71 protein-coding genes and 3 pseudogenes (1 of these 74 running past the window's edge) are annotated in these 115,343 nt (G+C 72.6%); 36 read left to right on the top strand and 38 right to left on the bottom strand.

The window, feature by feature from the left end:
* The 4 genes in view from ABZX30_RS03130 to ABZX30_RS03115 are tightly spaced (at most 29 nt apart) and all read left to right on the top strand, a layout consistent with a single transcriptional unit that may run on beyond the window.
* On the top strand, positions 1–1,700 hold the 3' portion of the coding sequence (locus ABZX30_RS03130; RefSeq protein ID WP_355928099.1) for an ATP-binding protein. The gene continues 853 nt to the left of window position 1, outside the view; the window shows 1,700 of its 2,553 coding nt (coding positions 854–2,553); the start codon falls outside the window, past its left edge; it ends in the stop codon at positions 1,698–1,700.
* Positions 1,697–2,173: a roadblock/LC7 domain-containing protein gene (locus ABZX30_RS03125; protein ID WP_355928097.1), complete on the top strand. Its 477-nt coding sequence runs from the start codon at positions 1,697–1,699 to the stop codon at positions 2,171–2,173. Before ABZX30_RS03130 ends, ABZX30_RS03125 begins: the two co-directional genes overlap by 4 nt.
* 29 nt (positions 2,174–2,202) lie before the next feature.
* Positions 2,203–2,619: a DUF742 domain-containing protein gene (locus ABZX30_RS03120; RefSeq protein WP_355928095.1), complete on the top strand. Its 417-nt coding sequence runs from the start codon at positions 2,203–2,205 to the stop codon at positions 2,617–2,619.
* Positions 2,606–3,208, top strand: a complete 603-nt coding sequence (locus ABZX30_RS03115) for an ATP/GTP-binding protein (RefSeq protein ID WP_355928093.1) — start codon at positions 2,606–2,608, stop codon at positions 3,206–3,208. Before ABZX30_RS03120 ends, ABZX30_RS03115 begins: the two co-directional genes overlap by 14 nt.
* Positions 3,209–3,229: 21 nt before the next feature.
* On the opposite strand, the gene ABZX30_RS03110 is transcribed toward ABZX30_RS03115, so the two are convergent.
* The 4 genes from ABZX30_RS03110 to ABZX30_RS03095 form a co-directional block, all read right to left on the bottom strand.
* On the bottom strand, positions 3,230–3,898 hold the full coding sequence (locus tag ABZX30_RS03110) for an ABC transporter permease (protein WP_355928091.1): 669 nt from the start codon (positions 3,896–3,898) through the stop codon (positions 3,230–3,232).
* Positions 3,895–4,614: an ABC transporter permease subunit gene (locus tag ABZX30_RS03105; protein ID WP_355928088.1), complete on the bottom strand. Its 720-nt coding sequence runs from the start codon at positions 4,612–4,614 to the stop codon at positions 3,895–3,897. Before ABZX30_RS03105 ends, ABZX30_RS03110 begins: the two co-directional genes overlap by 4 nt.
* Entirely contained in the window at positions 4,611–5,741 is a 1,131-nt protein-coding gene (locus ABZX30_RS03100; protein ID WP_355928087.1) for an ABC transporter ATP-binding protein, read from the bottom strand. Before ABZX30_RS03100 ends, ABZX30_RS03105 begins: the two co-directional genes overlap by 4 nt.
* A 370-nt stretch (positions 5,742–6,111) precedes the next feature.
* Positions 6,112–6,726 (bottom strand): response regulator transcription factor, encoded by a 615-nt coding sequence (locus ABZX30_RS03095; protein WP_355928085.1) that lies wholly within the window; start codon positions 6,724–6,726, stop codon positions 6,112–6,114.
* A gap of 347 nt (positions 6,727–7,073) precedes the next feature.
* Here ABZX30_RS03095 and ABZX30_RS03090 point away from each other — a divergent pair, with 347 nt between their 5' ends.
* Both ABZX30_RS03090 and ABZX30_RS03085 read left to right on the top strand, forming a co-directional pair.
* Complete coding sequence (locus tag ABZX30_RS03090) at positions 7,074–10,373, top strand: right-handed parallel beta-helix repeat-containing protein (RefSeq protein WP_355928083.1); 3,300 nt, start codon at positions 7,074–7,076, stop codon at positions 10,371–10,373.
* Positions 10,370–11,617 (top strand): S8 family serine peptidase, encoded by a 1,248-nt coding sequence (locus tag ABZX30_RS03085; RefSeq protein WP_355928080.1) that lies wholly within the window; start codon positions 10,370–10,372, stop codon positions 11,615–11,617. The genes ABZX30_RS03090 and ABZX30_RS03085 overlap by 4 nt, the downstream gene beginning before the upstream one ends.
* A gap of 566 nt (positions 11,618–12,183) precedes the next feature.
* Here the strand turns inward: ABZX30_RS03085 and eccCa are convergent.
* The gene (eccCa, locus tag ABZX30_RS03080; RefSeq protein WP_355928077.1) at positions 12,184–16,110 is read right to left on the bottom strand and encodes a type VII secretion protein EccCa; all 3,927 of its coding nucleotides are present in this window, start codon (positions 16,108–16,110) and stop codon (positions 12,184–12,186) included.
* A gap of 206 nt (positions 16,111–16,316) precedes the next feature.
* Here eccCa and eccD point away from each other — a divergent pair, with 206 nt between their 5' ends.
* From eccD to ABZX30_RS03065, 3 genes are all read left to right on the top strand, one after another.
* Positions 16,317–17,717 carry a type VII secretion integral membrane protein EccD gene (eccD, locus tag ABZX30_RS03075; RefSeq protein ID WP_355928074.1) on the top strand — a complete coding sequence of 467 codons (1,401 nt, stop codon included), beginning with the start codon at positions 16,317–16,319 and terminating at the stop codon, positions 17,715–17,717.
* Positions 17,718–17,750: 33 nt separating this feature from the next.
* Entirely contained in the window at positions 17,751–19,244 is a 1,494-nt protein-coding gene (gene eccB, locus ABZX30_RS03070) for a type VII secretion protein EccB (protein WP_355928072.1), read from the top strand.
* A gap of 263 nt (positions 19,245–19,507) precedes the next feature.
* Positions 19,508–19,990: a helix-turn-helix transcriptional regulator gene (locus ABZX30_RS03065; RefSeq protein ID WP_355928071.1), complete on the top strand. Its 483-nt coding sequence runs from the start codon at positions 19,508–19,510 to the stop codon at positions 19,988–19,990.
* A 108-nt stretch (positions 19,991–20,098) separates the two neighbouring features.
* Here the strand turns inward: ABZX30_RS03065 and ABZX30_RS03060 are convergent, their stop codons facing one another.
* The 12 genes from ABZX30_RS03060 to ABZX30_RS03005 form a co-directional block, all read right to left on the bottom strand.
* Positions 20,099–21,376, bottom strand: a complete 1,278-nt coding sequence (locus ABZX30_RS03060; protein ID WP_355928069.1) for a ricin-type beta-trefoil lectin domain protein — start codon at positions 21,374–21,376, stop codon at positions 20,099–20,101.
* A 65-nt stretch (positions 21,377–21,441) separates the two neighbouring features.
* Complete coding sequence (locus ABZX30_RS03055; protein ID WP_355928067.1) at positions 21,442–46,962, bottom strand: EndoU domain-containing protein; 25,521 nt, start codon at positions 46,960–46,962, stop codon at positions 21,442–21,444.
* A 45-nt stretch (positions 46,963–47,007) separates the two neighbouring features.
* Positions 47,008–47,358: a hypothetical protein gene (locus ABZX30_RS03050; RefSeq protein WP_355928064.1), complete on the bottom strand. Its 351-nt coding sequence runs from the start codon at positions 47,356–47,358 to the stop codon at positions 47,008–47,010.
* On the bottom strand, positions 47,351–47,776 hold the full coding sequence (locus ABZX30_RS03045) for a YbaB/EbfC family nucleoid-associated protein (RefSeq protein ID WP_355928278.1): 426 nt from the start codon (positions 47,774–47,776) through the stop codon (positions 47,351–47,353). The genes ABZX30_RS03050 and ABZX30_RS03045 overlap by 8 nt, the downstream gene beginning before the upstream one ends.
* 139 nt (positions 47,777–47,915) lie before the next feature.
* Positions 47,916–51,290: an AAWKG family protein gene (locus ABZX30_RS03040; protein ID WP_355928062.1), complete on the bottom strand. Its 3,375-nt coding sequence runs from the start codon at positions 51,288–51,290 to the stop codon at positions 47,916–47,918.
* 31 nt (positions 51,291–51,321) lie between these two features.
* Positions 51,322–51,798: a type VII secretion system-associated protein gene (locus ABZX30_RS03035; protein WP_355928061.1), complete on the bottom strand. Its 477-nt coding sequence runs from the start codon at positions 51,796–51,798 to the stop codon at positions 51,322–51,324.
* A 158-nt stretch (positions 51,799–51,956) separates the two neighbouring features.
* Entirely contained in the window at positions 51,957–52,280 is a 324-nt protein-coding gene (locus tag ABZX30_RS03030) for a WXG100 family type VII secretion target (RefSeq protein WP_355928059.1), read from the bottom strand.
* A 49-nt stretch (positions 52,281–52,329) separates the two neighbouring features.
* A complete protein-coding gene (locus ABZX30_RS03025) occupies positions 52,330–52,671 on the bottom strand; it encodes a hypothetical protein (RefSeq protein ID WP_355928057.1) in 342 nt (113 codons plus the stop codon).
* Positions 52,672–52,896: 225 nt separating this feature from the next.
* Complete coding sequence (msrB, locus tag ABZX30_RS03020; protein WP_355928055.1) at positions 52,897–53,304, bottom strand: peptide-methionine (R)-S-oxide reductase MsrB; 408 nt, start codon at positions 53,302–53,304, stop codon at positions 52,897–52,899.
* 13 nt (positions 53,305–53,317) lie between these two features.
* Entirely contained in the window at positions 53,318–54,706 is a 1,389-nt protein-coding gene (gene murC, locus ABZX30_RS03015) for a UDP-N-acetylmuramate--L-alanine ligase (RefSeq protein WP_355928052.1), read from the bottom strand.
* Positions 54,707–54,789: 83 nt separating this feature from the next.
* Entirely contained in the window at positions 54,790–55,263 is a 474-nt protein-coding gene (locus ABZX30_RS03010) for an indole-3-glycerol phosphate synthase (protein WP_355928049.1), read from the bottom strand.
* A 98-nt stretch (positions 55,264–55,361) separates the two neighbouring features.
* Positions 55,362–56,222, bottom strand: a complete 861-nt coding sequence (locus ABZX30_RS03005) for a pyrimidine reductase family protein (protein WP_355928048.1) — start codon at positions 56,220–56,222, stop codon at positions 55,362–55,364.
* Positions 56,223–56,259: 37 nt separating this feature from the next.
* On the opposite strand from ABZX30_RS03005, the gene zapE reads away from it, so the two are divergent.
* The 8 genes and pseudogenes from zapE to ABZX30_RS02965 all read left to right on the top strand — a co-directional run bounded on the left by zapE (position 56,260) and on the right by ABZX30_RS02965 (position 63,468).
* Positions 56,260–57,378 (top strand): cell division protein ZapE, encoded by a 1,119-nt coding sequence (gene zapE, locus ABZX30_RS03000; RefSeq protein ID WP_355928046.1) that lies wholly within the window; start codon positions 56,260–56,262, stop codon positions 57,376–57,378.
* Positions 57,379–58,044: 666 nt separating this feature from the next.
* Positions 58,045–58,623, top strand: coding sequence for a carbonic anhydrase (locus ABZX30_RS02995; protein ID WP_355928043.1), 579 nt, complete (start codon positions 58,045–58,047; stop codon positions 58,621–58,623).
* Positions 58,624–58,640: 17 nt separating this feature from the next.
* Positions 58,641–60,122 (top strand): SulP family inorganic anion transporter, encoded by a 1,482-nt coding sequence (locus ABZX30_RS02990; RefSeq protein ID WP_355928041.1) that lies wholly within the window; start codon positions 58,641–58,643, stop codon positions 60,120–60,122.
* A 182-nt stretch (positions 60,123–60,304) separates the two neighbouring features.
* Positions 60,305–61,105 (top strand): slipin family protein, encoded by an 801-nt coding sequence (locus ABZX30_RS02985; protein WP_355928038.1) that lies wholly within the window; start codon positions 60,305–60,307, stop codon positions 61,103–61,105.
* A 28-nt stretch (positions 61,106–61,133) separates the two neighbouring features.
* Positions 61,134–61,584: pseudogene (locus ABZX30_RS02980) on the top strand (YbhB/YbcL family Raf kinase inhibitor-like protein).
* On the top strand, positions 61,581–62,426 hold the full coding sequence (locus ABZX30_RS02975) for a polysaccharide deacetylase family protein (protein WP_355928036.1): 846 nt from the start codon (positions 61,581–61,583) through the stop codon (positions 62,424–62,426). Before ABZX30_RS02980 ends, ABZX30_RS02975 begins: the two are co-directional and overlap by 4 nt.
* A gap of 18 nt (positions 62,427–62,444) precedes the next feature.
* On the top strand, positions 62,445–62,645 hold the full coding sequence (locus ABZX30_RS02970; protein ID WP_355928034.1) for a hypothetical protein: 201 nt from the start codon (positions 62,445–62,447) through the stop codon (positions 62,643–62,645).
* A gap of 106 nt (positions 62,646–62,751) precedes the next feature.
* On the top strand, positions 62,752–63,468 hold the full coding sequence (locus ABZX30_RS02965; RefSeq protein WP_355928032.1) for a peptidyl-tRNA hydrolase: 717 nt from the start codon (positions 62,752–62,754) through the stop codon (positions 63,466–63,468).
* Positions 63,469–63,517: 49 nt separating this feature from the next.
* Here ABZX30_RS02965 and ABZX30_RS02960 read toward each other — a convergent pair whose 3' ends face one another.
* Positions 63,518–63,895, bottom strand: coding sequence for a VOC family protein (locus ABZX30_RS02960; RefSeq protein ID WP_355928029.1), 378 nt, complete (start codon positions 63,893–63,895; stop codon positions 63,518–63,520).
* Between the two features lie 127 nt (positions 63,896–64,022).
* On the opposite strand from ABZX30_RS02960, the gene ABZX30_RS02955 reads away from it, so the two are divergent.
* The 4 genes and pseudogenes from ABZX30_RS02955 (at position 64,023) to ABZX30_RS02940 (ending at position 68,491) form a co-directional block, all read left to right on the top strand.
* Positions 64,023–65,333, top strand: coding sequence for a DUF692 domain-containing protein (locus ABZX30_RS02955; protein ID WP_355928026.1), 1,311 nt, complete (start codon positions 64,023–64,025; stop codon positions 65,331–65,333).
* 136 nt (positions 65,334–65,469) lie between these two features.
* Positions 65,470–66,246 carry a DUF4142 domain-containing protein gene (locus ABZX30_RS02950; protein WP_355928025.1) on the top strand — a complete coding sequence of 259 codons (777 nt, stop codon included), beginning with the start codon at positions 65,470–65,472 and terminating at the stop codon, positions 66,244–66,246.
* Positions 66,247–66,351: 105 nt separating this feature from the next.
* Positions 66,352–66,723, top strand: a pseudogene (locus ABZX30_RS02945) (TIGR04222 domain-containing membrane protein); the annotation flags it as partial.
* 139 nt (positions 66,724–66,862) lie between these two features.
* Positions 66,863–68,491, top strand: a complete 1,629-nt coding sequence (locus tag ABZX30_RS02940; RefSeq protein ID WP_355928022.1) for an alpha/beta hydrolase — start codon at positions 66,863–66,865, stop codon at positions 68,489–68,491.
* Positions 68,492–68,619: 128 nt separating this feature from the next.
* On the opposite strand, the gene hemQ is transcribed toward ABZX30_RS02940, so the two are convergent.
* Complete coding sequence (gene hemQ / locus ABZX30_RS02935; protein WP_355928020.1) at positions 68,620–69,351, bottom strand: hydrogen peroxide-dependent heme synthase; 732 nt, start codon at positions 69,349–69,351, stop codon at positions 68,620–68,622.
* Between the two features lie 4 nt (positions 69,352–69,355).
* Positions 69,356–70,810 (bottom strand): protoporphyrinogen oxidase, encoded by a 1,455-nt coding sequence (gene hemG / locus ABZX30_RS02930; RefSeq protein WP_355928018.1) that lies wholly within the window; start codon positions 70,808–70,810, stop codon positions 69,356–69,358.
* Between the two features lie 162 nt (positions 70,811–70,972).
* On the opposite strand from hemG, the gene ABZX30_RS02925 reads away from it, so the two are divergent.
* Positions 70,973–71,965 (top strand): DUF4349 domain-containing protein, encoded by a 993-nt coding sequence (locus ABZX30_RS02925; RefSeq protein WP_355928016.1) that lies wholly within the window; start codon positions 70,973–70,975, stop codon positions 71,963–71,965.
* A gap of 37 nt (positions 71,966–72,002) precedes the next feature.
* Positions 72,003–73,409 (top strand): FAD-dependent oxidoreductase, encoded by a 1,407-nt coding sequence (locus ABZX30_RS02920; RefSeq protein ID WP_355928015.1) that lies wholly within the window; start codon positions 72,003–72,005, stop codon positions 73,407–73,409.
* A gap of 258 nt (positions 73,410–73,667) precedes the next feature.
* Here ABZX30_RS02920 and ABZX30_RS02915 read toward each other — a convergent pair whose 3' ends face one another.
* A complete protein-coding gene (locus tag ABZX30_RS02915; protein ID WP_355928013.1) occupies positions 73,668–73,952 on the bottom strand; it encodes a hypothetical protein in 285 nt (94 codons plus the stop codon).
* Positions 73,953–74,044: 92 nt separating this feature from the next.
* On the opposite strand from ABZX30_RS02915, the gene ABZX30_RS02910 reads away from it, so the two are divergent.
* Entirely contained in the window at positions 74,045–74,878 is an 834-nt protein-coding gene (locus tag ABZX30_RS02910) for a rhomboid family intramembrane serine protease (RefSeq protein ID WP_355928010.1), read from the top strand.
* Position 74,879: 1 nt separating this feature from the next.
* Here the strand turns inward: ABZX30_RS02910 and hemE are convergent, their stop codons facing one another.
* Positions 74,880–75,908, bottom strand: a complete 1,029-nt coding sequence (gene hemE / locus ABZX30_RS02905) for a uroporphyrinogen decarboxylase (RefSeq protein ID WP_355928276.1) — start codon at positions 75,906–75,908, stop codon at positions 74,880–74,882.
* Between the two features lie 167 nt (positions 75,909–76,075).
* Between hemE and ABZX30_RS02900 the strand changes: the two genes are divergently transcribed.
* The 6 genes and pseudogenes from ABZX30_RS02900 (at position 76,076) to ABZX30_RS02875 (ending at position 82,948) form a co-directional block, all read left to right on the top strand.
* A complete protein-coding gene (locus ABZX30_RS02900; protein ID WP_355928008.1) occupies positions 76,076–76,753 on the top strand; it encodes a DUF3000 domain-containing protein in 678 nt (225 codons plus the stop codon).
* 352 nt (positions 76,754–77,105) lie between these two features.
* Positions 77,106–77,765: a response regulator transcription factor gene (locus tag ABZX30_RS02895; RefSeq protein WP_355928006.1), complete on the top strand. Its 660-nt coding sequence runs from the start codon at positions 77,106–77,108 to the stop codon at positions 77,763–77,765.
* Between the two features lie 149 nt (positions 77,766–77,914).
* Positions 77,915–79,213, top strand: a complete 1,299-nt coding sequence (locus ABZX30_RS02890) for a ribonuclease D (protein ID WP_355928004.1) — start codon at positions 77,915–77,917, stop codon at positions 79,211–79,213.
* A gap of 117 nt (positions 79,214–79,330) precedes the next feature.
* Positions 79,331–79,477 (top strand): annotated as a pseudogene (locus ABZX30_RS02885) (LacI family transcriptional regulator); the annotation flags it as partial.
* A gap of 124 nt (positions 79,478–79,601) precedes the next feature.
* Entirely contained in the window at positions 79,602–80,822 is a 1,221-nt protein-coding gene (locus tag ABZX30_RS02880; RefSeq protein ID WP_355928002.1) for an acetyl-CoA C-acyltransferase, read from the top strand.
* Positions 80,819–82,948, top strand: coding sequence for a 3-hydroxyacyl-CoA dehydrogenase NAD-binding domain-containing protein (locus ABZX30_RS02875; protein ID WP_355927999.1), 2,130 nt, complete (start codon positions 80,819–80,821; stop codon positions 82,946–82,948). Before ABZX30_RS02880 ends, ABZX30_RS02875 begins: the two co-directional genes overlap by 4 nt.
* 130 nt (positions 82,949–83,078) lie before the next feature.
* Here ABZX30_RS02875 and ABZX30_RS02870 read toward each other — a convergent pair whose 3' ends face one another.
* On the bottom strand, positions 83,079–84,005 hold the full coding sequence (locus ABZX30_RS02870) for an antibiotic biosynthesis monooxygenase (RefSeq protein WP_355927997.1): 927 nt from the start codon (positions 84,003–84,005) through the stop codon (positions 83,079–83,081).
* A gap of 159 nt (positions 84,006–84,164) precedes the next feature.
* Between ABZX30_RS02870 and ABZX30_RS02865 the strand changes: the two genes are divergently transcribed.
* The 3 genes from ABZX30_RS02865 (at position 84,165) to ABZX30_RS02855 (ending at position 85,785) form a co-directional block, all read left to right on the top strand.
* Entirely contained in the window at positions 84,165–84,965 is an 801-nt protein-coding gene (locus ABZX30_RS02865) for a hypothetical protein (protein ID WP_355927994.1), read from the top strand.
* The gene (locus ABZX30_RS02860; RefSeq protein WP_355927992.1) at positions 84,962–85,453 is read left to right on the top strand and encodes a hypothetical protein; all 492 of its coding nucleotides are present in this window, start codon (positions 84,962–84,964) and stop codon (positions 85,451–85,453) included. The genes ABZX30_RS02865 and ABZX30_RS02860 overlap by 4 nt, the downstream gene beginning before the upstream one ends.
* 155 nt (positions 85,454–85,608) lie before the next feature.
* Positions 85,609–85,785: a hypothetical protein gene (locus tag ABZX30_RS02855; protein ID WP_355927990.1), complete on the top strand. Its 177-nt coding sequence runs from the start codon at positions 85,609–85,611 to the stop codon at positions 85,783–85,785.
* A 44-nt stretch (positions 85,786–85,829) separates the two neighbouring features.
* On the opposite strand, the gene ABZX30_RS02850 is transcribed toward ABZX30_RS02855, so the two are convergent.
* The 4 genes from ABZX30_RS02850 to ABZX30_RS02835 are packed head-to-tail and all read right to left on the bottom strand — an operon-like array spanning position 85,830 to position 93,385.
* A complete protein-coding gene (locus ABZX30_RS02850; protein WP_355927988.1) occupies positions 85,830–87,797 on the bottom strand; it encodes a PIG-L family deacetylase in 1,968 nt (655 codons plus the stop codon).
* Between the two features lie 53 nt (positions 87,798–87,850).
* On the bottom strand, positions 87,851–90,721 hold the full coding sequence (locus ABZX30_RS02845) for a stealth conserved region 3 domain-containing protein (RefSeq protein WP_355927986.1): 2,871 nt from the start codon (positions 90,719–90,721) through the stop codon (positions 87,851–87,853).
* 10 nt (positions 90,722–90,731) lie between these two features.
* Positions 90,732–91,697, bottom strand: coding sequence for a hypothetical protein (locus tag ABZX30_RS02840; RefSeq protein ID WP_355927984.1), 966 nt, complete (start codon positions 91,695–91,697; stop codon positions 90,732–90,734).
* Complete coding sequence (locus tag ABZX30_RS02835; protein WP_355928274.1) at positions 91,694–93,385, bottom strand: stealth family protein; 1,692 nt, start codon at positions 93,383–93,385, stop codon at positions 91,694–91,696. Before ABZX30_RS02835 ends, ABZX30_RS02840 begins: the two co-directional genes overlap by 4 nt.
* A gap of 567 nt (positions 93,386–93,952) precedes the next feature.
* On the opposite strand from ABZX30_RS02835, the gene ABZX30_RS02830 reads away from it, so the two are divergent.
* On the top strand, positions 93,953–95,056 hold the full coding sequence (locus tag ABZX30_RS02830) for an LCP family protein (RefSeq protein WP_355927982.1): 1,104 nt from the start codon (positions 93,953–93,955) through the stop codon (positions 95,054–95,056).
* A 69-nt stretch (positions 95,057–95,125) separates the two neighbouring features.
* On the opposite strand, the gene ABZX30_RS02825 is transcribed toward ABZX30_RS02830, so the two are convergent.
* On the bottom strand, positions 95,126–96,142 hold the full coding sequence (locus tag ABZX30_RS02825) for a hypothetical protein (RefSeq protein ID WP_355927979.1): 1,017 nt from the start codon (positions 96,140–96,142) through the stop codon (positions 95,126–95,128).
* 76 nt (positions 96,143–96,218) lie between these two features.
* On the opposite strand from ABZX30_RS02825, the gene ABZX30_RS02820 reads away from it, so the two are divergent.
* Complete coding sequence (locus tag ABZX30_RS02820) at positions 96,219–96,590, top strand: NTP pyrophosphohydrolase (RefSeq protein WP_355927978.1); 372 nt, start codon at positions 96,219–96,221, stop codon at positions 96,588–96,590.
* Here the strand turns inward: ABZX30_RS02820 and ABZX30_RS02815 are convergent.
* The 10 genes from ABZX30_RS02815 to ngcE form a co-directional block, all read right to left on the bottom strand.
* Positions 96,511–98,139, bottom strand: a complete 1,629-nt coding sequence (locus ABZX30_RS02815; protein WP_355927976.1) for a glycosyltransferase family 39 protein — start codon at positions 98,137–98,139, stop codon at positions 96,511–96,513. The genes ABZX30_RS02820 and ABZX30_RS02815 overlap by 80 nt on opposite strands.
* Before the next feature lie 114 nt (positions 98,140–98,253).
* Positions 98,254–99,774 carry an amino acid permease gene (locus ABZX30_RS02810; RefSeq protein ID WP_355927973.1) on the bottom strand — a complete coding sequence of 507 codons (1,521 nt, stop codon included), beginning with the start codon at positions 99,772–99,774 and terminating at the stop codon, positions 98,254–98,256.
* A 161-nt stretch (positions 99,775–99,935) separates the two neighbouring features.
* The gene (gene dxs, locus ABZX30_RS02805; RefSeq protein WP_355928272.1) at positions 99,936–101,864 is read right to left on the bottom strand and encodes a 1-deoxy-D-xylulose-5-phosphate synthase; all 1,929 of its coding nucleotides are present in this window, start codon (positions 101,862–101,864) and stop codon (positions 99,936–99,938) included.
* Positions 101,865–102,170: 306 nt separating this feature from the next.
* Entirely contained in the window at positions 102,171–103,475 is a 1,305-nt protein-coding gene (locus ABZX30_RS02800) for a sugar ABC transporter permease (protein WP_355928270.1), read from the bottom strand.
* A 17-nt stretch (positions 103,476–103,492) separates the two neighbouring features.
* Complete coding sequence (locus tag ABZX30_RS02795; protein ID WP_355928267.1) at positions 103,493–104,284, bottom strand: ATP-binding cassette domain-containing protein; 792 nt, start codon at positions 104,282–104,284, stop codon at positions 103,493–103,495.
* A gap of 250 nt (positions 104,285–104,534) precedes the next feature.
* Positions 104,535–105,635: a substrate-binding domain-containing protein gene (locus tag ABZX30_RS02790; protein WP_355927971.1), complete on the bottom strand. Its 1,101-nt coding sequence runs from the start codon at positions 105,633–105,635 to the stop codon at positions 104,535–104,537.
* 123 nt (positions 105,636–105,758) lie between these two features.
* Positions 105,759–106,958: an ROK family transcriptional regulator gene (locus ABZX30_RS02785; RefSeq protein ID WP_355927970.1), complete on the bottom strand. Its 1,200-nt coding sequence runs from the start codon at positions 106,956–106,958 to the stop codon at positions 105,759–105,761.
* Positions 106,959–107,776: 818 nt separating this feature from the next.
* Entirely contained in the window at positions 107,777–108,718 is a 942-nt protein-coding gene (locus tag ABZX30_RS02780; protein ID WP_355927967.1) for a carbohydrate ABC transporter permease, read from the bottom strand.
* A gap of 4 nt (positions 108,719–108,722) precedes the next feature.
* The gene (locus ABZX30_RS02775) at positions 108,723–109,649 is read right to left on the bottom strand and encodes a sugar ABC transporter permease (RefSeq protein WP_355927964.1); all 927 of its coding nucleotides are present in this window, start codon (positions 109,647–109,649) and stop codon (positions 108,723–108,725) included.
* 29 nt (positions 109,650–109,678) lie between these two features.
* Complete coding sequence (ngcE, locus tag ABZX30_RS02770) at positions 109,679–111,130, bottom strand: N-acetylglucosamine/diacetylchitobiose ABC transporter substrate-binding protein (protein ID WP_355927961.1); 1,452 nt, start codon at positions 111,128–111,130, stop codon at positions 109,679–109,681.
* Between the two features lie 360 nt (positions 111,131–111,490).
* On the opposite strand from ngcE, the gene ABZX30_RS02765 reads away from it, so the two are divergent.
* Entirely contained in the window at positions 111,491–115,294 is a 3,804-nt protein-coding gene (locus ABZX30_RS02765) for a GH92 family glycosyl hydrolase (RefSeq protein ID WP_355927960.1), read from the top strand.
* The last annotated feature ends 49 nt before the right edge of the window (positions 115,295–115,343 follow it).

Raw genomic sequence — 115,343 nt, 5'->3', positions numbered from 1 at the left:
GCGACTACCCCGACTACCCGGCACAGGCCGCGGCCCGGCTGAAGATCACCACCTCGCTGATCGGCCGGATCGCCGACCGGGCCGACGAGGCGTCCAGCTCCGCCCAGTGGCGGGCCGGGCTGCTGCTGAGCATCGCGCTGATCGGCTTCGCCCTGTGGCTCGCCTTCTCCTTCGTGGTCCGCCGTTCGGTGATCCGGCCCGTGCAGGCCCTCACCGGAGTGGCACAGGAGGTCGCGGACGTGGCCGGCCGGGAGCTGGCCCGGGTGGCCGACGACGACGCCGAGGACGACGGACCGCCCCGGCTGCGGGACGTGCCCGTCACCGCCCGCGACGAGATCGGCGACCTCGCCGACGCCTTCAACCGCGTGCAGACCACCGCGGCCGCCCTGCTGGAGCGGCAGGTGCACAGCCGGCGCAACGTCGCGGAGATGTTCGGCAACGTCGGCCGCCGCGTCAGCAATCTGACCACCCGGCAGCTGGCGCTGATCGACGCGGTGGAGCGGGGCGAGACCGACCCGGCGCTGCTGGAGCGGCTCTACTCCATCGACCACATCGCCGTGCGCCTGCGTCGCAACGCCGACAGTCTGATGCTGCTGGCCGGTATCCGGGAGACGGTCCTGGACGCCGGGCCAACCCCGCTCAGCAACGTCGTACGAGCCGCGCTCGGGCAGATCGAGGGCTACCAGCGGGTGCGGCTGAACGCCGCGGCGGACGCGGTGGTCGAGCCCGACATCGTCGGCGACCTCACCCTCATGGTGGCCGAACTCCTGGAGAACGCGGTGTCGTTCTCGCCCGCGGGCAGCCCCGTCGAGGTGTCGATCCGGTCCGGCGCCGAGGGCACCCACGTCGTGATCACCGACCACGGCCTCGGCATGAGCGCCGAACGCCTCGCCGAGGAGAACGCCCGGCTGATCCGCCGCGAGCGCCTGGACGTCGTACCCACCAAGGTGCTGGGCCTGTTCGTGGTCGGCACGCTCGCGCGCCGCTGGGAGATCGGGGTCGAGCTGTCCCGTACCCCCGGCGGGGGTGTGACGGCGGAAGTGACCCTGCCGGCACGGCTGTTGCTGACGGTGACCGCCGGCGACCCGGCCGGGTCGTCCGGTGCGCCGGCGCTCACCGGCGCACCGGCCGCGGGCAGTGCTCCCGTGCCCTCCGGTACCCCGGTCGGCGCAGCGGCCGGCTCCGGCTCGCGCTCCGGTGGGCCGGGCCGGGCCACCCGTCCCGTGCCCGGCGAACCCGGCGGCTCGGCGAAGGCGGAACCGCCCGCCGGGCACGGCCGCGCTCTCGCCGCCTCCCCGGACACGGCCCGGGGCCAGGACCACCCCTCCCCGCTTCCCCGCAGGGTGCCCCGCCGCGAGACGGCGGACGCGGACGGCGAGGAACCGCGCGTCCCGGGCGCCCACACCGGCGCCGCCGCGTCCGACGACGGCGCCCCGGACGCCGCCCGCCCCCTGCGCCGCCGCGTGCGCGGAGCGACGCTCCAGACCACCGCCGGTGCCGCGCAGGTCGTGCCGCAGACGGCGCGGACCGCCGACGCCGAGGCCGTGCGGGACGCGCTGGACGAGTTCGAGGCCGCGGTGGAACGCGCCCGGCGGGACAGCGACACCGGAGACTTCCCGCGCCCCGGCCTGACCGGCGGGGCCCGGACGACGCATCACGCGCACCACCAGAACCACCATCCGGAAGGAGCCGAGCAGTGAGCACGTCGACAGGTGACACCCCGACGGGCGGCACCCCGCCGACCGATCTGCAGGCAGCCGCAGCCGACTTCAACTGGCTGCTCAACCGATTCGCCACCGAGACCGCGGGAGTCGTGGACGCCATCGCCGTGTCCTCCGACGGGCTGCTCATCGCCGTGTCGGAGCTGCGCGAACGCGCCCACTCCGAGCGGCTGGGCGCCATCGTCTCCGGCATCACCAGCCTGGCCGCCGGAGCCTCCGGCAACTACGGGCTGGGCGGCCTCAACAAGGTCATCATCGACCTGGAGGGCGGCCATGTCATCGTCTCGGCGATCGGCAGCGGCGCCGTCCTCGGCGTGGTCGCCGACAAGGAGGCCAAGCTCGGCAACATCGCGTACGAGATGACGCTGTTCGCCAACCGGGCCGGTGCCGCGCTCAGCCCGCAGCTGGTGCTCGAGCTGAAGAACACCGTCGGCGTCCCGTCCACGCGCTGACCGGCCTGCCGAGAGGAAGACACGCAGTCATGGCGGACGGCATCCCGCCCCCGGGCCCCGACCCGGTCGGCCCCGTCCCCGCCGTACGGCCGTTCCTGGTCACCGCCGGGCGGGTCGCGGACAGCGGCTCCGGCCGGACGGTGCCCGTCGAGACCCAGGTGGTGGCCACCGCCGAAGGCCTCGAGGCGCTCGACCGGCTCTCCTTCGAACGGCACGACATCGTCGCCGCCTGCCGGCTCCCGCAGTCGATCGCGGAGCTGGCGGCCCGGCTGCGACTGCACCTCAACGTGGTCCGCGTCCTGGCCGAGGATCTGCGCGCGGCCGGGCAGTTGACGGTGTACGTGCCGGACACCGACGCCATCCACGACGCGTCCGTCCTGCGCAGGGTTATCGATGGCCTTCGCGCCATCCCCGACTCCCGGGGGGTACTGAGTGACACCGACTGAAGCTCCGACCGGCGGCCCGGCCGCGCGGACGGGCGTACGGCCGCCGCTGCCGGTGAAGATGGTGATCGCGGGCGGCTTCGGCGTGGGCAAGACCACCGCCGTGGGCGCGATCTCGGAGATCGAGCCGCTGACCACCGAGGCCTCCATCACGGAGGTCGCGGCGGGGGTGGACGACCTCACGCTCACCCCGCGCAAGACCACCACCACGGTGGCGATGGACTTCGGCTGCCTCACCATCGACCCGACGCTCAAGCTGTACCTGTTCGGCACGCCCGGGCAGGAACGGTTCGGGTTCATGTGGGACGACATCGTCGAGGGCGCGGTCGGCGGACTCGTCATCGTCGACACCCGCCGGCTGGACGACTGCTACGCCGCCGTCGACTACTTCGAGCACAAGGGCATCCCGTTCGCGGTGGCGGTCAACGCCTTCGACGGGAAGGTGGAGCACACCCTGGACGAGGTCCGCTGGGCGCTCGACGTCACCGACGGTGTCCCCGTGCTGGTCTTCGACGCCCGCGAACGCGGCTCGGTGCGGGACGCGCTGCTCGTCGTACTGGAGCTGGCGCTGGCCCGCACCGAGGCTCGCTAGTCCCCCGGCGCCGGCGCGGGCTCAGCCCGCGCGGCGGACGCCGGGGGACACGGTGATCCTGTTCAGCGCCGAGAAGAGCGTGAGGGTGACCAGGGCGAGCACGGCCACCAGGGTGGCGCCGCCCACCACCTTCTCGTAATCGCGCTGGTAGAGGCCGTCGATCACGTACCGTCCCAGCCCGCCGAGGCTGACGTAGGCGGCGATGGTCGCCGTGGAGACGATCTGGATGGCCGCCGAGCGCAGCCCGCTGAGGATCAGGGGGAGCGCGACCGGCAGTTCCACCTGGAACAGGATCCGCGGCTCCCCCATGCCCATGCCCCGGGCGGCGTCCACCGGGGAGGGGTCGACGGAACGCATCGCCTCGTACGTCGTCACGAGGACCGGCGGGACGGCGAGCGCGACCAGCGGGATCATGACGGGCACCAGGCCGAAGCCGATCAGGACGAACATCAGCACCAGCAGGCCGAAGCTGGGCAGCGCCCGGGCGGCGGTGGCGATGAGGGCCAGGACGTTGCCGCCGCGTCCGGTGTGACCGGTGAGCAGACCCACCGGCAGCCCGATGGCGGCGGCGATGGCCAGGGCGATCAGCGAGTACTGGACGTGCTCGCGCAGCCGGGTGGGGATGCCGTCGTACCCGTGCCAGTGGGAGCCGTCGCTGAAGAAGGCGTTGACGAAGTGGAGCACGTTCATCGGACGGCGTCCTCCAGGGCGGCCGCGGCCGGTTCGGGCCGGGTCTCGGTGTCGACGGGACGGGCCCTGCGGGTGCCGCGCGGCATCCAGGGCGTCAGGAGCAGGCGCACGACGACCAGTACCGCGTCCGCGAGGACGGCCAGGACGGCCGTGCCGATGACGGAGAGCCAGACCAGGCGCGGCTGGTGGTAGACCATGCCGTCGTGGAGCAGGTTGCCGAGCGCGCCCTGGTTGCCGATGAGCGCGCCGACGCTGACGAGGGAGATGCTCGAGACGGTGGCGACCCGCAGTCCCGCGAGGATGGCGGGCACCGCGATCGGCAACTGCACCTGCACGTAGCGGCGCAGGGGCCCGAAGCCCATCGCGGTGGCGGCGGCGAGGGTCTCCTGCGGTACCGAGCGGACGGCGTCGACGATCGCCGGGACGAGGACGACCAGGCTGTAGACGGCCAGCGGGATCATCACCGTGGTCTCGGTCTGGCCCGTGTAGTCGATGAGCACGACGAAGAAGGCGAGCGACGGGATCGCGTACAGCACGGTCGTCACCCACAGCACGGGCGCGTACAGCCAGCGCAGCCGCACGCACAGCTGGGCGACCGGCAGCGCCACCAGCAGGCCGGCCAGCACCGGCAGCAGGGCCTCGCGCAGGTGCAGCCCGATCAGGCCCGTGTAGCTGTTCTGCAGGTCGCTCGGCAGGTGGAAGAGGCCGCCGCTCATCCGGCCACCTTCGCGGCGGTGGGTGCCGCGGCGTGGGCGCTGCGGATGGCCTCGCCGATGACCTGCTGCGAGACGACGCCGACGACCCGCCCGGTGCCGTCGACGCCGACCGCCCAGCCGGTCGGGGAGAGCACCGCGCAGTCGAGCGCGGCCCGCAGCGAGTCCGTGTCCGGGACGAACGGCCGGCCGTACGGCAGCAGCCGCTCGGTCGCGATCGTGCCGGCGGTGAGGTCCTGCGGCCTGCTCCAGCCGAGCGGCCGGCCGTCGAGGTCGGTCACGAGGACGTGGGGCACGTCGGCGGTGCGGCGCGCGGCGATCTGCTCGGCGCTCGCGTCGACGGCGACGACCGGCGCGGTCTGCAACTCGAGCCGAGCGGCGGGGAAGAAGGACAGCCGGCGGATGCCGCGGTCGGTGCCGAGGAAGTCCTCGACGAAGGAGTCGGCGGGCGCGGAGAGGAGTTCGGCGGGCGGGGCGAACTGGGCCAGATGGCCGCCGGTGCGCATCACGGCGACCATGGTGCCCAGCTTGATGGCCTCGTCGATGTCGTGCGTGACGAAGACGATGGTCTTGCCCAGCTCCGCCTGGAGGCGCAGCAGTTCGTCCTGCAGCCCCTTGCGTACCACCGGGTCGACGGCCGAGAACGGCTCGTCCATCAGCAGCACCGGCGGGTCCGCGGCCAACGCCCGTGCCACGCCGACGCGTTGCTGCTGCCCGCCGGACAGCTGGTAGGGGTAGCGCCTGGCCAGCGCGGAGTCGAGCCCCACCCGTTCCATCAGCTCCGCCGCGCGCCGCCGGGCCCTGTCCTTGCTCCAGCCCAGCAGGCGGGGCACGGTGGCGATGTTGTCGATGATGGTGCGGTGCTGGAAGAGACCGGCGTTCTGGATGACGTAACCCATCGACCGGCGCAACGTGGTGACCGGCTGCTTCTGGATGTCGACGCCGTCGAGGAGGATGGTGCCCTCGCTGGGTTCGACCATCCGGTTGATCATGCGGAGGGTGGTGGTCTTGCCACAGCCGGAGGGGCCCACCAGGACGGTGATCGAACGGTCCGGGATCTCCAGCGACAGCCGGTCGACCGCCATCGTGCCGTCCGGGTACCGCTTGGTGACTGAATCTATCCGTATCAAAACGCCGAATACCCTTCGGGTGTGGCCGGAACTGCCCGTTCGGGCCACATCGTCGATGCGCACGCCATTGCGGGAAGAGTCTAGACCTCAAGTGTTTCAGCACCTTGGCGGACGACGGCCCGCGGGCCCCGCTGATCCTCGTCCGGTGCCGAGCGGACCCCCGCCGGTGCCGAGGGGGGGCACCGGGCCGAGCGGGCCCGAACCGGCCACGGGCCGGAGCGGCACCGCGCCGACCCGTTCCGGTGGCGGCCCGGTGACCCTCGCCGGGCTCGTCGGCGACGGCGGCCCGGGCTCGGACTCGTGGCCGGCCGGCTGGACGCGCGGCACCGGCGCGGCAGCGGCGCGGTACGCGCCCACCCGCCGTCCGGCGTCAGATGAGACCGGCCCGTATGGCGTGCGCGACCGTGTGCACGCGATTGCGCATGCCGAGGCGGATCTGGACGGCGGAGAGGATGTTCTTGATGGTGCGCTCGGAGTAGCTCAGCATGGCGGCGATCTCGGAGAGGGTCATGCCCTCCGAGACCAGGCGCAGGACCTCGATCTCCCGTTGGCTGAGCCCTGACGCGGTCAGTCCCCGCGGGCCGAGCACCTCGCGTTGGAGGTGCTGGAGCTGGTCCATCAACCGGCCCTGGAGGAGCGGCGGCAGACACGCCTGGCCTTGGACCACGGCTCGCACCGCGCGCACCAGCGCCGCGTCGTCGGCCTCGGCACGCCACAGCACCGCCCGCACGCGGCGGTCGGCGACGGCGGCCGGGTCGGCGTACCACCCGCTGTCCGCGACGAGCACGAAGCGCGCCCACGCCGGTGCGGACAGGGCGCTCAACAGGTCCAGCGCCGCGTTGTCGACCGCGCGCACCGCGACCACGACGGTCTCGGCCTCCGCGATGGGCGACAGCGTGAGGCGCGGCTCCCTTCCCAGGCATGCCCTCAGCCCGGCGTGGGTGAGCGGATCCGCAGCGTGCACGGCCACCCGCACCGACTTCATCTTCTCCTCCTCGAGAGAGACGACCAGAACCTCGTGCGTGGGCGGGCGGGGTTGTGGGACACGGCCGGTACCGCCCTCCTGATGATCTTCGCGAGGAACCACTACGCGGATGCGGCCGGATCGTTTCACCGGCCCTCACCGCCCGCGCGGCGCGCGTGAAATGGATCACGTTCCGCGCGGGTGGTGAGGAGATCGTGTTGATCACGTAACTATATGGCTGAACTCGCCTTTGTCATGACGCACTTGGGTCTCTCCGCGACGGCGGCCGGACCCGCCGCCCCGCATGATGTTGATGCCGAGCATCCGGTGTCCGTGGCCCGCTCGGGCCACATGAAGGAGGAACGCGCGTGTCGCGCCAGGTACTTGCGGTCACCCCAGAGGGGCCCGGCGGCTTTCGGACGATCAGTGAGGCACTGGCGAGGGCGCGCAGCGGCGCGGTCCTCAGCGTGGCGCCCGGCACGTACGCGGAGAGCCTGGTCGTCACCACCCCGGTGACCATCGTCGCGGAACAGGCCCGCGGCAGTGTGCGGATAGCCCCGCACCACGGCAGCGCCCTGGTGCTGAAGGCGGAAGCGGTGATGCTCACCGATCTGGTGTTCCACGGGCGTGACGAGGAACTGCCCGTCATCGACGCGCCACGCGGACAGGTCGCCATGCACGGCTGCCAGGTCAGCGGCTCCGGCTGGGCGGCGGTGCTCGCGAGGGCGGGCGGTTCACTGGCCCTGCGGGACTGCCGGATCAGCAATCCGGCCGGCGCCGGAGTGGTGGTCACCTCCCCGGTGGAGAGTCTGGTCGAGGCCTGCGTCGTCGAACACCTGGGCACCTCGGGGGTGGTCGTCGGGCAGCAGGGCCGGATCGGCCTGCGCGGCTGCACCGTCCGGGACGCCCGGGGCAACGGTGTGCTCGCCAACGGAGAGGCCCACGGGGCGGTCGAGGAGTGCGACATCTCCTCGACCGACAAACCCGCCGTCGCGCTGGAGGGCAACAGCACGATCCGCGTCCTGCGGACCGTGGTGCACGACACCGGCACCGGCGTCCAGCTCGCCAGCCGCGGCACGACGGAACTCGAGGACGTCCGCATCAGCGGCACCAGCGGCGCCGGCATCGTGGTCAGCGAGGGGAGCGACCCGGTGGTCCGCCGCTGCCGTACGGCACGCACCAGGAGTCACGGTCTGCTGGTCACCGGCCGCTCCCGGGGCACGTACGAAGACTGCTGGCTGGACACCGCGGAGGGTCCCGCCCTCCGGGTGAACGGGCACTCCACCCCCGTCCTGACCGGCCTGACGGTCAGGGACTGCGCGACGACCTCCGTGCTGCTGGAGGAGGAGTCGGCGGCCGAACTGGACCGGCTCGACGTCACCGACTCCAGGGGAGCCGGCGTCTCCATCCGCACCGGCGCCAACCCGCTCGTCAGGCGTGCCCGCGTCAACGCGCCGCACGGCCACGGGGTGGAGGTCCTGAAGAACGGCCGGGGCCGGCTGGAGGACTGCGCCGTCGAGCGGGCCGGCGGCTGCGGGGTCCGGGCCGAGGACGGCGGCGACGTGTACCTCGGGGGCGGAGCGGTCCTCGCGCCCGCCGCGAGCGGCGTGTCGGTCGGCGCCGAGGGCACCGTGAGACTGCGGGACCTGGAGATCACCGAGGCCGGTGAGTCGGGGGTCATCGTCGACGGAGGCGGGGAGCTGACCGCCACCCGGCTCCGGGTCGCGGGAAGCGGCCGGCACGGCGTCGTTCTGCACGACGGCGGACGGGGCTCCCTCAACTCCTGCGAGATCAGCGGCAGTACGCAGGACGGCCTGTGCGTGGAGTCCACCGAACCGGTGTCCGTGGTCAACTGCACCGTCCGGAACAACGGCGGCAGCGGACTGGCCGGCTCCCGCCCCGGTGAGCGGCTCGCCGTCGACGGACTGACCAGCGCCGGCAACGGCAAGCCGGACCTCTGGGGCCCCGACGGCACCACCGGCGCAGACGCCCCGCCCGGCCGGTCGGACGGCTCCCTCGCCGCGCTGGACGCCCTGATCGGGCTGGACAACGTGAAGCAGCAGGTGCGCACCCTGGTCAACCTGACGCGGCTGGCCCAGCGCCGCGCCGAGCTCGGCATGCCCGCCCCGCCGATGGGCCGTCACCTCGTGTTCGCCGGCCCGCCCGGCACCGGCAAGACCACCGTGGCCCGGCTCTACGGGGCGGTCCTGGCCGAACTCGGCGCGCTGCGTTCGGGACACCTGGTCGAGGTGGCGCGCGCCGACCTGGTGGCACAGGTCATCGGCGGTACCGCCATCAAGACCACCGAGGCGTTCCAGCGCGCCCTGGGCGGGGTGCTCTTCATCGACGAGGCGTACACCCTGCTCTCCGACGGCCGCGGCTCCGGCGCGGACTTCGGAAGGGAGGCGGTCGACACCCTCCTGAAGCTCATGGAGGACCACCGCGACGACGTGGTCGTGGTCGCCGCCGGCTACTCCGCCGAGATGGACGCGTTCCTGGCCTCGAACCCCGGTCTGGCCTCACGCTTCTCCCGGACCGTGGAGTTCGAGAACTACGCGGTGCCCGAACTGGTGGCGATCGTGGAGAGCATGTGCTCCGGGCACCAGTACGTCCTCGACGACAGCACGCGCAGCGCGCTCGCCGTGCGCTTCGAGCGCATGCCCAGGGACGCGACCTTCGGCAACGGCCGCGCCGCCCGGCAGGTGTTCGAGGAGATGGTGGACCGCCAGGCGTCCCGGCTCGCCCTGCTCACGGACATGACCGACCAGGACCTCCAACTGCTGCTCCCCGAGGACGTCGGGGAGGAGGCCGCACGGGCGGTGGCCGACGAGACCGGCGGCGGCCGGGGCGGCGACCCCCTGGCCCGGCTGAGCGAGCTGGTGGGCCTGGCGGCCGTCAAGCGCGACGTCACCGATCTCGTCAACCTGCTGTCCGTCACCCGGCAGCGCGAGGCCGCGGGGCTGCCCGCGCCGCGCATCAGCCACCACCTGGTCTTCACCGGTCCGCCGGGTACCGGAAAGACGACGGTCGCGCGGCTCTACGGCGAACTGCTGGTCTCCCTGGGGGTGCTGCCGAGGGGCCAGCTCGTCGAGGTGGCGCGCGCCGACCTGGTCGGACGGTACGTAGGTCACACCGCGCAGTTGACCCGGGAGGCTTTCGAACGCGCCCTAGGAGGAGTGCTGTTCGTCGACGAGGCCTACACGCTGACTCCCACCGGGCCGGGTTCCGGGTCGGACTTCGGGCAGGAGGCGGTGGACACCCTGTTGAAGCTCATGGAGGACCACCGGGACGAGGTGGTGGTCATCGTCGCCGGCTACACCGCCGAGATGGAGCGGTTCCTGTCCTCCAATCCGGGCCTTTCCTCACGGTTCTCCCGGCGGGTGGAGTTCGCCGACTACGCGCCGGACGAGCTGGTCACCATCGTGCGGCAGCACGCGGCCGGCGCGGGATACGAGTGCGGGCCGGGTACGGGCCAGGTGCTGCGCGCGTACTTCGAGTCGCTGCCCCGCGACCGGTCGTTCGGCAACGCGCGGCTCGCCCGGCAGGTGCTGGAGGGCATGATCACGCGTCAGGCCGGCCGGCTGAGCACCATGACCGCACCCGGGCTGGACGACCTGCGGCTGCTGCTCCCGGCGGACGTGGCACCGGGCAGGACGGTGTCCGAATGAACCGGACCGCAAGCTGGCCGGCCCGCCGCGTGTGGCGGGCACTCGTCGCCCTCCTCGGCGTGTCCACGGCGGTGATCGGGCCGGCGGCCGGGGCCGGCGCCCTGTCCGCGGACACCGTACGGCTGCCCGTGATGCCGTCCCGGCTGGCGGCCGGGTCCGCCTGCACCGGCGACTCGGGCACCGTGGTGAAGGCCGTGCCCTGGGAGCAGCAGAACCTGCAACTGGCCAGGACCCGGCCGTTGGGGAGCGCCGCCGGTGTGACGGTGGCCGTCGTCGACACCGGTGTCTCCCTCGAGGCGCCGGCCCTGGCGGGCCGGGTGACCGCGGTGGGCGGGGCCGGCGACGACTGCGTGGGCCACGGCACGTTCGTGGCCGGTCTGATCGCCGCCGCCCCCGTGGCCGGTGTCGGCTTCTCCGGAGCCGCCCCGCGGGCCCGCATCCTGGCCGTGCGGGGCACGGACCGGCGGGGCACGGCCACCGACGCGACGGTGGCGGACGGCATCCGGGCGGCGGTGGCCGCCGGGGCCCGGGTCGTCGTGGTGTCCCCGGCACTGACCCGGAGTTCCTCCCGGCTGCACGCCGCGGTCGCCGACGCCGCCCGCCATGACGCCCTGATCGTGGCCGCGGCGGTGCCCGACGCGCCCGCCGACGGCTCGTCGGCCGCGCCGCCCGCGGACTACTGGCCGGCGGCCGAGCCCGGCGTCCTGTCCGTGGTCGACATCGACGTGCGGGGTCAGCGTCCGCGCTCCGCGTACCCGGCCCGGCACGCCGACCTCGCCGCACCGGGCGACGGCGTGCTGGGTATCGGGCCCAGGGGGCGGGGCCACTTCATCGGCTCCGGCCCGTCGGCGGCGGCCGGTTACACCGCCGCGGCGGCCGCGCTGGTGCGGTCCGCACAACCCGGCCTGTCCGCCGCCGCGACGGCGCATCGACTGGTCAGGACCGCCTACCCGGCCGACGTACCCCGTCTCGACCTGTACGGTGCGCTCACTTCGGTGCCGGGAGCGGATCCTCTCCGGTCGGCACCGGCCGGCGGTGAGCCACCCGTGCGGCCGGCGAGGGACGAGCCCGGAGCCCGCGCGACGCGTCGCGCCCTGGCAGTGGCCGGTGCGGGCCTGGGCCTGGTCCTGTCGGTCGCCTGGGCCGCCTCGATCACCACGAAGGTCCGCGCTCGCCGGCGGCGTCCGAGCGAGGAGGAGCCCGTCACGACGAGCGCAGCGGGCCGCACGGAACCGGCCGGGTGAACGAAGCGGCCGGCCCGGGCCCGTGGTGCGCGGGGGCACCTGGCAGGAGCCGGAGGCCGAGGGTCCGGGGCGAGGGGCCGCAGCCGAAACCCGCAGCGGGTGGCCGGAGGCGAGGGGCCGGCCCAGAGGCCAGGGCCAGGACCGGCCCACAGGCCGCAGGGTGACCGGAAGCCAGCACCCGAGACCGCGGCCAAAACCCACAACAGCCGGCCGGAGGCGAGGGCCGGGCCGGAGGCCAGCGCCCGGCCACAGTACGCAGCGAGTGACCGGAGGCCGGGGCCGGGCGGCCTGGCGTGTGCCGCGCTCAGCACGACCGGTGCCTGGCCCGTGGCGGAACCCGCCCCTGGCTCGCGGTCGCCTCGGCGGCGCGTCGCCGTTCTGCCCCCGTGGCTCCGCGGCGGGACCGGCGCACCCCCGCGGACCGGCGGCGGCCTCGCCGGGGGCGCCCCCGCACCGGCCGTCGCCGCTCGCCCGGGCGGTCCGGGCGGCGGGCACCTGCGCGTCCGGTCGGAAGGGGTTTCCCGCCCGGACCTCACGCCCCGGTCCGGCAGTCATCGCCCGACCGGTCACTCCCCGGCCGGCTCCTCCACCAGCGCGGTCTGCATCAGGAGGCCCTTGCGCCGCGCGATGTACTGCGCCCGGCCCGGCGGCAGGACGCGCGGTTTGACCGCTCCGAACAGGTAACCCTCCGACGGCGGGCAGGACAGCAGCAGCCCCGGTGTGTTGATCTCGTCCAGGCGCCTGAGCAGCTGGTCGTTCAGGCCCCGTCCCGCGCCGGTCGCGGAGCGCGTCACGACCAGGTGCAGACCCACCTCGTGTCCCAGGGTCAGATGGTCGAGCAGCGGTTCGAAGGGGTGGGAGACGGCGAGGCCGCCGCCGACCATGTCGTAGTCGTCGACGAGCACGAACAGCCTGGGCCCCGTCCACCAGTCGGCGAGGCGCATCCGCGCGGGGGTGATGTCCGGCCCGGGCAGCCGGGTCCTGATGGCACGGGCGGAACCGTTCACCAGCTCCCGCAGACCGTCGAGCGAGACGGCGTGGCCCAGGCGGTAGTCCTCCGGCACCGCCTCGACCAGGGTGCGGCGGTAGTCGGCCACGAGGATCCGGGCCTCGGCGGGGCTGTAGCGGGCCGTGATCGCCGCGGCGACCAGCCGCAGCAGGTTGGTCTTCCCGCTCTCCGTGTCGCCGATGCCGATCAGATGCGGCGTACGGCTGAAGTCGTGCCACACCGGCGCCAGCGTCTCCTCGTCGAGACCCAGGGGTATCCGCAGGCCCTCCGCCAGTTCCGGCTCCGGCAGTTCGGAGACCGGCAGCCGGTGCGGCAGCGTCCGCACGGGCGGCGCGGGCGGCCCCGGCCAGCACGCGGCGGCCCTCTCCACCAGGTGGGCCACCCCCTCCGTCAGGTCGTCGGCGCTCTCCCGGCCGTCGATGCGCGGCAGTGCCGCCAGGAAGTGCAGCTTGCCGTCCGTCGTCAGGCCACGGCCCGGGCTGCGCGGCACGGTTCCGGCCTTGCGGATGTCGACCACCGAGTCCATGGGGTCGCCCAGCCGCAGTTCGAGCCGCGTCGCCGCCTGGTCGCGCACCTGGGAGGACAGCTCCATCCAGCGCGCCGTGGCGACGGCCAGGTGGATCCCGTAGTTCAGGCCCCGCACCGCGATCTGGTTGACGGTGGGGACCAGCGCGTCGAAGTCCTGGCGCAGCGTGGCCCATCCGTCCACCACGAGGAAGACGTCACCGTGCGGCTCGTTTGCGAACTCACCGGCCGCGCGGCGCCGGCGGTAGGTGGCCATCGAGTCGATGTTGTGGTCGAGGAAGAACTGCTCGCGCTGGTTGAGCAGGGTGGTCACCTCGGCCACCGTGCGGTTGACCCGCTCGCTGTCGAGCCGGTTCGCCACACCGCCGACGTGCGGCAGGCCGGCCAGTGCGGCCAGTGTGCCGCCCCCCAGGTCCAGGCAGTAGAACTGCACCTCGCGCGGGGTGTGGGTGAGCGCGAGGGCGGTGATCAGGGTGCGCAGCACCGTGGACTTGCCGCTCTGCGAGCCACCCGCGACCACGAGGTGCCCGCCGCTGCCGGAGAGGTCCACCACGAGCGGGTCGCGGCGCTGTTCGAACGGCCTGTCCACCACGCCGACGGGCACTTCCAGCCGCCCGGGTCCCGGCCGGACGTCGGCCACCAGCCCGCGCCGCGGGTCCTCGGTGAGGGTGGGCAGCAGACCGTCGAGGGTGGGGGGCAGGCCGAGCGGCGGCAGCCACACCCGCAGGGCCGGCGGCCCGGCCTGACGCAGGCGCTCCACCGCGACCGACAGCAGGGAGGGCGCGTTCTCCTCCTCGGTCTCCGGCTCCGGCGCGGGCTGCTGGGCCGGTGAGCGCGGCACCACGTAGTCCGCCGTCCACGGCACCATCTGGCTGGCGGCCCGGGCCCGGGTGACGGCGCCGCGCCGGGACCGGTACGCCCCCGATACGTACGCCGCCCGGAACCGGGTCAGCGCTTCCACCCCGCTCTTCAGAAAGCCGGCGCCCGGCTGCGACGGAAGCTGGTAGGCGTCCGGGACGCCCAGCACCCCACGGCTCTCCATGGCCGAGAAGGTACGCAGCCCGATGCGGTACGACAGATGGCTCTCCAGTTGGTGCATGCGTCCCTCGTCCAGCCGCTGCGAGGCGAGGAGCAGATGCACGCCGAGGGACCGGCCGAGCCGCCCGATCATCACGAACAGGTCCATGAAGTCCCGGTGAGCGGCCAACAGTTCGCTGAACTCGTCGACCACGATGAACAGGCTCGGCAGGGGCGCCAGCGGTGTTCCCGAGGCGCGGGCCTTCTCGTAGTCTAGCGCGGAGGTGTAGTTGCCGGCCGCCCGCAGCAGTTCCTGACGCCTGATCAGTTCACCGTGGAGGGCGTCGCGCATGCGTTCCACCAGGGCCGCCTCGTCGGCCAGGTTGGTGATCACCGCCGAGGTGTGCGGCAGTTCCTCGAGGCCGAGGAACGTGGCACCGCCCTTGAAGTCCACCAGGACGAAGTTCAGGGTCTCCGAGGAGTTCGTCAGCGCGAGCGCCAGCACCAGGGTGCGCAGCAGCTCGCTCTTGCCGGAGCCGGTGGCGCCGATCAGCATGCCGTGCGGGCCCATGCCGCCCTGCGCCGCCTCCTTGATGTCCAGTTCGACCGGGGCACCGTCGGAGCCCACCGCGACCGGGACCCGCAGCCGGGCCGCTCCCGCACCGCGCCGCCACAGTGCCGCCGGGTCATGGCGGTTCAGGTCGGGGATGCCGAGCAGGGTGGTCAGTTCCACGTCCGTGGACAGCGGCTCGGCGGCGTCGGCGGTCAGGCTCATCCGGTACGGCGCGAGCATCCTGGCCAGCGCTCGGGCCCCGGCCGGACCGGCCGTGTCGGGGCGGCCCAGCCGCGTCGACTGCTCCTTGCGGCTGCGGTCGGTGCGTACCAGGCACATCGCGTCCGGCCGCACGTCCAGCCGCAGCGTGGTGCGTCCCGGCCGCCAGCGCAGGGTTTCCGTCAGGTCGAGCACGACGACGTTGCGCAGGCCGAGGCCGTCGATCCGGTGCCCGGCGGGGACCTGGCCCCCGTCCAGCACGACGACGGTGAACGGCTCGTCGCGGCCGGGAACGGCCTCGGGGTCGAAGGCGGGCCGCTCGGTGAACTCCACGCCGAGCAGGTCCTCCAGGGCGGCCAGGTCGCCGGCCACCATGCGGGCGGGTCCGGCACCGTCCTGCTCGTGCGGGTGCAGGTTGTGCGGCAGCCACTTGACCCAGTCCCACTCCGCCCGGCGTTCGTCGCTCACGCACAGCGCGATCCACAGGTCCTCCGGGGCGTGGAAGACGGCCAGCTGGCACAGCGCGGCCCGCACCAGCCCGCGTACCGCGTGCTCGTCGCCGCGCAGCAGCACCCGGGCCCAGGACCGCAGGTACAGGGCGATCGGCTGGTCGGGCACCGTGCCGTACGCCCGGGTGAACCGGCGCAGCGCGTGCGCGCAGAGCGGGTCCAGGTCCTCGACGGGCTTGGCGGACACGGGGGCCAGCGCCATCGCCAGTTGCTGGTCCCCGACCGCCACCCGAACCTCGGCGAAGTCGTCGTCCCTGGTGCGCCGTTCCCACAGCCGCGTCGTGCGGACCAGCGACCGCAGCGTCCGCGGCGCGGGATGGCGCCAGGCCAGCGCCAGTTGCTGTTCGATGACCGCCCGGCGGACCTTCCGCCGGGTCTGCGACAGGTAGCGCAGGTAGTCCCGGCGCTCGCCCCGCAGGCGCTGCTTGCGTTCGCCGGCCTTGCGCACCACCTGACCGACCATCATCATCGCGGAGCCCAGGACCATGACGCCCAGTGCCACATAGGTCAGCGCACCTCCGCTCCCGCCGGGCCGGATGAACGCCAGCATCATGGAGGCGGACATCAGCCCCATCGGCAGATAGGTCCATGCCGCCGAATGATCCGGGACCGTTTCCGGCAGGGTCGGCGGCTCCTGAAGGGACAGTTCGCCCTCCGGCATTTCTGGACCACGCCTGCGGGCAGGGCGTCGGAATAGGACGACACTCAAGAAAAGGCTCCTCACCGTGACGCGCGACTCCTGAGCGCGCCGAGAGCGTTGAATCCCCTCGAACGTTCACGAGAGCTTCGGGGTGTCAGTAGTCTGCATCCGATCAACTCCCGCATCCAAGCTCGTGGATGACAATTCTGGGAAGTGTGGCCTGTCCAATGAATGAAAGCCCGGTTGCGGCCCTGTGCCATCTGACCGTCCGCGCCCCGGCGAAGACCGTGGACCTTGCGGTACCCGCGGACGTTCCCGTCGCCGACCTCCTGCCCGCCCTGCTGCGTTTCGCCGGCGAGGAGTTGGAGGAGAACGGCCTGGACCACGGCGGCTGGGTGCTGCAACGGCTGGGCGAGCGCCCGCTGGACGACGAAGGCACCCTGGAGTCGACCGGCCTGACGGACGGCGAGGTGCTCTACCTGCGTCCGCACGCCGAGGAACTGCCCGAGGTACGGCTGGACGACATCGTGGACGGGATCGCCGAGGTCACCCGCGACCGGCTGCACGGCTGGACTCCCGAGGCCGGCCGCCGGCTGCTCCGCGCCGCCGTGGTGGTCTGCGTGCTGAGTGCGCTGGGTGTGCTGGCCTGGCCCGCGGGTCCGGTCCTCCCCCGCGCGGTGACCGCGGCGGTGGCCGGCCTGCTGCTGCTGGCCGGCGGGGCCTCGGCCGCCCGGGCGGTGGGGGACGCGGCGGCCGGGGCGACCCTCGGCTTCCTGGCGGTGCCCTGCCTGGCGCTGGTCGGCTGGCTGCTGCCCGGTGGCACCGTCTCGGGTCCCGACGCCCACCACGTGCTCGGTGCCCGACTGCTGGCCGCGGGTGCGACGGCCGCGGGCGCGGCGGCACTGGCCATCGCCGCGACAGCCGTGTACACCTCGTTCTTCGTCGCCACCGCCACGGTGGCGGCCGCCGCCGCCTGCGCGGGGCTCCTGATGAGCGTGTACGACGTGCCGGCGGACGGCGCGGGTGCCGCGGTGGCGGCCGCGGCCGTCGTCCTGGGCGGCTTCGTGCCGGTCCTGTCCTTCAAGCTCGCCGGCCTGCGCATGCCCCCGCTGCCCTCCGCCGCACAGGAGTTGCAGGAGGGCATCGAACCCTACAGCGCCGGTGACGTCGCCACCCGCGCCGAACTCGCCGGCGGCTGGATGACAGCCCTGTACGCGGCGACCGGCACCATCTGCGCGGGCTGCCTGGTGGCCCTCGTCCGGCTGCCGAGCCTTCCCGGCACGCTGACCGCGGGCACCCTGTCACTGCTCCTGCTGCTGCACGGACGGGGCCTGGTCAACGTGCGGCAGCGGCTGGCGCTCGTCGTCCCGGGCCTGTGCGGAGCGCTGCTGCTGGTCGTCGGCGCCGCGGCCCGGCTGTCCCCGTCCGACCGGCCGGCGCTCGTCGCGGGGCTCCTGGCGGTGGCCGCCGCGCTGGCCATCGCCTCCTGGACGGTGCCGGGCCGCCGGATGCTGCCGTACTGGGGCCGCGCGGCGGAACTGCTGCAGTCGCTGCTGGCGATCGGTCTGCTGCCGCTGACGTTGTGGGTGCTCGGCGTCTTCGGAGCCCTGCGGGCGATCAACGGCTGACCGGCACAGCGAACGGAAGAGGAACACAACGTCATGCAGTCCAAGCGCGACCAGGTCCAGGCCCACTCCTTCGCCCTGGGCAGGCTCACCTCCGGCATGCTGCTCGCCGACCCGGACGCACCGGAGAGCCCGCTGGCCCGCACCACCCGGGGCGCGGCCGTCGGCGTGGTCCTCTGCGTGCTCGTCGCGGCGGGCGCGGTGGTGTACGGGCTCGTCTCACCGGGCGGCAACACCTCGTGGAAGGCCTCGGACACCCTGATCGTCAACCGGGACACCGGGGGCCGCTACCTGTATCTCGACGGCCGCCTGCGGCCGGTGCGGAACTATTCCTCCGCCCTGCTGATCGGCGCGGGGGACCTGAAGACCACCGATGTGCGCGCCGTGTCCCTGCGCGGCACCCCCGTCGGCGCGCCGGTCGGTATACCCGGGGCCCCGGACGCGGTGCCGGGCGCGAAGGATCTGGACAGCGGCGCCTGGCACGTCTGCTCGACCCCCGGATCCGCCCGGTCCACGACGGCCGCCACGGTCACGGCCACCACCCTGGTCGCCGGCGCCCCCGTGGAGAGCCGGCCGATGGCCGACGACCGGGCACTCGTCGTGAGCGGTCCGGACAGGACGGCGTACTTGATCTGGCGGGGCAGCAGGCTCCGGCTCGACAAGGCATCCGGCGCGGCCGTCTCCCTGGGATACGGCTCCGTCGTGGCGCGCCCGGTGTCCGCCGCGTTCCTGGACGCGATGGTCCCCGGCCCCGACCTCGCCCCTCCCCCGGTTCCGGGCCGAGGTGCCGCAGGGCCGTCCCTGGGCGGCGTACGGGGCACGGTGGGCCGGGTGTACGTCGTGCGGGTGCCCGGCTCGGACGCCAAGTACTACCTGTTGCGGAAGGAGGGCCTGACACCGCTCACGGCCACCGGGGCGGCGCTCGTCCTCGGGGACCCGGCGACCCGGGAGAAGGCCTACGGCGGCCGCTCGCCCCAGGCCGATCCCCTGGGCGCGGACGTACTCCGGGACCATCTGGCTCCCGGCGTCCGGGACGGGTCCGCCGCCCCCTCGGGTCTTCCGGACTCCCCGCCCCGGGCGGCCGGCCTGCCGGACGGCCTCGCGCCCTGCGCCCGGGTGCAGTCCGTGCGGGGGGTGGTCCGCGTCAGCACCGTCCTGGTGTCCCGCGACGGGCTGGGCCCCGCGGCCCAGTCGGCGCCCGGTGAGTCCGCGGAGGCGTGCCTGCCGGTGGACGCCGTCGTGGTCCGGCCGGGCCGCGCGGCCCTGGTGCGCACGCTGGGGGCGGGCGGCGCGGAGGCCGGCGGCACCACGTACTTCGTGGCCGAGGACGGTGTGAAGTACCGGATCCCCTCCGGCGACGCGCTCGAAGCGCTGGGGTACGGGAACGGGGACCCGGTGGCGCTGCCCTCTCCGCTGCTGTCCATGCTGCGGTCGGGCCCGGACCTGGACCCCCGTGCCGCGGCCGGTGGTGACGGCGCCGGGATCACGCCTCCCGCCTGCGGGAAGGCGCTCGACGAACGATCCCGCTGAGGCGGGCCCGGGCCGAAGGGGCTCCGAGGACCGCGCGGGTGCACGAAGGTGCAGAGTCGGTGGGACGAACGGCTCAGATCTTCCTCAACTGAGAGCGCTCCCAGTCGATGCGGCCTACTGTCGTATCCGTTCCCTCCCACCGCGGTTCACCCAGCTCGGGCGGCGTCGCGGTCGACAGCGCGCCCGGAGGTGCGGCAACCACCGCGTGGACCCTGGACAGAAGTCCGCACATCGAAGTCCGCACATTAAGGAAAGACCGAGCAATGGATCGGCCTCCGTTCCACCCGGCCACCTCCGTCTCCGCACGGCAACACCTGGGTCTGTCGCCGCTCGACGTGGCGCAGCAGATGACATTGGTAGTGGGCGCTCGGGTGGACCCCGACACGGTTCTCGCGTGGGAGAGCGGCACCCACCGCCCCACCGAGAGTGAATTGTTCGCTCTGGCGGATGTGCTGTGGTGCCGGACCACGGAATTGATGGGTATTAAGGAGCCGCGCAATCTGGCGGAGCACCGGCTGGCACGGCAGTTCAGCGTGAATAGGCTGACGCGGAGCATCGGAATGGAACCGGCCGAGTACATGAGGGCCGAGGAACAGAACCGGTGGACCGGGAATTTCCACCAGACCCTGTCTCTTCTGCACGCGTTGAACATCTCCTTCCGTCAGCTGGAGGACGCCGCGGGCCCGTGCGGCTTGCCCGGCCCGGATCCCGCCCCGGACACCGTTGCGGACCGGCCCGTCCGCTGACCGGCCGGGCGATCCCCGCCCGGGACCGGGTCACCGGTCCCGGGCGGAGGGCCCTTGCCCACGGGCACCGGCCCGGGTGGCCACTTTGGCGGCCCGGCCGGGCGGTGCTCAGCCGGAGCCCCACTTCTGGTTGCTGCCGCCGTTGCAGTCCCACAGCTGCAGGCGGGTGCCGTTGCCGGTGCCCCGGTCCTTCACGTCGACACACTTGTCCGCCTGCGGGTTGACCAGGTCGTGCGCGGCGTTGAGCCGGAACTGCTGGGCGGGATTCCCGCTGCACCTGGCCAGTTGGATCACCGCGCCGTTGCCGGTCGCGCCCCAAGCGACGTCCATGCACAGACCCAGGGCGCGCACGGTGCCGTCCTGCATGAACCGCCAGGTCTGCTGCGAGGCCCCGTTGCAGTCCCAGATCTGCAGCGGGGTGCCGTCGCCCCCGGAGCCCGTGACGTCGATGCAGCGGCCGGAGGCGTAGCTCAGGAGAGAGACTCCCGGGGGCGTCGAGGAACCGCCGGACGAGGTCTTGTCCGCCGTACCGGCCGAGGTCTTGTCCGCCGTGCTGCCGGACGAGGTCCTGTCCGAGGCTGTCCCGGTGGTGTCCGTCTTCCCGGACGTGGAGCCACCGGCCTGGCCCGTCGTGTGGCCGGTGGACTTCCCGCCGCCCCCCTGCTTGCCGCCGCTGCCGCCCTGCTTGCCGCCGCTGCCGCCCTGCGTGCCCTTTCCGCCCGCGGACTTGACCGTGTCGGCCTGGGCGTGGGCGTCCGGGCGTCCGGTGTCGTGCGACCCGGAGTCCTTGCCGGACGTGCCGCGCGCCACGGGTCCGGCGCCGGTGGTCGGGGCGGCCGATCCGATGGCACCGTAACCGCCCTCACCCGGGGAGCCGAGCACGGTACCGGGGGTGGCACCGGCCGCGCCGACCCGGTCCTCGTCGTCGCCACCGCTCACCAGGAACGGTACGGCCATCAGCAGCGCTCCCGCCACGGCGGCTCCGGCCAGCAGGCTCTTGTGCGGCCGTCCCGCCGGGGCGGCGGGCGCAGGCTCGGCCATCCCCGCGGGTGCCCCCTCGGCCTCCTCCGTCTCGTCGGTGCCGGCACCGGTGGCGGTGACCGCCTCCGCGGCACCGGCGCCGGCGGCACCGGCCTCCTCCGGCTCCCTCGCGGCCGTCCGGTCCGGTCCGGAGACCTCCGGGCCCCGGACCGGACCGGACGCACTGCCTGCTGCGGGCTCGGGATCGGAATCGGGGAGAGCGGCGGTTCCCTCCGCCGGGGTGGACGGGGCACCGATCGCCCCGGTGGCCTCCGCGGTCCGGGCCACGGTGGACTCCGGCCCTTCCGCCGGCGCGCCGGCCCGGTCGGGGGTTCTCTGCGGTCGCTGGGGCTGTGACGGGGTCATGTTTCCTTCTCGGGTGCGACGGGACGAGGGGGGACGGCGCGGTGGTCGGGCGACCGGAGGCACCGTCAGATGCGCGCTGCGGGAGGTGCGGTGGTGGACTCCGGGCCCGCCGCCGCGGCAACGGGTGCTGCCGGTTCGGCCGGTTCCACCCGTTCGGCCGGTTCAGCCGGTTCCACCCGTTCGCGCGGCTGGGGTGCCGCGGGCTGTCGGAGGGTGGTCAGCCGGGCGAATGCGGCCTGCACCTGCGGGGGGAAGAGAGCCGGGTTCCGGCGCAGCAGGAGCTCACGGTCCTGCGGACTGAGCCCGAGCTCGTCAAGTCGCTGCGCGTCTCCCGTGAGTTGCCAGAAGGCCGCGGCCTCGGGAGCGTAGCCCAGTCCCTCGACGTCGTGCTGCCCCACGGGCGTGGCCAGCACCTCCGGGGAGTCGAGCAGCGCGCGCAGCTCCGCGGCGACGCTCGGCTCCACGCGGCCCGCCTCCACGGGACTCGGCTCCACGCGGCCCGCCTCCACGGGACTCGCCTCGACACGAACCGCCTCCGCGGGACTCGGCTCCACGTCGCTCTGCGACGTCGTGGGTCCTGCGGCGGAGCCGTCGTCCGCTGGGGAGGCGTCGCCAGGGGACAGCTCGCTCTGTCCGGCGTGCGAGGCCCGGCGGTGCGGACCGGCGAGGGAGATCGCCGACGGATCCCACCAGGCGAGGCGGGCGTTGACATTCCCGGGACGGAACCGCATCAGCGGCTCGCCACCGGGCAGGTGGGAGCCCAGGATCTTCGTGAACACCTTCTCGCTGTACGGCGACCTGGGCGACGGCCAGTAAGTGTGCGCCCCGTGCATGACGCCCATGTCGTTGGCCCGCATCTCGCCGACGAGCCGGTCGTACGAACGGGGAGTCAGCCTGGAGCCGCCCGGGGTCGAGAGGTCCAAGATATCGTGGTCACCGGTGAACGGCCGCTCGGCCCCCGCACCGTCACGGCCGAAGACGACACCGTCCCGGACAGCGCAGAAGCCCTCGGCCTCCAGCCGCGCCATGGCCGGCGCCAGCTCCTGGAACTCGCGCAGCCGCTGGTCGTAGCGCTCGAGGAGCCGCTGCCACGTCGCGTCGTCCAGGCCGGGGGAACGCACGGGCTCCGTCGGCTGGAAGTAGCCGACCAGCCCGACGTCCTGCGGTCCGGCGCCGAGGAGCACGTCCAGCTCACTGATCGTCTTCGCCTTGATCTCCTTGGGCTTGGGCAGCGCACCCCTGGCCAGCCAGGCGGGTGCCGTGGGGTTCGTGGGCCGGACGTCGATCACGAGGCCGTGCTCCGCCGCGAACCAGCGGAACTTGTCGAAGTTCTTCGCCGGCATGCCGTACCGCTGTTCCGCCGCCTCCGGCGTCACTACGGCCCCTACGGCCCCTGCGGCATCGGTGGCGCCGGTGTGCTCCGGGCGGCCGTGGGCGGTGCCCCCCGTGTCGAGGGCCGGCGTGTCGCGTGCGTCCCCGGTCTGGCCCCGGGCGCCACCGGCGGCTTCGGCCGCGTCGCGCGGACGGGTCGCGGGACCGTCGGCGGCCGTGCGCTCCGGCCGGGCCAGCAGGTACTCTCCGCCTCTCCGGTACAGGACCACCGAGCGCCGTTCCGGCCCGTTGCCGTCGGCACGGGTGCGAACGGTGCCGTCCTCGGCGACCACGGTGACGTCGGCGCCGAGGACATCGGCCGCGTACCGGGCCGCGCCTTGCTCGGTGGCGTCGTCCCAGGGGCCGTTGTCGGGGGCGGCCGCACCCGGGGCGTCCCCGGCCCGGGCCGAGGCCGGCCCGGTCGGCAGCAGGGCGCGTTCCTCCTCGGTGAGCCCCGGCAGGCCGGCGGCGACGGCGGGCCAGAAGCCGTTGCCGTCGCCCTCGGGTGCGACGAGGGCGTGGACCGTGCCGTCCGGGCCGGTCAGCGACGGCGCCCTCCCCGGCGTGAAGGCGGGGCGCCAGGCACCGGAGCCTGCCGTCCACGGCACGGAGCCGTGGGCGGGGCGCGGCGGGCGTCCGGCCGGGGTCCCGCCGGCCCCGGGAGCGGTGGCCGCCGCGGGCGACGGCACGGGCAGCGCAGGCGTGCGCGGGTCCTCTCCGGCGGGGAGAGCCGGCCGGTAGTGCCGGTCCCTGAGCTGGAGCACGACGCGCGGCAGGGCCTCCCGCTCCGTCTCCGGGATCCGGGAGGGCGGCGGCGTGAAGTCCTGGAAGGCGCCGTCCTCGCGGACGACCGTGATCCGCGCCGCGAAGTGCCGCGCGGCCAGCGCGGGCAGCAGGTCGGCCGCGCCGTGGTCCCAGCCCGCGTCCTTCGCGGCGGCACCGGAACGCAGCAGCTGCGCCCGGGCGAGAGCGGCGCGCTGTCCGGCGGGCAGCTCGGCGTGCAGCGGCATGAGCCCCGAGGCCTCGAACTCGCGGCGCTCCGGCGAGTTGGGCCCGAAGGCCACCCCGCTCTCCCCCAGCTCCGCGCCGTCGAACACGTCCCTCGTGTCGGGCGACGTGAAGTCCAGCAGGTCGGCGTTGCGCGGGTCGTCCAGCTCCTCGGCGAGCCGGCCCCGCAGGTCGCGCACGATCTCCTGACGGTCCGCCGCCGTCGCCCAGTGCCCGGCCTCCTCCGGGACTGCCTGGTACACCCCCTCGGCCAGGGCGTGGAAGAACCCGTCACCGTCGGCGGGGACGTCACGGACCGTGTAGAACACGCCCTCGGGTGAGACCAGCAGGTCCGGCACCCCGTCGGGCTGCGCGTAGCGGGGGGCCGGTAGGCCGCCGGCCTGCCCGGCCCGCCGGGGCGCCTCGTACACCACCGGCGGCGGTTCGGTGAGGCCCCGCCGTCGCTCCGGACCACCGGAACGCCCCGGCTCCGGGGGGAGCTGGTGCCAGCGGGTGAGCCGGTCCGCCGCCGCCCGGACCCGGTGGAACTCCGCGGCCGCGGCCTCGGCCTCGTCGAGGAGGGGTTTCAGAAGCCGCCGCTTCACCACGGCCACCAGGTCGCTGCCGGCCTGCCCCGGCGCCGTCTCCGGCTGGTCGGCGAGAGTGCGGCGCTTGTTCCAGTAGGCCTCGTCGGCGGCGATCCAGGCCTTGGACGCCTTGGTGACCTGGTTCCAGGCGTCCGCGACCCGGGCGGGGAAGTTCGCCTCGTGGATCAGGCCCAGCTCGCGGGCCGTGTCCTCGTGCACCAGCGTGATCAGCTGCGTCCGTGTCTCGACGGCCCGGACGCGGCGGACCCGGCCGAACAGATGACGGGAGCGCTCCACGTCGGCGACGCCGAGCCAGTCGGTCGGGACCGCGAACACGAAACTCCGGCCCGCGGGCTTCTCGGTGAACTGGGTGCCGTCCGCGGCGCCCTGCGTCCAGCGGTCGGTGGCGGACACGTTGGGCCCCGTGACGTTGCCGGAGGGGGCGACCCTCCCGACGGTCCTCGCGGCCACCGTCGGCGCCACGCCGATGGCTGCGTCGTACCCGCTCACGCGGGACCGGGCCCCGCCCGTGGCCGCCACCTCGCGCTCCGCGATCTCCATCGTGCTCTCCGGCACCACAGCCAGCAGGGTGGCCCCGGCCAGGTCCGGCCGGGAGTGGAGACGGAAGTCGCCGTGCGCGCTCCCCTCCTCGGTCAGGCCGGGGACCGTGTAGCCCTCGGGGGTGGCGCTCTCCGCGAAGAAGGCCGCCAGGGCGGCGTCCCGGGTCGCGTTGTCGAGAGCGAGCGCCGCGGCGGTACCGGTCCGGGTGAGCCCGGTACCGCCGGCCCTCGCCACTGCGGCGTCCAGGCCCTGACCGCTGAGCTCCCGCCGGCCGTCGGCGTGAGGGGCCACGGAAACCCCGTACGCCTCGGCCAGCGCCAGGGTGGCGGCCGCCCGCAGGGTGTCCAGGCCCACGACCCTGCGGACCATCCAGCCGACGGCGGGCGGCCGGAAGGGACCGCGGGTGCCGTCCGGCAGCGCGGTGGACTGCCAGGCTTCGAACGCGGCCTCGGTGGCACCGGGCGCCCACCGGGCGACGGTCCGCGGCGGCCGGGCCACGGCGGGCGGACCGAGCGGGTCGTCCGCCGGCACCGACTGCCGCGCCGGGACGGTCAGGCTGAGCGGTACGTACTCCCGCAGCGTGCCGACCGTGTCCTCCTCGCTGATCGGAGTGCCCCGCCCCGTGTCCAGCTTCAGCCGGAGCCGGTACCCGGTGCGGTACTGGGCGTGGGGTTCGCGGGCGTAGAACCGCTGCGTCCGGGTCTGCGTGCGGGAGAGGCTCCTCGACCTCTGCTCGGAGGTGACGACCGACCCGTCGAACGTCGTGGGAACCGACACCAGTTCGCCCGGCCGCGGCTCCGGCTGCGGCGGGACCGTCACCACGGTCTCGGTGATGCCGACCCCATAAGCCCTCGACCTGCCCGTCGAGCCGCCGCGCGCCTCCGTCACGGCCGCGGTCCGGGTGTCCTCGATGTTCACACCGTGGTCGAGGCCGTCGAAATGCGACTCCTCGGCGACCAGTTCGATCCGCAGGGCGCCCACGCGGCTGCCGAGGCGCACGCCCATGATCCAGCGGCCGACCCGGGTACGCCCCGTGCTGCCACCGGCGGTCATCTGCTCCCGCAGGGCCCGCAGGGCGCGCGGGGTCACCAGGGAGCGCACCCGTTCCCGGTCCGCGTCCGGGACCCCCCAGTCCCGCAACCGCCGGTCGAAGGCGGCCAGCACCTGGGTGACCTCCAGGGAGTTGACGGGGTACGAGCCGAACGGATGGTCGTGCCACCACGTGGCGGTGGTCCACGCGTGCGACGTGTACGGCGGCACCGCGCCGAGGCCGTCCCGCAGCAGCCCGAGCCGGTGGGCCGTCTTCTCCGCGAGGTGGCCGAGGTAGCTGTTCGGGAGGGTGAGCCGGACACCGGCCGGACCGCCGCGGTGGAAGGGCGCGAGCACCGGGCGGAGCAGCCCGCTGATGCGGACGGAGCCTGCGACGTCGTGCCGGGTGTCACCGGTCACCAGGACCTTGTGGCCGCCGTCGTCGGCGTTGGCGTCCCAGGTGACCGTGCGGGTCACGCCGACGGTCTCGGTCCGCGAGCGGCCCCGGCCGTAGCGCAGCCCGTGCGTCGAGGTGAGTTCGGTGCCGCCCGGGTTCGTGCTGTACCTGCCGCCGGCGGTCAGGGCCAGCATGGAGCTGCTGCCCGTGGTGGCCGATCCCGCGATGATCAGGTCGGTGCCGATGGCGAGCTCGGTGCCCATCTTGGCGGGCTTGGAGATCACGCGCAGGTTCTGGACCCGGACCTGGTGCACCATTTCGCCCACGCGGTGCCGCAGCAGGCCCTCCGCGAAGAACACCGACCGGGATCCGACCGGACCGGACGCCTGGTCGAAGCCGCTGGTGAGGGCGTGCGACTGGAAGAGCCGCACCATGGCGTCGTGCGGGACGGCCCCGGTGCGCGTGAAGTGCCAGGCGCCGCCGGACAGCCCTGCCATGAGGTTCTGGGCGGCACGGGCGAGCGCCAGGGGCGAGCCCACGCTGACGGTCTGATGGGCGTGGCCGCCGAACACGTCCCCCTCCCGTGCCTCGCCGTCGGGGGCCGGTAGGCCGTCCAGCAGGGCACGCGCCCGCTCCGCGCTCAGAAGCCGGAAGGAGACGACTGACTCCGCGTCGGGCGCGGGCTGCTCACCCGGCACCGGCTGCTCCTCCGGGGCCGGCTGCTCCTCCGGGGCCGGCTGCTCCTCCGGGGCCGGCTGCTCCTCCGGGGCCGGCTGCTCCTCCGGGGCCGGCTGTTCACCCGGCGCTGGCTCCTCGATCAGGGCCGGCTCCCCGACCAGGGCCGACTCCTCACCCGGCACCGGCTGCTCGACCGGGGCCAGCTCCTCACCCGGCGCTGGCTCCTCGACCAGGGCCGACTCCCCGACCAGCGCCGACTCCTCACCCGGCACCGGCTGCTCGACCGGGGCCAGCTCCTCACCTGGGGCTGGCTCCTCGACCGTTACCGGCTGCTCCTCCGGCACCTGCTCCTCACCCAGCACCTGCTCCTCACCCAGCACCTGCTCCTCGACCGGTACCGGCTGCTCGACCGGGACCGGCTGCTCGTCCGGTGCGGGGCGCGTGTCGCCCTGCGACGAGTCGGCTTCGGGCGTTGACCGCGGGTCCGGCAGGCCGGCCGCCTCCACCTCCCTCTCCGCCTCCGGTGCCGTCCGGTCACCCGGTTCGGCATCGGGAGCCGGGATCGTGTGCTCGTCCGGTACGGCCAGTACGACGCGGCCGGTGAACGGCGTACGCGCCTCGCCCCCGATCAGGTCATGGCTCTCCTGGGGCAGCGCTCCGAGCCCGCCGAGCGACAGCGCTCTCGGCACCGACCGGTAGCGGGCGAAGCCCTCGATGGCTGCCGTCAGGCTCAGCCGGTAGCTGTGCAGGTGGGACGGGCGGGCACTGGCGGCCAGGGGTTCGAAGGACACGCTCGCCCCGTACTGCGTGCCGTGGCCCCGACTGCGCGCCCACATCGCGCGGCCCGAGACGACGGCGTGGTCCGTGACACCGCCCCGCGCCTCCAGGCCCCAGCTCGTGGTGTCGTTCACCGCGGAGGAGCCGTCCAGCCGCTCCGTGCCCGGGGCGCTGGCCCGCAGGATCAGGTCGTTCTGGGTTCCCTCGTAGCGACGCCGCGTCAGCTCGCCGCTGACGCGAAGGGTGAGCTGCGAACGTGTCCAGGTGGCCCGCGGAACGTCCAGGGAGACGGACAGCCCGGTGGTGGTGATCACCTCCAGGTTGCCGGCGACGCTGTGGTGGGACAGGGCGTTGTACACCCGCAGGGTGTTCTCCAGCGCCATGGCGAAGTGCTCCCGGTCGCGCCAGTGGGCATCGGCCGGATCGGTGAACTCCGCCAGCGGCGCCAGGACGCCCGGGTACCGCTGGGCGGCGGCGCGGACCACCTGGTCGGTGAAGGTTCCCAGCCAGCCCCTCGACGCGCCGGCCGGTGTCTCACCGTCCTCCCAGCGGAACTCCTCGGCCCGGTACATGCCCAGCAGGGCGGGGCGGTCGTCGGTCAGGTACGCCGGGGGAGGTGGCACGTTGCCGTGCCGGGCGCGCAGGGTGGTGCCGTCGTCCCAGCCGGCCAGCCGGCGGGCCTCGGTGTGGGTCATCCGGTCCAGACTCCAGGTCTCGAACCGGATGACCTCCTCGCTGCCGCTGCGGCGCACATGGACGGTCTTGCGGACCTGGTACAGGACGGTGGGCACGTTCTTCGCCCGGCCGACGACCTTGCGGGCGCCGGAGCCGCCGAACGCACTGCTGTGGGTGACCGTGCGCTCCCGGCCCAGGACGCCGCCGACCAGGGACTTGCCGAGGATCCCCAGATCCGCGCTGGGGCCGGCGGTGACCTCGACGCCCAGAGAGGAGGAGCGGGAGTACGTCCGTTCGTTCCTGCCCGTCTGCTGGATCGTGTGCCGCATCTCGACGGCCTGGCTCTCGGTGAGCAGGACGGCCTCCCCGGGCACCACCCGGTCCACGACGAACGCGCCGAGCGGCGCCCCGTCCTCGTCGTACAGCACCTGCGTGGTGACGCCGCCCCTGGCCAGCCGGTCGGCGGCCCGATGGAAGTGCTCCGCGCCGAAGAAGGCGGAGAGGTAGGCGTGGGCCTCGGTGCCGGGCCCGGCACCGACCTGGGTCGCCAGCCGGTCCCGCAGACCCCTGAGCGGTCCGTAGCCCTCGGTGTGCACCAGCCGGTAGTCGGCGTGCGCGTCCAGCGTCATCCGCCTCGGCACCCGCCCCGGTTCGGCCGGAGAGGTGGCGCTGTCGGCGAGCCGCACGGTCAGTCCGTTGCGCACCGAGAAGGCGAAGCCGGGCCCGGCCGCCGGAGAGGCTCCGGCGGCCGGGCCGACGACGGTGACCTCGTACCGCACGTCGTCCAGGTGCAGGTGCGAGCTCTCCGCCGCCCGGCTCTCCACCTGGCTCAGCGTCTGGTCCTGTACGGCGTGCTCGTGGGACTCGGCGACGCCCACGGAGAAGGTGACGCGGCCGAACCCGGCCGTCCCCGACGGGGGGCCGACCGTGAGTCCCAGCCCGGCCTTCGCCCTGGTGCCCCCCACGCCGGCCCGGCCGTCGCCGACCTGGCTGCGGTGGGCGGCGTCGATCTTGACGGGGGTGGGATGGACGTCGGTGAACCGCTCCCAGTTGCCGTGCGGACGGGTGACCACCCGCAGCGACCTCCCCGCCGGATCTCCGAAGGACGGGGACTCGTATCCGTCGCCGGTGAAGACCTGGGGTGTGGTGCCCAGCGCCCGGCGCAGGTCGTCGAGCGCCTCGTCCAGGCCGGGCTCGGCGGGCCGGCCGCCGAGCCGCGCGGTGATCTCCGCCACCACCAGGTCGGCGCCGCGCAGGGCGACCCGGCTGTGGCCGTAGCTGCGGGACCGGTCGCCCCCGGTGGCGTACCCGGACGTCAGGTACCCGGGGAGCCGGCTGCCGTCGGCGAAGACCACCGGCCCGGCCTCCTCGGCGGGCGCCGGCATCGTGCGGTCCACCCGGGGCGGGCGGTGCGTGTCGAGCTGCGTCTCGATACGGGAGGGGCCCGAAGTCCGCTCCCGGGGGGCGGCGTCCCGGCCCGCCGGTTCCGGCCCGCTGGTGGTACCGCCGGCTTCCGGCCGCTCCTCGTCTCCTTCGGGCTCGGGCGCCGGGCCGTCCTCCCGCAGGGGGCTTACCGGGTCCCCCGGGCGCGGGGAGGAGGCGGGCGTGTCGGTGGGCGCCAGGTCCGCACTGCCGGGCCGCTCCGCGGAGTCCGCGGGAGCCTGCGGCCCGGGTGCCGGGCCGTCCTGCGGCCGGACGTCCGCCGTGCCGGTGGGGGACGGGAGGGGATCGGCCGGGTCGGCCGGGCCGGGCGTCGCACCGTCCTCGATCAGGGCGTCTGTCGTGCTTACGGAGGGCTGGGGTGCGGCGTGCGACGGCGCCGGAGCCGTTTCCCGTGCGCGCAGGCGCCCGGGGTCCGCCGATCCGGCGGTGCTCTTCGTCGCCGGCGAGTACCGGGCGAAGCGCCGGCCCCCCGCTTCCGGCTCGGCGTGGTCCGGTTCCTCGTCGGAGGCGTCCGAGTCCAGGGACCACCGGCCGCCGTCCGGCTGGTGGGCGTCGGCCATGTGCCGTTCCCACTCCCGCGACGCGAGGGAGTCGGAGAGGCGCTCCGCGTCGTCTCCGGAGTCCGGCTCGGCGACGCGTCGGCCACCGGGCGGGGTGAGGTGGTCGGGAACGAGCCCGGGGACGGCGTACAGGTCGTCGATGTTTCCCTCCAGAGCGGCCGCCTCCTCGGGGGTGGAGACGTCGGCCAGCTGGCTGGCGCGCATGACCTCGTAGAGGGAGTGGTCCCGGCCGGGGAGCATCCAGCCGAGCAACGCCTTGCGGAAGTCGAAGACGTCCGCGTCGCGCACCCTGAGCCACTGGAAGTCACGCATCATCCGCAGGGTCGTTCCGGAGACTCCGGACACCAGCGGTATCCCCTCGTCGGCGTGCCGCTCCCGGTACCAGGACGACCGCTCGTCCAGGTCGTACCGGGCCAGCCCGCTGATCCAGCCCAGGGGGAACTCGGGCCCCTGCTCGTCCTCGGAGACCAGATCGGCCCCCCGCAGGCCGCCCACCCTCTTGGTGCTGCGCACGACGGCGAAGACCCGCTCGACCGGGCCGCGTGCCGGACCGTCGGCAGAGGAACCGCGCCTGACCTCCACCCTGACCACACCGGGTTCGTCGAGGAGGTGCGCGACAAGGGGATCGCCGCTCTCCTGGTCGAACCGCAGGCTCTGCAGCGGGATGTCCCTGATGTCGAAACCGACCAGGGTCAGCGGCCGCTCGTGGCGCCACAGGAAATCAAGCTCACGGTCGGTGAGCGGCATGCCCAGACGCTGGTAGTCCCGCGGTGTCATCGTCAGCGGTCCCGGTTCCCCGGGGTCCGGCCGCCGGACCCGCGCCTGGAGGCTGCGGGCGACCTCCAGCGGGTCCTTGGCGGTGCCCCGCGGATTGAAGGCCGCGAGGTTTCCCAGGGCGAAGGGCGCCCGGTCGAACAGGGCGGCCTGGCCGCTGATCTCGTGATCGTCGAGGACCGCCTGCCGGAGCGCCGGGCGGCGCTCACCGTGCAGGAAGTCCGCGTAGGCGGCCAGCGACGCTCCGTCGAGTCCCATGTCCCGGGCACGCGTGCGGACGGCGTGAGAGGGATCGCCGCTGCCGGCGGACCAGGAACCCAGGATCTGTTCCAGGACGTGGGTCATGGACGGGGTCAAGCCGTCCCCTTCGTACCGCGCCTTCTTCCCCACGGCGTTGAAGAAGGCCGTCATCGTCTCGTCGACGGTGCCGTCCTCGAGGAGCATGTCGAGCCACTCGGTGCTGGAGTACTCCTCGTCGTTCCGCGTCGCCGGGCTGGGCCCGACCTGCCCGTGGGCGGTGGGGTCGGTGCTCATGAACGCGGCGTCGACGAACTCCGGCGAGTAGTGCGGGTAGGCGGCACGCAGCACCTCACGCAGGCGCTGCACGGCCGCGCGGGCTGCGTGGAGCGCGGCGGGGTCGGAGTGGTAGTGGGCGCCGAGCTCGGCCTCGAACCGGGCCCGCGCCTGGACGGGATCCTCGGCGTGGTCGCCCGTGTCCGCGGTTTCCGCGGCAGGGGCGGCACTCGACTCGGCCGACGCGGGAGACCGCTGTTGCGTGGCGCTTCGCAGACCGGACTCAGCGGTGTCGTCGCCCCAGCCCTCGTCCGACAGGTCGGGCGCCGTCGGCACACCCCCCTCGACAGCCCGCACAGGACCGAACGGCAGAGACACACCACCCCAGCCCTCGTCCGACAGATCCGGCGCCGTCGGCACACCCCCCTCGACAGCCCGCACAGGACCGAACGGCAGGGACGGACCGCCCCCGGTGTCGCCCGGCAGGTCGGCTTCCTCCGGCGGGGCCGACACGGCAGGTCGCGTGACGCGCGAGGACCAGTCACCGCTGTCCGAGGGATCGGGTTCACGCAGTGTGGTGGGCCGGCCGAAGGGGTCGGCCAGGGCGAGACGGTCGACGGCCCGGCGCAGGGCCTGGAATCCGTCTTGCGGGGCTGTGCCGGCGGGCATCCGCCAGGCGTGGGCGGGCGGCGTCCAGCCGTTCACCAGCCTCGCGGCCAAGGCGCGCAGCTCGACGACCCCCGGGACCAGACCGCTGATCCCGGCGATCATCCTGCTCCGGTCGTTCCCGGTCACGGACAGCACGGGTGCCCGCTCGTCGCCGTCGGCGCGCACCAGCGACAGCCCGACCAGGGTGCCGTCCACGCGTATCCCGGTCAGCTGCGGGGTGAGGGAGGCGGTCAGCAGGTTCCCGGCCCGGTGGAAGTTCTCCTCCATCTGTGCCGGGTCGGTTCCGGGACCGGGGTCCAGACGGACTCTCATCGTCAGCTCGATGCCCCGCTGCCCGCCTTCGAACAGCACATGCCGGACGTCCAGGAGGACGGCCCGGCCGCCCCGGTCGACCGTCTCCGGCGGGACCGTCACCTCGCCGACCGGTCCGGACCGGGGCCAGCTGGTGTGCGGCTGGACAAAGGTGGGGCGGAAGGCGAGGTGACGGCCGTCGCGTACCAGGCCCTCGATGCGGACGTCCTCGGCCGTGCCGACCCAGTGGTACGTGCCGCGGTCGTCGACCGGTCTGACCATGCGGGCCGCGACGGCAAGGGCGTGCGCGTGCTCGACGTTTTCCAGCAGCCGGGCCGGCCCCCACTCGCGGGGGAACATCACATGCCGGTCGCCGTCGACGTGTTCGCGCCAGCCGAAGGGCAGGACCAAGCGGTCCTCGCCCACCGGAAGCGCGGGATCGAGGAAGAGGACCCTGGCGTCGTACGTGCCGTTGTGGTGCTCCCGAAGGGGGTGGAACCGCAGACCGTGGAACCTGTCCTGCTCGTCGCGTCCCACCGTGGGTTCGTGGTGGGCTCCGGTGCGGGTACGACGGTCGCCGTAGCGGACCAGGTCCTCCACGCGCCGGCCGAAGGCCGGACCACTGTGGGGGTGGGCGGGTGGTGCCGGAGGGGCGGCGTGGGGCGGGACGGACATGCGGGTCTGATCCTCGCTGGGGCGGAAGCCGGTGAAGACGCCGTGTGAGACCTCTCCCTCGATCCGGACGCCGGCGTACTCGCCGGTCCACGTGTGAACACCGGGCCGGCCGGGCACGCGCTCGACGGCGCCTTCCCGCAGAGCGTGCAGGTAGGACTGTTCGGCGGCGTAGACGGCGTCGTCCTCGGTCCAGTGGGCCGGGAACATCATCAGCCCCTTCTCCGGCCGCGCGGGCAGCAGGAGATCGCCTGCGGCGGAGTCCGGGGTGCCGTCCCGCGGCGTTCGCCGGTGCATGTCCGGGTAGACGGCGCGGTAGGTCCCGTTGGGGTTGACCGTGCCCTCCAGTGCCACGGGCCGGGGACGGTCCGAGCCGGGCGGGGGCGTCACCCGTCCGCCGCCACCGGTGCGGGCCTCGCCGTACAGCACCGACCTGCGCACGTCCAGCGCGAAGTCGGCGCGGCCGGGCAGTCCGTCCACGCCCGGGCGCGGCGCGTCCTCGCCGGCGAAGGCCCCCTCGTGCGCGGTCCGGCGGCCGGCCGTCTTCAGGGCGGCCTCGATCCACACACCCAGCTGACGCAGATTCCGGGGAGGAATCCGCATGCGGCCCGGGTCCACGCCGGAGACGTGGTCGTTGTCCACATCGGGGCGGCCTCGGCCGTCCCGGAGCGAAGGGCCCATCAGCCCCTCGTCCTCGTACACGGCGCGCCACCCGTTGGCTTTGCCCTCGCGGTACTCGTCGTCCAGGCCCAGCAGGTGCCCCACCTCGTGCGCCAGCACGTGGGACGGTGCGTCGGTTCCCCAGTTGACGTGGTTCGACCGCGGGAAGTCGGCACGCACGGTCACGGTGTGGTGGGCGGAACCGGGGTCTGCGACGAACTGCAGGTCGACCCCGAAGAGGTCCCCGTTGGGCAGCCGGTGGCCGGTGTTCCACCTGTCGGCGATGCCCTTCCGAGCGCGCTGCCGCAGTTCGGCGATCACCTCCTGGGGGAGCTGCTCCCGCGGCACCTGGTCGAGGAACACGCGGACCACCGCGCGCGAGGCGAACTCACCCGAGGGCAGCCGGTAGCGCCGCGCCTCGAAGTTCCGGATGCCGAGGGCTCCCCCCGAGGGCCTGCCGACCCACTGGCGCGGCGCCTCGACCCAGCGACGCCCCTCCCCGGGAGTGTCGACCCACTCTCCGCCCGGCTTCGGCCGGACCGGGGCGCGGCCGATCTCCACCGCGTCCGGGGGGACATCGATCACGGTGGCGTCGTCCGGCTCTGCCGAGTCCGGCACGCCGGGTACATCCGTTGCCTCAGGTGCGTCCGGTGCGCCGGGTGTCTCCGGCACGTCCGGGGAGACATCGGCCTGCCGCGTGGGCTGCGCGTCTTCGGTCGGGGGCGCACCGAAGTCGTCGCCCGTACCGGCCGGTTCGCCGTCACCGGCCGGGTCGGGGGGCGGGGCGCTCGGGCCGGTGCCGGCCGTCCCCGGGCCGGGCCGGGAGGCGTCCGCGGTCACGTGGTGGTCGATCGATCGCATTCCCTCCACCGCGGGTTCCCCGGCCGGGGCGCCGGCCGGGGAACCGGCCGTGGTGGGGCCGGTCGGGGCGGGGGAAGCGGACAGGTCCGCGGTGGGAGCAGCCACCGTCCCCGGCGCCTGGGCGGGTGTGTGCACCGCCGGCTCCGGCCGGGTGTCCGTCCCCGCTGACTCCTCACTCTGCCCGCGGGTGCCCGCGGGCCGTGGCGGAACTCCCCTGCGCAGCCAGTCCACGACGAGCTGCCATACCCGTCCGGCCCATGCGCCGAGGGTGGTGACGCCGTCCCAGATGCGTCTCAGCAACGCAGCGATGCCACCGGGCGTCGCTTCGGGCTCCCGGCGCTCTCCGGCATCCGAGGGGTCGGGCTCCCGCCACTCTCCGGCATCCGAGGGGTCGGGCTCCCGCCACTCTCCGGCATCCGCGGGGTCGGGTTCGCGGAGCGTGGTCGGCTCGGCGAACTCCGGCACGCGCAGGGCGCGCTGGATGGCCTCCTGTCCCTGTTCGGGGTCGGCGTCCGCGGGCGGCCGCCACGCGTCGGCATCCGGCATGGGCGTGCTCAGCAGTCGGGGAAGGTCCCGGAAGGCGTCGCCGTCCGGGGTCACGCCCAGCAGGGCGGGCAACTGCCGGGCGATCGCCTCGGTGTCCCCGCGCGCGACGTTGAACCAGAGGTGCGGCCTTGCCGGGTCCTCGGCGGTACTCACCGTCCCCAGGAGATTCCCGTTGGGGAACGAGGCCGCCCTGAGGTCGTAGTGCGCGGTCTGAAGGCCGTCGGCACGGGCCAGCGAGACACGGACCAGCGGTGCCCCGTCCGCCCTCTCGACGGTGCTGTAGGCCAGGGCCGCCGTGCGCACGCCCTCCCAGAGACCGCTCACGAGGTCTTCGGACCCGGGATCGGTTACCGGGTGGATCAGCACAGTGAGGTCGAGGCCCCACTGCCCGCCTGCGAACAGCACGTGCCGGACGTCGAAGCGGAACTCGCGGCCCTTGCGGGTGAACGAGGCCGGCACCGGAGCCGTCGAGCCGATCGGCTTCTCGTGCGCGGGCCATCGCACATGGGGCTGCGCCAGGGTGGGGCGGTACGCGACATGCTGGCCGTCGCGGACCAGACCCTCGATGCGGACCCGTGCCGCCTCGCCGACCCAGTGCCAGGTGCGGGTGCGGTCGGCGAGCTCCCTGACCGCACCCTGCTGCACCGCCCGGCCGTGAGCCGTCTCCACGGCATCCAGCACGTCGCCGGGGTACCACTCGGCGGGGAACATGACGTGTTCGGCACCGTCCCGGTGCGGACGCCAGTCGGTCGGCGAGACCGGCTCCGCGGAGTTGGCGCGCAGCGCAGGATCGAGGAACCGCACGTCGGCCCGGTAGGTGCCGTTGTCGTGCCGGACGCCGGGCGTGATGCTCAGACCGTGGTGACGCTCCTCGCCCGGCGCGGGCGCGTGGTGGGCGCCGCTGCGGGTGCGCCGGTCGCCGTACCTCGCCACGTCCTCGACGCGGCGGCCGAAGCCGGGGACGGCGTGCTGGTCCGGTGGCAGCGCGGGCAGCGGTGCGTAGGCGGGGGCCACCAGGTCGCGGGGCGGCGGACCGGCCGGCAGGGGCGATTCGGCGTCGGTCTGGTCGTCCGAGGGACGGAACCAGGTGAAGTCGCCGTGCCGCAGACCTCCGACGATCCGTACCCCGGCGTACACGCCCTCCCACGTGTAGGAGCCCTCTCTCCCGTCCAGCGGCACGGTCTCCTCGATCACCGTCCCGTTGTGCACGCCGTCCCACAGGTAGACGCCGTACGTGCCCGTGGCCGGGACGACCTTCCCCTCGCGCAGGGCGTCCAGGTACGCCTGCTCGGCTGCGTAGACGGCGTCGTCCTCGGTCCAGTGAGCGGGGAACATCATCTGTCCCCGGGTCCTGCCGTGGAGGTCACCGGCGAGCGGATGGGACCGCTCCGCCGGCGTGGGACCCGGGGTCCGGCCGTCGGCAGCCGGGTACACGGCCCGGTAGGTGCCGTTGGCTCCGGTCGGTCCCAGTGCGACCGGGCGGGGGCGGTCCGACATGCCGCCGGGCGGCAGGTGGCCGCCGGCCCCGGTGCGTGCGTCCCCGTACAGCACGGTCCGCCGGAGCTCCAGGGGGAAGTGCGCGCGGGCGGGCAGGCCGTCCTCCCGCGCCGGGACGTTGCTGGGGAAGGCCACTTCGCCGTCGGCTCCGAACTCCACCGGGCCCAGCGCCCTGTCGACGGCGGCGCCCAGTTGCCGCAGATGGCGGGGCGGAACCCACATCCGGCTCGGGGCGGCGGACTCGAAGGGGACGCCGCTCTCCAGCCTCGGGCGCCCTCTGCGGTCCACCGTGTAGCCGGCCATGGCCGGCTCGTCGGTGTAGACGGCCCGGTCGCCGGCCTCGGGTGCGTCCCGGTACTCGTCGTCCAGGCCCAGCAGGTGTCCCACCTCGTGGCCCAGAATCTCCTCTTGCGTGTCGACCGACCAGTTCCTGTGGTCGGCACGGCCCATGGCGTCATGCACGACCACGCGGTGGTGGGCGGCTTCGGGATCCTCCACGAACTCCAGGTCCACCCTGAGCAGGTCACCACTGGGCAGGCGCGATCCGGCGTTGTACCGGCCGTCGACTCCGCTCTGGGCACGCCGGCGCAGCTCGCTCAGCTGCTCGGGGGCGAAAGACGTCTCCTGAGCCGGCACCAGCGCCACCCGGACCAGCACACGGCTGAGGAACTCTCCCGCCGGCGACCGGTACCGCCGTACCTCGAAGCGCCTGGTTTCCAGCAGACCCCCCCGTGCGCCGACCCAGGGCCGGGTACTGCGACTGATCCGTCCGACCTCGCCACGGGCGACCTCCACCGCACGGTCGAGGTCGAACCGGGAGCCGCCCGCCGCGGGCGTGACGGTGCGCTGCACCGTGGAGGCCTCCTGTCCGAACGCCACCACGCCGGACGGGTCCGACGGGTCCGACAGGTCCTCGGGCAGCTGCCGGGGCTGCTCCCCCTCGTCGCGCGGACCGTTCCGGCCCGGTGCGCCCCCTGCGGGGGCCGAGCGCACGCCGGCGTGCGGATACCCGTCCGCGTCGAGGCGGGGCACCTCCCCGTCGGGGGCCGTGCCACGGTCGCCCGGCCCGGTGTGCTCCGGCTCGCCCTCGTCCCGCGGTGCGGGATGCGACGGCCAGTCACCCCGCTCCGAGGGATCGGGTTCACGCAGGGTGGTGGGACGGCCGAAGGGGTCGGCCAGGTCGAGCGCGCGGCGCAGTTCCTCCTGTCCGCGTTCCGGATCGGTGTCGGCCGGCGGCCGCCACCCGTCGGCGCCCGGTGCCCCGTTGTCCCGCAGGCCGAGTACGGTTTCCCGCAGGACGTCCGAGGTCGGTACGAGCTCCATGAGCGCCTGCGGCAGGCTGTCCAGGTCCTCGGGACCGACCGGCAGCACGTGGTGTGCCTCCTCGGCACGGTCGACACGGACGAGGGCGAGCCGCAGCAGCGGGCCGTCGCTCCCCGCCCGCTGCCACGACCGGGCGTAGGCGGAGACCGTCGACCTCCGCAACCCGTCGAAGTGGGAGTCCAGCTGAGCGGTGTCGGTGCCGGGCTCGGAGGCCAGGTGGAACCGGATCACCAGCTCGATGCCCTGCTGCCCGCCCGGGAACAGCACGTGCCGGACGTCGAGCGGGAGGGACCGCCCGTCACCGGACACCGAAACGGCTTCCACTGCCTCGCCGACGGGCCCGAGAACGGGCCAGCGCCGGTACGGCTGCACCGCGGTGGGCCGGAAGACGAGATGCCGGCCGTCCCGCACCAGGCCCTCGATCCGCACGCCGCGGGCCGTGCCGCCCCAGTGGGAGGTGCCGCGGTCGTCGACCGGCCTCGTCATGCCCCGCGCCACGGCCGCCTCGTGGGCGGCCGCGACGGCGTCCAGCACCTCGTGCGGCGCCCAGTCGGCGGGGAACATCACGTGCTGGTCGCCGTCGCGGTGCGGGCGCCAGTTGCGCGTGCGCGTCACGCCCTCGACGTCCTGGGGGGACACGGCGGGGTCGAGGAACCGGACGTCGGCGTGGTAGGTCCCGTTGTCGTTCGCCTGGCCGGGGTTGATCAGCAGGCCGTACTGGATCTCGTCGCCCCGGGGCGCGTGGTGGGCGCCGCTGAGGGTGCGGCGGTCGCCGTAGCGGACCAGGTCCTCGACCCGCTGCCCGAAGACGGGGCCGTTCTGCGGCGTACCGAGCGGCACCGGCGGCGCGTAGGCCGGGGCTGAGCTGCCGGGCTGGTCGTCACTGGGCCGGAAACCGGTGAAGACGCCCCCGACGACTTCCCCCTCGATCCGCACGCCCGCGTACTCACCGGTCCACACCTGGGTGGCGCCACGGTCCCGGGCGGGGCGGACGGCCCCCTCCCGCAGGGCGTGGAGGTACGCCTGCTCGGCCGCGTAGACCGCGTCCTCCTCCGTCCAGTGCGCGGGGAACATCATCAGACCGCGCTCCCGGTGGCCCCCGGTCAGGTCACCGATGCCGGAAAGCCGGCCGTCCTCGGCACCCGAGGGCCCGTCCCACGGGTACTCGGCCCGGTAGGTGCCGTTGGGACGGGTGGTGCCGTCCAGCACCAGAGGCCTCGGGCGGGACGAGGCGGCCCCCGGTGCCAGACGGCCACCGCGCCCGGGCCGCGCCTCCCCGTGCAGCACCGCGCGCAGGACCTCCAGCGAGAACCGCGCCCGGGCCGGTGGCGCAGCGGGCCGGAGCAGGTCCCTGTCCTGGTCCGCCCTGTTCCGGGCCGCCCCTTCCCCCGCCCTGCTCTCCGCCCCGTTCCCCTCGCTCTGCCGGCTCCGCTGGTTCTCCTGGCTCCGCTGGTCCTGCCGGCTCTCCGCCTCTCCCTGATCCGCCGCGCCCGGAACCGCGCCGCCGTGGCCGGCCGTGCCCGGCGTCGCGTCGTCCCCGGCCGCCCGCTCCCGGGCCTGCTCGATGCCGGCGCCCAGCTGGCGCAGATGACGGGGAGGGATCCGCAGCTCGCCCACGCCCGCGTGCGGGGCGTCGGACACGTGGTCGCTGTCCACCAGGAAACGGCCCGTGGGGTCGATGTGGCTCGCCCCCATCAGCGTCCGGTCCAGGTACACGGCGCGCCGACCGTACTCGTCGCCCTCGCGGTACTCGTCCTCGAGGCCCAGCAGGTGCCCCACCTCGTGGGCGATGGTGTGAGGCTCGGTGTTCGTCCCCCACTCCTCGTGGTTGGCGCGCTCGACGCGGTCGTACACGGTGACCGTGTGATGGGCGGTGCCGGGGTCGGTGACGAACTCGAGGTCCAGCCGGAAGACGTCTCCGTCGGGCAGCCGGTGGCCGGTGTTCCACACCGCGTCGACGCCTTCCCGGGCCGACTTCTGCAGACGTGCCACCTGCTCGTCGGAGACGAAGACGGACCTTCCGAAGTCCCGCTCCAGATGCACGCGGACCACCGCGCTGGTCGCGAACTCCCCCGAGGGCAGCCGGTACCGGCGTGCCTCGAACCTCCTGATGTCGAGTGCGCCACCGAGCGCGCCCACCCAGCGAACCGGTGTCCCGCCCTCCCGGGTGGTCCGGTCCAAGGGCAGCACCTCGAAGCGCGCCACCTCCTGCGCCCCGGCCGTCTCCCGTCTGAGCACCCAGTCCCCGGCGGCTCCCATGCGAAGCAGGGACCGCTCGCGAGCCGTCCCGGTACGGTCCGCGACCGGCCCGTCGGGTTCGCCACCGGACGGCGCTGCCCGCAGGCCCTCCCGGGAACCCGCCACCGGACTCCCCCGGCGGCCCGGATCCGCGGGCTCCCGCGGCGGACCGGCGTCGCCCGGAGGGAGCGTCTCGCCGCCGGAGGCCGCCTCGGAGACCGGCGGGACGTCGCCGGACCCGGTCGCGGTCCCCGGGTCCGGCGGTGTCAGCCCGGCGGGGACCACCCCGGGCATCGTGTAGAGGCCGGTGACGCCCTGGCTCAGCGCCGCCTCCTCCTGCGGCGAGCCGACGTCGGCCAGGTGCGAGGCGCGCACGATCTCGAACAGCGAGTGGTCCTGGCCGGGGAGCATCCAGCCCATCAGGGCCTTGCGGAAGTCGACGGCGTTCGCGTTCCGGACGCCCAGCCACTGGAAGGCCCTGAGCATGCGCAGCGTCGTGCCGGAGACTCCGGCGACCAGCGGCATCCCGTGCTGGACGTGCCAGCGCCGGTACCACGGGGACCGCTCGTCGAGACTCCAGTAGGCGATCCCCTCGACCCAGCTCAGGGGCAGTTCCGGCCCCTGCTCGGTGTCGTCCCTCAGATCACCGGCGCGGCGTGCGTCGGCCGCGACGGGGGTCCGTACGACGGCGAAGACCCGCTCCACGTCAGGACGCGGCCGCGTCGGAGATACGCCCGGACCGTGTTCCGCCGGCGTGTCCGCCGGCGCGGCGGCCCGCTGGATCTCGACGGCGGACACGTTCGGGCGGGACAGGATCTCGGTGACGTCGGGGTCGCCCGTCTCGTCGAGCGGAAGGGTGTCGAGCGGGATCTCCTCGATCTCGAAGCCGACCAGCGACAACGGCCGTTCGTGCCGGCTCAGGAAGGTCCGTTCGCCGTCCGTCAGGCCGGCGCCGAGGTAGGTGTAGTCGCGGGGCGACTTCTTCGACGGTCCGGTCTCCCGCTCCGCGGCCGGCCGCGGGACACGCGACAGCTGACTCCGGACGATCTCCCAGGGGTCCTTGACCGCACCCGTCGTGCTGTGGGCGGCGAGACTTCCCAGGGCGAAGGGGTCCGAGACGTCGAAGAGGTACGCCTGGGCGCGGAGTTCGGGGTCCGCCTCGATCTCCCTCCGGAGCCCGTCCCGGGCACCGCCGTGCAGGAAGTCGGCATAGGTCTTCAGTGCGGCACGGTCGAGACCCAGCTGCCCGGCCAGCGGCATGCCGGTGCCGGCGGTGGAACCGTCACCGGGATCCAGTACGGAGCGCAGCACGGAGGTCAGCGAAGGAACCTCGGCGTCCCCCTCATACAGCGCCTTCTTCCCGGCGGCGTTGAAGAACGCCGTCATCAGCTCGCGCACCGATCCGCCGGCGAGCAGACGGTCGAGCGCCTCGGTGCTGGAGAGAACCGGGTCGAGAGCCGTCTGGCCCGCACTGGTCGGATCGGTCGTGAAGAACGAGGCGTCGACGACCTCGGCGCTGTGGCCGGGAGGCGGGTAGGCGGCGTGCAGCACCTCGCGCAGCCGCACGACGGCCGAGCGTGCGGCCTCGAGTGCCGCCGGATCGGCATGGTGGTGGGCGCCGACACGCTGTTCGAACTCGGTTCTGGCGCGCGTGAGGTCGGCCGGAGGCCCGGCCGCGGTGGCGCTCTCCAGCCCGTCCCGGGCGGCGTCCGCCGGCGCGGACCCGTCGCCCCGGTCCGCTGCGGGAGCGGCGGTGTCACCGTCCTGCTCGTGCTGACCGTCCTGCTCGCCCTCCCCGTCCTGCCCGTACGCCGGTCGGGTGCTGTCCTCGGCGGTCGGGTAGTCGACCGCGGGCGCCGTGTCGGAGTCGACCTCCATGTCGTCCGCGTCGGCAAAGCCCTCCTCGTCGGACGATGTGTCCGTGGCCACGGAGCTCTCACCGTCGGAGCCGTCCATCTCCAACAGCCTCGAGAGCTGGGCGAGGTAGTCCGGAGCGAGGGCGCCGCCGTCCCCGTCGGTGCCGCCCGTGACCGGGTTCGCGTCCATACCGAGCAGCGTGGAGAGCATGGCGAGGTCGTCCGGATCGAACGTGACCGGGTTCGCGTCCATACCGAGCAGCGTGGAGAGCATGGCGAGGTCGTCCGGATCGAACGTGCCGTCGACCCAGTCGATGTCGCCCGTGGCCTCGTTCAGGGTCCCGGTGCGGTGCTCGACCCGGTCGTAGACACTGGTGACCGCCTCCGGGTTGACCCTGCCGACGAAGAGGGCCTCCTGTTCCCCGGGCCGGGGGTGTGTCCAGTCGGCGGGCAGGTGGCCGGCCCGCCGGGCCCGTTCCATCGTGGCGGCGACGTCCACCACGGCGCGGTACGCGTTCAGGGAAGGGTCGATCCGGTAGCGGTAACGACCGGCTCTCGGGAGACGGGCGTCCCGCGTGGTGGAGACGTACGGTCCGGGAAGACCGCCCGCTTCCACCCAGTCCCTCAGCCGGACGAAACTGTTGGGGGCATCCGGTTCGAGCCCTTCGGTGAAGACGTCCGCGGGGTTCGCGTCGGAGAACCGGTAGAGCGGCTGAGCCTCGACGGTCGCCACCACATGCGGACGGTCGTCCGGGTGTACCTGCGCCAGGTTGCCGGAGACCCAGTGGACACGCCTCTCGCCGGGATGCCAGAAACCCGTGCGCTCTTCCTCGCTGTCGTAGACACTGACGACGGCCGCGGGGTGGATGGAGCCGGTGAAAGCGACCTCCTGCTCGATGGGGAACGGGGAATCGGAGGTGATCAGCCCCTGCTCGAGCAACCGGTTGAGGGTCGCGTCCACGTCGATTCCCTCGCTGTCGCGGGGATCCAGGGGCGGGGATATCTCGTAGCGGTAGCGCCTTTGGAGGTACCACAGTTCGGGATCGCGGGTGGTGGAGACGAACGGCGCCTCGTCGGGGTTGTCGTCCGCCCACTCCCACAGTCCGACGACGCTGTCCGGGGAGTCCGCGGTGAACCCGGTACGGAAGATCCGCTCGGGCCGCTTGTTCGAGAACCGCCACACCCTCTCCTCCCGGACCACGACCAGGTGGTCGCGCTCGTCCGGGTGCACCCTGTTCGTGTCCACGGGGGGCGCCGTGTCGACGGTGTCCTCCTCGGCGGACACGGCGCCCTCTCCGGCGTCGGACTCGGTGCGCGGGGCGGACTCGGTGGCGGTGTCGGGGGCCGTGGTGTGGTGGAGGTAGGGGGTCAGGACGTCGGCGATCTGCCTCAGGTGGTCGGTGGTGAGGACGAAGTTCTGTCGTGCGGGGTCGGTGAAGCGGCCCATGAGGCTGGACTCACCGTGGGCGAGCTGCTGTTCGCCGCGGCCGCCGGGGGTGAGCAGGACCCGCGGGTCGGGGGTGTCGTCGATGACGCCGAGGCCGTGGACGATCTCGTGGACGTAGGCGGCCGGGTGGACGCCGGTGTACCAGGCGTTCTGCACCATGGACCGCCCGCGGCCGGGCAGGCCGTCATGGACGGTGACGACGGAGTCGGCGTCGGCGGGGGCGTCGACGAAGCGCACGTCGACGCGCAGCAGCGGACCCGGCAGGGACGGGCCGGTGACCTGGTCGGGCTGAAGCGCCGGCAGACGGTATCCGCGCCGGTTGACCAGGTCGTCCAGGGCCGTGCGCAGTCCGTTCTGCAGGGCGGTGACCTGCTCGGCCGACGCGTCGCGGGCGACCAGACGCACCCGGCGGGTGAAGTGGACGGTGTCCTGCGCGGGGGTGGCACCGCGGTAGTGGGCCCAGGAGTAGCCGACCCGTGTCCGCTCACCGGATCCCAGCGGGCGGCTGACCTGCCACGGCGCGTCGGACTCGACGGGTTCGCCGTCGACGAGCCGGGTCACCGTGCGGGTGCCGGGCGCAACGGGGGCGAAGGTGAACGCCTCGGGAGTCCCCTCGCCGGCCCCGAAGGGGATCCAGCGGTCGGTGCCCACCTCACCCGACGCCAGCAGATCACCTTCGGCCGCGTCCGCCCGCCGGCCCTCGCGGCTCGCCGGAAGGGCGGAGTCGTCGCCGGGCACCATGGCGTAGTCCACCGCCGGTGCCACGTCGCCCGCGGGCGCGGGCGCGGCAGGCACGGTCTCCGGGGTTCCGGGGGACGCCTCGGACGCGGTGACGGGGCGTTCGGACGGGCGGGCCTCGCCCTGTCCCTGACCCGCTCGTACGTCACCGACGGCACCGGCGCCGCTCACGGCCGGCGTGCCGGCACCGGAGACCGTGGGGACCCGGCCGGAAGCCGGAACCGGGCCGTGGACCCGGTCGGCGGCCTCGGTCCCGGTGCTGACGGGTGCGTTCGGCATGGTGTCTTCGGGGGTGGCCGGGGTCTGCCCCCCGGGGTGCACCGGCTCGGTGGGCGTGCCGTCGGCGACGGTGGTGTCGTCGGCGGTGGTGTCTTCGGCGGTGCTGGTGGGCCGGGCGGTCGCCGTGGGGCCGGTGGTGGCGGCCGGGGTGCGGGCCGGGACGGGCGGCATGGTGCCGGTGGTGCGGTCGGGGGCCGTGGTGGGCAGGGCGACCGGGGCGGTGGGCACGCCGGACGGGTCGGACGGGTCCTGCGCGTCGGTGGGTGTGGCGGGTGTGACGGGTGTGCTCACGACGTCGGTGGTGGTGGTGACGGGTGCGGCCGGGGTCTGCCCGTCGGTGTGCGCCGGCTCGGTGGGCGTGCCGTCGTCCCTGGTGGCGGTCTCGTCCCCGGCGGCCGTGTCGTCCCCGGCGGCGGCGTGGTGCGCCGTCGGGGGATTCGTGGAGCCGCCCCGGACCGGGCCCGATGCCGCGGGTTCCGCCACCGTGGCGGGCCGAGGGGCCGCCGAGGGGGTGTTCGGTACGGCACCGGGACCGGCCGGAGCGGCCGCGACGGGATCCAGACCTGTCGGACCGGTCGGAGAGGTGGGAGAGGTGGGAGAGGTGGCGTCCGGGCCGGAGACCGTGTCCGGGGACGACGCCGGGTCCCGGTCGGCGGATACGGCACCGCCCGGTTCGCCGACGCCGGTCCCCGCGCCGTCGGGGCCGGTGCCGTGCGGCGGCGTGAGCTCGGCGTCCTCGTCGCGTCCGGTGTCGGGCCGCGTGTCCGTGCCGTCCGCGGCCGGCGCGCGGCTCCCGGCGGTCGTGGCGGGCCGAGGGGACGGCGTACCGGGCGCGCTGGGCCCGGCGCCGCCCGAGCCCGTGGCGGCGCCGGGTGTCTCGAGGCCCCCGACATGGACCGAGGGAACCGAGGGAACCGCCGGGTCGAGATGCCCCGGGTCCATGAGGTCTGCGCCGACGGTGGGCACGGCCGACGCCGGGTCGGATCCGCCGCCGGTGTGCGTTCCGCCGCCGGTCACCGGGGAGCCCGGGCGGGTGTCCTGCTCGTCCTCGCCCTCGGCGCCGAGCCCGGCATCGGGCCCGTTGACCGGGCCGGCGGGCTGGGCGCCGGAGAACGTGCCGTTGATCCACGTACCCGAGCCCACCGCACCGATGTGCAGCAGGTGTTCGGATCTGTTGCTCAGTCCCGCGCCCACGAACGACGACCAGGACGAGGACCAGTTGCCGTACATGAGGCCGCCGCCCAGGAACTCGGCCACGGTCTCCGCGCCGGCCTCGCCGAGGGCCTGGCTTCCGCCGGACAGGTGCTGTCCCGCCGGAGGTGTCGGCAGTCCGGCCCCGGCGTCCTTCCTCAGGCCCGGCGTGTGGTTGACCGCCGTGGGGGACGGCTTCGCGACGACCTTGGGCAGGACGTCGTCGGCGACGTTCTTGACCGGTGTGCTCCCCTTGAAGCTCTTCTTCAGTCCGTCGAAGGCGCGCTGGCCCCCCTTGGCGATCGGGGCCATGAAGGCGCCCGCGATACCGCCGATGACGGCGTCCGCGGCGATCGACTTCCAGTCGAAACCCTTGGGGGCGAACTCGCCGGCGGTCAGCGCGATCATGCCCAGTCGCACGGCGAAGGACTGGAACGCCTCCTCCAGCGCCTCACTGAGCACCGGAGCCACGTGGGTGCGGCGGGCGAGCTGCTCCATGAGGACGAGGATCGCCACCCGGCTGCGGGCCTTGGCGACGGCCGCACGGCCGGCCGCGGCCCCGCCGCTGAACACCGACAGGGCGAAGACCACGAACAGCTCCATCATGAGACGGATCACCTCGGCGATGATCTGCCACTTGGTCTCCAAGATCTGGTACGAGGTCCGCACCCGGCCGTCGGCGACGTCGTCCAACTGCTTGGAGAACTGTTTGAGATGAGCGGTCCCGCCCTCGTCCACGAACATGCGCATCGCGCGCACGTAGTTCTGCCCGGCCTGGGCCGGCAGCGCCCGGGCGGCGCTGCCGATCGACTTCTCGATCAGGTCGGACAGTTCCTCCAGGTTCCGGGCCAGCTTCCGGTACGGGGCGTGACTGTTCCGGGCCAGGTCCTCGTTCGCCTGGATCAGCTTCTCGCCGATGAGGACGAAGAGCATGTTGTTGACCGGCGGGGAAGCCTGGATCGCCACGCTGAATCGGTTCTTTCCGCTAGTGCCGGGTGCTGGTGCCGGGTGTCAGTGCCGGGTGTTGTTGACGGTGGCGCCCTGTGCCTGGTGGATCGCGTCGAGGTTCGTACCCTGCGTCTGCAGGATGTTCCGGGCGTTCTCGAGGCTGCCGCGGGAGGCGGCGTCGATCGCCTTGGCCACCGCCAGGCCGGTGTCCTGCGTCGACGTACGCTCGTTGTCCAGGTTGGGGCGCAGCGAACGGCCATAGCTGTCGTCACCCTCCCAGCCGCTCGTCGCGGCCGCGCCGTCGGCGAAGTCGGCGACGATGGAACCGGACATGGCGGCGATCCTGTTGATGAGCTCGGCCGCCCTGCGGATTTCTTCCGCGTTCGCGCTGTACCCGCTGCTCGGGTCAGACATCGTGCTCGTCCTCCGCGTCCTCGTGGATCTCGTCGCGCAGCCGCTCGGACCGCCGCTGACCCGGCCGTTCCGCCCCGTCCTCCAGGACGGAGGGGCCGAAGATCGCGCGCCAGTCGACGTCCACGCCGGTCATCTCCGGCACCGCGTCGCTCGGCCGGGTGAAGGGCTCGAAGGTCTCCATCACCTGCCGGGCCATCTGGGTCCGGGCCCGCTCCGCCGCCTCCAGGACGCTGCCGGCGAGTTCGCCGGCGGTCATGGTCCGGTACTTGCCGTCCAGGAACCGCAGTGCCGTCAGCTCACCCTGGTGGCCGACCGTGACCTCGACCGCGCGGTCCCTGGAGCGCACCGTGCAGGAGGCCTCGCGCAGTTCCGCCTCCGCCCTGGCCACGGCCTCCTGGGTGGCCTCGAGTTCTGCCATCGCCTCGGCCAGCCGCTGCTCGATCGACGCCGGCGTCGCCACCGACGCCGTCTCCTCCTGAGGCGTGCCCTTGCCGCCGCCCTCGTTCATCGTCAGGTCTCCGTTCTCGCCCGGCGCGGGTCCGCCGTCCGGCCCGTCCTCATCGTCCGATCACCGCCGGAGCGCCTCCCTCGTCCGTGCCCCACACGTCGTCGTCCTCCTCGGGCACCCAGGCGGAACGCACCCGGTCACCGGACTCGGTGGCCCGGCCGCCCTGCCCGCCGGGCAGGCCCATCGGGGCATAGGGGGTGGACGTCGTGACGGGCCGTCCGCCCCTGGTGATGACCACGTCCTCCTCCTCGTCGGCCGCCCCGGTCCGCGCTCTCGACCGCCGGCGCAGCGCGGCACCGTCGCCGTCGCTGAGCACCGAACGGACGCGTTCGCCGTTCGAGCCGCCGGCGCCGCCCGATCCGCCCATGCCGCCCATGCCGCCCATGGCACCCATGCCGCCGAACGCCATCGGGTTCAGCGGCACGCCGCCGTCGGCCGCCTGGGTGTCGGAGGAGCCGCCCGTCTCCCCGGCCGGCTCATCGGTGGGGGCACCGAGCGAGCCGCTGTTGTACGGCGTGCTGTCGTACTCCTCCCAGGAGCCGGCACCCCCGGCCGGGGTGTCACCGGTTCCACCGAGGCCGGCCAGGTTCGGGTTCAAGGGGGTGGTCGAGAGCCCGCCGCCGAAATCGGGAATCCTGAAGTCCTGGTCGCCGAGGCTGGACGGACTCGGCACGGGCAGGTCGTCGTTGAGCCCGGAGGTGTCGCCGCCCGTGCCGGAGCCGCCCGCGGTCCCCCCCTTTCCGGAACTGCCGGAACCGTCGGAGCTGCCGGAGCCGGCCGGGGTGCCGTCGAGGTCGGAGGTCGTGACCGTCCCGTCGGGTGCGGTCGTGGTGACCGTCCCGTCCGGTGCGATGGTCTGTACCGTGCCGTCCTGGTACTTGGTCGTCAGTGAACCGTCCGGGTTCAGCACCGTGGTGCTGCCGTCGGGGTTGGTGAGGGGCTTGCCGGAGGCGAGCTGGTCGGTGTGGGTCGCTCCGTCCGGTGCGGTGGTCGTGACAGTGCCCTTGGACGGGTCGATGACCTCCTTCGAGCCGTCCGGGAAGGTCTTCGTGAGCGTGCCGTCCGCGTTCAGCCTGGTGGTGGAGCCGTCCGGCCCGGTGACCGTGCCCGGTGCGGGGTTCAGCTGCGTGGAGTCGACGGTGCCGTCCGGCTGGGTGGTGGTGACCGTGCCGTCCGGTGCGATGGTCTGGACGGTGCCGTCGGGGTACTTGGTGGTCAGTGAGCCGTCCGGGTTCAGCGTGGTGGTGCTGCCGTCGGGGTTGGTGAAGCCCTGGCCGGAGGTGAGGTGGTCGGTGTGGCTCGTGCCGTCCGACGAGGTGGTCGTGACGAGGCCCTTGGACGGGTCGATGGTCTCCTTGGAGCCGTCCGGGTAGGTCGTCGTCAGGCTGCCGTCCGGGTTCAGCCGCGTGGTGCCGCCACCCGGTGTGGTGACCGTGCCCGGTGCGGGGTTCAGCTGTGCGGAGTGGACGGTGCCGTCGGGGTCGGTGGTGGTGACCGTCCCGTCCGGTGCGATGGTCTGGACGGTGCCGTCGGGGTACTTGGTGGTCAGTGAGCCGTCCGGGTTCAGCGTGGTGGTGCTGCCGTCGGGGTTGGTGACCGCCTTGCCCCGGTCGACGGGGGTGGTGGTGCTCTTGCCGTCCGGCGAGGTCGTGGTCAGGGCCCCGGTGGACGGATTGAGCAGCGAGACGGTGCCGTCGGGATAGGTGGTGACCAGCGAGCCGTCCGGGTTCAGCTTCGTGGTGCTGCCGTCCGGGTTCCTGATCGTGTCGGTGGAGTTCCCTTCCGTCGTACCGTCACCCTGGTCGCTGCCGTCCGCCCCGACGAGGTCGCTCAGGTTGCCGTTGAGCCCGTTGCCGAAGTCCTTCAGGTTGTCGTTGAGCCCGTTGCCGAAGTCCTTCAGGCTGTCGTTCAGGCCGGTGACGTTCTCACCGATCCCCTTGGCGGTCTGGTTCAGACCGTCGGTGACGCTCTCGCCGATCCCCTTGGCGGTCTGGTTCAGACCGTCGGCGACGCCCTCGCCGAACTTGTTCATGCTCTCCGACACGTCATTGCCGAAGTTCTTCAGTCCCTGGTTCAGCCCGTCCATGGCGTCCTTGATCGAGTTGCCCTGCTTCTCCGCCTCCTCTTTCTGCTTCTCCGCCTCCTCCCTGCTGAGCTGGTCCTCGTCCTTCTGCCACATCGCGGTGAGGGTGCTGGTCCCCACGGTCCGCAGCGCGGCTCCGGCGGCCTCGGAGGCGTCTCTCCACCGGGTTTGCAGGGTGGACAGCGTGGAACGGGCGGTCTCCTCGAGGTAGGAGTCCTGAGTCGTCTTCCACTCCGTGACCGCCGCCTCGCCGAGCCTCTTCCAGGCATCGGGCTTGGTGAGGTCCCCGTACTCGGGGTGGGTCTGGCGGAAGGCCGCGACCGTGTACATGTGATCGGCGTCGTATCCGCCGGACTGCCCGTTGACACGGCGCTGGCGTGTGAACACCTGCTTGATGTTGTTGGTGATCAGCCAGTTGCCGAGTTCGTTCAGTCGATCCACGACGATCTTGTGCGGATCGTGCGAGCCCGTCGCGGCCCACTGGGACCACGCGTACTGCAGCGAACGGCCTTGGGACCGCAGGTCGAACTGAGCCCTGGCCAGCGCATCACCCACGGTAGAGGTGGACCAGTAGCTGTTGAGGGTGAGGTTCGCGGCCTTGTAGGCCTTGCCCCCGAGCTGATCGACGTAGCTGCTGTAGTTCCTGTGCAGCTGTTTGATCAGACCGCGGAAGACCCCGGCGGCCTTTCCGCGCCAGGCGGCGTCTTCCGCGCCCAGGGCCTTCTCCCACCGGTCCAGCTCATCGGCGTGGTCGGCGAAGAACGTCTTCGCTCGGTCGAACGCCTGCGCCGTGCGCTCGAACGACCCCAGGTCGACGGCGTCGCTGTCCGGCACCCGCTGGCCGGCATAGGAGAAGTCCTGGGTGGAGTAGTTGTTGACCAGCGCTCCGATCGCCCGCCTGCCCCCGAACACGTACCTGGCCATGGCCGAGGCGTCCCACTGCTCACCCCCGATGCCGGTGAACGTGTTGCCGCCGTCCCACTGGTCGCCCATCGGGTCGTCGTTCTCGCCGAAGAGCGTCGCACGGCCCTTCGCGTCGGCTACCACACCGATCAGCACGATCCGGACCCGGTGCATCTTGACGCTGCGGTGCGCCCCGTCGCCGCCCGAGGACGTGTAGAAGAGGAGGTCGTAATCCTCGCCCGCGCGCACGTTGCGCCCCATCTCGCCGTCCTCCAGCGGCCGCGGCGGCAGGGTGTCGACCTGGTGCCGGAAGAGAGGGACGCCCTCCTTGCTCTTGAGCTTCTCGAAAAGCTCGCCGCGGCTGGGCATCGGGAACCCGGTGAACAGGGTGACGGCCCTGGCCCAGTAGTCGTCGTCGGTGGTGGTGTCGTCGGCCACAGCGGTGCGCTCCGTGGGTGGGAGGAAGAGGTCAGGAGGCGGTGGAGGAACCGTTCGACCCGGCCCCGGCACCGGAGCCGAGGTCGCTGTCCACGTCGGCGAAGATGTCGAGCAGCTTCTCGGCGTCGATGGCGATGAGACTGTCGCCCTGGTTCTTCAGCAGCGTGTCCAGGGTCGTCTGCAGGTCCCTCTTGAGGTCCTGGAAGAGGGTCTGCTGGGCCAGGAAGATGTCGTCGGCGGACTTGGCGATGCCGGTCAGCTTCGTGACCAGGGCCTTGCCGAAGACCAGGTCGTCGGCGGCCATGGTGCCGATGGCGAGCACCGGGTTCTGGTTGAGCGTCGAGGGGGTGGTAAGCCCCTCCACCAGACTGCTGAGCGCCCGGACGGATGTGCTCTCACCGCCCGGCAGGTCCTGCCGGATCTCCTTCAGCCCTTTGATGAACGTGGCCACGTCTTCGTCGAGGAACGCCTTGAGCTGCGCACTGTCGAGATGCGTCAGATCGGTCACTGTCCGTCTCCTGGATACTCGCCCGCCGTCCCTCCCCGCGGGGACGGACGGCGGGCTGTGGCGCGAGCCGGGGGCTGCTCACGCCGGGAAGTGGCGCGAGCCGGGGGTCGCTCACGCCGGGAAGTGGCGCGAGCCGGGGGTCGCTCACGCCGGGAGGCTCATCGGCCGATGGTGACCTCGGACCACATCTGGGACAGGGAGTTCTCGCTGTACTTGTACTGCGCGGAGATGTCCGTCAGCAGAGCGGCGTGCGAGGTGAGCAGGTGCTCCATGTTCGTCACCGCCTGGTCCCAGGCGGCCTGCTTCTGCCGGTAGACGTCGGCGTCGGCGCCGTACCAGGTGCTCTTCAGCTCGCCGAGTTCCGCTTCCAGGTTGGCCAGGGTGGTGGCGATCGCCTTGGTCTGGCTGACCATGTCGTCGGCGGCGTTCTGCACGTGGGAGTAGGCGACGTAGATGTTGCCGTCGGCCAGGTTGTCGCTCATCACAGGTCTCGTCTCGGTCGTCGGTACGGAGGGACTGCTCGTGGGGTCGTCAGGAACCGGTGAGCGTCTGGAAGGCGGCGTCCGAGGCGTTGGAGGCCTGGATGATGGCGTCCCCCGCGGCGGTCTGGGTGCGCTGGTGCTCCGACAGGCTCGCGGTGAGCTTGTCGATCATGTCCTGGAGGTTGCGCTGGATGACGGTCGCCTGCTCGTCCCACTTGACGAGCAGCTGACCGAACTGGGCGCCGTCACTGCCCTGGTACCCCCGGGAGAGGTCGCCGCGGGTGGAGTCCACGTCCTGACGGGACCTCGTGATACCCGAAAGCGCGGACTCCAGGGCATGGATGCCGTTCCTGGTCGCCTGCGCGCTCGACTGCTGTCCGCCGCCTGCCATGGGTCTGCTCCTAAGGTCGGGGAACCACCGGGGGGGTGCTCGAGCACGAGGCTAGGACCCAACACCGTTGAGAGCGCTCACAATTGAGGCAGATCTGAGCTGTTCATCCCTGAGAACTTGCCCTTTCGCACCTGTGCCGGGCAGCACGAGAGCCCCGGACACCATCGGCGTCCGGGGCTCCAAGCCCTACGGGGAGCGGGGCCGGCCAGGGCCGGCCGCGCCGGTTCAGCCCTCGTCCGGCGTCAGCCGCAGGGAGATGCTGTTGATGCAGTACCGCTGGTCCGTCGGGGTCGGATAGCCCTCGCCCTCGAAGACGTGCCCGAGGTGGGAGCCGCAGCGGGCGCAGCGGACCTCGGTGCGGACCATGCCGTGGGAGCGGTCCTCGATGAGCTCCACCGCGTCGGTGTCCTTCGGGTCGTAGAAGGACGGCCAGCCGCAGTGGGACTCGAACTTGGTGGTGGAGGTGAAGAGTTCGGCACCGCAGGCGCGACACGAGTACACGCCCTTGGTCTTGGTGTCGGTGTACTCACCGGTGAAGGCGGGCTCCGTGGCGGCCTGCCGCAGCACCGCGTACTCGGCCGGGTTGAGCTCCGCGCGCCACTGCTCGTCCGGCTTCTCGATGTCGTACGACATGAGCCTCAGCCCCTTACTTCGACAACTGGTCCAGGATCCGCGGGCCGAGGTCGGTGACGTCGCCCGCGCCCATGGTGAGAACGAGATCACCGGCCTTCGCCATTCCCGCGATCACCGCCGGCGCCCCGTCCTTGTCGTGGACGGGCGTGACGTCCGCGCCGGCCGCCCGTGCCGCCTCGATGATCAGCTCGCTGGTGACGCCGGGGACCGGGTCCTCGCGGGCCGGGTAGATGTCGAGGACGACGGAGGCGTCGGCGAGGGCCAGGGACTCGCCCATCTCCTTGCCCAGTTCCTGGGTGCGGGAGAACAGGTGCGGCTGGAACAGGACCAGAATCCGGGCGTCGCCCGCGGCGGCGCGCATCGCCTCGAGGTCGGCGGTCATCTCCGTGGGGTGGTGGGCGTAGGAGTCGATCACCTGGACGCCGGCCGCCTCGCCCTTGAGCTGCAGGCGCCGCTTGACGCCGGTGTACGCGGCCAGCGCGGGGGCCAGCTCGGCGGCCGGTACGCCCAGTGCCGCGCCCGCCGCGAGCGCGGCCACCGCGTTGTGCGCGTAGTGGCGGCCGGGTACGGAGACCGTGAAGGTGAGCTCCTGCCCGTCCATCAGGACGCTGACCTCGCTCTTCAGGCCCTGCGGGACGACCGACAGCACGCGTACGCCGGCGTCGGCGGCAGCTCCGTACGTCACCGTCCGCACCGATCCGGCCAGCCGCCGGGTCAGCTCCCGGGCGCCCTCGTGGTCGGCGGAGATCACCAGCGTGCCGCCGGGCACGATCCGGCCGGCGAAGGTCTCGAAGGACTCGTAGATCTCCTCCATCGAGGCGTAGTTGGCGTGGTGGTCCAGTTCCACGTTGAGGACGATCGCGACCTCGGGGGCGTACTTGTGGAAGCTGCGGTCCGATTCGTCCGCCTCGGCGACGAAGATGTCGCCCTCGCCGTGCAGGGCGTTGGAGCCGGGCGCGTCCAGGTCGCCGCCGATGGCGTAGGACGGGTCCAGGCCCAGCTCGGTCAGCGACACCGCCAGCATCGACGTCGTGGTGGTCTTGCCGTGGGTGCCCGCGACGGCGATCGGGCGCAGGCCGTCCATCAGGGCGGCCAGGGCGTCGGAGCGGTGCACGACCGGGATGCCCAGTCCGGCGGCCCGGACGAGCTCCGGGTTGTCCTGCCGGATCGCCGACGACACGACCACGCAGCTCGCATCGTCGGCGAGGTGCTCCGCCGCGTGCCCGATGTGCACGGTCGCGCCCAGCGCCCGCAGCGCCTCGGCGGTCGCCGAGTCCTTCGCGTCGCTGCCGGCCACCTCGGCGCCGCGCTGCGCGAGGATCTTCGCGATGCCCGACATCCCGGCGCCGCCGATGCCGATGAAGTGCGGTCGGTCCATGGCGGGGGGAAGGCCGGGTGCCATGCGCGTGTCTCCCAAGATCCGGTATGTCGGTGAGCGCCCCCACCCTATAGCGGGGCCGTCGCGGCCGAGCCCTGCGGCAGCGGCTACGCCTTGCTGTGCGAGAACAGCTTCAGGACCGGGACCCCCACCTTGTGCCGGGCCCTGGAGGCCCAGTCGCGGTGGAAGAACTCCTCCACGTAGTGGGGGTCGGTCAGCACGATCACCTCGTCCGCGTCCACCTCGCCGACGAGTGCCTTCAGCGCGTCCAGCGGATGGTCCTCGACCAGTCGGCCCTCCGCCGCGCTGCCCGCCGCCCGCAGTGCCCTGAGGGACACGTCCAGGGCTTGGTCCCCGACCGCCTTCGCGGCGTCCCCCTCGGGGGTGGCTCCCTCGCGTGCCGCCTCGTCGATCTCGCCGAGCGCGATGTCGTCGATGGCCCGCAGGAGGCGGTCGGCCTGGTCCCCGCGCGGCTGGAGCAGCACGTGGAAGGAGACCGGCTCGTCCCCGTGCAGGGTGGTGACGAACTCCACGTCCGCGGACGTCAGCGCCTTCTCGATCATCAATACGCTTGTGAACACCAGCGCCCCTTCTTCTTCGCGCGCCCGCGGGCCTCTTCTTCGGCAAGGGCCCCGACAGGCCCTGCGGAAACCATCCTGCCCCGTGATCGCACGGATTTTCAGGACCGACGGTAGCGACTGAACAGGAATCCGGCTTCCTCGAGCAGGGACACGAGTTCGAAGCGCCGGGGCACGGTGACCGACGGCCCCCCGGCGATGCGCTGCGCGTCACCGGCGGTGAGCATCGGCGAGACGGTCAGACAGAGCTCGTCGAGCACGCCCGCGGCCACGAACTGGCCGAGCAGCCGGGGGCCGCCCTCGGTGAGCAGCCGGGTGTGCCCGGCCTCGGCGAGGGCCCGGACGGCGCGGGCCGGGTCCACGCCGGCCCCGTCACCCGCGATCATCACGCGGGCGCCCGTCTTCCGGGCGGCGGCGATCCGGTCGGGGGCGGCCGCGGCGCCGGTCAGGATCAGGGTGGGGACGAGGGGCGAGGTGAACAGGGGGAGGGAGAAGTCGAGGTCCAGGCTCGCGGTGACGACCGCGATCGCCGGGGCGGGGCCCTGCCCGGCCGCGGACCGCGGCGCCGCGAACTCCGCGCGCTCCCTGGCCGGGCGGTACCCCTCCTGACGTACCGTTTCCGCGCCCACGACGACGACATCGGCCAGCGCCCGCAGCGTGCCGAAGATCCGCATGTCGGTGGCGCTGGAAATGGGGTGCGAGCGGCCCTCGTGCTGGGCGGCTCCGTCCAGGGTGGACACCATGTTGGCCCGCAGCCAGGGCACCGGCCCGCCGGTCACCCGGCCGGACGCGGCCGGCTCGGGATAGGCGTAGGCGGCGGCGAGCTCGGCGAGGCTCCACTCCCGGTCGGCGCAAGCACCGGGCGCCCCACCGGCCCCGTCCGGCTCCCGGGCCCCCTCCTCAGGGGCACCGCCGAGGGTCCGGGCAGCTGTTTCGTCGGTCACAGGGAACAGGCGTCGCATGCCGTGCAGTGTTCCACGCCGCTTAGCATGGGGAACCGTGTCGTCCTCCACAGCCGCCTCCGGGCTCAGCCCCCTAGCCGACGCGGTACCGATGTCCCTGTGCGCGCGCGAGCCGCATGTCCCCGCGGACCGGCTGGTCGCCGAGATGGTGCCGCCGCCGCGCTTCGACTCGGTGCGCTTCGCCACGTACATCCCGGACCCGAACCAGCCGAGCCAGACCGAGGCGGTACGGGTGCTGGAGGGCTTCGCGGCCGGGATCGGGGGCACGCCCGCGGGCGGCACCGCCCGGCGCGGGCTGTTCGGCTTCGGCAAGGCGAAGGCGAGGACCAGGGCCGCCAAGGCACCGGCCGGTCCCCGCGGTGTCTACCTGGACGGGGGCTACGGCGTCGGCAAGACCCATCTGCTCGCCTCCCTCTGGCACGCCGCCCCGGCCGATCCCGCCCGCAAGGCGTTCGGCACGTTCGTCGAGCTGACGAACCTGGTGGGCGCGCTCGGCTTCCAGAAGACGGTGCAGACGCTCTCCGGGCACAGCCTGCTGTGCATCGACGAGTTCGAGCTCGACGACCCGGGCGACACGGTCCTGGTGTCCACGCTGCTCGGCAAGCTGGTCGAGGCGGGCGTGGCGCTCGCGGCCACCTCCAACACCCTGCCCGGCAAGCTCGGCGAGGGCCGGTTCGCGGCGGCCGACTTCCTGCGGGAGATCCAGGGCCTGTCCGCCCGTTTCCGCGCCCAGCGCATCGACGGCGAGGACTACCGCCACCGCGGCCTGCCCGAGGCGCCGGCGCCGTTCTCCGACGAGCAGGTGACCCGCGCCGCGCACGCCACCGAGGGGGCGTCGCTGGACGACTTCGCGCAGCTGCTGGACCACCTCGCCAGGGTGCACCCCAGCCGGTACGGCGCGCTGACCGACGGCCTGCGGGCCGTCTGCCTCACCGGGGTGCGTCCGGTGCCCGACCAGTCGACCGCCCTCAGGCTCGTCGTCCTCGCGGACCGGCTCTACGACCGTGAGGTGCCGGTCCTCGCCTCGGGGCTGCCGTTCGACCAGTTGTTCAGTGAGGAGATGCTGAACGGCGGCTACCGCAAGAAGTACTTCCGCGCGATATCCCGTCTCACCGCGCTCGCCCGGGACGCCAAGGGCCTGGTACCGGACGCGTGACTGATCTCTATCCGGTCGCGACTCGCCGGTCAAGGGTCGTTTTCGGCCTCATCAACAGCACTTTTCACGCTCTCTTCGGCGCGTAACGCGGAGTTAACCCTGCAAACAACTTTGCAGGGCTACCGTCTTTCTTGACCATTCATTGACCAGCCCTTGGTGTGAGCCAAAGGTATGAATGCGGGAAGGGGGGCGCATGGTACGAGGTACGACGGTCCGGGCCGCGCTCTCGCTCCTCACCGCCGCCCTGCTCGCACTGCACCTCTTCACACCCACCGGAAACTTCGCATCCGCGCACACTTTCGGTCAGGTGGAGGCCAAGGCTCAGCCCGGAATCAAGCCCTCCTCGAAGCCGGTACGCGATGGTTCCCTCACGTTCCGCGACCAAAGTTCCACCGGGGATCCGGCCGGTCCCCCGCACACCCGCGACCGCCACCGCACCGCCGCCCCCGGGTGGGCCCACGAGCGCCCGCTGCCGGCCCGGGACCCGGCGGCCGCGCGCGCGGCGGACGCACCCACTGGGACGCGTCACCGCACAGCCAGACCCGTGAGACCACTCTCTCCGGCCGCGCTGCAGGTCTTCCGCTGCTGAGAGCCGGGTGCCGTTCCCCCCACATCCGCCGTGCAAGACCGACGCGCCGCTGGGCGCGCCAGGAGGAGACCACACATATGCAGCCCCTCATCGACAACGCCCGTACGTTCGGACAACGCCCTGAGGAGTTCGCCAAGCTCGCCGAAGGCCAGTCCCCGCAGGTGCTGTTCATCACCTGCTCCGATTCCCGGGTCGTCCCGGCCCTCATCACGGGCGCCCGCCCCGGCGAGCTCTTCGAGCTGCGCACCGCGGGCAACATCGTCCCGCCGTACGCCTCCGAGCACCCCACCAGCGAGGCGGCCACCATCGAGTACGCCGTCGAGGTGCTCGGGGTCCGGGACGTGGTCGTCTGCGGCCACTCCCACTGCGGAGCCGTCGGTGCGCTGGTGCGCGGCGACGACCTGGACGGCGTGCCCGCCGTGCGCGACTGGCTCGCGCACGCCACCCCGCGGCCCAAGGGGACCATGGAGGACCCGACGGTCGCCGAGGGCGTGCAGAGCCATGTCCTGACCCAGCTGCTGCGGCTGCGCTCGTACCCGTGCGTCGCCGAGAAGCTGGCGCAGGGCCGGCTCGCCCTGCACGCCTGGTACTACGAGGTGCACACCGGCGCCGTCCGGACGCACCGCCCGCAGACCGACACCTTCGAGTCCCTGTGAGCACGCCGATGACCCACATGAACGCCTTACCCCCCACCTCCCTGAGGTCCCGGTTCCCGCACCTCAGGGAGGACTTCACCGCGTCCCTCGTCGTCTTCCTGGTCGCGCTCCCGCTGTGCTTGGGCGTGGCCGTCGCCTCTGGTGTCCCGGCCGAGCTGGGCCTGGTCACCGGCATCGTGGGCGGCATCGTCACCGGGCTGATGCGCGGCAGCAGCCTTCAGGTGTCGGGGCCGGCCGCCGGGCTGACCGTGCTGGTCTTCGAGGCGGTGGAGGAGTTCGGGCTGCCCGCGCTCGGTGTCATCGTGCTCGCCACGGGTCTGCTCCAGGTCCTGATGGGCCTGCTCGGGCTGGGCCGCTACTTCCGGGCCATCTCCGTCTCCGTCGTCGAGGGCATGCTGGCCGGCATCGGCCTGGTGCTGATCGCCGGACAGCTCTACCCGGCGCTGGCCGCCAAGGCCCCCGGCTCGGGCCTGGGCAAGATAGCCGGGCTCCCCGGAGCGTTCACGGACGCCCTCGGGGACAGCAGGGCGATGGTGTCCTTCGCGCTCGGCGCGGGCACGATCGCCGTCCTGCTGCTGTGGAAGTACGCGCCGGCGAAGGTGCGTACAGTCCCGGGACCGCTCGCCGCGGTCGGCCTCGCCACGCTGGCCGCCCTGGTCCTGTCCCTTCCCGTGGCCACCGTCGAGGTCAACGGGCTGCTCGACTCGGTCCAGCCGCCGCCGATGAGCTCCTTCGGTGAACTGGCGAACGTCGGGTTGCTCGGCACGATCCTCGCGTTCACGCTGATAGCGTCCGCGGAGTCGCTGTTCAGCGCGGCGGCGGTGGACCGGCTGCACGACGGGCCGCGCACCCAGTACAACAAGGAGCTCCTCGCCCAGGGCGCGGGCAACACCCTCTGCGGACTGCTCGGCGCGCTGCCGATGACCGCGGTGATCGTGCGCAGCGCGGCGAACGTCCAGGCGGGCGCGCGGACCAAGGCGTCCCGGGTGCTGCACGGCGTGTGGCTGCTGCTGTTCGCGGCCCTGCTGCCGGACGTGCTCGGCTACATCCCGTTGCCGGCGCTCGCGGGCGTCCTGATCTACTCGGGCGCCAAGCTCGTTCCGCTGCGCGCGCTCGTCGCCCTGTGGCGCGACAACCGCGGCGAGGCGGTGGTCCTGACGGCCACGGCGGTGTCGATCGTCGCGGTCAGCATGTTCGAGGGCGTGCTGATCGGGCTCGCACTGGCCGTCGTCAAGACCGCCTGGGAGTCCTCGCACGTCAAGGTGGAAGTCGTGGACAAGGGCGCCGGTCCGGTCGACGCGTACCTGACCGGTAACGCGACCTTCCTGCGGCTGCCGAAGCTCCTGGACAGCCTGGAGGCACTCCCCCAGGACCGCCCGGTCCGGCTCGACCTGTCCGGCCTGCACCACCTCGACCATGCCTGCCGTACGGCCCTGGAGAACTGGGCCGAACGCCACAGCGCGGCGGGCACGGAGCCGGTACGGCTGATGGCGACCTAGCCGCACGGCACGCCCCCGGTCCGGGGCCGCACGGCACGCCCCCGGTCCGGGGCCGCACGGCACGGCCCCGGACCGGCCACCGGCACCCGGCCCCGTACCGGGCGGAACCTCCAGAACATGGCCTCGGGTCGAATAGGGGCATATCGTTGCAAGACGATGCCTCTGATGTGGAGGAGGTCGTCATGCTCCAGGAACTGGTGGGCTCGCTCGTGGCAGCAGGTGTCGCGGGTCTGGTGTATCTGGCCGCCGCGGCGCGGGTCGTCAAACAGTACGAGCGTGGGGTGGTCTTCCGGCTGGGCCGGGTCACCGACGCGCAGCGGGCGCCGGGTTTCACCATGATCATTCCCATGGTCGACCGGCTGCGCAAGGTCAACATGCAGATCGTCACGATGCCGGTGCCCGCACAGGAGGGCATCACCCGCGACAACGTGACCGTGCGGGTGGACGCCGTCGTCTACTTCAAGGTCGTCGACCCGGTCAGCGCGATCATCCGGGTCGAGGACTACCGGTTCGCGGTCTCGCAGATGGCGCAGACCTCGCTCAGGTCCATCATCGGCAAGAGCGACCTCGACGACCTGCTGTCCAACCGTGAAAAGCTGAACCAGGGCCTCGAGTTGATGATCGACAGCCCGGCCGTGGAATGGGGCGTCACCATCGACCGGGTGGAGATCAAGGACGTATCCCTGCCGGACACGATGAAGCGCTCCATGGCCCGCCAGGCCGAGGCCGACCGTGAGCGCCGGGCCAGGATCATCAACGCCGACGCCGAACTCCAGGCCTCCAAGAAGCTGGCCGAGGCGGCGCAGCAGATGGCCGACACACCCTCCGCCCTGCAGCTCCGGCTGCTGCAGACGGTGATGGCCGTGGCGGCGGAGAAGAACTCCACCCTGGTGCTGCCCATCCCGGTGGAGCTGCTGCGCTTCCTGGAGAAAGGGGGACAGCAGCCGACCGGGATCACGGACGCGCTCCCGCACCCGGGCTAGGGTCCGGTATGCGACCGGGTTTCGTGAGATGGCGAGTCCCGCCTTCGCCGAGGGCGGCACGATCCCGCGCCGCCACACCTGCGACGGCGCGGAGGTCTCGCCCCCGCTCGCCTTCGCCGGCGGCGTACCGGCGCACGTCGCCGCCCCGGCCGTCGTGGTCGAGGACCCCGACGCCCCGCACAGCCGGCCGCAACGGCTTCGGCAGGACCGGTTACGGCGGTCCGTGCCCGCCCAGGAGAGACCGGCCGCACCGGTACGTCTTGTCGGTGTACGCCACCGGCCGGCCCCTGGACGACCCGCCGTCCGGCGCCACCGCCGATGCCGTCCGCGCGGCCCTGACCGGCCGCGTCCTGGCCGGGGGCACGCTGACCGTGAGACACGGCATCCGCTTCCACTGCCACCGGACGGGTGATCGCACGGTCGAGCCGTACATCAGACCGTCACATTTGGGGCGATCTCATCCTATTTTCGTACAGTGATCAGATCTGTTCGGCACCTGACCGCCGTCTGCGCCCTGGGCGCGGCCCTCGCCGCCTGCGGCACCGCCACAGCGCCCGGCACCGGTCACCCGGCACCGGCCGGGCCCGCCCCCTCCGCCGCGCACCCGGCCACCCTCGCCCCCGGCCCGGGCGGCCTGACCCCGGTCTTCGAGAACGGGCCGCGGACGCGGGGGAAGACGGTCGCGCTGACCTTCGACGCCGACATGACCGCCGACCAGGGGCCGCGCGCGGCGGCGGGCGAGCATTTCGACAACCCGGCGCTGATCGCCACGCTGCGTGCGCTGAAAGTGCCGGCCACCGTCTTCATGACCGGCCGGTGGGCGGAGCAGTACCCGGCCGAGGCCCGCTCCCTCGGCCACGACCCGCGGTTCGAGGTCGCCAACCACTCCTACAGCCACTACGCCTTCACCGGCGACTGCTACGGCCTGCCGACCGTCTCCTCCGCCGACCGGATGCGCTCGGAAGTGGAGCGGACGTACACCGCCCTCCGCAAGGCCGGCGTGCCGCACCCGATGCCGTACTTCCGCTTCCCCGGCGGCTGCTACGACCAGAAGGCACTGCGCGCGCTGAGCGGCCTCGGGGTCACCGCGGTGCAGTGGGACGTGGTCAGCGGCGACGCGTTCGCCACGGACGCGGACGCGGTGGTCCGGCAGGTGCTGGACGGGGTGAAGCCCGGGTCGGTCGTGGTCATGCACTGCACGCGCAGCGCGGCCCCCACGACCGAGCGGGTCGTGCGCGCGGTGGTGCCGGAACTGCGCGAGCGGGGCTACCGGTTCGTGAAGGTCTCGGAACTGATCGGGGCGACGGCCGCCCGGCGGTGAGCCGCTTACGCTGGAGACATGAGCGACACGGAGGGTACGCAGAGCCGGGACTACTGCACCATCGCGGACGTCACGACGCCTCCCAGGGCGGACGGGCCGCCCTACGCGGAGTGCGTGTTGTGCCGGGAGCCGACGGAGTACCCGGAGTCGTACAAGGGCATCACCCTCTGCCCGCGGTGTGCATGGCAGGAGGCACAGCGCACCGCCTGCTCGGGGTGACCGGCGGGCGGTGAGCGCGCGGGCGGGGCCCGGCCGGCCTGCACTCCGACGGCCGTGTCCGGGCACGCCCGGTGGAGCGGATCTTCCGCCTGGCAGACTGGACGCCGTGACCAGTGATCCCGCCGCTCCGGGCGACAGCCCCTTCCGTGCCGAGCGCTCCGCGCGCGACGAGGCTCCACAGTACGTGCTGCCCCTCGTCGTGCGGGTCGAGAAGGCGGCACCGCCGACGCGCACCGACGCGCTGGAGACCGCCGCCCGTGCCGTGCTCACGCTGCTCGGCGACGAGCGGTCGGTGGCGGACGGCGCGTGGGCACGGGCCGTGCGGGACTGGGAGGACGCCCGGATCCGGAAGGTGGTCAGGCGGGCGCGCGGGGCCGAGTGGCGGCGGGCGGAGGCGTTGCCCGGGATCACCGTCACGGGCAAGTCGGCTGAGGTACGGGTCTTCCCGCCCGTCCCGCTGGACGGCTGGCCGAAGGACCTGGCCAAGCTCCAGGTGTCCGGTACCGAGCTGGACGACCCGGAGCCGCCGGTCGACGCGGGTCCCGCGGCGCCCGTGCTGTGGCTGAGCCCGGACGTGACGATGTCGGCGGGCAAGGCGATGGCCCAGGCCGGTCACGGCGCCCAGCTCGCCTGGTGGGAGCTGTCCGACGAGGACCGCACCGCCTGGCGCGCGGCGGGCTTCCCGCTGGCCGTGCGCACCGCCGCCCCGGCCCGCTGGGCCGAACTGACCCGTTCGGGCCTGCCGTTGGTGCGGGACGCGGGCTTCACCGAGATCGCGCCGGGCAGCTGCACCGTGGTCGCCGACCACCCCGCCCTGCGCTGACCGGTCCCGGTGACCCCGCCGCACCGGGTGTTCCGGGCGGTGCCTTCCGTCAGTCCCGGACGAGGCAGAACGGCTGTCCCGCGGGATCCGCGAAGACACGCCGGCACCGCTTGCCGTCACCCTCGTCGAGCAGGGTGGCGCCCAGACCGAGGACCTCCTCCTGAGCCCGGTCCAGGTCCACGGCTCCCAGGTCGAGAGGGGACTGCTGGGGGCGGGCGGGATCCGGCCACCGCGGCGGCCGGTGATCCTCGACCCGCTGGACGGCGAGCACGAAGCCGGTGTCGGTGTGGAGCGTCGCCCAGCCGTCACCGAGCGACCACCGCGGATCCGGCTGGTTCACCACTGCGCCGACGAGTGACTGGTAGAACCGGGACAGCTCGACGACATCGGCACAGTCCACCACCACACACTGCGGCTCGGCGATCACGAAGGGCAGCGTGGAGCAGCGGGCGCGAACCTCAAATGTTGCTCTGAAGGTGCGGGCGGCCGGATTCGCGGCCCCGTGCCGGGGCCATACCCCCGTCACGCCGGAACACGGGTGAGAGGGGGCGGCGGTGCAGCGACTGGGGACGGGGATCGGCTGGCGGCCGGAGATCGCGGACGCGGTGGAGCGCATGCCGGGCATCGACTGGGTCGAGGTGGTGGCGGAGAACGTGTGCCCCGGGCACCTCCCCGAGTCGCTGCGGCGGCTGCGCGGGCGCGGGGTGACCGTGGTCCCGCACGGGGTCTCGCTCGGCCTCGGCGGCGCCGACCGGCCCGACGAGGGCCGGCTGACCGCTCTCGCGGAGCGGGCGGCGGCACTGGGCTCGCCGCTGGTCACCGAGCACATCGCGTTCGTAAGGGCCGGGGGGCCGCTGACCGCCTCCCCGCGGCTGGAGGCGGGCCATCTGCTGCCGGTGCCACGCACCTGGGACGCCCTCGACGTGCTGTGCGAGAACGTGCGCATCGCCCAGGACGCGCTGCCGGTGCCGCTCGCCGTGGAGAACATCGCCGCGCTGATCGCCTGGCCCGGCGAGGAGATGACCGAGGGCCAGTTCCTGTACGAACTGGCCGACCGGACCGGGGTGCGGCTGCTGATCGACGTGGCGAACCTGCACACCAACCATGTCAACCGGGCCGAGGACCCGGCGCAGGCGCTGGCCGAGCTGCCGCTGGAAGCCGTCGCGTACGTGCATGTCGCGGGCGGCTTCGAACGGGACGGCGTCTGGCACGACAGCCACGCCCACCCCGTGCCGCGGCCGGTCCTCGACATCCTGACCGACCTCGCCTCCCGCGCCGACCCGCCGGGGGTGCTGCTGGAACGGGACGAGAACTTCCCCGAACCGGCCGCTCTGGAAGAGGAGTTGGGTGCGATCCGGCGGGCCGTGGTGAAGGGGCGGGCGACGCGGGCCGTGGCCTCGCCGCGGGCGGCCGAGGGGACCACGGCACCGCGGCCGGCACCCACCGACGCCGCCCGCCGGCGGGTCGGGCTCGCGCAGGCCGCGCTGCTGTCCGCACTGGTCGCCGGGACACCGGCGCCGGAGGGCTTCGACCGGATCAGGACGCGGGTGCAGAGCCGGGCGCTCGCCGCGAAGCGGGCCGACGTGGTGGCGAAGGTGGCGCCCGAGCTGCCGGAGATCCTCGGGGAGGGGTACCGGGCCGCGTTCCTCGACTACGCGCAGGGGCAGCCGATGACCGGGGGCTACCGGCAGGACGCCCTGGACTTCGCGGGGCACCTGCTGTTCACGGGGCGGTGCGAGGACGCCGGAGTGCGGCGGCGGCTGCGCCAGTGGCGGCTGGAGCGGTCGGGGCCGGTGCCGCGGTCGAGCCGGCCGGTGGTCCGGGCCGCCCGCGCGGCACGGCGGGTACTGCTGCGACGGGGATGAGGGTGTTACCCGGTTCACGTCCGGATTGGCACCCTTTAACGGCTTATGCGGTACGACAGTTGGAGGAGGGCCGCAGTAATATGCCAACTCCGCACCCCAGGAACCACGGGCGTGCGGTGCCGCGACAGGAGGCACCATGCGACCGCGACCCCCCGTCAAGGGCCGAGGCATATTCAGCGGTACCGGGATCATCATCTCGGGCCTGGCCGCGACGTTCGTGGCGCTGGCCTTCCCGGTCTGGTCGTACAGCGACCGGCCGGGCACGACCGGCGCGGACGTGCTGAGCGCGGAGGCGGTCCTGACGCAGTACGGCCCGCTGTCCGCGCAGGACCGGGACTTCATCATGAAGGTCCGGCTGGCCGGACTGTGGGAGCTGCCCGCCGGTCAGCTCGCGGAGGAGAAGGGCACCACCCCGGCCGTGCGGACGGCCGGACAGCACCTGGTCGACGGTCACACCTTCCTGGACCGGCGCGTCCGGGACGTCGCCGCCAAGATGAACCTCGGACTGCCCGACGAGCCCACCGACCAGCAGAAGCAGTGGCTCGCGACCCTCGACGCGGCCCAGGGCGAGGACTTCGACCGCCAGTTCGCCAACATCGTGCGGCTCGCGCACGGCAGGGTGTTCTCACTGGTCGCCCAGGTGCGCGCGGGTACGCAGAACTCGCTGGTGCGCGGCCTCGCCGACGACGCCAACACGACCGTCCTGGACCACATCGAGGTCCTGGAGGCCACCGGGTACGTGGACTTCGCCGCACTGGCCCGTGACCTCGCCGCGAGCGCCACGCCCGCTCCCCCCGGCACCGACCTGCCGAGCGCGGGCACCGGCTCCCCGGTGCCGGTCACCCCGTCAGCGTTCCCGCGCTACTCGCTCCCGCCCGCCGCCTCCAGCCCCCCGCCGTCGAACGGCTCCTGACCTGAGGGGCGAACGGAACGTCACATACCGGCGACACTGTGTCCGGATGGTGAACGAGGCGTGGAGTTTCCCAGGCCTCCGGCTTAGAAACTTGTCACGTTCTGGATCCTTCTGCTGCTGCCGGCCGGGGCCGTCGCCGGCACGGCCTGCACCCGGCCGTGCCTGGCCGCCGTACGCGCGGCGACCGTCGACAGGCAGGGCACGACCGCGGCACGGGAGCACGGTCTGACGCTGCACGAGGCGGCGTTGCTGTCCGGCGGTCCCGCGCGGGTCGCCGATCCGACCCTGGCCTCCATGGCCCGGCAGCGGCGACTGCTGCTCGCGCACACCGGCTGGGCGACCGTCGTCGACCCGCACGGCCGGGACGACATGGAACGGGCGGTGATAGGGGCCATCGGCCCGGAGGGCCGGCGTCCGCGCGATCGGCGAACCGGCACTGCGCGCCGCCTTCGCGCACCGCGACCGGTCCTGGCGGGAACGAGGACGCCGCCCGGGGGGGCGCACAGGGGGCATTGGGGCCGACACCGGCCGGACGGTGCTTGCCTTCACCGACGACCGTACGAAATATCCCTTTTGTCCTGGCGGTGCGCCGCCTCCCCGACCGAAGGGATACGCGATGAGAGCCGCCGCCCTCTGCACGGCCGCCGGGTCGATGCTCCTGACCACCCTCACCGCCGCCCCCGCCGACGGCGCGCCCCACACCGCGGACGCGGCGGAACGGCGCGGCACCGCGGTCGCCGCCGCCCGCGCACGTGCGGCCGGCATCGACTTCGGCACGTGCCCCGCCGACCAGGGCGCGCCGGACGGCATGGAGTGCGGCACGGTGACCGTCCCGCTGGACTACGCCCACCCCGACGGCAAGCGGATCAAGCTGACCGTCAGCCGGGCGCAGGCGACCCACAAGGACCCGCGCAACAGCAAGCGCAAGGTGCCCCGCCAGGGCGCGCTCGTCTTCAACCCGGGCGGCCCGGGCGCCTCCGGCATGTACTTCCCGCTGAGCGCCCGGCTGCCCGAATGGAAGCGCATCGCCGCCGCCTACGACCTCGTCGGCTACGCCCCGCGCGGAGTGGGCCGTTCGGCACCGCTGTCCTGCCAGGACCCCGAACAGCTCCCCACCGGGCCCGCGCAGGCGCCGACACACCCCTCGACGGCGTTCAAGGAGAAGCGCATCGCCGAGGCGAAGGCGTACGCGCGTGGCTGCGCCCTGCGGGCCGGAAGCGCGCTGCGGTACTACAACTCCCTGAACAACGCCCGCGACCTGGACGTCCTGCGCGCCGCGCTGGGCGAGGAGAAGCTGACGTTCATGGGTGCCTCGTACGGCACCTACTTCGGGGCGCTGTACGCCACGCTGTTCCCCTCGCACGTGCGGCGGCTGGTGCTGGACGCGCCGGTGAACCCGGACCCCGCACAGATCTGGTACCGCAACAACCTCGGCCAGTCGGCCGCGTTCGAGGACCGCTGGGCGGACTTCAGGGAGTGGATCGCCCGGCACGACGACGTGTACGGCCTCGGCGACACGGCCGAGAAGGTGCGCCGCAGCTACGAGTCGGCACGGACGCGGCTGGCCGCCGAACCGGCGGGCGGGAAGGTCGGTCCCGGGCAGTTGCAGGGCGTGCTGCTGTCCGCCGGGTACTACGACGACTACTGGCCGAGCCGTGCCGAGGCGCTGTCGGCGTATCTGAAGGGTGATCCGAAGCCGCTGGTCCAGCTGGCCACGCCGGGCCCGGAGACGGCCGCGGAGTCGGAGAACCTGAACGCGGTCTACACCGCCGTCGAGTGCAATGACGCGCCCTGGCCGGCCGACTGGGCGGAGTGGGACCGCGACAACACCCGGCTCGCGCGCGTGGCGCCCTTCGAGACCTGGGAGAACGTGTGGATGAACCTGCCGTGCGCCTACTGGCAGGCGCCCCGGCAGCAGCCTGTCGATGTGCGGACCGGCCCGGGTGAGCTGCCGCCGACGCTGATCCTGGCCGCCGAGCGGGACGCCGCCGCGCCCTACGACGGGGCGCTGGAGATGCGCCGGCGGCTGGCGGACTCGGTGCTGGTGACCGAGCGGGACGCCGGTACGCACGGAATCGCGGCCGGGCCGAACGCGTGCGTCAACGCCCACCTCGAGGCGTACCTGCTGGACGGCCGCCTCCCGGCGCGGCACGCGTCCTGCGCGCCGCACCCGGAGCCGGAGCCGGAGACCGCCCGCGGCGAGGCCCTCCGGGACCAGCTGAAGGGCGAGGGCGACCCGCTCTGATCGCCCCGCCCCGCCCCATCAGGCCAGACCCGCCACCAGCTCACCGACGTCCTTGCGACGCCCCGTGCTGCCACTCCCGGGGGACAACCCCCGAACCCCCGGCAGCACACCCGACACGCCCCGCCCCATCAGGCCAGACCCGCCACCAGCTCACCGATGTCCTTGCGACGCCCCGTGAAGAACGGGACTTCCTCCCGGACGTGCATGCGGGCCTCGGAGGCGCGCAGGTGGCGCATGAGGTCGACGATGCGGTACAGCTCGTCGGCCTCGAAGGCCAGGATCCACTCGTAGTCGCCGAGCGAGAACGACGCGACCGTGTTGGCGCGCACGTCCGGGTAGCCGCGGGCCATCTTGCCGTGGTCGGCGAGCATGCGGCGGCGGTCCTCGTCGGGCAGCAGGTACCAGTCGTAGGACCGCACGAACGGGTAGACGCTGACGTAGTCGCGCGGCGTCTCGTCGGCGAGGAACGCCGGGATGTGCGAGCGGTTGAACTCGGCCGGGCGGTGCAGCGCCATGTTCGACCAGACCGGCGTGAGGGCGCGGCCCAGCTTCGTGCGGCGGAAGAGGCTGTACGCCTCCTGGAGCTGGTCGCTGGTCTCGGCGTGCCACCAGATCATGAGGTCGGCGTCGGCGCGCAGCCCGGAGAGGTCGTACGTGCCGCGGATCGTCACGTCCTTCGCGGCGAGCTGGTCGAACAGCTCCTGGACCTCGTCGGCGTACCCCGCGCGGTCCTCGGGCAGCACGTCCTTCAGCTTGAAGACGGACCACAGGGTGTAGCGGATGACCTCGTTGAGGTCCTTGGCCAGCTTGCCCTTGTTCGGGATCCGCTCGGGGGCGGTGGTGGGAGCGTCGTCACTCATGCGGCTATTCTCCCGCTCCGCCGTGCAGGCTCTGCACCGGGTCGGCGGTGAGTTCCTGCACACCGCGCGGATCGCCGCCGAGCTGGTCCACCGCCGCGTACGCGCCGGCGATGCACGCCGGGATGCCGACGCCGTCGTACTGCGCGCCGCACACGACGAGACCCGGCAGCTTGGCGACGTGTTCGCGGACGCGGGCCACGCGCGCGTGGTGGCCGACGGGGTACTGGGGCAGGCCGTCGGTCCAGCGGGTGACGCGGGTCTCCAGGGGCTCGGCGGCCAGCCCGGTGGCCTCGCGCAGGTCGCGGCGGGAGACCTCGACCAGGTCGGCGTCCTCGCGGCGGAGGATCTCCGTCTCGGCGTACCGGCCGACGGAGGTGCGCAGCACCACCACGTCCGGGTCCTGGTCGGCGATCCAGCCCCATTTCTGCGAGGCGAAGGTGGAGGCCTTGATGGTGCGCCCGTCGACGGGCGGGACGAGGAAGCCGCTGCCGTCCGGCAGGGTGACCTCGGCGCGGCGGTAGGCGAGGGTGACCAGGGCCATGGAGGCGTACTCCACGGCCCGCAGCTCGGCGGCGGCCTGCGGGGCCTCGGCGGCCAGCAGTCCGGCGGCGGCCGGGGCGGGGACCGCGACGACCACGGCGTCGGCGCGCAGGACGCGGTCACCGGCCGTCACCCGCCAGCCGCCGCCGGGTTCCCGGCGCAGTTCACTCACCGGGGCCCCCGTGACGATCTCGCCGCCCCGCCGGCGCACCGACTCCGCGACCGCGAGAGGCAGTTGGCCCACGCCGCCCTCGACGCCCATGAACACCGGGCCCGTCTGCCCGCCCGCGGCGGCCTTCGCCTGGATCTCGCGGACCGCCTCCGTCAGGGAGGTGTGGGTGCGGGCGGCCCGGAAGAGCTGGGGGACGGCCGAGCGCATCGAGATGCGGTACGCGTCGCCCGCGTAGACCCCGCCCAGGAGCGGTTCGACCAGGCGGTCGACGACCTCGCGGCCCAGCCGCGCCGCCACGTACTCCCCCACCGCCACGTCGTCGCCGACCTCGGTGCGGGGCAGGTCGGCGTCGCGCTCGATGCGGGCGAGGCCCTCGTCGGACAGGACGCCGGCCAGGGCGGCGGCGGTGCCGGGGACACCCATGACGTGGCCCTTGGGCATGGGGCGCAGGGCGCCCCGGGTCCAGATCGAGGCCGTCGCGGTGGCCGGCGGCTGGAGGCGGTCGGCCAGGCCGGCCTCGCGCGCGAGGTCCACCGCCTCGGGGCGGCGCGCGAGCATCGACTCCGCGCCCAGGTCGACGCGCACGCCCGCGATCTCGCCCGGCAGCAGCTTGCCGCCGACCCGGTCGGACGCCTCCAGCACGGTCACCCGGGCCCCGCGCCCCAGCAGCCGGTGCGCGGCGGCCAGCCCGGCGATGCCCGCTCCGATGACGACGACGTGCCCCGTGTCCGTAGGTGATCCGCTCATGGCTCCACCTTCTCAGACGCCACCGACGGCCGCGCCAGGGCCTTGTGGCCCCAGCGCGACGCGACCGTGACCTCATCGGAACCGTCCGCCCCCAACGCGCCGCGCCGTTCGGGCGTCGAAGAAGCGTCAGTCGTCAACCGACCCTCGGGGGGGTACCGCCAGATGCGCACACCACGATCCCCACGGCCCGTCCAGGCCCTGGCCGCCGTCCTGCTCGCCGCGTCCCTCGCCCTCGCCGGATGCAGCGGCGCGGACGACGCCGGCGGTTCCTCCGGCAGCAAGGCCGACGCCGGCGGCTTCGCGCGGGAGGGGGCGTCCGGCGGCACGGCACGCGGCGCGGACGCCGCCGGCCGGGCCACCGGGACCCCCAGGCTCACCGCGAGCAGCATCATCCGCACCGCCTCCCTCACCGTCCAGGTCGAGGACGTGCCCAAGGCGCTGGACGCGGCCCGCGCCACCGCCGAGAACGCGGGCGGCTACGTCGGCGACGAGACCACCAGCCGGGACTCCGCGGGCCACGAGCGCACCCGGGTCGTGCTGCGTGTGCCCACCGACCAGTACGACGAGGTCCTCACCGACCTCGAGGGCTCGGGCAGGCTGGTCCACCGCACGGCCAAGGCGCGGGACGTCACCGACCAGGTGGTGGACGTCGACAGCCGCATCAGGTCGCAGCGGGCCAGCGTGGCCCGGATCCGGGAGCTGATGGACCGGGCCGGCAAGCTCAGTGACGTGGTCACCCTGGAAGGGGAGTTGAGCAGCCGCGAGGCGGACCTGGAGGCGCTGCTCGCCCGGCAGGCGTCCCTGAAGGACCGCACGAGCCTGGCCACCATCACCCTGTCGCTGTCGCGGACACCGGCGCGGAAGGCCGCCGCGGACGACTCACCCGGCTTCGTGGACGCCCTGACGGGCGGCTGGCACGCGTTCGTCACGATGCTGCGCTGGATCGCCCTGGCCCTCGGCGCCGTGCTGCCCTTCGCGGCACTGGCCGCGCTGCTGGCGCTGCTGTGGCTGCGGGTGGTACGCCCCCGGCTGCCGCGCGCCGCCGCCGTACCGGCGCCCGCCGCCCCGGGGCCGCTGCCGATGGCCCGTCCGGCACCGCGGCCCACCGCGCCGCGGCCCGCGGCCGGGCCGGACGAGCCGGAGGAGCGGGGCTGAGCGGGCTCGAAGTACGCCGTGCCCGTAGCGTGTTCGCATGAGCATGAGCGGTGGGCGGGGCGGAACGGAACGACTGGTCGTGATCGGCGGGGACGCCGCGGGCATGTCCGCGGCGTCGCAGGCACGTCGGTTGCGGGGCCCGGAGGAACTGGAGATCGTGGCCTTCGAACGCGGCCACTTCGCCTCCTTCTCGGCGTGCGGCATCCCGTACTGGGTGGGCGGCGCCGTACCCGAACGCGACCAGCTGATCGCGCGCACCCCGGAGGAGCACCGCGCGCGGGCGATCGACCTGCGCATGCGCACCGAGGTCGTGGAGATCGACGTGGCCGGGCAGCGGGTACGCGCGCGTGACGTCGACTCCGGCGCCGAGTCATGGACGTCGTACGACAAACTCGTCATCGCCACGGGAGCCCGCCCGGTCCGCCCCGACATGCCGGGCGTGGACGCTCCCGGTGTGCACGGCGTGCAGACCCTGGACGACGGCCAGGCCCTCCTCGACACGCTGGCGGGCACGCGCGGGCGCGGCCGCCGTGCGGTGGTCGTGGGGGCCGGTTACATCGGGGTGGAGATGGCCGAGGCGCTGATCGACCGCGGCTTCGAGGTGACGGTCGTCAACCGCGGCGCGGAACCCATGTCGACCCTGGACCCGGACATGGGCCGCCTCGTGCACCGGGCCATGGAGGGCCTCGGCATCACCATGGTGAACGGCGCCGAGGTGACGAAACTGCTCACCGGTGACGACGGCCGGATCCGCGCGGTGGCCACCCAGGCGGCGGAACACCCCGCGGACGTCGTGGTCCTGGGCATCGGCGTCCGCCCGGAGACCACGCTCGCCCGTGCGGCCGGCCTCCCCCTCGGCGCCCGTGGCGGCCTGCTGACCGACCTCTCCATGCGCGTGCGGGGCCAGGAGAACATCTGGGCCGGCGGTGACTGCGTGGAGGTGCTGAACCTGGTCTCCGGCCGGGAGCAGTACGTCCCGCTCGGCACCCACGCCAACAAGCACGGCCAGGTCATCGGCACCAACGCCGGCGGTGGCTACGCCACCTTCCCGGGCGTGGTCGGCACCGCCGTGAGCAAGGTCTGTGACCTGGAGATCGCGCGCACCGGGCTGCGCGAGAAGGACGCCCGCCGGGCCGGCCTCAGGTTCGAGACGGTCACCGTCGAGTCGACCAGCCGGGCGGGCTACTACCCCGGCGCCTCCCCCATGACGGTCAAGATGATCGCCGAGCACCGCACGGGAAGGCTGCTCGGCGTGCAGATCGTCGGCCGGGAGGGCGCGGGCAAGCGGGTCGACGTCGCCGCGGTGGCGCTGACCGCGGGCATGACGGTGGAACAGATGACGTCCCTGGACCTGGGCTACGCCCCGCCGTTCTCACCGGTGTGGGACCCGGTACTGGTGGCGGCGAGAAAGGCGGCGGCGAAGGTGCGGGCTAGCGCCGGCTAGGGCCTGTCTGACCCTTCCCGTCGTCGCCCGGAGGGCGGCCGCGCGGCGTCAGGTGCGTGCTCCGGGGGTCCCCCCCGGCCGAAGGCCGGGGGAGTGCCGGGCCTGCACCCACGTGCGGGATGTACCTGGGTGTGTGTGCCCGGTGCGGCGAGTGGGGGCACCCCCTCTGGGGGAGCGTGCAGGGCGCCGCGCGGCAGACGGGAATCGTCAGACGGGCCCTAGCCCGGGTGCGGGAGCGCGTCCGTGGAGGAGGGGGGCTCAGGCGGTGCCGCTGATCCTCGGCAGCGAGGTCACCGAGGTGTTGGACGTCACGGCCGCGGACTGCTCCCCGGCCGGCTTGGCGTGGGCCGCGGACGGCCTCGAGGACCGCAGCCGCTGGCTCACCGCCTCGTCCAGCGTCACCGGCCGCTGCATCTGCGCGGCCAGCCGTCCCGCCTCCTGGCCGAGCCGCGCGACGTCCTCCCAGGGGAGCCGCACCACGAGGGAGAGCTCCGCCTCGCCGTCGGGCGTGGCGTGCATCGGAGGGGTGATTCGGTCGTTCATCGCCTGATCCTCACGTCGGTTGACGAGAGATACGCACATCCGCCCGGCGGTGTTCACCGATTCGTCCGCCGCATCGCGGGCAGTACTTGTGTGTGGTCATCCCCGTCCATGACGTGAACCCCGTGCGCCGCACCCCCTGGGTGACGTATGCGCTCATCGCCGCGAACGTCCTCGTGTTCCTGTCCACGCCCGGCATAGCCGGGTCCGTGGCCGGGGGCAGCGATCTGGCCCAGCTGTGCCATCTCCAGGCCTTCATGGACCACTACGCGGCCGTGCCCCGAGAGCTGATCCACCATCAGATGCCGCGGGTGGTGCCCACGGGCGACGTCGGCCTGGGCCCGCACGGCCCGGGCTGCGTCGTGGGGCAGCCGCGCTACGACAAGTCGCCGCCGCTGTCGGTGTTCACCGCGATGTTCCTGCACGGCAGCTGGCTGCACCTGCTGGGCAACATGCTGTTCCTGCTGATCTTCGGCAACAACGTCGAGGACCGGATGGGCCACGTCCGGTACTTCCTCTTCTACGTCGTCTGCGGCTACGCCGCCGGGTACGGCTTCGCGCTGTTCAACGCCGACAGCACCGACCCGCTGATCGGCGCGTCCGGGGCGATCGCCGGGGTCCTGGGCGCCTATCTGGTGCTCTACCCGAGGGCCAGGGTGTGGGTGCTGGTCCCGTTCCTGATCTTCCTGCCGCTGCGGCTGCCCGCCTGGGTGGTGCTCGGCTTCTGGTTCGGGCTCCAGGCGGTGTACTCCTCCGGGCACGGCGTGTCCGGTGCCGGCACGGTGGCCTACACGGCGCACGTGGTCGGCTTCCTCGCGGGCATGCTGCTCGCCTGGCCGCTCAAGCCCGGCACCCCGCCCCCGCCGGAGCCGCGCGGCCTGCTGTTCGGCAGGCGGGCCCGGCCCCGGCAGACCTGGCAGACCTGGTAGGTCAGCGGGCGGTGCGGGTGTGCACGTACTCCACGAGCCGGGTCAGCGCGTCCGGGTCGGTGGACGGCATGACTCCGTGGCCGAGGTTGAAGACGTGCCCCTCCAGCCCCGCGGCCGCGTCGAGGACCACGCGGGTCTCGGCCTCGACGACCTCGGTGGGGGCGAACAGGACGGTCGGGTCGAGGTTGCCCTGGAGCGCCTTGCCGGGGCCGATGCGGCGGGCGGCCTCGTCCAGCGGGACGCGCCAGTCGACGCCGACGACGTCCGCGCCGGCCTCGCCCATGAGCCCCAGCAGCTCGCCGGTGCCGACGCCGAAGTGGATGCGCGGGACGCCGTACCCGGCGACGGCTTCGAAGACCTTCGCCGAGGCGGGCATCGCCGAGCGGCGGTAGTCGGCGGGGGCCAGCGCGCCGGCCCAGGAGTCGAACAGCTGCACCGCCGAGGCGCCCGCCTCGATCTGCACCTTCAGGAAGGCGGCGGTGATGTCCGCGAGGCGGTCGAGCAGGTCGGCCCACAGCTCGGGGTCGCCGTACATCATCGCCTTGGCGTTCTCGTACGTACGCGAGGGGCCGCCCTCGACCAGGTAGCTCGCGAGGGTGAACGGAGCGCCCGCGAAACCGATGAGGGGCGTGCTGCCGAGCTCCCGGGTGAGCAGGCCGATCGCCTCGGTGACGTAGGAGACGTCCTCGGGGGTGAGGTCACGCAGCCGGGCGAGGTCGGCGCGGGTGCGGACGGGCTGCTCGACGACCGGGCCGACGCCGGGCTTGATGTCGAGGTCGAGACCGATGGCCTTCAGCGGGACGACGATGTCGCTGTAGTAGACCGCCGCGTCCACGTTGTGCCGGCGCACCGGCTGGAGCGTGATCTCGGTGACCAGCTCGGGCCGCATGCACGACTCCAGCATCGGGATGCCCTCGCGCACCTTGCGGTACTCCGGCAGGGAGCGCCCCGCCTGCCGCATGAACCACACGGGCGTGTGCGGCACGGGCTCGCGCCTGCACGCCTTGAGGAAGGCGGAGTCGTGGGTCAGGGACGGCCGGGTCGGCTGCCGGCCCGTGGAGGTCTCATGGGCGGTCTCATTGGCACTCACGGGGAAAGTCTCGCACGGCGGCGCCGGGAGTCCCGCCGGGGTGCGGCGGCCGGCGGCGCGGGGTGTCTGCCCCGCACGACGCCCCGCTTCCCCTTACTCTTCCCCGCATGGCTGCGGCTCAGGGACGACTGTCGGACGGCGCTGGCGGGATGGACGACGAGAAGGACACGGGGGAGGCGGACCGGAACGACGGCAATGCGGCTCCGCCGGCCTTCCGGGCCGCGGTGGAGGCGCTGCGGGCCGCGCGGCTGCGGCCCCAGGTCGAGGTGGACCCGGCACCGGCCCCGCAGCGGCTCGCCCCGTTCGCGTACGCCCTGGAGGCCGCGGTCGTCGACGGCGGCCAGGACCTCGCCGACGGCCGTCTGGTGCTGCTGCACGACCCGGCGGGGCACGACGCCTGGCGGGGCACCTTCCGGCTGGTGACGCTGGTGCGGGCCGAGCTGGAGCCGGAGATGGCGGCCGATCCGCTGCTGCCCGAGGTGTGCTGGTCGTGGCTGACCGGCGCCCTCCAGGCGCGCGGGCTCGGGTACGGCGACCCGAGCGGCACCGTCACGCGGGCGAGTTCGCACTACTTCGGCGGGCTGTCCGAGCGGCCCGCCGCCTCGCAGATCGAGATCCGGGCCTCCTGGACGCCCCGCGAGGGCATGGGCGGGGTGCCGGACACCGCCGCCCACCTCGCGTCCTGGTGTGATCTGCTGGCCCAGGTCGCGGGCCTGCCGCCGGCCGCCCCCGGTGACGCGTCCGTGGTGAGCCTGCCGCAGCGCAGGGGGCCGCAGTCCCGCTGACCCCGCCGGCCTCACCGACCTCAACGCCCCACCGACCCCGCGGTCCCTCCGCCCCGCCGGCATCACCGGTGGGGCGTTCGCGTCTGACGGGCCGTCGCGCGACGCACCCTTCATTGACCATCTCTTTGTCGATACGGCCACTTTCGGAACTCGAATCGCACCCGCTCGAACCCACCCGGTCTTCGGATGATCGACCGCGTGTCCGAATTGCACGGATTGTTACTCACCGGATCGTGATCATTTCCTAAAGGCGAGCGGGTTTGGTGCCGAAGACGACTGTGACCTTGAAATCACGGTTCGTCCCGGCTTCATCCCCACGAGCCGGCCCCGTCCCCGCACCCCAGGAGGCCTGGTGTCCGTTCTCCTCGAGCAGCCCGCAAGCCTGGTCGCCTACCGCCCGAACAAGCCGACCGCCATGGTGGTCGTGGCCGATCCGCGCGTCCGCTCCACCGTCACCCGCCACCTGTGGGCGCTCGGTGTGCGCGATGTCATCGAGGCCTCGTCCATCGCGGAGGCTCGTCCCCGCATCGGCAACCCCCGCGACATCTGCGTCGCCGACGTCCACCTTCCCGACGGCTCCGGCCTGACCCTGCTGTCCGAGACCCGCGCCGCGGGCTGGCCCAACGGCCTGGCACTGTCCGCCGCCGATGACATCGGCGCCGTGCGCAACGCCCTGGCCGGCGGGGTCAAGGGCTACGTCGTCACCGGCACCCGCACCAACATCGGGCTCCCCACCCGGCCGGGCGCCGCCCCCATCGGCGCCGGCGCCCGTATGCACCGCCGCCCCCCGGGCGCACCGAGCCACCCGGGCGGCTACCGCGAACTGTCCGGCCGGGAGGTCGAGGTGCTGCGCCTGGTCGCCGAGGGCCAGTCGAACAAAGCGATCGGCGTCTCGATGGGCCTGTCCGCCCTCACCGTCAAGAGCCACCTCGCCCGCATCGCCCGCAAGCTCGGCACGGGCGACCGGGCCGGAATGGTGGCGGTGGCCCTGCGCACCGGGATCATCCACTGACCCTCGTCCACTGACCTCATAACCGTTCGCCCATGTGAACCAGGCATTTCACCCGCCCGACCGATTCCTGACTGGATTACGACCCTCCGACGCCCGTCGACGGAACGTTCCGTCGACGGGCGCTGTCCACACACAGATACCCTTGACATGTGACCGACGCCCAAGAGACCGCAGCAGACATGCCACTGCGCACCACCGGAGGAACCCCTCCGGACGACGGCGGATCCTCTGCGACGGCGGCGCCGGTCCCCTTGCTCGAGCCCCGCGAGGGCATCCCCCCGGTGATCGCCGACGAGACCGCGCTGGCCGAGGCGGTCGCCGCCTTCGCCGCGGGCAGCGGCCCCGTCGCCGTCGACGCCGAACGCGCCTCCGGCTACCGCTACGGACAGCGCGCCTATCTGGTGCAGCTGCGCCGCGAGGGGGCCGGGACCGCACTGATCGACCCCGTCGCCTGCCCCGACCTGTCCGCCCTCGGCGACGCGCTGGCCGGCACCGAGTGGGTGCTCCACGCGGCCACCCAGGACCTGCCCTGTCTGCGCGAGATAGGCATGATTCCCGGCCGCCTGTTCGACACCGAGCTGGCCGGTCGGCTCGCCGGCTTCCCACGGGTCGGTCTCGGCGCGATGGTCGAGGGCGTCCTGGGCTTCGTACTGGAGAAGGGCCACTCCGCCGTCGACTGGTCGACCCGGCCGCTGCCCGAGCCGTGGCTCAGGTACGCCGCGCTGGACGTCGAGCTGCTCGTCGACCTGCGCGACGCGCTGGAGAAGGACCTGGACCGGCAGGGCAAGCTGGAGTGGGCGCGGCAGGAGTTCGACGCCATCGCGGCCGCGCCGCCCGCCGAGCCGCGCAAGGACCCCTGGCGCCGTACGTCCGGCATGCACAAGGTCCGCCGCCGGCGCCAGCTGGCCGTCGTGCGCGAGCTGTGGCAGACGCGGGACCGGATCGCCCAGCGGCGGGACGTGTCCCCGGGCAAGGTGCTCAGCGACGCCGCCATCGTCGAGGCGGCCCTCGCCCTGCCGGCCCATGTGCACGCCCTGGCCGGGCTGAACGGATTCGGTCACCGGATGGGACGGCGGCAGCTGGAGCAGTGGCAGGCCGCGGTGGACCGCGCCAGGGCGCTTCCCGAAGCCCAGCTGCCGCAGCCGGGACAGCCGGTCGCGGGGCCGCCGCCGCCCAGGGCCTGGGCGGACAAGGACCCGTCCGCCGCGGCGCGCCTGTCGGCCGCCCGGGCGGGGGTGTCCTCGCTGGCCGAGCGGCTCGGCATGCCCCAGGAGAATCTGATCACCCCGGACACGGTGCGGCGGCTCTGCTGGGAGCCGCCGAAGAGTGTGGACGACGAGTCCGTGGGTGCCGCGCTGTCCGGGTACGGTGCGCGGGCCTGGCAGGTGGAACTGGTGACGCCGGTGCTCGTCGCCGCGCTGGCCGCCACGGGGACCGAGTCGCCGTAGGGGCCTGTCGTGCGGCGGCTGCGCCTCGTCCGTGGCGGGTCGCGCAGTCCCCCGCGGCCCTCGGGGACGTCGATATCGCGCCAAGATCTCGGGACGGCATGGCACGGTTCTGTCTTCTCCGCGATGAGCCATGACGTACACGGATCCGGCGCGGACGCGGCCCGCACCCTGTTCGGGGTGATCAGGGGCGGCGGCCCGGGGACCCATCCGGTGCCCACACCGGTGCCGACGCCACGGGGATCGACCGCACCGCCGTCGGTGTGACCTTCACCGCTTGGGCCGGTGGGACTGGGCAGCTACGTTACCCACAAGTAGCATGGGTGCTGAGCGCGCGCTCAGCGGTTGCGCGCCGCAGCAGTGCCATCCCGCACCCTGGAGGAGAGCCATCGTGCCTCGTACCGTCAGGGACGTCGTCTTCGTCGACGGCGTCCGCACCCCGTTCGGCAAGGCGGGCCCGAAGGGCATCTACCACGAGACCCGCGCCGACGACCTCGTCGTGAAGGCGATCCGGGAGCTGCTGCGCCGCAACCCCGGGCTCGACCCGAAGAAGATCGACGAGGTCGCCATCGCCGCGACCACGCAGATCGGCGACCAGGGCCTGACCCTCGGCCGCACCGCCGGCATCCTCGCCGGTCTGCCCCAGTCGGTGCCCGGGTACTCCATCGACCGCATGTGCGCGGGCGCCCTGACCGCCGTGACGACCACGGCCGGTTCGATCGCGTTCGGCGCGTACGACGCCGTCATCGCCGGCGGTGTCGAGCACATGGGCCGTCACCCGATGGGCGAGGGCGTGGACCCCAACCCGCGCTTCGTGTCGGAGAAGCTGGTCGACGAGTCCGCCCTGTTCATGGGCATGACCGCGGAGAACCTGCACGACCGGTACCCGCACATCACCAAGCTGCGCGCCGACGAGTACGCCGTGCGCTCCCAGGAGAAGGCCGCCAAGGCGTACGCCAACGGCAAGATCCAGGCCGACCTGGTACCGATCTCGGTACGCCGCACCAGCCCGGAGGCCGGGGAAACGGGCTGGGGCCTGGTCACCGCCGACGAGCCGATGCGCCCGGGCACGACCCTGGAGAACCTCGCCGGTCTCAAGACGCCGTTCCGCGTGCACGGCCGGGTCACCGCCGGTAACGCGGCCGGTCTGAACGACGGCGCCACCGCCTCGATCATCGCGTCCGAGGACTTCGCCCGCGAGAACGGCCTGCCGGTCAAGATGCGCCTGGTCTCCTACGCCTTCGCGGGCGTGGAGCCGGAGGTCATGGGCTACGGCCCGATCCCGGCCACCGAGAAGGCCCTCGCCAAGGCCGGCCTGTCCATCGAGGACATCAACCTCTTCGAGATCAACGAGGCCTTCGCCGTCCAGGTCCTGGCCTTCCTCGACCACTACGGCATCGCCGACGACGACGAGCGCGTCAACCAGTACGGCGGCGCCATCGCCTTCGGCCACCCGCTGGCCTCCTCCGGCGTCCGCCTGATGACGCAGCTGGCCCGCCAGTTCGAGGAGCAGCGACACGTCCGCTACGGCCTGACCACCATGTGCGTCGGCTTCGGCATGGGCGCGACGGTCATCTGGGAGAACCCGCACTTCGACGGAGGCGACAAGTGAGCACCACCGCTGAACTCCTGAAGGGCGCGGCCGAGCTGTTCCCGGACGAGGTCGTCACGCAGGCGCACGTACGCCACTTCGACCTCCCCCTGGGCACGGGACGCTTCGCCCTCATCACCCTGGACAACGGCCTGGACCACACCAAGCCGACCACCTTCGGCCCGGCCTCGCTGGCGAACCTGAACACCGCCATCGACCAGGTCGAGAAGGAAGCCGCGGACGGCGAGATCGTCGGTGCCGGCATCACCGGCAAGCCGTTCATCTTCGCGGTCGGCGCCGACCTCAAGGGCGTCGAGCTGCTGAAGGAGCACAAGGACGCGCTGGCCATCGGCAAGGGCGGCCACGAGGTCTTCAAGCGGCTGTCGAAGCTGGCCGTCCCCACCTTCGCCTACTACAACGGCGCGGCGATGGGCGGCGGCGTCGAGGTCGGCCTGCACTGCACCTACCGCACGGTGTCGGCGGCGCTGCCCGCCTTCTCGCTGCCCGAGGTCTTCCTGGGCCTGGTCCCCGGCTGGGGCGGCTGCACGCTGCTGCCGAACCTGATCGGCGCCGACAAGGCCGTCTCGGTCATCATCGAGAACAGCCTCAACCAGAACAAGCAGCTGAAGGGCCAGCAGGTCTACGAGCTCGGGATCGCCGACGCCGTCTTCGAGGGCGCCGACTTCCTCGAGCAGTCGCTGATCTGGACGGCGGCCGTCCTCAAGGGTGAGCTCGTCGTCGAGCGCCCGGCTATCGACCGCGGCGAGGCCTGGGACCAGGCCGTCGCCAGGGGCCGTTTCATCGCGGACTCCAAGGTGCACGGCGCGGCCCCGGCCGCCTACCGCGCCCTCGACATCATCGCCGCCGCCAAGAACGGCGACCTCCAGCAGGGCTACGACGCCGAGGACCAGGCCCTCGCGGACCTCATCATGGGCGGCGAACTGCGCGCGGGCATCTACGCGTTCAACCTCGTCCAGAAGCGTGGCAAGCGCCCGGCGGGCGCCCCGGACAAGAGCCTGGCCCGTCCGGTCACCAAGGTGGGCGTGGTCGGCGCGGGCCTGATGGCCTCGCAGCTCGCCCTGCTCTTCCTGCGCCGCCTGGAGGTCCCGGTCGTCCTCACGGACATCGACCAGGAGCGCGTCGACAAGGGCGTGGGCTACGTCCACGCCGAGATCGACAAGCTGCTCGGCAAGGGCCGCATCGGCCAGGACAAGGCGAACAGGCTGAAGGCCCTGGTCACCGGCGTCCTGGACAAGGCCGAGGGCTTCGCGGACGCCGACTTCGTCATCGAAGCGGTCTTCGAGGAGATCGGCGTCAAGCAGCAGGTGTTCGCGGAGGTCGAGGCCGTGGCCCCGGCGCACGCGATCCTCGCCACCAACACCTCCTCCCTCTCCGTGACGGAGATGGCGTCGAAGCTCCAGCACCCCGAGCGGGTCGTCGGCTTCCACTTCTTCAACCCGGTGGCGGTCCTCCCCCTTCTGGAGATCGTCCGCGGCGAGCGGACGGACGACGCGTCGCTCGCGACCGCCTTCGCCGTGGCCAAGAAGCTGAAGAAGACCGCGGTCCTGGTCAAGGACGCTCCTGCGTTCGTCGTCAACCGGATCCTGACCCGCTTCATGGGCGAGATCCAGAACGTCATCGACGAGGGCACGCCGGTCGAGGTGGCGGAGAAGGCGGTCGAGCCCCTCGGCCTGCCGATGTCTCCCCTCGTCCTGCTGGAGCTGGTCGGCCCGGCGATCGGCCTGCACGTCTCGGAGACCCTCAACCGCGCCTTCCCGGACCGCTTCACGGTCTCCGAGAACCTCGCCGCCGTCGTCAAGGCGGGCAAGCGCGGCTTCTACGTCTACGACAGCGGCAAGCCCGAGCTGGACCCGGAGGTCGCCGCGCTCCTGAAGCAGGGCGACACGGTCCTGACGGAGGAGCAGGTACGCGCCCGCGTCCTCGACGCGGTGGCCCAGGAGATCGGCCTGATGCTCGACGAGGGTGTCGTCGCCGAGGCCCAGGACATCGACCTCTGCCTCATCACCGGCGCCGGCTGGCCCTTCCACCTGGGCGGCATCACGCCGTACCTGGACCGCGAGGGCGTCTCGGAGCGCGTGAACGGAAGGAAGTTCCTGGCTCCTGGCGTGGCCGGCGTCCCGGCGTAGCCGACCGGCCGACCGGTGAACTCCGTACGACCGGCCGACCGGTGAACTCCGTACGGACCCACGATGCCCGGCGCACCGACCGGTGCGCCGGGCATCGGCGTGCCGGCGGAATCGTTCCCGTGCGACCGGATCAGTACCTCCATGCCAGAGGCGCCAGGGCCAGGAACACCAGGCAGCCGACCGCGACCACCACAGTGCCCAGCACGTCCGTACCTCTCCCGGCTGTCGGCGCGGGAGCCAGCCAGAACCGCAACAGCCGGTTGACCAGCGGCATCACCGCCCAGGTCAGCAGAGCGACGCTGACGATGTTGCTGACGAAGAGCATCGCGTACACGGGGAGTCCAGCAGCCAGGAGCGCGTTGTTCACCGTCCGCGACAGGAGAACGACGACCGGATAGATGGCCAGGAACACGGCCATGGCCTGCTTCCAGTTGGGAACGGCCACCTTGCCGGTGTCGCCTTCGGTGCCGAACCATCCGCTGAACGCCGAGCCGACCCGGCGCACCTCGTAGGAGCCGACCGCATCAGCGCCCTCCTCGAGCAGCTTCCTGCGCGCCTCGGAGCCGAGCCAGTTCTCGAGGTGTTCGCGGGTGTCGAACCGGAACACCACGACCCAGTTCTCCTCGATCCCCGGTACCGGCCGGAAGCGTTCGAGCCCCATGTAGCCCGGGAACTTCTCCTGGACCTTCTCCAGCTTGTGCTGCCAGTGCAAGTAGTCGCGCTCCCGGCCGGGGGCGATGTGATGGGAGACGACCACCGTCACGCCCTTCTGCACCGGAGGCTCACCGACCAGCACCTCCTGGGTCTCCGGCCCCTCGAAAAAGGAGCGTCCCTGGTCCAACATCCCTTGTCTCTCGGGAGAGTTCAGCCAGGTCGTGAGCTGGTCGGCCTGCGTGAAACTGTAGGTGACGGTCCACTCGTGCTGTGCGCTATCACCGGGCGGGTAGATCTCCTGACCCTCGAAGCCCGGAAAGTCCCGCGCCAGCGCGGTCAGCCGGTCCTGCCACCGCTGGTAATCGCTCTCGCGACCCTGGCGCACCCTCTGCGTGAGGAACACGGTGGCGCTCTCATGCCCACGGCTTGCAGCGGTCTCCACATCAATTACGCTAGCAATCGGGGCGAAGGGTGGCAAAAGGGCCCCTGTCGGGTACGCCGGTCCACCCCATCCGCAGTGCGCCGCAGAGCGCATGGAATCCCACGGTGCGATGGAGAACCGATGTCTGACACGGGTCTGGCGTCAGCGGCGTTGCGCAGCACCGACAGCCGAGCTGACGGATACACCATGGAACTGGGTCTCCTCAACAAGGGCGAGCGCGAACTGACCTCCTGGCGTGCGACGATCACGATGCCCGAGGGCGCGAGCGTGGTCGCCCGCGAGGGCACGGCAGTCGCCCACGATCCCGGGTCGCGTGACTTCACCGTGCGGCCCGAGCCGGGCACGCCGCTCGCTCCGTCCGAGCGCCGGACGACGGCCGTGGAGGTCCGGGGTACCACGCGCGCTCCCGCGGTCGCCCGGTTCACCGCCGAGGCGGCCGACGGCACCACGGTCCAGGCGCCGGTGGCGCTGATGGCCGCGGTGGTGGACGGCGAGAGTCGCGAGGCCGACGAGAGCACCTGGCCCGGCGCCACCACCACCGACACGGGACCGTCCGGGACCGAGGCGAAGGCCGACACCGGCGAAGTCGGGGCCGGGGGCGGCGCGGGCGGCGGCGGAGGCGGCGGCGCAACGACCAAGTTCCGCGTGAGCTTCGAGTGGGAGAACGACTCCGGCGGTGGCGGCGGCGCGGGCGGCGGGATGAACCAGGGGGCGAGTGGCGTAGGGGTCGGACCGCAGGCGCTGGGAACCCAGGGCGCCGCAAGCGACGGCCAACCGACCGCGGACTGGCAGCAGTACCAGCAGAAGTACCAGCAGAGCAGTCAGCAGAGCAGTCAGCAGACCAGTGCGGCGCATCCTCTCGACGAGCAGATCAAGGAACTCGGCGAGCGGGTGGCGAAACTGGAAGGAGGAAGCTCGTGACTCCCTCGAGCGACTGGACGCAGTGGGCGAAAGGCACCGCACCACCCGCCCCCGGCACCTCTCCGGCCGGATCCGGAAGCACCTCTCCGGCCGGTTCCGGCGGCGACTGGACGCAGTGGGCCGGCGGTGGGGAGAAACCACCCGTCCCGGCCGGTACCAGCCCCTTCCCGTACACGGTGCGCTGCCCCATCGGCCCCGACTCCTCGGCCGCCCGGGTGACGCTGCCGAGCGAGGCCGGCGCGGGGACGACGTTCCTCACCGACGTGGGCGTGGAGGGCTCCGGCGACGGCGCGCTTCCCAGCCCCCGGGGTTACGAAGTGCCGGATCCGGCCACCGTGCTGGTCCACCTCACCGGTGACGGTGATGTCACCACCGGGCCGGAGTACGAGCCGGCCCCGTATCCCGGCGGCAAGAAGAAGGCCGTCCCGCCGGCTGCGGGCCAGCCGTTCGTCACCGTGCTGGTGGTGCCGCCCCCGTTCGATTACTGAGCGCTCGCCACAGCGGGGCGACCCCGACGTGGACGACTCCCGGCTCCGTGCCGTCGCTGTCGCTGTCGCGGCATGACCGGCCCAGGATGCCGACGGCCAGGCGGGAGGTGTCCCTCGGGGGCGTCGCGCGGGACGCAGGTGACGACGTCCGGATCGTGGCTCGTCATCAGCCGACCCTCTCCGGCGCTGAGTTCGAGGAGGCGGAAGTCACCGGCCGAGGTGTCGACGCGTACGGAGCCGAACTCGCTGAGGACCGCGGCGGCCTGCTCGACGGGGCCGGCGGCAGGGGGGTCGGGCACCACGCAGGCGCCGTGCTCGAACAGCACCCATGACGTGCCGGAGCCGGTGAGCACAGCACGGCTCCCGCCGCGCCTGCTCAGCCCACCTTCTGCCACGGGCCGAAGCCGATCGAGCCGCGTCCGGCCTGGCGGGCTGTGGCCAGACGGCCGTCCGGGGCGAGGATCGCGATCACGGCGCGGCCGAGGGCGTCGAAGGCCGCAGCGGGGGCATGGGCCGGAGGGCCGCCGAGGTCGTCGGTGGAGAGTTCCTGCCACGGGTGGTCGCCGGGGAGGAAGCGGTAGGCGATGCCGCCGGGGTCGCCGATGGTGGCCACCAGGGTCCCGGCCTCCGGGTCCGGGCCGGGGGCACAGGCGATGGCGCCGAAACCGCCCCGTCCACCGATGGACACGGCCGGCCTGTTCCACTGACCGCCCGGCGCGTCTTCCTGGGCCATGAGCAGCCGCCCCGTCTCGGGCTGCCGGTAGACCGTCATGACCCGGCCGTTGGGCTGCACGGCGGCGGCGGGGGGCGAGGCGGGGACCGTGAGCCGGAAGCGGGGGCCGCGCCGCAGCGGCCGGTCGTACGACGCCTGGGACCAGTGGAAGACCCCGTCCCGGCTGGCCGCGAAGACCTCCACCCGGCCGTTGGGCGCGGTCACCGCCGCGAGGCCCTCCTGGAGTTCGTGGCCGCGCAGGTCCGTCCACGCGCCCCACACACCGTCGGTCTCCTGGACGCGGGTGTGCAGACCCTGCCCGCCGTTGCGTACGAAGAGGTGCAGGCGTCCCATCGCGTCACGGGCGACGGCCGGCGCGCCCAGATGCCGGTCGCGCCCGGGGTTGCCGGCCGAGGGGTTGCCCAGGATCGTCCACCCGCTGAACCGCCCGTCCCGCTCGGTCTGTTCGAGCACCGTGATCTCCCGCCGCTGGGAGTGGTCCGGTCCCAGGTGCGACATGCGCCGGGCGAAGACCTGCCAGCGGCCGTCCGGGGTCAGGCTCGCGGCCAGTCCCGGGGAGAGCGGTCCGCCGCCCAGGAAGAACGGTCCGCGCCACTGGGCGTTCCCCGGCTGGGTCTCCAGCCACACCGCGGCCTGCTGGTTGATGACGGCGAACGCGGTCAGGCGGCCGCGGGCGTCGCGTCCGAGCCAGGGTCCGTGCGGATGGCGCGGGGTGGTGCTCTGTACCCAGCCCGTGGTGCGCGCGCTCCAGCCGACCGCGTAGTCGCCGCTGCCGGCGGGATCGCCGCAGTCGTATCCGTCTGCCGCGCCGTAGACGTTGAGGAAGTACTCCTTGAGCGAGACGGCTCGCGGGCCCAGTGTGTACGGCCACCGTTCGTTGGCGTAGCCGCGGAAGGCCTCGACCACGAAGGCCCGGCCCTCGCCGGGTCCCTGGTAGCGGTCCAGCGCGAGCGCGGAGAAGAGACCGGCCGCGGTGTGGTCGCAGTGGTCGGCGAGATCGCCGAAGTCGTGGTGCTGGGGGAACCGTTCGTCGTGGACCAGGCGGTCCGGATCCGGGTCCATGATGCGTACGAGAGTCGGCCGGACGAGGTCGAGGAGCTGGACCAGTGTGTCCACCAGCCCGGCGCGCGTGTACCAGAACCGCTCGTTCACCAGGCCGCCGCTCACCGCGAGCGTGGGGATCCGGTCGACCTCCTCCTGCCAGAGCACGTGCAGGCTGCGCGGCGGTCCGTCGGGCGTGCCGTGCTGGCGGAGGTTGAGGAACACCAGCTTGACCCAGGGCGCGTCGGCCAGGGTGTGGACCTCGGCGGCGGCGCCGCCCGCGGTGGGCAGGGTGGACCCGGTCCAGGGTGCGGTGCGGTCGCCGAGGGCCATCGCGCCGTACGCGGCCCTGATGCCGTTCTGCCTGGCCTTCGCGTAGGCCTCCCGGTCCTCGGCGCAGGGCGCGACCTGCCAGGGCCGGGGGTTGCGTCCGTCGGCGTCTCCGCTGGTCAGGTAGACCGTCGTGGTGGGGGTGCCCGCCTTGATCGCCTGGAAGGTCACGGGGTTCATGAAGTACAGGTCGTCATCCGGGTGGGCCACGATCTGCAGGACGGAGGCGGGGCTGGACACGGTGGATCGTCCTTCTTCGCTCGGGTCGGGTTCTTCGCTCGGGTCGGTAGGGGTCAAAGCGGCCATCCGGGCAGATAGCCGGCGCGAGCGCGCCGGTTGCGTACGGAGCCCGTCTCGAACTGGCTCGCCACCGGGAAGTAGCTCGGCAGGAAGGCCGCGAGGATGGCGTCCTGCTCCTCCTCCGACACGTCACCGTCGTGGTAGTCGTTGAGGCAGAACACGTCGTGGGGGCGCGCGGTCAGGATCCGGTTCAGCCGCGGGCCGTGCTCGGCGAGCCCGATGTTGACGAATCCGCAGGAGATGCTGCCCGGCACGCTGCGCCGGGTGAAGAAGCCGTAGTAGTGGTGCAGTGACGAGGCGACCGACACGTCACTGCGGCTGCGCAACTGGGCGCGCGCCGTGGCCGTCATCTCCTCGGCGTAGTCGCGCTCGATGTCGGCGAGCACGCTGCGGCGCAGCGGATACGGGGCGTGCAGGAACGCGTGCGTCAGCGTGTGCCCGAAGGACCGCTCGATCAGGGCCCGGTTGTTCTTCGCGGCGGTGATGTTGAACTCGTCCTCGTCCGAGACCGGGGACATCGGCACGGCCGTGGGAGACAGGAAGTGCTTGGCCTGCCCGTTGCCCAGGAAGAACATGCCGGGCTGGACGGTCCGCCCGAGGAGCATGTCGTCGTTGAAGTAGAGGAAGTGCTCGGCCAGCCCCTCGATGTGGTGCAACTGGCTCTCGATGGCGTGCGAGTTGTACGTGGGCAGCGTTCCCCGGTCGCCGAAGATCTCCGTGTGGTCGATGACGCGCACCCGGGGGTGGGAGACGTCCAGCCAGTGCGGGATCTGCCGGTCGGTGACGAGGTAGATGTTCCGGATCCACGGGGCGTACATGTCGATGGAGCGCAGGGAGTAGCGCAGTTCGTCGCGGTCTCGGAAGCGGGCGGCGCTGGTGGCCGAGTCCTGGGTGTCCAGGCCCTTGGCCGCCAGAACCGCGTTCTTCCGCTCCAGCCAGTCGATGTCGGCGCCGTTCACCCAGGTGTAGACGGCGTCCACAGGGAAGTCGACGTCGCCGACGATCGTCTGGTTGAAGGCCACGAGGGTGGGGTATCGACGACCCCCCAGGGTCATCGTGCTGCGCCGCATGGCGCTGTGCGGGACCCGGTCACCGATCAGGGTCCGCGTGGGGGCCCTGAGGTGGTCCTCGTCGTCCGGCTCGTCCTGCCAGAAGCTGATGGTGCAGCCGTAGACCGCGCCGAGGCGCAGCGTGCGGGACGGGGAGACGACGCTCTGGTACACGCGGATGCCCGAGCAGGGGATGGCGGCGTAGTCGCCCAGCAGGGCCACCAGGCCGGTCGCGATCGTCTTCTGGCCCTCGCTGAGCACGGAGGCGTAGACGGGCTCGTCCGCGTAGCGGTCGGCGAGCGTCTTGAGGACGGCCTCGCGGTAGTCCGCGTGCACGGCGACGGTGTGCCGCACCATGCGGTCGCGTACCACCATGTACGGGATGCCGGCGCCTTCCAGGGCGTTCGCGGCCAGCGCGAGGTTCGCCTGGACCACGTCCCACGGCGACTCCCATTCCAGCAGTCGGCAGACCTGGCCGCCGTCGTGCACCAGGCCCCGTCGCTCGAGCAGGCGCTGCTCCAGCGCGCGCTGGGCGCTGGAGCGGACCGATCCGGGGGGTACGGGCGCGGCCTTCGGCAGAGCGCCGTCCGGGCCGCTGAGGTAGGCGTGAACCGCCTGGCGTTCGGCCTTCGCCAGGTCGCGCCGCCCGCTGTCCCGCTCCGCCACGAGGTCGTAAAAAAGCCGCTCCCAGTGGGAGGTCACCACGGCGGACGAGAACCGGCCGGCGGAGGCAAGGGCCGCCGCTCCCATCCGGCGGCGCAGCCCGGAGTCCTCGATGAGCGACACCAGCGCGGAGGCCAGCGCGTCGGTGTCGCCCAGGGGGACCAGGAGACCGGTGTGGCCGTCGATCACCACTTCCCGCGGGCCGTTGGGCGCGTCGTAGGCGACGACCGGGACGCCCGCCGCCTGCGCTTCCGCAAGCACCAGCCCGAAGGCCTCGGTGCGCGAGGTGAGCAGGGCGATGCTGGCCTTGGCCCACTCCTCGGTCAGATGGCGGGAGTTACTGTTGAGCTGCACGCAGTCGTGCAGGCCGAGCATGTCCATCTGCCGGCGCAGGGCGCCGCTGAGCGGACCGTCCCCGAAGATGCGCAGCTGCCAGTCGGGGTGGAGCGGTGCCACCTTCGCCCAGGCTGTGAGGGCGTGGTCGATCTGCTTCTCCTCGACGAGCCGGCCGGCGATGATCACGGTCCGGGTCTGCAGGGTCGACCGGGGCCGGAACCCGCTGGGCAGGGCGTTCGGCACCACCTCCAGGCGGGGAGCGGTGGCGCCGAGGGTCTCGGCGAACCATTCCCGGGTCCGGTCGCTGAGCACGGCCAGCGCGTCCAGCCGGGCGGCGTACCGCAGCAGGGGTTCACCGGTCGGGCCACGCAGCTCCGAGACCCGGTGCTCCTGGTGCACGGTGATCACCCGGGCCGGGGCGAGCCGGACCGCCAACGCCATCAGCGCGGGCGTCGTGGTGATGAGGACGTCGGTGTCAGTCTGCTGGAGGGCGAGTTCGAGTTCGACATCGCTGAGCCGGCTGAAGACGGGCTCCCAGGACCGGTCGACGATGTCGCTGGGCAGGGCGGCCAGAGCGGACCACACCGTGTCGTCCACGGCGCTGGGCCGCAGCGGCCGGGGCATGTCCCCGGTGAGGTCGACCAAGTAGTCGACCCGCACGCGTTCGTCCGGCTGGAAGAACTGTTCGGGCTTGCTCTTGAAGACGCTGAGGACGCGGACCTGGTGCCGGGCCGCGAGTTCGGACGCCTGGTTGAACACGGCCTTCTCGGTGCCGCCGACGGCATCGGCCGTGGTCAGCAGGAATGTGATGTTCACTTTTCGGGATTCAGTCTGCCTCGGGCATGCGCGTGCAGGTGACCCGGAGGTTGCCTGCGGGGGTGTAGCGCGGTTGGACGATCACGGGGGTGCGGCCGGCCGGGGTCATGGCCATGCTGCGCATGGCGAAGACGCGCCGCGGGTTGCGGACGTCGTGCAGCCGTCTGCCGAGCCGCAGCGACGGCCCGGTCTCCTGGCACAGCACGATGTCCCAGTGCTCCGGTATGGAGGAGCGTGGCTCCATCCGGTCGAGCGGCACATCGGTCCGGTAGGTGTCCGGCCCCAGAGGGCGGACGGGCTGCCGGATCCGGCGCCCGGCGGCGACGAACTCGGCCCACGGGGTGTCCACCCGGGTGCCCAGCACCCGGCAGTCGACGGTGACTCCGGCGTGCGACATGTGCACCTTGACCACCTCGACGGCCGGCCGCGCGGCCGAGTTGACGATCCGGGCGGTGCCGGTGACCGTGCGTCCGACGCGGTGGCGTGCGCCGGTGATCGGGGAGGCCTCCATGGGCTTGGTCGGGCCCTCGTAGGGAACCGGCGGCTGTGGCAGCAGCAGCGCCACCGAGCGGCACCGGTGCCCGGTGTACATCCGCAACCGGAGTTTCCACCGTCCGGGCCCGGCGGGCACGCCGCCGACCTCCTCGCCCATCAGGATCGCGGCGTCCATGAGGAGTTCGCCGGCCGGCCCCTGGTACACGCGCGCCTCGGCGAGATGCCGCCTGCGGCCCCGGCGGAGCACGACGGCCGCACGGTCGGGCAGCGGGCAGGAACGGGGCAGTACCGCGTGCAGGTTCACGGTCTGGCCATCGAGGACGGCCGCGTACCGCAGCTGCGCGGTGCGGTTCTTCCGCAGGGGCACGAACAGGCGCAGCATCAGCCGCAGGCGCAGTGCGGCGAAGAGGGCGCGCGGACCGCGCGGCACGGCCTCTGTTCCGCCGGACGACGTGGCGTGCTTCGCGATGGACGTGGTCATGCCCCCACTCCGTCCAGTTCCGCGGCCGGGGCCACCCGCGGTGCGGGTATGCCGGTGACGCGCTCGTAGGGGCTCGGCACAGGGAAGTAGGCGTTCAGGAAGTCCGCGACCATACGGTCCTGGGCCCCGGGGTCGGCGACCGCCACGGTGTCGTTGATGCAGAAGGTGTCGAAGTCGCGCCTGGCGAGCAGCGTGCCCAGCCGACGCTGGGCCAGGTCGTCCGCGAGGTCGATGTACTGGTACCGGATGTCCCCGGTAGTCGCCCGTGCCGAGTGGTACGCGTAGTAGTGGTACAGCGAGGAGACGACGGGTACGTCGTTCGGCGACCGGAAGCGGGAATGCTGGGTGGTCCGGTGCGCGTGCGCGTAGACCTGCTCGATCTCCGCCAGGACGCTGCGGCGCAGGGCGTGCGGGGTGTGCTTCATCTTCTGGGAGATGACGGTGCCGAACTGCTGGGCGATGAGTCCCCTGCTGTTCTTGCCCGCGGCGTTGACCGGCAGGTCCGCCGGGTCGGCGCGGCCGGAGGGGATCAGCGCGTTCGACCGGAAGGACTTGGACAGCCCGTTGGGGTGGAAGAACTTCCCGGGCTGCACAGAGCGGCCGAGGAAGACGTCGTCGTTCAGGTAGAGGAAGTGCTCGGAGAGCTCCGGAATGTGGTGCAACTGACTCTCGATCGCGTGGGAGTTGAACGTCGGCAGTGCGGCCGGGTCCGAGAAGATCTCGCTGTGGTCGACCACCCTGATCCCGGGGAAGGCGGTGTCGAGCCAGGAGGGCACCTGGCCCGCCGTGACGAGGAAGATGGTCCGGACCCAGGGCGCGTACTGGTGGATCGACCGCAGCGAGTAGCGCAGTTCGTCACGGCTGACGTAGCGCGAGTCGTTCGCCGCCTGCTCGTGCAGGGTGTCGTCGCCGGTACCCCGGTCCAGGACCCGCCGGGTCGCCTCCTTGCGGGCACGCCAGACGGGGTCGGAGTCGTCGACCCAGGTGTAGACGACGTCGATCGGGAAGAGGTGGTCGTCGGGCAGGGCGGCGGCGAACTCCGGCAGGGTGCGGGCCTGTCCGGTGGTGTACATGGCCGGCACCGCGCTGAATCGTTTCTGCTCGGTGCTGCAGCGGCCCGCGTCCACCGGGACCTCGGCGACCACACGGTTGGGGCGGGGTGCGACGAGCCGCCCCTCCCGCTCGGCCCAGAACTCGATGTCACAGCCGTGGTCACGGCCGAAGACCAGGTTCCCGGTCGGGTCGCAGACGTTCCACGCGACGCGCACCACGAGTTGCGCGCGCAGGGCACGCCAGCTCGCCGCCGGTGCGCCCGGGCGCACCGGCCCCGGGGCGACACCGCCGACATAGCCGGGGTGCTGCCCGCAGGCGGTCCGCAGTACGTCCTCCACATCGGGGCGCAGGCGTTCCGGGACCGCCACGCAGGGGTGGGGCGACGCGGTGCCGCGCACGCAGAAGTAGTCGATCCCCGCCTCCTCCAGCAGGGTGACCAGGATGTGCAGGTTCCGCGCCCGCGCGGCCCAGGCGGTGATCCCGGGCACCTCGACGGCCCAGCGGTGACCGCCGTCGGCGCGTACGACCCGCAGCGGTCCCGCGGAAGTGTGCCGCGCGCCGGCCCGGCGACCGCTGCCGACCACCCCCGCCACCAGGGCGGAACGTGCGGCGTCCGCGGCGCTCAGTGAGCGCATCACCGCGGTGCGCAGCGGACGTGGCACCCGCCGGACGATCTGCCGCCGGGCTCCGACCGGCACGAGCGACCGGTACGTCGAGACGAGCGCGCTCGCCTCGGGATTGTTCCCACTCACTGGTTTTCGCACCATCCACGTCCATGCGGCAGCGGACTGCCGGACCAGGCCGTCCCGCCACCGCGCGAGGCGCACACGGTCACAGCCACCCCCTCGATCCCTGACCGGTCGATGACGGGTGAGCCCCCCTGCGGTCGCGCGCCCCCCTCATCCCCAGGCCCTGGTCCGCGACCGCCGGAACACTCCGGACGAAGCCGGCAGGTTCTATGCGACAATAGTTTAACCTTCAAAGCTGCGCGTATCTTCACCGTACATTCACTTGACTGTCAACTGAGCGTCCACATCGCGAAAAGCGGTTGTGAAGACGGTGTGAACAGAGGGTGCCCGATGGGTCTATAGTTCGGGCACGCCACGGCGTCAGAGCCGCGCAGGCCCGGTTCCTCCCCCCACTCGTGCCCTGCCCACGTGCGAACCAAGGCATCGAACCAGTCAGTTGAGGAAGGAACCGACATGACGCATGCCCCGACGGAGCCGGGCAGCAGCGGATCGAGACACGAGCCGGCGGACGGTACGGCCGGCGGGCCGCCGCGCCGTCGTCGCCGCGTCGTCCGCTGGATCGTCGGCTGTGCCGTGGTGCTGCTCGCGGCCGCGGGTGCGACGGGCTACTGGCTCTACAGCGACCTCGACGGCAACATCAAGGGCATCGACATCGACAAGGCGATCGGTGACGACCGGCCCGAGAAGTTGCCCGCTTCCGGACAGAACATCCTGATCCTGGGCTCCGATTCGCGTGCCGGCGCCAACGCCGCGCTGGGTACGGGCGACGTCTCGGGGGCCCGGTCCGACACCGCCCTGGTGGTGCACATACCCAAGGGCCGGACCAGGGCCGTGGCCGTCAGCATCCCCCGTGACACCCTGGTGACCCGGCCCGAGTGCACCGAACCGGACGGCTCGACGGTGGCGTCCGCGAAGCGGGTGATGTTCAACTCCATCTATTCACAGGTCGGTCCCGCCTGTGTCGTCAAGACGGTCGAGCAGATCTCCGGGGTCCGCATGGACCACTACGTCGAGATCGACTTCGCCGGTTTCAAGGGACTCGTCGACGCGATAGGCGGCGTGACCGTCACCGTCGGCCAGGACATCCACGACACCTCCAGCGGCCTGGACATCACCGCGGGCACCCATCGGCTGAACGGCACGCAGGCCCTGCAGTTCGTCCGCACCCGGCACGGCATCGGAGACGGCAGCGACCTCGGACGCATCGGGCTCCAGCAGAAGTTCCTGATCGCCCTGCTCACCGAGATCAAGCACCAGGACCTGCTGGGCAGCCCCGCCAAGGCCTACACCATCGCCGACAAGCTCACCGCGTCGCTGACCACCGACTCACAGCTCGCCTCCCTCACCAAGCTCGCCGAGTTCGGCCGCAGCGTGAACGGTATCGACCCGGCCAGCATGGACACGATCATGCTGCCGGTGCGCTACGACACCCAGGACCCCAACCGGGTCGTGGCCGCCCAGCCCCAGGCGAACCGGCTGTGGCGCGCCCTGCGGAAGGACGAGGCCGTCCCCGCGTCGGCACGGAAGTCGCCGGCCCGGGGCGGCGGCACCCCCTGAGAGCGGCGCCGGTGCCCCCGCGGTGATCGGCGCCGGCCGTCACGTACGGGGCCTCGCGCGGCCGGCGGCTCAGACCTCCCGCCACGCCTCCAGGGCCAGCCCCGGCTCGTCCTTGCGGCGGGTGAGGAGGAGCCGGCCGGTCGACGGGGACAACGCTGCCGCGACGACCCGGTCGGCGGCGTCGACCGCGAGGGACACCAGCGCGTCGACGGGAAGCTGCGGACCCGATTCCGTCCACCAGGCGCCCGCCGACTCCTCCTCGGTCGGATACGCGGCGAACGCGACCCGGCCGCTCGCCGAACGCTGGGCCAGCAGGGTGCAGTCGTACCCGTCGAGGTCGCAGCGGACCGCGCAGACCGGCCCGGACCCGGCCGCGGGCAGCAGGGCGACGGGCTTGCCACCGGGGCGCCAGGCACACAGGTCGCCCGCATCGTCGGTGTAGAAGACGGTCGTGCTCCCGGCAGAGGTGGGCAGCGCGTGCAGGGTGCCCGGACGGACCGCGGCCTCGGCCGCCTCCTCCAGGACCGGCTGCGCCCCGGGCTCCTCCTGGCTCCAGCGCAGGATGCCGCCCGGGACGGCCGCGTACGCCTCCACCCGCCCGGACTCCCCCGTCACCGCCACCGGTCCCCCCTGGACGTCCCGGCCCTTGAGGTCGCGCCAGGGCTCCCAGCCGCCCTTCTCCTTCTGGGCGAGCATGCTCACCCCGCCGCCCTTGTTGCGCACGAAGACATGGGCGCGGCCCTGCGCGTCGACCGCGACGGCGGGCGTGCCGGTGCGCTCGCCCTTCTTGTCGGGATGGCCGATCGGGTTCCAGTCCAGGGCGGCCAAGAGCGGACGGAAGTGCGTGGAGTGCACGAGGCCGGACTCGCCCTTGGTGGTGGGCCGCCAGGAGACCAGGTGGGCGTAGTCGTCGGCGCCCTGGCCGACGGCGAGGACGGGGTGGAGCTTCTGGTCGCCGCCCACCGTGCGCGGTGCGCTCCAGGGGCCGCCGGGTGCGCGCTCCGCCCGGCACAGGACGGCGTCACCGGAGGGACGGTAGACGCTGAGGCGGCCGTCTCGGCCGCGTAGGAGCCAGTCGCCGTTCACCGGTTCACCATAAGCCGGGGCGGCCGGCCGCCGTGGACCGGCCCTCGCCGGACGGCGGCCGTGGGACCCTGGTCGCATGGAAGCGCAAGGCCCCTTGCTGGTGATCGTCGACGCCGCGAACGTCGTCGGGTCGGTGCCCGACGGCTGGTGGCGGGACCGGAAGGGGGCCGCCGAACGGCTGCGGGACCGGCTGGCAGCGCAGGGGCTGCCCGGCCGCCCGAGCCCGGTGGAGATCCTGCTGGTGGTCGAGGGCGCGGCCCGTGGCGTGGAGTCCGTGCCCGGGGTACGGGTGGACTCGGCGCCCGGCAGCGGCGACGACCGGATCGTCGAGCTGGTCGCCCAGGAACCCCGCCGCCCCCGGCTGGTCGTCACGGCCGACCGCGAACTGAGGTCCCGGGTGACCGAGTTGGGGGCTGAGGTGACCGGCCCGCGGACGGTACTCGGCTAGGGCCTGGCGCGAAGGTCCCGTCGTCCGCCGCGACGGGGTGCCCCGGCACCGCGCGAGCGCGGCGGGGCGGGGAGGGGGCGGGGGAGGCGCCCGGCCCGCGCTGCTCCCCCGTCACCCTGGCGTACAGCACCGCCCCGTCCACCCTCGCCACCGGCTCGTAGCGTGCCGCCAGGAGCCGGCCGAGGCTCGGCACGCGGTCGGGGGCGTACGGCCGGCCACGGGAGTCGTCGACCACCAGGGCCGGGGCGTGGGCGGTCAGCTCCGCGCGGAAGACGGGCCAGGCGCCCGCGACGGCGTACTCCTCGCCGACCTGAGGGCCGTCCCGGCCGCCGCTGTAGTTGGTGAGGAGGCCGGCGGTGAGGTAGCGGCTGGCCGGGGTGCGGTCGGCGAGCCAGTACGTCTCCGGGTGTATGCCCCACAGCAGGACACGGTCGGCGGGCCCGGTGTGCCGGGCGACGGCGGCGGCGAGGCGCTGGGCGTGGGCGAGCTCGGGGCGGGGTGCGAGCAGGCCCCAGGTGAGGAACAGGGCGCAGCAGCAGGCCGAGGTGAGGACGGCGGCGGTCAGCCGTGCACGGGGCAGCAGCCGCAGCGCGGCCGTCGCCGACAGCACGATCGGCGGGATGAGCTGGAGGTAGTAGTGGCCGAAGAAGTGGAAGCCGAGGACGACCGCCACCGCCGAGGAGGCCGCCCACAGCCACAGGTCCGCCGGTCCGGTACGGGCCGCGCGCGCCGCCCGCACCACCGGTGGGACCAGGCCCGCGCAGGCCACGCCCAGGATCGCCGTGTTGGTCAGGGCCCGGCCGAGGACGTGGAGTCCGGAGCCGGCGAAGGAGGCGTACGCCCCGGAGCCGGTGACCGTCCAGAACAGGAAGCCCGCCGGGTCGGTGACCAGGGCGGCACCCAGCACCGGCAGGACCAGTCCGGCGGCGAGCCGTGGCAGGGCGGTGCGCGGGGTGCCGGAGCGGTGCAGCAGCCAGACCACCGGCACCAGCACCGCCCCGCCGGTCTGCTTGGCGAGGAAGGCGCCGGCGACGGCCAGCCCGGCGGCGCCCCAGCGGTGGCGGTCCGCGCACCACATGGCGGCGGCCGTGCAGGGCAGCATGAACACCTCGAAGCCGGCGGCCTGCGCGTCCTGCGGGTTGAGTCCGACGGAGAGGAGCAGGTACAGCAGCCCGGCCGTGCGGCCCGCCCGGTCGCCCCAGCGCCGCCGGGCCAGTGAGGCCAGCAGTGCGGCGGTGAGCAGCTGCGCGAGGACCGCGAGTACCCGGACCGGGGTGAGCGTCGCGGAGCCGTGGACCGCGAACGCGGCCTCGTACAGCCAGGGCACGAGCGGCGGCTTGCGGTCGACGACCGTCTCGTACAGCCGGCCGCCGTGCGCCAGCATCCGGGCCTGTACGGCGAGGTAGCCCTCGTCCGGGTTCCACAGCGGCCGGGCGAAGGAGGGGATCCTGGTGGCGCAGGCCAGCGCCGTCAGCAGGGGCAGCAGCCGGGTCCAGTACCCCGGGCGGACGGCTGCGGACCGTGGTGGGGCGAACGGCGCGGCGAGCATGGACAGCACGCTATCCGGCGCCGCGCCCTCCGACCGGCCGGGACATACGGGACGGAACGGCGACGGGAGTGACGAGGTGTCGCTCAGGCGTGTTCCGGTCGGGCCGTGTTCCGGTCAGGCCGTGTTCCCGTCGGGGGACGCGACCTCGCCGTCCGCGGTGTGCTCGCCCCGTGCGAGGCGGCTGTGCGAGCGGCTGTAGAGGAAGTAGACCAGGAAGCCGATCGCCATCCAGATGGCGAACCGGAGCCAGGTCTCGGCCGGCAGGTTCACCATCAGCCACAGTGACGCGCACACCGACAGGATCGGGACGACGGGCACCCACGGGGTCCGGAAGGACCTCGGCAGGTCGGGACGGGTCCGGCGCAGGATGATCACGCTGATCGCGACGACGACGAAGGCGAAGAGCGTGCCGATGTTCACCAGTTCGGCGAGTTCGCTGAGGCTGGTGAACCCCGCGACGACCGCGATGACCACGCCGAGCAGGATGGTCGGCCGGTACGGGGTGCGGAACTTCGGGTGGGTGTGGGAGAAGAACCGGGGCAGCAGTCCGTCGCGGCTCATGGCGAAGAAGATCCGGGACTGGCCGAGCAGCAGGATCATGCACACGGTGGTCAGCCCGACGGCGGCGCCGAAGCTGATCAGGCCCGCGTACCACGGGTGCCCGGTGGACTTGAACGCGTCGGCGAGCGGCGCGTCCACGGAGAGCGCGCTGTACTTCTGCATGCCGGTCACGACGATCGACACGGCGACGTACAGCGCGGTGCAGATGATCAGCGAGCCGAGGATGCCGCGCGGGACGTCGCGCTGCGGGTTGCGCGTCTCCTCGGCGGCGGTGGCCACGACGTCGAAGCCGATGAACGCGAAGAAGACGACCGAGGCCGCGGTGAAGATGCCCATGACACCGAAGTTGGAGGGCGCCCAGCCGAACATCAGCTGGATGAGCGGTGCTTTGAGGTTGCCGCCCGCCGCCACCGGCTGTGACTCGGGGATGAACGGGTGGTAGTTGCCGCTGTGGACGAAGAAGGCGCCCGCGATGATGACGACGAGGACGACGGCCACCTTGATGGCGACGACGACCGAGGTGACCCGTGCGGAGAGTTTCATGCCGAGGACGAGGACGGCGGTGAGTACCAGCACGAGGGCGGCGGCGAGGATGTCGAACCCGAAGCCGGGGTTGGCGTCCCGGCCGCTGAGCGCCGCGGGCAGGTGCCAGCCCGCGTTGTCCAGCAGCGAGTGGATGTAGCCGGACCAGCCGACGGCCACCACCGCCGTGCCGAGCGCCAGCTCCAGCACCAGGTCCCAGCCGATGATCCAGGCGGGGAGCTCGCCGAGCGAGGCGTAGGAGAAGGTGTAGGCGGAGCCCGCGACCGGCACCGTGGAGGCGAACTCGGCGTAGCACAGGGCGGCGAGGGCGCAGACGACGCCGGCCACCACGAAGGCCAGGGAGACGGCGGGCCCCGCGGTGTTCTTGGCCGCGGCGCCGGTCAGGACGAAGATGCCGGTGCCGATGATGACCCCGACGCCGAAGACCGTGAGGTCGAGCGCGGACAGGGATTTCCTGAGCGCGTGTTCGGGTTCCTCCGTGTCGAGGATCGATTGTTCGACCTTCTTCGTCCGGAAGAGGGTGCTGCTCACGGGCCTACCTCCCACACGTTCGTCGTCCTCGACATGATCGAGAGGGCTGGGGATGCGTATGCCCCGGCACAGGCAGGTTCACGCAAAAGAGCCGGTTCCGCCACCGGGAAATACGGGGGGGGAACCGGCCCTCGGCCATGACGGTCAGCCGCGCACGGCGGTCAGTCGCGCGCGGGCTCCACCGAGTCGACCTCGGCGGCCGGACGCTCGAACCTGCCGTCCAGCTTGGCGACCAGCCCGGTGACCTGACGGGCGATGTCGGGTGCGGTCAGCCCGATCTCGGTCATCACCTCGGCACGCGAGGCGTGGTCGAGGAAGCGGGGCGGGATGCCGAAGTCGCGCAGCGGCATGTCGACGCCGGCGTCCCGCAGGGCCTGGGCGACGGCCGAGCCGACGCCGCCCGCCCGGCTGTTGTCCTCGACGGTGACGACCACACGGTGCCGCTCGGCGAGCGGGGCCATGGCCTCGTCGACGGGCTTGACCCAGCGCGGGTCGACGACGGTGGTGGAGATGCCCTGCCGGTCCAGCAGGCCGGCGATCTCCAGGCACATGGGAGCCAGGGCGCCGACGGAGACGAGCAGCACGTCGGGCCGGTCGGTGCCGGGCTCGCGCAGCACGTCCATGCCGCCGACACGGCCGACCGCCGGAACGGCGGGGCCGACGGCGCCCTTGGAGAAGCGGACCACCGTCGGCGCGTCCGTGACCTCGACGGCCTCGCGCAGCTGGGCGCGCACCTGGTCGGCGTCGCGCGGCGCGGCCAGCCGCAGCCCCGGCACGACCTGGAGGATCGACATGTCCCACATGCCGTTGTGCGAGGCGCCGTCGGTACCGGTGATGCCGGCCCGGTCCAGTACGAAGGTCACCCCGCACTTGTGCAGGGCGACGTCCATCAGCACCTGGTCGAAGGCACGGTTGAGGAAGGTGGCGTACACCGCGAAGACCGGGTGCAGACCGCCGGTGGCGAGGCCGGCCGCGGACACCGCGCCGTGCTGCTCGGCGATGCCGACGTCGTACACCCGCTCGGGGAAGGCCTTGGCGAACTTGTCGAGGCCGACGGGCTGGAGCATCGCGGCCGTGATGGCGACGATGTCCTTGCGTTCCTCGCCGAGCCTGACCATCTCGTCACCGAAGACGGAGGTCCAGTCGGCGCCGGAGGTGGCGATCGGCAGACCGGTGTCGGGGTGGATCTTGCCGACGGCGTGGAAGCGGTCGGCCTCGTCCTGGAGGGCGGGCTGGTAGCCGCGGCCCTTCTCGGTGAGGCAGTGCACGATCACCGGGCCGCCGAACCGTTTGGCCCGGGCCAGTGCCGACTCCAGTGCCTCGATGTCGTGGCCGTCGATCGGGCCGACGTACTTCAGGCCCAGGTCCTCGAACATGCCCTGCGGGGCGATGAAGTCCTTGAGCCCCTTCTTGGCCCCGTGCAGCGTCTCGTACAACGGCTTCCCGACGACCGGCGTGCGGTCGAGGATCTCCTTGGTCCGGGTGAGGAAGCGCTCGTACCCGTCGGTCGTGCGCAGCGTGGCCAGGTGGTTGGCGAGACCGCCGATGGTCGGGGCGTACGACCTCTCGTTGTCGTTGACGACGATGACGAGCGGGCGGTCCTTGGCCTCGGCGATGTTGTTGAGCGCCTCCCAGGCCATGCCGCCGGTCAGCGCGCCGTCACCGATGACCGCCACGACGTGGCTGTCGCGCTCGAGGATCTGGTTGGCCTTGGCGAGACCGTCGGCCCAGCCGAGGACCGTCGAGGCGTGGCTGTTCTCGATGACGTCGTGCTCGGACTCGGCCTGCGAGGGGTAACCCGACAGGCCGCCCTTCATCTTCAGCCTGGAGAAGTCCTGCCGGCCGGTGAGCAGCTTGTGCACGTAGGACTGGTGTCCGGTGTCCCACAGCACCTTGTCCTTCGGGGACTCGAAGACCCGGTGCAAGGCGATGGTGAGCTCTACCACACCCAGGTTGGGGCCGAGGTGGCCGCCGGTCTTGGAGACGGCGTCCACGAGGAAGGTCCGGATCTCCCCTGCCAGCTGGTCCAGCTCCTCCAGGCTGAGCCGGTCCAGATCGCGCGGTCCCCTGATGCGGGTCAGCAGCGGCACCCGTGCCTCCTTGCAGTAAAAGCTGATCGAGCTGTTGCCGGGCTCGACGAGTCTAATGTTCCGATGTTGCGCTCGGCGTCCGGGCGGTGCGTCTTGCGTCACGCGATCGGCGGTACCCCGCACAGGGGCGCCCAAGACACGCACATGCCCGGCACCTTGAAGGCACCGGGCAACCGGAGGGGCGCGGGGCAGCACCTGTGTACGCGGCTGCGCCGTAACGCCCCGAAGGGGCGCGGGGAACCGCGCGGCCGGCCGCTCACGGCCGGCACCCGCAGAACCACCGCACCCCTTACGGCGCGACCGCGCTCACGCTCGGCCGGCGGCCTTCTGACTGCGCCGCGACACCGAGTCGATGACCACCGCGCCCAGCAGCACCGCGCCGGTGATCATGTACTGGATCGAGGTGTTCATGTTCAGCAGGTCCAGGCCCGTCTGGATCGACTGGATCACCAGCATGCCCAGCAGCGCCGACCACACCGATCCCCGGCCACCGAAGAGGCTCGTACCGCCGATGACCGCCGCGGCGATCGCCAGCATCAGTGTGTTGCCGCCACCGGCGTTCAGCGTGGCGCTGGCGGTCTGGCCGGCGAAGAACATGCCGCCGAGCGCGGCGAACCCGCCGGAGATGGCGAACACGGTGATGCGGACCATCGGCACGCTGATACCGGCACGGCGGGCCGCCTCGATGCCGCCGCCGACCGCGAAGACCTTGCGGCCGTAGGTCGTACGGCGCAGCACGAAGTCCACGACGACCAGCGCCGCGAGGAAGATCACCAGGGCGTTGGAGACACCGGCGGAGTTGTTCAGTACGGCCGCGGCGGCGAAGGACACCACGGCGAGCAGGCCGACCCGGACCAGGATCTCGCTGGTGGGCCGGAAGGGCACCCCGGCCGCCCGGCGGCGGCGCTGCTCGTTGAACGAACCCACGAGCGTCAGCACCACGCCGAGGCCCGCCAGCAGGTAGGCGCCGACGATGGCCTGGTCCATGAAGAAGGAGTTCTGGCCGAACAGGTGCACGGGACCGGAGTCGGCCGGGATGTTGATCGTGCCGCTGTCGCCCAGCAGCCACAGCATCAGACCGTTCCAGCCGAGGAAGCCGGCCAGGGTCACCACGAAGGCGGGCACGCCGATCTTCGCGAAGAACCAGCCGTGCAGCGCGCCGATGCCGACGCCGGTCACGATGGTGAGGATCAGCGCCAGCCAGCCGTTCATCCCGTGGTTGACCACGAAGACGGCGAACACGGTGGACGCGAGGCCGCTGACCGAGCCGACCGAGAGGTCGATCTCACCGAGCAGCAGCACGAACACCAGGCCGATGGCGAGCATGCCGGTGGCCGACAGGAAGTAGCTGATGTTGGACAGGTTGTCCGCGCTCAGGAACCGGTCGTTCTGCGCCTGGAAGATCGTCCAGATGATGATCAGGCCGATGAAGACCGGCAGCGAACCGAGCTCGCCGCCCTTCACCTTGCGCTTGAACTCGGTCCAGTAGCCCTTGAAGCCCTCTTCGCGGACCAGCAGGCGCGGGTCGACGACGGGGACGGCCGCGGACGCGGGGTCCTCGACGGAGGCGGCGGCGACCTTGGACACGACCGGCTCCGGGTCCTTCTTCACGGTGTTCGACGTCTCGCTCACTTTGCCGCCTCCGCGGTGCGACGCCCCGCACGACGGGTCACGGCGTTGTCCGTGGCACCGGTGATCGCGGCGATGATCTCTTCATGGCTGGTGTCCTTCACGGGGAAGGAGCCGTTGTTCCTGCCCAGGCGCAGCACGGCGACCGTGTCCGCGACCGCCTTGACGTCCGCCATGTTGTGGCTGATGAGGATGACGCCGAGGTTGCGCTCACGCAGCCGCTCGACCAGGTCGAGGACCTGCGCGGTCTGCTCGACGCCGAGGGCGGCGGTGGGCTCGTCGAGGATGACGACCTTCGGGTCACCGATCAGGGCGCGGGCGATGGCCACGACCTGGCGCTGGCCACCGGAGAGGCTGGCGATCGGGATGCGGACGCTGGGGATGCGGATCGAGAGCGTGCTCAGCAGTTCACGGGCCTGCTTCTCCATCGACACCTCGTCGATGACGCCCCGGTGCAGCAGCTCGCGCCCCAGGAAGAGGTTGCCGACCACGTCGAGGTTGTCGCACAGCGCGAGGTCCTGGTAGACCGTCGCGACGCCGAGCCCCTGGGCGTCGTGCGGCTTGTTGATGCTGACCGGCCGGCCCTCCCACTCGATGACGCCCTCATCGATGGGGTGGACACCCGCGATCGTCTTGACCAGGGTGGACTTACCTGCGCCGTTGTCGCCCACCAGGGCGACCACTTCTCCGGCGTGGACCTCCAGCTCGACGTCGGTGAGGGCCTGGACCGCACCGAATCGCTTGGAGACTCCGCGCAACGCCAGCACGGGCGTAGCGGACACGTGAACCATCTCCTTCGCCGCCTGACCGGCGGGGATGCCGCGCTTGGGGGCCAGGCGCGGAGGGACGTGCGAATGCACGTGGTCAACAAGATGAACATGCGCGAATCCGTCGCCTTTGGCAACGGGTCCGTCCGACGCCCGCCCGGCAGCGGGGTATGAAGGCCGGGCGGGCGTCGGAGGAGTTCGCGGTTCCGCCGGGCGGTCACCGGCCGCTCGGGGCGGCCGGTACCGGCGGGGGGTCACTCGTGCGAGCGGGTGACTACTGGAGGCCGGCGGTCTTGCAGGCCTTGGCGAACTCGGCGGTGCAGATGTCCTGGACGGTGTAGAGCTTGTCCGCGATCACCGTGTCCTTGATGTTGGCCTTGGTGACCGACACCGGGGTCAGCAGCTGCGAGGGCACCTTGTCGCCGGAGCCGCTGGTCAGCGTCTGGTTGGCGAGGGACTTGATGTCCTTGCCCTCGACCAGGTTCACCGCGAGCTGGGCGGCGGCCTCGGCCTCCGGCTTGAAGGCCTTGTAGACGGTGGAGGACTGGGTGCCGGCGACGATGCGCTGGATACCCGCGAGCTCAGCGTCCTGACCGGTCAGCGGGATGCCGCTGATGCCGGCGCCCTTGAGGGTGGTGGCGATGCCACCGGCCATGCCGTCGTTGGCGGAGTAGACGCCCGCGATCTTCTTGGCGCCCAGCTGCGTGATGGCCGCCTTCATCTTCTGCGCGGCGACGGAGTCCTTCCACAGGCCGGACTGCTCGTAGGCGATGTCGACCTTGCCGTCGAGGGCCTCGTGGGCACCCTTCTTGAACTGGCCGGCGTTCGGGTCGGCGTCGTCACCGTTGATCATGACGATCTTCGACTTCTTGGTGGCCTTGGAGCCGAGCGAGTCGAGCAGCGCCTGGCCCTGGAGCTCGCCCACCTTGACGTTGTCGAAGGAGACGTACGCGGAGACCGGGCCCTGGGCGAGGCGGTCGTAGGCGACGACCTTGATGCCCTTGTTCACAGCGGTCTGGACGGAGGACTTGATGGCGGCGGCGTCCTGGGCGCTGATCACGATGACCTTGACACCCTTGGTGATCATGCTGCTGACCTGCTGGGCCTGCTTGGCGGCGTCACCGGCGGCGTTGGCGTACTCGACCTTGCAGTCCGAGCACAGGTCCTTCACCTTGGCCTCGAAGTACGGCTTGTCGAACTTCTCGTAGCGCGCGGTGACGCTGTCGGGAAGCAGCAGGCCGATGGTCTTGCTGCCACCGGAAGAGCTGCTGCCGGAGTCGTCCTTCTTGTCGCCGGCCTTGCCACAGGCGGCCATCGACAGGGCCATCGAAACCGCCGCGGTTCCGATCACGACTCTACGCATCGTTGCGTTCATTTTGGGGGTGCCTCCCTGACAGGGCCGCAGCGCTGCGGCCGAGGTGGCTGGAAGTCAACTCGGCCACACGTGCGACGTCAAGAAGTAAATACTTAACGAGATGGCAACGGCGTCATTCGTTCTCTAAGTGAAGGCGGGTGTGGCGGCCGCCATTGTGCCGTCCAAAAGGGTTGAATCACCCATCTCACTGAGCGCCAGGGCCAGGGCTCCGAGCACCTCCGCGCGGCCCCCGAGGGCCCCCGGGAGCACCGACAGCTGGCGGGCGGCACTGGGGATGGCATAGCGCCCGACGGACTCCCTGATCGGCCCCAGGACGAGCTCGCCGGCCTCGGCCAGATCGCCGCCGAGGACCACCCGGCTCGGGTTCAGCAGGTTGCAGAGGTTGGCCACGCCGCTGCCGACGTGGCGTCCGACGTCGGCGATCACCCGCCGGCAGCCCGGGTCCCCGTCCCGGGCCAGCCGCACGATGCCCTCCATGGTCAGGTCGGTGCCGTGGCTGGGCTGCAGGAGCGGGAGCACGTAGCGCGCCGCCGTGAAGGTCTCCAGGCAGCCGCGGTTGCCGCAGCGGCAGACCGGCCCGGCCTCGTCGAGCGTGATGTGCCCGATCTCGCCCGCCGTGCCGCCGGGGCCGCGGTAGATCTTCCCGTTGATCACCAGGCCGGCGCCGACACCGCTGGCGACCTTGATGTAAGCAAGATCACGTACGCCGCGCCCGCTCCCCCAGACCAGCTCGCCCAGGGCGCCGAGGTTGGCGTCGTTGTCCACGTGCACGGGCACGCCGAGCCGGGCTCCGAGCTCCTCGGCCGGGCGGGCGCCGGTCCAGCCCGGCAGGATCGCGGTCGAGCCCAGCGTCCCGGACTCCACGTCGATCGGGCCGGGCACGCCGACGCCCACGCCGGCGATCTTGGAACGGTCGACGCCGGTGGCGTCGACCAGACGGTTGACCAGTTCCTCCGCCCGGTCGAAGCCCTGGCTCGCGGAGGCGTCCACGTCCAGGGGCTCGGACTCCTCGGCGAGCACCTGGTGCGCGAGGTTCCCGATCGCGACGCGCAGGTGGGTGTGGCCGAAGTCGACGCCGATGACGATGCCGGCGTCACCGCTCAGGGAGACGCTGCGGGCCCGCCGGCCGCCGGCCGAGGTCGGGGTGACCTCGACGGTCCCGCTGTCCTTCAGTTCCCGCACGATGTTCGAGACCGTCGCGGCCGACAGACCGGTCGTCCGCGCGATCTCGGCCTGCGTGAGCGACCCGGCCAGCCGCACCGCCCGTACGACCCGTTCCAGGTTGGCTCGGTGCAGCGACGACTGCGACCCCGGAGTCTCCATCGACCCATCCACTCCCGCCATCGGCCGGGCGACCCCTGCGCCGCCCGTGGCCCAGGTCACATCCGCGGAACCGGGCCACTTACAAGTTATGAACTCCAAGCTCTGCTGAACGGCTTGCCGCAGTCAAGTCCTTGACGGAAATCGCTCTCGCTTGTTCTGTTCCGCCCAGGACACCCCCCGGACACCCGGAGGCCACCCCCGAGCAGGGCGGCGGCCCGCGACGCCGCGGGATTCCGGGGGCTCAGGGCGGGATCGGCGGGGTGTACGGGCGGCGGTGCGCGGGCGGGCGGAGTCGTTCGGGCGCGAAACGCTCCGGTGGGTGCCGAACGGTGTCCGGAGGCCGGAATGCGCATCGCGGGCGCAAAGATCAGGCGTCCGGCACTGATGCGGACGGCCCGTGGGCGTACCCCCGGACGTGCGGGCGGGCCCGAGCCCCCCCGGCCCGGCAGGACCCGGCCCGGCACCGTGCACCGCGCGGCACGCGCACAGCGAAGGGGGCGGGCGGAGAGCGTGTGCGCGGCCCCGGCCGGCCCGGGCCACCGCTCCCGCCGGGTGTGCGGCCCCGCGCGGGCGGAGGGACGGCGCCGGCCCTTCACCGGCACCGCCCGCCCGGAGGACCGCCGTCCTGCGGCCCACCGATCCGGCGGGCCGCAGGGCGGCAGGGCGGGGTCGCACGCGGATCGGCGCGGCCCCGCGACGGCCCGCGGGCGGCCCGGCGGAGCGCGGTCGGCCACCGGGCGGTGAAAGCCCTTTCTGCTCCGCCCCGGCGGCTTCAGCGCCCTGACGGCTTCAGCGCCCCGCCCGCTCCGATGCCCCGGCTACTTCAGCGCCCCCGCGGTGAGCCCCTGCACCACCTGCCGCTGGAAGACGATGTACGCGGCGAGCACCGGCAGCATCGCCATCACCAGACCCGCGAACAGGCCCGACCAGTCACCCTTGTAGCCCTGGCTGGCGGCGAGCTGGACCAGGCCCTGGGTGAGGACGCGTTTGTCGGGGTCGGTGTTGAGGACCGTGGGGAGCATGTACTGGTTCCACTGGCCCAGGAAGTTGAAGATGCCGACGCTGATCAGGCCGGGCTTGGCCATCGGCAGCATGATCTGGAAGAACGTCCGGGTGTGCGAGGCGCCGTCGACGAAGGCGGCCTCGGCCACCGAGGTCGGCAGGGTGCGGAAGAAGGCGGTCAGGAAGAACACCGTGAAGGGCAGCGAGTACGCGATGTAGACCAGGATCAGGCCGTGGATGGTGTTCAGCAGGCCCATGTTGTTCACGACGTAGAACAGCGGGACCAGTGCCAGCATGATCGGGAAGCTCATGCCGCCGATGAACAGGTAGTAGACGAAGCGGTTGCCCGGGAAGTCGAAGCGGGCCAGGACGTAGGCCGCCATCGAGCCGAGGACCAGGGTGCCGACGAGCGAGCCGCCGACCACCAGGACCGTGTTCAGGAAGTAGTCGCTCATGTGGGCGTCGGTCCAGGCCCGCGCCCAGTTGTCGACGTGCAGCTTGTCCGGGAGCGACCAGGGCGAGTCGAAGATGGAGCCGTCGTCCTTGAAGGACGTCATGACCGCCCACAGCAGCGGCATGACCACCATGACCGCCCAGATGACGAGGATGCCGTGCGAGAAGGCGTTGAGGACGTTGCCCGCCCTCCTCGGCCCGGGCACCGGCGCGCCCGGCCCGTCCGCCGTCACCGCGGGGACACCGGAGGCGGCCGGGACCGGGACGGGGCTCTCGGGGGTCCCGGGGGATTCCGTCGTCTTCATCGGATCAGAACTCCAGCCGCTCGCGACGGCCCAGCCGCATCACGACCGCGGCGAAGGCCAGCGTGACGACGAGCAGGGCGACGCCGATGGTGGTGGCGTAGGCGGCCTGACCGTCCCGGAACGCCTTCTGGTACACGTACAGGACCATCACGGTGGTCGAGTAGTCGGGGCCGCCCGGCCCGGTCGTCATGATCTGCACGACCGCGAACGACTCGGCGCCCAGGGCGAGGATGCCCATGTAGATCCAGCCGGACTGCACGGTGTCCCACAGCAGCGGCAGGGTGATGCGGAAGAACGTGGTGGCGCGGCCGGCGCCGTCCAGCAGGGCCGCCTCGTACAGGTCGGAGGGGATGGAGGCCATGCCCGCCGAGAACAGGACCACGAAGAAGCCGACCGTGGACCAGACGAGCACCGCCATCACGCACCACAGGGCCAGGTTCGGATCGCCCAGCCACAGCGGCTGGACGTGGTCGAGGCCGATCCCCCGCAGCAGCGAGTTGATGGCGCCGCTGTCCGGGTTGTACGCGAAGGCGAACAGGAGCGAGACGATCGCGATCGACAGCACCTGCGGGAAAAAGTAGACGATCTTGTAGAAGGAGGAGCCCCGGACCCCGGAGATCACCGGGCCGCCCCTCCTTCTCCGTCCGCCCACGTTGATCATGAAGGCGAAGAACAGCGCCAGGCCGATCGTCACCAGCGGCAGCACGACCGCGAACAGCAAGCTGTGCCGCAGGGACTTCCAGAAGATCTCATCGCCGAACATCCTCCTGTAGTTGTCCAGGCCGACCATCTCGAAGTCGGGGCTCAGGCCGGTCCAGTCCGTGAACGAGTAGGAGATGGACTGGATGAACGGCCAGACCACGAAGAGCGCGTACAGTCCCAGGGGCAGCGTCAGGAACCCCACGATGAACCGGTACTTGCCGTGCTGCATCGCCACTCCGGTGCCGATTCGGGTACGGGCTACTGGTGCTTGTAGTGCTTGATCGACGTGTCCTTCGCGGCCGCGTCGGCGAAGCCCTGGATCTTCTTGACGGTCTCCGCCGGGGTGGCCCGTCCGGCCATCATCTCGCCGAGACCGGCCACACCGATCTGTTCCTTCTGCAACTGCACGTACCAGTCCTGCAGGCGCGGGTTCACCACGTTGTCGCCGGCCTTCTCCAGCGCGGCCACGCCCGACTTCAGGCCGGGGGTGAGGGTGATGCCGGAGGTGCCGCCGTTGTACGCGGTCAGCGACTTCACCTTGGCCGTGAAGTTCTTCGAGGACGCCTCGCTGAGCATGATGCGCAGCTGCTCCATGCCGCCCTCGGGGTTCGCCGCCTTGGCCGGGACGACGAAGGGCTCGCCGCCGGAGGCCCAGATGGTGCCGAAGGGCATCTTGTCGGAGGAGTCGATGCCGGTCGGCGCGGAGACGGCGAGGCCGAAGTCCTCGGGGATGACGTTCGCCGACTCGTTCTCCACCCAGGAGCCGTTCGGGATGAACAGCGCCTTGCCCTTGGCCCAGGCGGTCTGTGACTGGATGTGGTCCAGGCCCGGGGTGCCCTGCAGCACGTACCCCTTCTTGTAGAGCTCGTAGTACGCCTCGAAACACATCTTGACGGCCGGGTGCTTCCAGGCGTTGGGCTCGAGGTTGTCGATGGCGTCGAGCACCTCACGGCCGCCGACCTTGCCGATCATCGGGTAGAGCGAGAAGGGGAGGTAGTACGGGTACTTGCCGGCGTAGGTCCAGCCCGCCATGCCCTTCTTCTTGGCCTTGGCGCACACGGCGAGCATCTGGTCCCAGGTCTCGGGGTACTTCTCGTCCAGCGAGTCCAGGGCCTTCTGGGAGTACCAGACGCCGTACACCGTGTAGGCGTAGTACAGGATCCAGACCGGATCGCCGTCGAACTGGCCCATCTCCACGATGCCGGGGCGCAGGGTGTCGCGGACCTTCTTGCCCGGGTCGTCGTACGACGGGGCGTCCAGCAGCCCGGTGAGGTCGGCGAGCTGCTTCTTGCCGACCAGGACGCCCATGTCCATCTGCTCGGCACCGGAGTTGTCGATGAGGTCGGGCGGGTTGCCCTGGTTGAAGCGGGGCTGGAGCGTGGACTGGATCTTCTGGGTGGCGGAGAACTTCACCTTCGCCTTGGGGAAGTCCTTCTCGTAGATCTTCACGGCGTCCTCGGCGTACTCCTTGCCGAAACCGCCGTCGAACAGGACGAACTCCATCTGCGCGCCGGCGTTGACGCCGAGCGGGTTCTTCGCGCTCTTCTTGCCCGTCTTGGCCTTGTCCTGGCCGCCGCCGCCACCGCTGGCGCACGCGGACAGCAACCCCGCCGCGGGAACGCCCATCAGACCGAGGGCCGCGGATCGCTTGATCAGATCCCGTCGGCCGACGCCTTCGGTACCGTGGTTCGCTGCGGAAGTGGATCCCATGCTCAAGTCCTCGCCTTCTCCAGGACTCAGGCGGTGAACCGGATCCTCCCGGCACCGCGGTCGGGTAGCGCTGGGTCGTGCAGGAAACACCGAGTCGTGCAGGAAACGCCGACAGGTATAGTCCACTTCTCGGCGGCGGAGCAAGATCGGAGGCAAGGTTGGCCATCGGTCTTTTCCGAGTTGAGACCTCGCGGAAATATCAGCCTCCCACCCCTTCCTCACCGGAAAAATCCCCGCCATTAGGCCTGAATGCCACGCCCAACGCCCTTGACATCATTCGGCACTCGACTCCCTACTGGTTCTTGCGTCCCGCAGTTGACAACGTTGTCCGGTGACCGGGCGCAGGGAGGGTTTCCGTAGATGCAGCGGAGAACTCGGCGCGGAGGGACCCGGGCGGCCGTCCTGGCGGCCGCCTTCGTCATGGCGGCCGGATCACAGGGGGCCGCGGCCGCCCTGCCCGCCAAGGCATCGGCCGCCGAACGGGAGTTCGCTTCCTCGTTCGAACAAGGTGATCCGGCGCCGGACTGGCTGAACACCGTCGACACCGCGCCGGACGGCACCGAGCGCGCCTCGGGTGTAGACGGCGGGTACGGCACCGGCATCCCGGGCAACGTGACCGACCATGTCACCGAGGTGCGGGCCGACGGCGAGAACACGGGCGCGGGCGAGGTGAAGGAGAACCTGGTCGACGGCGAGCCCGGCACCAAATGGCTGGCCTTCGAGCCCACCGGCTGGGCCGAGTTCGACCTCGACAAACCCGTCAAGCTCGTGACGTACGCGCTCACCTCCGCCAACGACTTCGCCGAACGCGACCCGCGCGACTGGACGCTGAAGGGTTCCACCGACGGCAAGGACTGGAAGACCGTCGACACCCGGTCGGGCGAGTCCTTCTCCGAACGGTTCCAGACCAGGTCCTACGACCTCACCGAACCGGCCGAGTACCAGCACTTCCGCCTCGAGATCACCGGGAACGGCGGCGCCCCCGACCTCCTGCAACTCGCCGACGTACAGTTCTCCACGGGCGGCGGGGGCGGCCCGGTACCGCAGGACATGCTCTCGCTGGTCGACCACGGCCCGAGCGGCTCGCCGACCGCGAAGGCCCGGGCCGGGTTCACGGGGAAGCGGGCACTGCGCTACGCCGGACGGCACACGGCGGCCGGCCGGGCGTACGCGTACAACAAGGTCTTCGACATCGACGTGCGGATGACCCGCGACACCCAGCTGTCGTACCGTCTGTTCCCCTCCATGGCCGACGGCGACCGCGACTACGACGCCACCAACGTCTCCGTGGACCTGGCCTTCACCGACGGCACCTACCTGAGCGACCTGGACGCGGTCGACCAGCACGGCTTCCGGCTGTCGCCGCGGGGACAGGGCGCGGCCAAGGTGCTCTACGTCAACCAGTGGAACGACGTGGTCTCCCGGATCGGGACGGTGGCGGCCGGGAAGACGGCCGACCGGATCCTGCTGGGGTACGACTCCCCCGGCGGGCCGGCGAAGTTCCGCGGCTGGCTGGACGACGTGGCGCTGCGGCCGGTCGCTCCCGAGAAGCCCAGGGCACACCTGTCCGACTACGCGCTGACGACACGGGGCACCAACTCCTCCGGCAGCTTCTCGCGCGGCAACGACTTCCCCGCGACGGCGCTGCCGCACGGCTTCAACTTCTGGACGCCGGTGACCAACGCGTCCTCGCTGAGCTGGCTGTACGAGTACGCGCGGGCCAACAACGACGCCAACCTGCCGACCGTCCAGGCGTTCAGCGCGAGCCACGAGCCCAGTCCCTGGATGGGCGACCGGCAGACCTTCCAGCTGATGCCGTCCGCCGCGGCGGGCACTCCCGGCACCGGCCGTGCGGCACGGGCGCTGGCCTTCCGGCACGAGAACGAGACCGCCCGGCCGTACTACTACGGGGTGCGCTTCGAGAACGGGCTGAGGGCGGAGATGACGCCGACCGACCACGCGGCGGTGCTGCGCTTCACCTATCCGGGCGCGGACGCGAGCGTGCTCTTCGACAACGTCACCGAGCAGGCGGGCCTCACCCTCGACACGGAGCACGGTGTCGTCACCGGCTACTCCGACGTGAAGTCGGGCCTGTCGACCGGGGCGACCCGGCTGTTCGTGTACGGCGTGTTCGACAAGCCGGTGACGGGCGGCGACGCGAGCGGGGTCAAGGGCTGGCTGCGCTTCGACGCGGGCGCCGACCGCACGGTCACCCTGCGGCTGGCCACCTCCCTGATCAGCGTCGGCCAGGCGGAGGACAACCTGCGCCAGGAGATCCCGGACGGCACCTCCTTCGACACCGTCAGGGCGCGCGCCCAGCGGACCTGGGACCGGCTGCTCGGCCGGGTCGAGGTCGAGGGCGCCACGCCCGACCAGCTGACCACCCTCTACTCGGGCCTGTACCGGCTGTACCTGTACCCCAACTCGGGCTTCGAGAAGGCCGGCGGCAAGGACCGGTACGCCTCCCCCTTCTCCCCGATGCCGGGCCCGGACACCCCGACGCACACCGGCGCGAAGATCGTGGACGGCAAGGTGTACGTCAACAACGGCTTCTGGGACACCTACCGCACGACATGGCCGGCCTACTCCCTGCTGACCCCCACTCAGGCGGGCGACATGGCCGACGGTTTCGTGCAGCAGTACAAGGACGGCGGCTGGACCTCACGCTGGTCCTCGCCCGGTTACGCAGACCTGATGACCGGCACCTCCTCGGACGTGGCCTTCGCCGACGCGTACGTCAAGGGGGTCGGATTCGACGCGGTGGCGGCGTACGACGCGGCCCTGAAGAACGCGACCGTCGTGCCGCCGACGCCGGGCGTGGGCCGCAAGGGCATGAGCACCTCGCCCTTCCTCGGCTACACCAGCACCGCCACGCGCGAGGGCCTGTCGTGGGCGATGGAGGGATACGCCAACGACTACGGCATCGCCCGGATGGGCCGGGCCCTGTACCGGAAGACGGGCGAGAAGCGCTACAAGGAGGAGTCCGACTACTTCCTCGACCGCGCCCAGGACTACGTCCACCTCTTCGACGGCAAGGCGGGCTTCTTCCAGGGCCGCGACGAAAAGGGCGCCTGGCGGGTCGGCTCGTCGGCCTACGACCCGCGCGTGTGGGGCTACGACTACACCGAGACCAACGGCTGGGGCTACGCCTTCTCCGTCCCGCAGGACAGCCGGGGCCTGGCCAACCTGTACGGCGGCCGCGCCGCCCTCGCCGACAAGCTCGACCGGTACTTCGCCACCCCGGAGACGGCCTCCCCCGACTTCGTCGGCTCCTACCGCGGTGTCATCCACGAGATGACCGAGGCGCGGGACGTCCGGATGGGCATGTACGGCCACTCCAACCAAGTCGCGCACCACGTCATCTACATGTACGACGCGGCCGGCCGGCCCTGGAAGGCGCAGGCCGCCGTCCGTGAGGCGCTGTCCCGCCTCTACACGGGCAGCGGGATCGGGCAGGGCTACCACGGCGACGAGGACAACGGCGAGCAGTCCGCCTGGTACCTGTTCTCCGCGCTCGGCTTCTACCCGCTGGTCATGGGCAGCGGCGAGTACGCCATCGGCTCCCCGCTGTTCAGGAAGGCGACCGTCCATCTGGAGAACGGCCGGGACCTGGTGGTACGGGCGCCGCGGAACAGCGCGCGGAACGTCTACGTCCAGGACCTGACCGTCGACGGCCGCCCCTGGACCTCCACCTCGCTCCCCCACTCGCTGCTCGCCAGGGGAGCGGTCCTGGACTTCCGCATGGGCCCCAGACCCTCCGCCTGGGGCTCGGGCCGGAACGCGGGGCCGGTCTCCCTCACCCGGGGCGACGAGGTGCCCACGCCCCGCGCGGACGTCCTCGAGGGCGACGGCCCGCTGTTCGACAACACCTCGGCGACACAGGCGACGGTCACCTCGGTGGACCTGCCGGTCACCGGCCCGGCCAGGCCCGTCCAGTACACGCTGACCTCGTCCGCCGACCACACGAAGGCCCCGACCGCCTGGACCCTGGAGGGCTCCGACGACGGTGCCGCCTGGCGGACCGTGGACCGCCGCTCGGGGGAGTCCTTCCGGTGGGACCGCCAGACCCGGGCGTTCACCGTTTTGAAGCCGGGCCGCTACGCCAGGTACCGGCTGGTGCTCGACGGGGAGTCGACGCTGGCGGAGGTCGAGCTGCTGGCCTGACCTCCGCCGCCGGCGGCGGCCGGGGCGGGTGCCGCGCGGGGCCCGCCCC

The sequence above is a fragment of the Streptomyces sp. NPDC004542 genome (assembly GCF_040610035.1).
Classification (GTDB): domain Bacteria; phylum Actinomycetota; class Actinomycetes; order Streptomycetales; family Streptomycetaceae; genus Streptomyces.
The sequence above is the reverse complement of the archived record's forward strand: the minus strand, read 5'-3'. Positions and strand labels throughout refer to the sequence as shown.

Bases quoted from the DNA above. Each gene is read 5' to 3' on its own strand.
- ABZX30_RS02795 (WP_355928267.1), bottom strand. From the start codon at position 104,284: ATGGTTCACGTGTCCGCTACGCCCGTGCTGGCGTTGCGCGGAGTCTCC.
- ABZX30_RS02790 (WP_355927971.1), bottom strand. From the start codon at position 105,635: ATGAACGCAACGATGCGTAGAGTCGTGATCGGAACCGCGGCGGTTTCG.
- ABZX30_RS03065 (WP_355928071.1), top strand. From the start codon at position 19,508: ATGGATCGGCCTCCGTTCCACCCGGCCACCTCCGTCTCCGCACGGCAA.
- ABZX30_RS03005 (WP_355928048.1), bottom strand. From the start codon at position 56,222: ATGCGACGCCTGTTCCCTGTGACCGACGAAACAGCTGCCCGGACCCTC.
- ABZX30_RS02865 (WP_355927994.1), top strand. From the start codon at position 84,165: ATGTCTGACACGGGTCTGGCGTCAGCGGCGTTGCGCAGCACCGACAGC.
- ABZX30_RS02970 (WP_355928034.1), top strand. From the start codon at position 62,445: ATGAGCGACACGGAGGGTACGCAGAGCCGGGACTACTGCACCATCGCG.
- eccB (WP_355928072.1), top strand. From the start codon at position 17,751: ATGCAGTCCAAGCGCGACCAGGTCCAGGCCCACTCCTTCGCCCTGGGC.
- ABZX30_RS03120 (WP_355928095.1), top strand. From the start codon at position 2,203: ATGGCGGACGGCATCCCGCCCCCGGGCCCCGACCCGGTCGGCCCCGTC.
- msrB (WP_355928055.1), bottom strand. From the start codon at position 53,304: ATGTCGTACGACATCGAGAAGCCGGACGAGCAGTGGCGCGCGGAGCTC.
- ABZX30_RS03045 (WP_355928278.1), bottom strand. From the start codon at position 47,776: ATGGCAGAACTCGAGGCCACCCAGGAGGCCGTGGCCAGGGCGGAGGCG.
- ABZX30_RS02900 (WP_355928008.1), top strand. From the start codon at position 76,076: ATGGCTGCGGCTCAGGGACGACTGTCGGACGGCGCTGGCGGGATGGAC.
- ABZX30_RS02995 (WP_355928043.1), top strand. From the start codon at position 58,045: ATGCAGCCCCTCATCGACAACGCCCGTACGTTCGGACAACGCCCTGAG.
- ABZX30_RS02785 (WP_355927970.1), bottom strand. From the start codon at position 106,958: ATGGAGACTCCGGGGTCGCAGTCGTCGCTGCACCGAGCCAACCTGGAA.
- ABZX30_RS03095 (WP_355928085.1), bottom strand. From the start codon at position 6,726: ATGAAGTCGGTGCGGGTGGCCGTGCACGCTGCGGATCCGCTCACCCAC.
- ABZX30_RS02925 (WP_355928016.1), top strand. From the start codon at position 70,973: ATGCGCACACCACGATCCCCACGGCCCGTCCAGGCCCTGGCCGCCGTC.
- ABZX30_RS02950 (WP_355928025.1), top strand. From the start codon at position 65,470: ATGCGACCGCGACCCCCCGTCAAGGGCCGAGGCATATTCAGCGGTACC.
- ABZX30_RS03110 (WP_355928091.1), bottom strand. From the start codon at position 3,898: ATGAACGTGCTCCACTTCGTCAACGCCTTCTTCAGCGACGGCTCCCAC.
- ABZX30_RS02775 (WP_355927964.1), bottom strand. From the start codon at position 109,649: ATGCAGCACGGCAAGTACCGGTTCATCGTGGGGTTCCTGACGCTGCCC.
- ABZX30_RS03105 (WP_355928088.1), bottom strand. From the start codon at position 4,614: ATGAGCGGCGGCCTCTTCCACCTGCCGAGCGACCTGCAGAACAGCTAC.
- ABZX30_RS02985 (WP_355928038.1), top strand. From the start codon at position 60,305: ATGCTCCAGGAACTGGTGGGCTCGCTCGTGGCAGCAGGTGTCGCGGGT.
- ABZX30_RS02830 (WP_355927982.1), top strand. From the start codon at position 93,953: ATGACGCATGCCCCGACGGAGCCGGGCAGCAGCGGATCGAGACACGAG.
- ABZX30_RS02915 (WP_355928013.1), bottom strand. From the start codon at position 73,952: ATGAACGACCGAATCACCCCTCCGATGCACGCCACGCCCGACGGCGAG.
- hemQ (WP_355928020.1), bottom strand. From the start codon at position 69,351: ATGAGTGACGACGCTCCCACCACCGCCCCCGAGCGGATCCCGAACAAG.
- ABZX30_RS03085 (WP_355928080.1), top strand. From the start codon at position 10,370: ATGAACCGGACCGCAAGCTGGCCGGCCCGCCGCGTGTGGCGGGCACTC.
- ABZX30_RS02765 (WP_355927960.1), top strand. From the start codon at position 111,491: ATGCAGCGGAGAACTCGGCGCGGAGGGACCCGGGCGGCCGTCCTGGCG.
- ABZX30_RS03025 (WP_355928057.1), bottom strand. From the start codon at position 52,671: ATGGCAGGCGGCGGACAGCAGTCGAGCGCGCAGGCGACCAGGAACGGC.
- eccD (WP_355928074.1), top strand. From the start codon at position 16,317: ATGAATGAAAGCCCGGTTGCGGCCCTGTGCCATCTGACCGTCCGCGCC.
- ABZX30_RS02840 (WP_355927984.1), bottom strand. From the start codon at position 91,697: ATGACCACGTCCATCGCGAAGCACGCCACGTCGTCCGGCGGAACAGAG.
- ABZX30_RS03030 (WP_355928059.1), bottom strand. From the start codon at position 52,280: ATGAGCGACAACCTGGCCGACGGCAACATCTACGTCGCCTACTCCCAC.
- ABZX30_RS02940 (WP_355928022.1), top strand. From the start codon at position 66,863: ATGAGAGCCGCCGCCCTCTGCACGGCCGCCGGGTCGATGCTCCTGACC.
- ABZX30_RS02835 (WP_355928274.1), bottom strand. From the start codon at position 93,385: ATGCGCTCACTGAGCGCCGCGGACGCCGCACGTTCCGCCCTGGTGGCG.
- murC (WP_355928052.1), bottom strand. From the start codon at position 54,706: ATGGCACCCGGCCTTCCCCCCGCCATGGACCGACCGCACTTCATCGGC.
- ngcE (WP_355927961.1), bottom strand. From the start codon at position 111,130: ATGGGATCCACTTCCGCAGCGAACCACGGTACCGAAGGCGTCGGCCGA.
- ABZX30_RS03060 (WP_355928069.1), bottom strand. From the start codon at position 21,376: ATGACCCCGTCACAGCCCCAGCGACCGCAGAGAACCCCCGACCGGGCC.
- ABZX30_RS02815 (WP_355927976.1), bottom strand. From the start codon at position 98,139: ATGCTCGCCGCGCCGTTCGCCCCACCACGGTCCGCAGCCGTCCGCCCG.
- eccCa (WP_355928077.1), bottom strand. From the start codon at position 16,110: ATGCCGGAGGGCGAACTGTCCCTTCAGGAGCCGCCGACCCTGCCGGAA.
- ABZX30_RS02820 (WP_355927978.1), top strand. From the start codon at position 96,219: ATGGAAGCGCAAGGCCCCTTGCTGGTGATCGTCGACGCCGCGAACGTC.
- ABZX30_RS03050 (WP_355928064.1), bottom strand. From the start codon at position 47,358: ATGTCTGACCCGAGCAGCGGGTACAGCGCGAACGCGGAAGAAATCCGC.
- hemG (WP_355928018.1), bottom strand. From the start codon at position 70,810: ATGAGCGGATCACCTACGGACACGGGGCACGTCGTCGTCATCGGAGCG.
- ABZX30_RS02920 (WP_355928015.1), top strand. From the start codon at position 72,003: ATGAGCATGAGCGGTGGGCGGGGCGGAACGGAACGACTGGTCGTGATC.
- ABZX30_RS02990 (WP_355928041.1), top strand. From the start codon at position 58,641: ATGAACGCCTTACCCCCCACCTCCCTGAGGTCCCGGTTCCCGCACCTC.
- ABZX30_RS02780 (WP_355927967.1), bottom strand. From the start codon at position 108,718: ATGAAGACGACGGAATCCCCCGGGACCCCCGAGAGCCCCGTCCCGGTC.